This window comes from Limnohabitans sp. T6-5 (assembly GCF_003063315.1).
GTDB lineage: Bacteria > Pseudomonadota > Gammaproteobacteria > Burkholderiales > Burkholderiaceae_C > Limnohabitans_A.
Genome location: NZ_NERV01000002.1, coordinates 1,241,059 through 1,323,727, shown reverse-complemented (window position 1 = coordinate 1,323,727; position 82,669 = coordinate 1,241,059). Strand labels below are relative to the sequence as shown.

Below are 82,669 nucleotides of genomic sequence, written 5' to 3'. Positions count from 1 at the left end.
GGTGATGCCTGGTGACAACGTGTCGATCACTGTGAAGCTGATCAACCCCATCGCGATGGAAGAAGGTTTGCGCTTCGCTATCCGCGAAGGCGGCCGTACCGTTGGCGCTGGCGTTGTTGCCAAGATCCTCGCTTAATTCTTTTGTGGATCAGTGGCGCAAGGGGCCTGGTCCCTTGCGCTGCAGCAAGCAGAACACTCACCACAAGGAATTGACATGTCATCCAAGCAAAAAATCCGCATTCGCCTCAAAGCGTTTGACTACAAACTGATCGACCAGTCCGCTGCCGAGATCGTTGACACTGCCAAGCGCACCGGCGCGATTGTCAAGGGCCCCGTGCCTTTGCCAACACGCATGAAGCGTTTTGACATCCTGCGCTCGCCGCACGTCAACAAGACCAGCCGTGACCAGTTGGAAATTCGTACGCACCAGCGTTTGATGGACATCGTGGACCCTACAGATAAAACTGTGGACGCCTTGATGAAACTCGATCTGCCCGCTGGCGTGGACGTCGAAATCAAACTGCAGTAATGCGGTTTGGGGTGGCTGTAAAGCCATCCAAAAACTTGAAACATGGCCCGATTTGCCAGAAATGGTGAGTCGGGCTATAATTTCAGGCTCACCTCTTTTGGGGTGAGATTTATTAACAGTCTTTCACATACCAAACGGGGTTGCCAATTGAAGTGGCCTCGGTGGAAGTTTTGGAGAAAACAATGAGTCTGAGCAACTCCCTCGGGTTGCTGGGTCGCAAGGTGGGCATGATGCGTCTGTTCACTGATGATGGGGACGCAGTTCCTGTCACAGTGCTGGATGTGTCTAACAACCGCGTATCCCAGGTCAAAACCCAAGAGAACGATGGCTATGTCGCTTTGCAAGTGACATTTGGTGCCCGCAAGGCATCGCGTGTGACCAAGCCTATCGCTGGTCACCTGGCCAAAGCCGGTGTGGAAGCCGGTGAAATCATTCAAGAATTCCGCGTGACCGCCGACACGGCCGCCCAGTACGCCGCTGGCGCTACTGTGCCTGTGGCAGCCGTGTTTGCTGTGGGCCAAAAAGTGGACGTGCAAGGCACTTCCATCGGTAAGGGCTTCACCGGCACGATCAAGCGTCACAACTTCAAATCGCAGCGCGCATCGCACGGTAACAGCCGTTCGCACAATGTGCCTGGTTCGATTTCGATGGCGCAAGATCCTGGCCGCGTGTTCCCTGGCAAGAAAATGTCGGGTCACCTCGGTGATGTCACTTGCACCACACAGAACCTGGCCGTGGTTCGCGTTGACGAAGCCCGTGGTCTGTTAATGATCAAAGGTGCCATTCCCGGTTCCAAAGGTGGGTTCGTGACTGTGCGTCCCGCCGTTAAAGCTAAAGGAGCGAACTGATGCAGCTCGAACTCCTGAACGACCAAGGTCAAGCCGCCTCCAAAGTAGACGCGCCTGAAACCGTGTTCGGTCGTGAATACAACGAAGCCCTGATTCACCAAATCGTGGTGGCTTATCAGGCAAACGCCCGTCAAGGCACTCGCGCCCAAAAGGATCGTGAACAAGTTCACCACTCCACCAAGAAGCCTTTCAAACAGAAAGGTACTGGTCGTGCACGTGCTGGTATGACTTCCTCGCCTCTGTGGCGTGGCGGTGGTCGGATTTTCCCGAACATGCCTGACGAAAACTTCACCCAGAAGATCAACAAGAAGATGTACCGCGCAGGTATGGCTTCGATCTTCTCTCAGTTGGCCCGCGAAGGCCGCCTGGCTGTGGTGGATTCCTTCAAAGTCGAGACACCCAAGACGAAAGCACTGGCTGCCAAGTTCAAGGCCATGAGCCTGGACAACGTGCTGGTGATCGCTGACGAAGTCGACGAAAACCTGTACCTGGCATCGCGCAACCTGATCAACATCCTGATTGTTGAGCCACGTTATGCAGATCCCGTGTCTTTGGTGAACTTCAAGAAAGTCCTCGTGACCAAAGGTGCCATGGACAAACTCAAGGAGATGTTCGCATGAGCGCCGTGAAGTTTGACGAAGGTCGTCTGATGTCCGTGCTGGTGGCTCCCATCGTGTCCGAAAAGGCCACCATGGTTGCTGAAAAATCCAACGCTGTGACATTCAAAGTGCTGCAGGACGCTACCAAGCCTGAAATCAAAGCCGCTGTGGAATTGATGTTCAAGGTCGAGGTCAAAGGCGTGTCTGTAGTGAATACCAAGGGCAAGACCAAGCGTTTTGGCAAGACCATTGGCCGTCGCGACAACGTTCGCAAGGCTTATGTCACGCTGCAACCAGGTCAAGAGCTGAACCTGTCCGGGGAGGCTGCGTAATCATGGCTGTCATCAAGATCAAACCAACCTCCCCAGGCCGTCGTGGCGTGGTGAAGGTCACCCGTGATCACCTGCACAAAGGTGAAGGCTACGCTCCGTTGCTGGAACCCCAGCACCAGAAGTCGGGCCGTAACAACAACGGTCACATCACAACTCGCCACAAAGGCGGTGGTCACAAGCACCACTACCGCGTGGTCGACTTCAAGCGCAACAAAGATGCGATCCCGGCGAAAGTCGAGCGCATTGAGTACGATCCAAACCGTACTGCGCACATTGCTTTGTTGTGCTACGCCGATGGCGAGCGCCGTTACATCATTGCCCCCCGCGGCATTGAAGTCGGTGCAACACTGTTGTCGGGTGCTGAAGCCCCGATCCGCGCTGGCAACACCTTGCCTATTCGCAACATCCCAGTGGGTTCGACCATTCACTGCATCGAGCTCAAGCCCGGTGCGGGTGCACAGATCGCTCGCTCGGCGGGTGCTTCGGCAACCCTGCTGGCTCGCGAAGGCATCTACGCTCAAGTGCGTATGCGTTCCGGTGAAGTTCGCAAGATCCACATCGAGTGCCGTGCCACGATTGGTGAAGTCGCCAACGAAGAACACAGCCTGCGTCAATTGGGCAAAGCCGGTGTCAAGCGCTGGATGGGCATCCGCCCAACCGTGCGTGGCGTTGCGATGAACCCAGTGGATCACCCGCACGGTGGTGGCGAAGGCCGTACCGGCGAAGGCCGTCATGCAGTAGACCCGTGGGGCAACCTCACCAAGGGCTACCGTACCCGTAACAACAAGCGCACACAGGTCATGATCGTGTCGCGTCGCAAGAAGTAAGGGTTAGACAATGACACGCTCTCTCAAAAAGGGTCCATTCGTTGACCACCATTTGTTGGCCAAGGTTGAAAAAGCCGTCGCCACCAAAGATAAAAAGCCCGTCAAGACATGGTCGCGTCGCTCCATGGTTCTGCCCGAGTTCATCGGTCTGACCATCGCTGTTCACAACGGCAAGCAACACGTTCCTGTTTATGTGACTGACCAGATGGTTGGCCACAAATTGGGCGAATTCGCACTGACCCGGACATTCAAGGGTCACCCTGCGGACAAAAAAGTCCAGAAGAAATAAGGAAAGACCATGGAAACACGTGCAGTCCTCCGGGGCGTCCGTTTGTCGGTCGATAAAGGCCGCCTGGTCGCCGATTTGATTCGCGGCAAAAAAGTGGATCAAGCTCTGAACATCCTGACGTTCACGCAGAAAAAAGCTGCGGGCATCGTCAAGAAGGTTTTGGAGTCCGCCATTGCCAACGCTGAGCACAACGACGGCGCCGACATCGACGAATTGAAGGTGAAAACCATCTACGTCGAGCAAGGCACCACGCTCAAGCGCTTCACCGCCCGCGCCAAAGGCCGTGGCAACCGCATCAGCAAGCCCACATGCCATGTGTATGTGACGGTCGGCAATTAATCAGGAAGAACTATGGGACAGAAAATCCATCCTACCGGTTTCCGCCTGGCTGTCAGCCGTAACTGGGCAAGCCGCTGGTACGCGAGCAACAAAGACTTCGCCGGCATGCTGGCCGAAGACATCAAGGTGCGTGAGTACCTCAAGGCCAAGCTCAAGAACGCTGCGGTTTCCCGCGTGCTGATCGAGCGTCCAGCCAAGAGCGCCCGCATCACCATCTTCTCGGCTCGTCCAGGTGTGGTGATCGGCAAAAAAGGCGAAGACATCGAGTTGCTCAAGAAAGAACTCGCTGCTCGCCTGGGCGTGCCCGTCGCGGTCAACATCGAAGAAGTGCGCAAGCCTGAAATCGATGCTCAACTGATTGCTGACAGCATCACCCAACAGCTCGAAAAGCGGATCATGTTCCGCCGCGCCATGAAGCGTGCCATGCAAAACGCCATGCGTCTGGGTGCCCAAGGCATCAAGATCATGTCGGCTGGCCGTCTGAACGGTATCGAAATTGCGCGTACCGAGTGGTATCGCGAAGGCCGTGTGCCATTGCACACCCTGCGCGCTGATATCGACTACGCCACTTCCGAAGCCAAGACCACCTACGGCATCATCGGTGTCAAGGTCTGGGTCTACAAAGGCGACACACTGGGCCGCAACGACGCTCCTGCACTGGCTGAGCCACGTGCCGAAGAAGAGCGCCGCCCACGTGGTCCACGCCGTGATGCCCGCCCTGGTGACCGCCCAACAGGCGATCGTCGTGGTGGCCCACGTCGTCCCGCAGGCACCAACACAGCCCCCACTGACGGTAGCGACAAGCCCGCCGGTGCAGGAGGTGATGCCAAACCCGCCGTTAAGCGCGTACGCACAGTCGCCGCGCCAGCTGCAGCAGCTGACGGTCAATAAGGAGTAACAACATGCTGCAACCTGCTCGCAGAAAGTTCCGCAAGGAACAGAAAGGCCGCAACACCGGCGTCGCTACCCGTGGCAACACGGTAGCGTTCGGTGACTTCGGCCTGAAGTCCACAGATCGCGGCCGTTTGACGGCCCGTCAGATCGAAGCCGCACGTCGTGCGATTTCCCGTCACGTCAAACGTGGTGGTCGCATCTGGATTCGCGTGTTCCCCGACAAACCGATTTCCACCAAGCCTGCTGAAGTGCGTATGGGTAACGGTAAAGGTAACCCCGAGTACTACGTGGCCGAGATCCAACCCGGAAAGGTGCTCTACGAAATCGTAGGCGTGCCAGAAGAGTTGGCCCGCGAAGCCTTCAAATTGGCCGCTGCCAAGTTGCCTCTGCGTACCACATTCGTGGCTCGCATGATTGGCCAATAATTCAGGAGAAACAAGAAATGAACGCTGCTGAATTGCGCCAAAAAGACGTTGCTGGTGTGAAAGACGAGATCAAGGCGCTGCAAAAAGCCCACTTTGGTCTGCGTATGCAAAAAGCCACGCAACAACTCGGCAACACCGGTACATTGAGCCAGACTCGCCGTGCCATCGCTCGTGCCAAAACCATCCTTGCCCAAAAGCAAGCCGCCAAGTAAGGAGTGACCATGACGGAAGCTAAAACATCCCTCAAGCGCACCTTGATTGGCAAGGTGGTCAGCGACAAGCGCGCCAAGACCGTGACCGTGCTGGTGGAGCGTCGTGTGAAGCACGCCCTCTACGGCAAGATCGTGGCCAAGTCGAGCAAATACCATGCACACGACGAAAAGGGTGAGTTTCACCTGGGCGACGTGATCGAAATCACTGAAAGCAAGCCGATTTCGAAGACTAAAAACTGGGTCGCTACGCGCCTGGTTGAAAAGGCTGCTGCGGTTTAAGCCCAAAAGGCTGCAACGCTGCAATCTTTAGAAAAACGACCCACAATGGTGGGTCGTTTTTTTTCGTCCATTCATTTTCAAACAGGAAGACAATCATGATCCAAGTCGGAGACACACTGCCCGTAACCACGCTGATGGAATTTATCGAGGTGGAAGGCAATGGCTGCAGCATTGGCCCCAACCCTGTGGATGTGAGCAAAGCCGCTGCCGGTAAAACCATTGCCCTGTTTGCTTTGCCAGGTGCATTCACGCCCACCTGCTCGGCCAAGCACGTGCCAGGTTACGTGGAAAATTTTGACGCCTTCAAGGCCGCTGGCGTTGACGAAATTTGGTGTTTAAGCGTCAACGACGCATTCGTAATGGGTGCCTGGGCGCGTGACCAGAAGTCGGATGGCAAGGTCCGCATGCTGGGCGATGGCAGTGCTGATTTCGCTAAAGCCACGGGCCTGACCCTGGACCTGACCACCCGTGGCATGGGACTGCGCAGCAATCGTTATTCCATGCTGGTCAAAGATGGTAAGGTGGTCGCATTGAACATCGAAGGCCCCGGCAAATTCGAAGTCAGTGACGCTGCGACACTGCTCGCCCAAGCCAAAGCATAATTGTTCTGACATGTCATCAAAAAAGGGCCGAAAGGCCCTTTTATATGATGAGGCTGAGCATTGGACTCAGCCAATATCGACCTTCAAGTAATGGGCGCCTGCGTGGGGGTTGTGATAGTACGGTGGTATTTCTGCAAAGCCCAAGTCTTCGTAAAGTGCTCGGGCAGCTTCCATGTCGTTCAGTGTGTCCAGCAACACGCAACCATAACCAGCTCGTTGAGCGGCATCCAGAATGGCTTCGGCAAGTTGACGGCCCAGCCCCAAACCCCTGAAAACATGCCTCACATAAAGCCGCTTCATTTCTGCAGCGTTCGTGTAGTCTGAAGCGTCGAGAGGTCTTAGTGCGCAACACCCTGCCACGTGTCCATCGACCATGGCCAGCAACAATGCGCCTCGGGGTGCGGCATATTCCCCGGGAAGTGCAGACAGTTCTTCTTCAAAGCCTTGAAAGCACAAATCCACCTGAAGCGATTGCGCATACTCTTTGAAAATACTGCGAACAGCCTCCCAATCAGCGGGTGATTCGGGCGTCAACAAATCTACAGGTGGGTTGTCCAAGGTGAAGGCCTGTCATGAAATTGATCAGAGTGTAGCGCTAGACCGGTGTCGTACGCGCTGTTCAGTGGGGCACTCAGGCACCCAGTGAGACGAGATAAAAAACTACAGCGACAGACAGCGTAAAAATCAATGCGGCCATGACCCGGCTTGGAAGATCATCCCGAGAAGCGTCAACCGGTACTTCCAAATTCTTGTATCCATGCCACATGGCTGGCAACAGAAGCTGATGTTGACGCCAGTGGTACCAGGCGATGGCCGAGAGATGAATCGAGACCAGGAAAATCAATGTGAGCTTGCCCCAATGTTTGTGCCAACTGGTGGCCCATGTGACCAGGGTGCTAGAAACCAAAGAAGAAAATGGCCCTGAGTTTGAAATCTCGTCATCACTCACTAGGCCAGTAGCCACTTGCAGAGATAAAAAGAACAGCATTGCGAGCACAGACAAGGAACCCAGGGGGTTGTGCCCTGCCAATTGTTCTGGCGTGGATCGACCTTGCAAGTAGGACGTAAAAGGGCGAAAACCCAATGGCAAAGTACTCCACCGAGACCAACGCCCGCCCAAGAGACCCCAGAACAGGCGAAACACTAAAAGCGTGAACACGGCATAGCCGAATCGGAAGTGCCAAACCATGACATTTCCTCCTACCAGGCCAGTTATACCCAGACCAACGACGGCGCAAGCCAAAGCCCAATGAAACAGGCGTGTGGGTAAATCCCAGATACGAACCGTGACCATAATTGCTTTCGTGGATGCGGGTATTGAAAAAATATGCGAGACTAAAAAGTTGGTGATGACTAAAAAGTCACCGCTCATTCAACCTCATGGAGTCTCTGATGAAACCTCAATACAACTTGACCGGAACCTTGCTGGCCTTGGTGATGGCCTTGCCAGCACACGCACAGTTTGCCAAACCGGAAGATGCCGTCAAGTACCGAAAGGCTGCGTTGACGGTTATGGGTGCTCATTTTTCACGTTTGGGCGCCATGGCCAATGGTCGTGCGCCTTTTGACGCTAAAGCTGCAGCAGAGAATGCAGACATGGTCGCCATGATGTCTAAGTTGCCTTGGGCCGCATTTGGTGAAGGGACTGACAAAGGTGAGACACGTGCCAAGGCAGAAATTTGGAAAGAATCAGCCAAGTTCAAAGAGGCGGCTGAAAAAATGCAATCTGAAATTGCCAAGTTGAATGTGGCTGCAAAAACTGGAAATCTGGAGACTCTGAAGTCAGCCATGGGTTCTGCGGGTGCAAGTTGCAAAGCCTGTCACGACACCTTCCGCAAAGATTGAACGGGGCCTACGCTTGCTGGCTTCAAGGCTCAGGACTGCGCCAACAATTGTTCAATCAGTTGGTGCAGTTCGTTGAAGTTGGGCGGACCCACATAGCGTTTGACAATCTCCCCACGTTTGTTGAGCAAGAACGTGGTGGGGGTGAGCTGGACCTTGCCCCATTCATGGGCGGCTGCACCGGTGTTGTCAATCGCCACCTTAAAGGGCAGCTGGCGTGACTGCGCAAAGTTGACGACATAGCTGGGCGGGTCGTAGCTCATGGCAACCGCCAGAGTCTCATAGCCCTGACCCTTGTACTTGTTGTAAGTGGTGACGATTTCAGGCATTTCCGCCACACAGGTGGTGCAGCTGGTGGCCCAAAAATTCACGAGAGTGACTTTGCCTTGAAGCTGTTCAGTGGATAGCTTGCTACCGTCCAGCAAAACAAATGATGAAACGGGCGCGCGTTCAGCACTGCATGCTGACAAGAAAACAGCAGCAATACACAAAACAAGTGAGTACAGACGGGTCATCAAAGGATTGTAGAAGACCGATGCGATGGTCAGGGGGCTCTGAAAAACAAAGCAATGATTTCAAAGTTCAAGCCAGCGACAGCAAATGTTGAACCAAAACTTCAGGGTCGCTGACCATCGGGTCGTGGCCTGTCGTCATCTCCACCACTTGTGAGCCAGGCAACCAGGAACCGTCCCAGAATTTCGGGTCAATCATGCGCAGGCGGCTGATGTCGATGGTGCCCAAAGGGGGCTCAGTGCAGTTGATGAAAGTGCGCGGCACACTGGCCACACGGACCGGGTCAAAATTCAGCACCTGCGTGTAGGGCCCACCAGGATGAGGGGTTTGGCGTCGTTGAACCCAGTCGTGGTCTTCAGCACTCAGACCAAAGACCGAGGGGTCCGGCGCTGGAAAGCTGTGCATTGGATCGGCCTGTGAAGCGCCGATGCGGGCATTGCGTGTGGCGCTGGCGTGGGTGCTGCTCCAGCTTTCGCCGGGTTTGGGCAAAACGGCATCCAGGTAGACAAGATGCCGCAAGCGCTCAGGTCGGCGGTCAGCCACCGCCGTGCCAAGCATGCCAGCATAAGAATGCACCACCAGTACGACATCGTCCATTTCTTCGGCATCCATGGCGGCCAGAATGTCTTGAATGTGGGTGTCCAGCGTGATGCCGGGATGGAGCAAATGGGCACGTTCACCCACACCGGTCAGCGTGACCGCATGTGCGCGGTGGCCGGCACGGATGAGTGCGGGCAACACGCGCTGCCAGCACCAAGCGCCGTGCCATGCCCCGTGAACCAGGAAAAAGTTCGCCATCAGATCACTCCTTTGCCGCGCAGCGGGCCCAGTTGTTCGGCAGACCAGCCAAGCACCTCGGCCAGCACTTCCTGGGTGTGTTGACCCAGCATCGGCGGTGGCAAGTCCTGGCGCACGGGCGTGCGGCTGAGTTTGATCGGGCTGGCTACCAGCTTCAAATCAGGTTTGACGGGGTGTACCCAGTCGCTGACCATGCCGCGCTCCTGAATGTGCGGGTCTGCAAACACTTCCCCCAGGGTGTTGATGGCGCCACAGGGCACTTTGGCGGCTTCGAGGGCACTGAGCCACACGGCTTTGGGGCGGGTTTTCATGATAGCTTCCAGCAAGGGCACCAATTCAGCCCGGTGGCGCACACGGTCGGCATTCAATGCGTAGCGTGTATCTTTGGCCAATTCCGGATGACCGGCCACATCGCAAAATTTGGCGAACTGACCATCATTGCCCACCGCCAGGATCAGGTGGTCGCGTGTGTCAGGTTCCGCATCAGCAGGCGCCATGACCTCAAACACTTGATAGGGCACGATGTTCTGGTGCGAGTTGCCAGCGCGGCCGGGCACCTTGCCGCTGACCAGGTAGTTGGAGCCCAAATTGGCCAACATGGCGACCTGGGTGTCGAGCAAAGCCATGTCCACATGCTGGCCTTCGCCTGTGCGTTCGGCATGACGCAAGGCAGCGAGAATGGCAACGGTGGCGTACATGCCAGTGAACAAATCGGCCACCGCCACACCAACCTTTTGTGGGCCGCCGCCCAAATCGTCGCGTTCGCCCGTCACGCTCATGAGGCCGCCAATGCCTTGAACTGCATAGTCATACCCAGCACGCTCGCGGTAAGGACCGGTTTGACCGAAACCGGTCACGCTGCAATAGACCAGTTTGGGGTTGATCGCGCTCAGGTTGGCAAAGTCCAGGCCGTAGCGGGCCATGTCGCCCACTTTGAAATTTTCAACAAACACATCGCAGTGCTTGACCAGTTCGCGGATCAGGGCTTGGCCTTCGGGCTGGGCAATGTCGCAGGTCACGGAACGCTTGTTGCGGTTGGCGCCCAGGTAGTAGGCGGCTTCAGCCGTGTCCTGGCCCTGTGCGTCCTTCAAAAACGGAGGGCCCCAGCTGCGTGTGTCGTCGCCGCTGCCGGGGCGTTCAATCTTGATGACGTCGGCGCCCAGATCAGCCAAAGTCTGGGTGCACCAAGGACCCGCCAGAACGCGGGAAAGGTCGAGTATGCGGATGCCGTCGAGTGAATTCATGGCTTCATTGTCGCGAAAAACAGCACCAGGCGCTGTTCAGGATAATCACAGCCATGCACAACCTTTCAATGGCCACTCTGGCCGGGCTCTCAGTAGCCGTCGCCTTGAGCGCTTGCAGCCCCGAACAAAATTGGCGTGAGGTCTCGTTCGACGGCACATCCGTCAAAGCCCAATTGCCCTGCAAACCAGACCGCACCACGCGTTCTGTGCCCCTGGGCGGTGTGCCGCTGGACATGCAGGTGGTCGGCTGCGAGAGTGGCAACGCCACCTTGGCGGTGATGACGGTGGCCTTGCCCAGTGCCACCGATGCGAATGCCCTGTTGACCGGCTGGCAACAGGCCACATTGCGCAACGCACAAGTCAAAGAACCAAGGAATGAGTCGCCACGAGCCGTTTGGCAAGGCGCAGGTTTTTTGCCGCTGGCTGCATCAGTTCGCATTCAGGCGCAAGGGCAACGGGGCGATGGCCGAGCTGTTGCGGTGGACGCCGCCTGGGGCGCAGTGCCCGAGGGTGACCATGTGCGGCTGGTGCATGCGGTGGTGTATGCGACAGGCAAAACTGATGACTTGGCCAACACATTGATGGAGGGCCTGCGCCCATGACTGCAACCGGACACTCGACACCGCAAAACCCGGAACATTTGACTGGGCGCATGGCCGTTGGTGTGTTTTTGGCGTTTGCGCTGGCGTATTTCTTTTCTGCCCTAGTGCGGGCCATCACGGCCACTTTGTCGCCGACCTTGACCGAAGAGCTGAATCTGAGTGCGCAGGATCTGGGTTTGTTGGCAGGTGGTTACTTTCTTGGGTTTTCTCTCACTCAGTTGCCCATGGGCCGCTGGCTAGACCGGTATGGACCGAAAAAAGTCATATTCGCATTCCTGTCGGTGGCGGTGCTGGGTTGTCTGGCGTTTTCATGGGCAGACAGTTTTCGGGGTCTGCTGGCGGCACGCATGTTGTGTGGCATGGGCGTGAGTGCTTGCCTGATGGCCCCATTGACCGGTTATCGCCGTTGGTTTGATGCCAGTACTCAGTTGCGCACCAACTCGTGGATGCTGATGACCGGTTCAACCGGCATGCTGGCGGCGACATTGCCTGTGCAATGGCTCATGCCAATTTGGGGTTGGCGTGCTTTGTTCGTGATGCTGGGGGCCATGATTGCCGTGGCCATGGTGCTGATCGCGTGGGTGGTGCCGCGCTGGCAGCCTCAGGTTGAGCAGCCAGACGCTAACAAGATAACTTTGAACGATGACGGCAGTTACAAGGCGATTTGGCGTAGCAAATATTTCTGGCGCATGGCGCCGTTGGGGTTTTTTTGCTACGGCGGCATGGTGGCCATCCAGACGTTGTGGGCAGGCCCCTGGATGACGCAGGTCGCTGGCTGGGCAGCGACGGAGGCGGCTGGCGGATTGTTTGTCATCAATCTCAGCATGTTGGTGGCATTTTGGATGTGGGGCCTGGTCACCCCTATGCTGGTCAAAAGGGGCATTCCAGTCGAGCGTTTGATCGCTTGGGGTGTACCTCTGACCTATGTGGTGCTGGCGGTCATGGTGGGGCTTGGGGCATCAATTGGGCGTGCAGCTGCAGTCGGTGTGGCGTTGTTTTGTGTGTCCAGTACCTTTGTGGCGCTGGCGCAGCCTGCCGTGGGCATGGCTTTCCCATCGCATCTGGCGGGACGGGCCTTGTCGGCCTACAACCTGGTCATCTTTGCGGGGATTTTCGTTGTGCAGTGGGGCATTGGTCTGGCGGTGGACACAGCGCGTGGCATGGGCTTGAGCGTGGTGGCCGCCTACCAAGTGGCTTGGGCGGGTTTTGCCGTGTGCTCCTGCCTGTCTTGGCTGTATTTCCTGCTGAGCAAGCCCGTGCAGCCCCGATAATCAAGCCCATATTTCTGAACCACACATGATCGGCATCCTCATCATCGCCCATGCACCGCTGGCCCATGCCTTGCGCGAGTGCGCCCTGCACGTCTTTCCGGACTGTGCGCAGGGCGTACTCGCGGTCGATGTGCTGCCCCATGAGGCACCCGAGACCACCCTGTCCATGGCCCGCCAGGCCATGGACAAGCTGGGCACGCCAGAAGTGCTCTTGCTCAGCGACGTTTTTGGCGCAACGCCTTGTAACGTGGCGCAAAAACTCAACGACGGTATCCAGACCCGTCTGGTGGCGGGGGCCAATTTGCCCATGCTACTGCGCAGCGTTTGCTACCGACACGAAAGCCTGGACGCGCTGGCCGCACGCGCCCTGGCTGGCGGCACCCAGGGCGTGATGCCCGTGGGCAGCACCGCCCCTCAAAATCAAACAGGAAAGAGACATGCCACAAGCCACCACGACCATCAGCAATAAGCTGGGCCTGCACGCCCGAGCCTCCGCCAAGCTCACCAAGCTGGCGGGCAGTTTCCAATGCGAAGTCTGGCTCAGCAAGGGCGAGCGGCGCATTAACGCCAAAAGCATCATGGGGGTGATGATGCTGGCTGCCGGCTTGGGCAGTGAAGTGGTAATTGAGACCATTGGCGAGCGTGACCAGGAAGCGCTGGAAGCCTTGCTTGCGCTCATGGCTGACAAATTTGGCGAAGGCGAATGAGCGTGCTAATGCCTGAGCAGGCGATGCATCATGGGAGGGCGAGATGACCTTCAGTATCCATGGACTGGCTGTTGCCCGAGGCATTGCCATCGGGCGCGCTGTGCTGGTCGCCTCCAGTCGCATCGATGTGGCGCACTATTTCATCCAGCCCGAGCAAATTGCCGCAGAAATCGAGCGATTGCGGCGTGCCCGTGATGAGGTGATTGACGAGCTGCAACGCCTGCAAAGAGACATGCCCAAAGACGCCCCACATGAGCTCGTGGCTTTGCTGGATGTGCATTTGATGCTCTTGCTGGACGAAGAGTTGACTCTGGGTGTGGTGCATTGGATCAAGGAGCGTCTGTACAACGCTGAGTGGGCACTGACCAGTCAGCTGGAAATCATTGCCCGACAGTTTGACGAGATGGACGACCCCTACCTGCGCGAGCGCAAGGCCGATGTGGAGCAGGTCGCCGAGCGGGTGCTCCAAAGCCTCAAAGGCACGGGCTCATTGGTGGCCAGAACGCCCCGCCGCGCACGGCCGCAGCAAGAGTTGCAGTTGGGTGACACATTGGATGTTCCCTTGGTGCTGGTGGCGCACGACCTGTCGCCAGCCGACATGCTCCAGTTCAAGCAAAGCGTGTTCACCGGTTTTGTGACCGATGTGGGCGGCAAGACCTCCCACACCGCTATCGTGGCCCGCAGCCTGGACATTCCGGCGGTCGTGGGCGCTCGCACGGCCAGCCAATTGGTCAAGCAAGACGACTGGGTCATCATTGACGGCGATGCGGGCGTGGTGATTGTCGACCCGTCGCCCATCATCCTTGCCGACTACGGTTTCAAGCAGCGCCAGGGTGACTTGGAGCGCGAACGGCTGGCCCGCTTGCGTCACACCCCGGCGGTCACGCTGGACGGACAAAAAATCGAATTGCTGGCCAACATCGAAATGCCCGAAGACACCGACGCGGCCATCACGGCGGGTGCTGTGGGCGTGGGCTTGTTTCGGAGCGAATTTTTGTTCATGGGGCGTCAAGGCAATTTGCCGGGCGAAGATGAACAGTACGAAGCTTACCGCCGCGCTGTGGATGGCATGAACGGTTTGCCTGTGACCATCCGAACAGTGGATGTGGGCGCTGACAAGCCTCTGGATGAAGCCCGCCGCGATGCAGCCCACCTGAACCCCGCCTTGGGTTTGCGGGCCATCCGCTGGAGCTTGGCCGATCCCGCCATGTTTCTGACGCAGTTGCGCGCCATCTTGCGCGCAGCAGCTCATGGCAAAGTCAATCTGCTGATTCCCATGTTGGCGCATGGCAGTGAGATTCGGCAAACCTTGGCCCTGATCGATCAGGCACGGCAAGAGCTGGACCGGCGCGGCATGGCTTATGGGCCGGTGCGCTTGGGGGCCATGATTGAAATTCCGGCCGCTGCCCTGTCATTGCGTCTGTTCCTCAAGCACTTTGACTTTTTGTCGATAGGCACCAATGACCTGATCCAGTACACCCTGGCCATTGACCGTGCCGACGAGTCGGTGGCGCACCTGTATGACCCTTTGCATCCGGCCGTGCTGCGCTTGGTGGCCGACACGATTGCCGAGTGCAGGGCGCAGGGCAAAGGCGTTTCGGTGTGCGGCGAAATGGCAGGAGACATCGCCATGACGCGTTTGCTTTTGGGGCTGGGTTTGCGAAGCTTTTCGATGCATCCCTCGCAAATCCTGGCCGTGAAACATCAGGTGTTGCGATCAGACACGGCGCGGCTGGCGCAGTGGGCAGATGAGGTATTGGCGTCTGATGAGCCTGCGAGGCTGATGCCCCGCTGATCGCATCGAGCCACACCCAGAATGGCGTGATGTGAAATTGATAGTGGCTGACAAACATGGCTGGTTCTGTGGTCAATGTCTGCATGTCATGAGTCAGTCCCTATAATTTCAATTGCTCCGGGGTGTCCACATGTTGTGGGCTGAGATGGCTGACCAAACCCGAGAACTTGATCCGGTTCATACCGGCGGAAGAAGAGCAATTGATCCTTGTCTGTGGGTGCCTCCAGGGGTGCCCGCTTTCTTGGAGCGACCTTCGGAGCACCCACCTCAGGAATCATGCTCCATGAACGCTACAGAGAAATTTCTCGCCGCCACGGCCAAAGTGGATCAAGCGGCGATCTCACCCCTCCCGAACTCGCACAAGATTTATGTTCAAGGTTCACGCCCTGACATTCAAGTGCCAATGCGTCAAATCAGCCAAAGCGACACGCCCACCGCTTTTGGCGGTGAAAAGAACCCGTCCATCCATGTGTACGATTGCTCAGGCCCTTACACCGACCCACAAGCCCGTATTGATGTCCGTCAAGGACTGCCAGCTGTGCGACAGGGATGGATTGAGGCGCGCGGCGACACCGAAGTTTTACAAGGGTTGAGCAGCACATTTGGTCGGGCGCGTGCTGCCGACACCGGATTGGATGACTTGCGTTTTCCGGGCCTGCACCGCAAGCCGCGCAAAGCCAGGGTCGGTGCCAATGTGACGCAGATGCATTACGCCCGCCGAGGCATCGTCACGCCCGAGATGGAATACATCGCCATTCGTGAAAACCTGCAACGTGAGCAATATGTCGAGTCGCTCAAGGCCACAGGTCCCATGGGTGAGCGCATGGCCCAGTTGTTGGGGCGACAGCATCCGGGGCAAAATTTTGGTGCAAGCATCCCGGCCCGGATCACGCCCGAATTCGTGCGAGATGAGGTGGCCCGCGGGCGCGCCATTATTCCGAGCAACATCAACCACCCCGAGTCCGAGCCGATGGTCATTGGCCGTAACTTTCTGGTCAAGATCAATGCCAACATTGGTAATTCGGCCCTGAGCTCGTCCATCAACGAAGAGGTGGACAAGATGACCTGGGCCGTCCGCTGGGGCGGCGACACGGTGATGGACCTGTCCACAGGCAAAAACATCCATGAAACGCGCGAATGGATCATTCGCAATTCGCCTGTGCCGATTGGCACTGTGCCGATTTACCAGGCGCTCGAAAAAGTCAACGGCAAGGCGGAAGACTTAACGTGGGGAATTTTTCGCGACACGCTGATTGAACAGGCCGAGCAGGGTGTGGACTACTTCACGATCCATGCGGGCGTGCTGTTGCGCTACGTGCCGTTGACAGCTAACCGCATGACGGGCATCGTCAGCCGGGGTGGCTCGATCATGGCCAAGTGGTGCCTGGCACACCACAAAGAGAGTTTTCTGTACACCCACTTTGAAGACATCTGCGAGATCATGAAGGCCTATGACGTGGCTTTCAGCCTGGGCGACGGATTGCGCCCGGGCGCCATTTACGACGCCAACGATGAAGCGCAGCTGTGTGAACTCAAAACGCTGGGTGAGCTGACGCAAATCGCATGGAAGCACGATGTGCAGGTCATGATCGAAGGCCCCGGCCATGTGCCCCTGCACATGATCAAGGAGAACATGGATTTGCAGTTGGCGCAGTGCCATGAAGCCCCTTTCTACACCCTGGGGCCCTTGACCACCGACATCGCACCGGGCTATGACCACATCACCAGTGGCATTGGTGCCGCCACCATTGGCTGGTACGGCACAGCCATGCTCTGCTATGTGACGCCCAAAGAACACCTGGGCCTGCCCAACAAGCAGGATGTCAAGGAAGGCATCATCACTTACAAACTTGCGGCGCACGCGGCCGACCTGGCCAAGGGCCATCCGGGCTCACAGATCCGTGACAATGCGCTGTCCAAGGCGCGTTTTGAGTTTCGTTGGGAAGACCAGTTCAACCTGGGGCTGGATCCGGACAAGGCCAAAGAATTTCATGACGAAACGCTGCCCAAAGATTCGGCCAAAGTGGCGCATTTTTGTTCCATGTGCGGCCCCCACTTCTGCTCAATGAAGATCACGCAGGATGTGCGCGAATTTGCCGCACAACAAGGAATTGGCGAACAAGCCGCCCTGCAAAAAGGCTTGGAAGTCAAAGCCATCGAATTCGTGAAAATGGGGGCGGAGGTGTACCGTCAGGTTTGATCACGGGACGCACAGCAAAGCTTGAAATACCTGCGGTCTTTTCCGGGCGAATGACAGGAGGAAGGTTGCGTTATGTGCAGGTCAGGCGCGGTTCCGATCGGAGCCGCGCTTCCTGTCTTGGTTGCCGAGGTTGGATGTCAGCTTGAGCAAGGCGTGCTCAATCCATCATGAAATGGGATAGGCGTCGTTGTGTCGAGTAGATGTTTTGAAGCTCATTCACTATCGGGCGCTTCTAATGACTTCGAGTGGGTATTCAACGATGCCGAATGGGCTTGTTGATCAGCGTGATAGCTCGATCTGACCATGGCGCCCACCGCTGCGTGGGTGAAGCCCATTTCATAGGCCTTGGCCTCAAACATTTTGAAGGTGTCGGGGTGCACGTAACGGCGCACGGGCAGGTGGCTGTTGCTGGGGGCCAGGTATTGACCAATCGTCAACATGTCAATGTCATGAGCACGCATGTCGCGCATGACATCAAGAATTTCTTCGTCGGTTTCGCCCAAACCGACCATCAGGCCGCTCTTGGTTGGGATGTGCGGGAAGCGGGCCTTGAAGTCTTTCAGCAATTTCAGCGAGTGTGCGTAGTCGGCGCCAGGGCGTGCTTCCTTGTATAAGCGCGGCACGGTTTCCATGTTGTGGTTCATCACGTCGGGCAGGCCGCCCGCCATGACGTCCAGCGCCTTGTCCAGGCGGCCACGGAAGTCGGGCACCAGCACCTCGATCTGCGTCTTTGGCGACTGCTCGCGCGTGCGGGAGATGCATTGCACATAGTGGTCAGCACCGCCGTCGCGCAGGTCGTCACGGTCCACGCTGGTGATGACCACATATTGGAGCTTGAGCTGTGCAATGGTTTTGGCCAGGTTACCGGGCTCGTCCACATCAAGTGGATCAGGGCGGCCATGGCCCACATCGCAAAACGGGCAACGGCGAGTGCACTTGTCACCCATGATCATGAAGGTGGCAGTGCCCTTGCCAAAGCATTCGCCGATGTTGGGGCAGCTGGCTTCTTCGCACACGGTCACCAGTTTGTTGGCGCGCAGCACGTCCTTGATTTCGTAAAAGCGCGTGGTGGGCGAACCCGCCTTGACGCGTATCCATTCGGGCTTTTTGAGGACCTCGGCCTGCTCAACCTTGACCGGGATGCGAGAGAGCTTGGCTGCGGCCTTTTGCTTGGCGCTGGGGTCGTAGTTTCCAACGCTTTGTGCTTCGCGCACCACTGGGCGTTCGGTGGGGTGGTTGCTCATGGGGTGTCTTTCAGTCTCTGCCGCTGCAGCGGCATGCATTGGGGGTGTTCATAAACGGGCGGCCAGCTGCCCTGCCAGCACTTGCGCAGCTTCTTGCCAGCTGGTCTCTACGCCGATTGTAGAAAGGTCCACTGTTTTCAACCCGGCATAGCCGCATGGGTTGATGCGTTCAAAAGGCCCCAGATCCATGGCCACGTTGAGGGCGACACCGTGGTACGTGCAGTGGCGGCTGACTTTGATGCCCAGGGCGCTGATTTTGCCAAGACCTTTGAAGGGATCTCCTGGATGTCTGGGGCCCAGCAAGGCGGCATGGCTAAAGGGGTCATCAAGCCGCACATAAATGCCGGGTGCGCCAGCCACTCGGTGCCCCGTTACGCCGAAATAAGCCAGGGTGCGGATGACCGATTCTTCAAGTTTGTAAACGTATTCCTTGACGTAGTAACCGGCACGTTGCAGGTTGATCAAGGGATAAGCCATCACCTGGCCGGGGCCATGAAAGGTGACTTGTCCGCCCCGGTTGGTCTGGATAACCGGGATGTCGCCAGGCATCAGCACATGGTCGGCTTTTCCAGCCAGACCCTGCGTGAACACCGGCGGATGTTCGCACATCCACAATTCGTTGGGCGTGTTGTCGGTGCGGGCAGCGGTGAACGCCTGCATGTCCTCGTATGCGGTCAGGTAGTCGATGCGACCCAGCAGGCGAATTTGCATCGTTGTCAGAGGACGATCTTGACCATCGGGTGCGAGGTCAGTGCGCGGTACAAGTCGTCGAGCTGCTCGCGGCTCGTGGCGGTGATGTGGAGTGTCACGCCCAGGTAATTGCCGGCTTTGCTGGGTCGCAACTCCATGGTGTTCGCGTCAAAGGCTGGGTCAAATTGAAGCGCCACTTCAACCAGCGCTTGCGCAAAACCGTCGACCATGGCGCCCATGACCTTGATTGGAAAGATGGATGGGTATTCGATCAGGCTGTCTTTGCGCGGATCGGTGTTGGCGGGAGGTGTGATGGAGGCACTCATAAAAATGTTCAGATGTAATTTAGCAGCTTAACGCCAGACCCGATTGTCAGTGCCTTCTAGGTTTGAAGTGCAAGAAAGTGGGCGTAAGCAGATGTCCGGCTGGAGGCCGCACAAAAAGTTATCACGGCCATGACGTCCATTTGGATCAGTCATGTGTCGCAATGAAATACACGACGGTTTGGCGCAGGGTGCAGCGTTCTGTGATGGGCTTTTGCATGAACCAAAGTGGGGAATAAACCACAGATTGTGGCCCTTGAAAAGCGCAATATTCAGAGTGTGTGCATTGATGAACTGATGAAAAGGCTTATTGCGCACGGGTTTCTACGTATAATCGAAGGCTTTGCAGGAAATGCTGTGTGCGTAACCTCGGTGTAATTTGAGATGGTGAAAATCTCCTCGAACTCAGAGCAGGTGCTTGATCACAAGTTGCCTAAGACTCAAAACACACCGTGGGATGCTGCTGATACCGCAGATGCTGGCCTTGAGCCTGAATTCAAGCCCCTGACCGCCGAAGAGGCGCAAGCATGGCGAAATCTGAACCCGATGGCCTCACCATGGCGAGTTCTGGTTTTGCAGGTTTTGGTTGGTTGCTTGGTGGCTGTTTTGACCGGATGGGTCAGTGGACAGTTCAGGTTGGCTGCGTCGGTAGCGTGGGGTGCAATTTGCGTTGTGATTCCTGCGGTGGTGTTTGTACGGGCTTTGTCCCGGCAAATGCGGTTGGAGCAACCGGGTGCTGCTTTGGCAGGCTTGTTTGTCTGGGAGTTGGTCAAGATTCTTTTGACCGTGGCGTTGCTTGTTGTAGCGCCCAAAGTGGTTTTTGATCTGAGCTGGCTTGCTTTGGTGGTTGGCTTCGTGGTGACGATGAAGGTGTATTGGCTGGCCATGGCGCTGGGCTGGATGCAACGGAAATCGGCACTGAATTGATTTGATGAACTGATTGGTGATTTATGTCTGTTGAACACGCTGGCGCACACGCCCCAACGGCTGGAGAGTACATCCAGCATCACTTGCAGCACCTGCAAATGAATTTTTCATTTGAAGGCGTCAAGCAAACCAACATCGTTGACTTCAGTCTGTTCAACCTCGACTCTGTGGTTTTTGCCTTGATTCTGGGCGTTGTGGGTTGTTTGGTGATGTGGGCTGCAGCCCGCAAGGCCACCTCGGGTGTTCCTGGTCGCTTCCAGGCAGCAGTCGAAATTTTGTCTGAAATGGTTGAGAACCAGGCCAAAGGCGTGATTCATAACGCCAAGAGCCGCAAACTGATTTCCCCATTGGCACTGACTGTGTTTGTCTGGATTTTCCTGATGAACGCCATGGACATGCTGCCGGTGGATCTGATTCCTGGTGCTTGGCACGATGCGGGTCCCGCATTGGGCTTCGAGAACTATTTGCGTGTGGTGCCTACCGCCGACCTGTCTTCGACGCTGGGTTTGTCTTGTTCCGTCCTCTTCATCTGCCTGGTCTACAACATCAAGATCAAGGGTCTGGGTGGCTGGGCGCATGAGCTGATTGCTGCGCCTTTCGGTGACCATTGGGCTCTGTATCCGATTAACTTCCTGATGCAGATGATTGAATATTTGGCCAAGACGGTTTCGCATGGCATGCGACTGTTTGGCAACATGTTTGCGGGTGAGTTGGTGTTCATGTTGATTGCCCTCATGGGTGGCGGCTGGGCATTGTCGGCAACTGGCGTGGGTCTGGCCATTGGTCATATCGTCGCCGGTACCGTGTGGACTTTGTTCCACATCCTGGTCATCACCTTGCAAGCCTTCATCTTTATGATGTTGACGCTGATCTACACAGGTCAAGCGCACGACGCACATTGATGACACTTTTTCTCTCGTTTCTTGTTTCTTTTTTCCACTAACTTTTAGGAGCTTCTCATGGAAAACATTCTCGGCCTGGTGGCATTGGCTTGTGGTTTGATCGTTGGTTTGGGTGCTATCGGCGCTTCCATCGGTATCGCTTTGATGGGCGGCAAATTCCTCGAGTCTTCAGCTCGTCAACCTGAGTTGATGAACGAACTGCAAACCAAGATGTTCATCTTGGCGGGTCTGATCGACGCTGCGTTCCTGATTGGTGTGGCTATCGCTCTGCTGTTCGCGTTCGCCAACCCCTTCGTTCTGAAGTAATCCACGTACCTCTTCAACCCGAAGAAGGACTGAACCGTGAACATTAACGCTACTCTGTTCATTCAGATGGTCGTTTTTGCGATCCTGGTATGGTTCACGATGAAATTCGTGTGGCCCCCGATCACAAAAGCACTAGACGAACGGGCACAGAAAATCGCTGACGGCCTCGCTGCCGCCGACAAAGCCAAAGCAGAACTCTCCAACGCCAATGCGCGTGTAGAGGCTGAATTGGCTCAGTCGCGCAACGAGACGGCTTCGCGCCTGGCTGACGCCGAGCGCCGTGCAAATGGCATCGTTGACGAAGCCAAAGCACGTGCCACCGAAGAAGGCAACAAGATCATCGTCGCTGCAAAAGCTGAAGCTGAGCAGCAGTCTGTCAAGGCTCGTGAAGCCCTGCGTGAGCAGGTTGCAGCTTTGGCCGTCAAAGGCGCCGAACAGATTCTCCGCAAGGAAGTCAACGCCGGTGTCCACGCTGATCTGCTGAGCCGCCTCAAGACCGAGCTGTAAAAAGCCCCAGCCAGAGAAGACCATGGCAGAACTTGCTACCATCGCCCGCCCTTATGCCGAAGCGCTGTTCAAGGCGCAGGCATCCGATCTCGCTGGCACGGCCACCTGGCTGGACGGACTGGCTGCAGTTGCCGATAACGTGCAACTGCAACAGTTCGCCGACAGTCCCAAGGTGTCTGACGAGCAGATGTTCGAGCTGATCTCTGACGTGGTGCAAAAACATGCAAATGTGGCACTGCCTGAGGCTGGCAAAAACTTCTTGCGTCTGGTGATCGAAAACCGTCGCCTCAGTGCGCTGTCTGTCGTTGCACAGCAGTACCGGGTCCTCATGAATTCGCAAGGTGGCACCGCTGACGCGGTGGTTTACAGCGCATTCCCTATTGATGCTTCGGCTTTGGCCGATTTGTCAGCCACACTCGAAAAGCGTTTTTCGCGCAAGCTCAATGTGAGCGTTGAAATCGAACCTGCCTTGATCGGCGGTATTCGTGTGGTGGTAGGAGACGAGGTGCTCGATACCTCTGTCAAGACCCGACTGGAACAAATGAAATCGGCCCTCACCGCTTGATGCGGATTGAGACCGGACATATTTAAAGAAAGAAGGAAAGAGTCATGCAACTCAATCCCGCAGAAATTTCTGAACTGATCAAGAGCCGCATCGAAGGGCTGTCCGCCAGCGCCGATATCCGCAACCAAGGCACCGTGGTGTCGGTGACCGACGGTATCGTTCGCGTCCACGGTTTGTCTGATGTGATGCAGGGCGAAATGCTCGAATTCCCATCCACAGCCGATGGCACTGCCACTTTTGGTCTGGCCCTGAACCTCGAGCGTGACTCGGTCGGCGCCGTGATCTTGGGTGAATACGAGCACATCTCCGAAGGCGACACGGTCAAGTGCACAGGCCGCATTTTGGAAGTGCCCGTCGGCCCTGAACTGATTGGCCGCGTGGTGAACGCTTTGGGTCAGCCGATTGACGGCAAAGGCCCCATCAACGCCAAAATGACCGACGTGATCGAAAAAGTCGCCCCAGGCGTGATCGCACGTAAATCGGTTGACCAGCCTATGCAAACCGGCCTGAAGTCGATCGACTCCATGGTGCCTGTGGGCCGTGGCCAGCGCGAGCTGATCATTGGTGACCGTCAGACTGGCAAAACAGCTGTCGCCATCGACGCCATCATCAACCAAAAAGGTCAGAACATGACCTGCGTTTACGTCGCGATTGGCCAAAAAGCCTCGTCGATCAAAAACGTGGTGCGCGCTCTGGAGCAAGCTGGCGCGATGGAATACACCATCGTGGTGGCCGCTTCTGCCTCTGAATCTGCTGCGATGCAGTACGTGTCGGCCTACTCCGGCTGCACCATGGGCGAATACTTCCGTGACCGTGGCGAAGATGCTTTGATCGTTTATGACGATCTGTCAAAGCAAGCTGTGGCTTATCGTCAAGTGTCCTTGTTGCTGCGCCGCCCACCAGGTCGCGAAGCTTACCCTGGCGATGTGTTCTATCTCCACAGCCGTTTGCTCGAGCGCGCTGCCCGCGTGAACGCCGACTACGTCGAAGCATTCACCAAAGGTGCAGTGACTGGCAAAACAGGTTCTTTGACGGCTTTGCCTATCATTGAAACCCAAGCCGGTGACGTGTCTGCCTTCGTGCCTACCAACGTGATTTCGATCACAGACGGTCAGATCTTCCTGGAGACCTCGCTGTTCAACGCCGGTATCCGCCCTGCGATCAACGCCGGTATCTCGGTGTCGCGCGTCGGTAGCTCAGCTCAGACCAAGATCATCAAAGGCCAGTCCGGCGGTATCCGTACCGACTTGGCTCAGTACCGTGAATTGGCTGCATTCGCGCAGTTCGCTTCTGATCTGGACGAGTCCACACGCAAGCAGCTGGACCGCGGTGCCCGTGTGACTGAATTGCTCAAGCAAGCCCAGTACAGCCCCCTGTCGATCAGTCTGATGGGCGCCAGCCTGTTTGCTGTGAACAAGGGCTTCATGGACGACATCGACGTCAAGAAAGTCCTGGCTTTCGAACACGGTTTGCACGCTTACCTCAAAGACAAGAGCGCAGCCCTGTTGGCCAAGATGGAAAGCACACAAGCCCTGGACAAAGACGCCGAGGCTGAATTGAACGCTGCCGTGGCTGCTTTCAAGAAAAGCTTTGCTTAATTTCTACCTGATCAAAAGGAGCCGCTGATGGCATCGGGCAAGGAACTACGCACCAAGATCAAATCGGTGGAAAACACCAAGAAGATCACCAAGGCCATGGAGATGATTTCCGTCTCCAAAATGCGCAAAGCGCAGGAGCGTATGCGCACTGCCCGGCCTTACAGCGAGAAGATTCGCACCATTGCGACTCATCTCGGGCAGGCCAACCCTGAGTACGTGCACGCCTTCATGAAGCAAAACGACGGCAAGTCCGTCGGCTTCATTGTGGTCACGACGGACAAAGGTTTGTGCGGTGGCTTGAACACCAACTTGTTGCGCGCTGTGACGGGTAAATTGCGGGAAGTGCAAGCTGAAGGCAAGACGCCTCAGGCTGTGGCGATTGGCGGCAAAGGTTTGGGTTTCCTGAACCGCGTCAATGCGAAAGTGGTGGCACATGTGACGCATCTGGGCGACAAGCCTCATCTGGACAAGTTGATTGGTCCCGTCAAGGTGCTGCTCGACGCCTACACCGCTGGCGAGGTGAGTGCTGTGTACCTGTGCTACAACAAGTTTGTCAGCACCATGGCACAAGTACCCACCATTGACCAGTTGCTGCCTTTGTCTTCTTCCAAAATGGAAGCTGAAACCAAGGCCGCAGGATCAAACCATGGATGGGATTACATCTATGAACCCGATGCGCAATCTGTCATTGATGATCTGTTGATCCGTTATGCAGAAGCTTTGGCTTATCAGGCTGTGGCCGAAAACATGGCTTCTGAGCACGCAGCCCGCATGGTGGCCATGAAGGCCGCGACAGACAACGCTGGCAATGTGATTGGCGAACTCAAACTCGTCTACAACAAGACCCGTCAAGCCGCCATCACCAAAGAACTGTCGGAAATCGTCTCTGGCGCAGCCGCGATCAGCGGTTGATTCCCAGTTCTGCAAATTCAAATTATTTGGAGCGAAAAATGCAAGCCCAAGGAAAAATTGTTCAGTGTATTGGCGCTGTGGTCGACGTGGAGTTTCCACGTAACCAGATGCCCAAGGTTTATGACGCACTCAAAATGGAAGGCTCCGCGCTGACCCTGGAAGTGCAGCAGCAACTCGGCGACGGCATCGTGCGTACCATTGCGCTCGGCTCATCCGACGGTCTGCGTCGTGGCTTGATGGTGACCAACACCGGCAAGGCCATCACAGTGCCTGTCGGCAAAGCCACATTGGGCCGCATCATGGACGTGTTGGGTGCGCCCATCGACGAGCGCGGTCCTGTCAGCCAGGAACTCACTGCTTCCATTCACCGTAAAGCCCCTGCTTACGACGAACTGAGCCCATCGCAAGAACTGCTGGAAACCGGCATCAAGGTGATTGACCTGGTTTGCCCGTTCGCCAAAGGCGGTAAGGTCGGTTTGTTCGGTGGTGCCGGTGTGGGCAAAACCGTGAACATGATGGAACTCATCAACAACATCGCCAAGGCGCACAGCGGTTTGTCCGTGTTCGCTGGTGTGGGTGAGCGTACCCGTGAAGGTAACGACTTTTATCACGAGATGGCCGACTCCGGCGTCGTGAACCTCGAAAACCTGCCTGAGTCCAAAGTGGCCATGGTGTACGGTCAAATGAACGAGCCACCAGGCAACCGTTTGCGCGTCGCCTTGACCGGTCTGACCATCGCCGAATCTTTCCGCGACGAAGGCAAAGACGTGTTGTTCTTCGTGGACAACATCTACCGCTACACACTGGCCGGTACCGAAGTGTCCGCCTTGTTGGGCCGTATGCCTTCTGCTGTGGGTTACCAGCCTACGCTGGCCGAAGAAATGGGCCGTTTGCAAGAACGTATCACGTCGACCAAAGTCGGCTCGATCACTTCCATCCAAGCCGTTTACGTGCCAGCCGATGACTTGACCGACCCATCGCCTGCGACCACTTTCGCTCACTTGGACTCCACCGTCGTGTTGTCTCGTGATATCGCTTCGCTGGGTATTTACCCAGCGGTCGATCCACTGGACTCCACCAGCCGTCAGCTGGACCCTTTGGTTGTGGGTCAAGACCACTACGAAACAGCCCGAGCTGTTCAGGGCACTTTGCAGCGTTACCGTGAACTGCGCGACATCATCGCCATCATGGGTATGGACGACTTGGCGCCTGAAGACAAGTTGGCCGTGGCCCGTGCCCGCAAGATCCAGCGTTTCCTGTCGCAGCCATTCCACGTTGCTGAAGTGTTCACCGGTTCGCCCGGCAAGTACGTCACACTGGCCGAAACCATCCGTGGTTTCAAAATGATTGTGGCTGGTGAGTGCGATCACCTGCCAGAGCAAGCTTTCTACATGGTCGGTACCATCGACGAAGCTTTCGAAAAGGCCAAAAAGGCTGCGTAAAGCAGTGCCATGGGGCGGCTGATTCAGTCTCCCCTTAGCCCGCTTGAACGCACCTTTTTAAGGAGTAATCATGAACACCATCCACGTTGATGTGGTCAGTGCCGAAGAGTCCATCTACTCGGGTGAAGCCCGGTTTGTGGCCTTGCCCGGTGAGTCTGGCGAGCTGGGCATTTACCCACGCCACACCCCGCTGATCACCCGCATCAAGGCCGGGTCGGTTCGCATTGAGACGGCCGACGGTGGCGAGGAATTCGTTTTCGTGGCCGGTGGCATTCTGGAAGTGCAGCCCGACTGCGTGACCGTGCTGTCTGACACTGCGATCCGCGGCAAAGACCTCGACGAAGAAAAAGCGAATGCAGCCAAGGCAGCAGCTGAAGAAGCATTGCGTGACGCCAAGAGTGAAATCGACTTGACCCGTGCTCAAAACGAGTTGGTCGTGTTGGCGGCACAATTGTCAGCTTTACGTCGTTATCGAAAAAAATAAGACTCTGATCTCAGAGGGTGGTTACACAGCAATGTATGCCACCAGTAAACCCGGCACTGAATTGTGACCGGGTTTTTTTTCGAGTCGTAACCGGGTTGGAGTAAACCAAATGTTGGAGATATTTAAAAACCGGTATTAAGTACGTAGAAGGTATGCCTGCACACAGTCTGATTCAATACAAAACGGCAAAATGTAAATTTGCCAGAGTATTCATCGAAAGCCCATGAACCGAGCCAAACTGCAAGCTGCCATTGTGGGTGGTACGCCAGACGACATCGAACAAACTTTTTACGAAGCGTTGCACAACGCTGACATACAGCAACTGATGGGGTGTTGGGCAGAAGAGGACGACATTGTGTGCGTTCACCCAGGCGGGCCTAGCCATATCGGGGCAAGGGCGATTCGTGCTGTATTTGAGGCCATGTTTGCCAATGGCAGTGTGCAGGCGCACCCAGAGCGGGTTTGTAAAGTGCATTCATTGGCCAGTGCAGTTCACCATATGGTGGAGCGTATCGAAGTCATCACGCCCAACGGGGCTTGCCAAGCCTATGTAATTGCCACCAACGTATATCACAAGACGCCGCAAGGCTGGCGCATGGTGACACACCATGCCAGTCCCGGTACGGCGTATGATTTGGTTGAAGTTGGCGTCAGTCCCAGAATGCTGCACTGAGATACATGCAATACAAATCACCCTTTTGGTTACCGGGCGGACATGCACAGACCATTTGGTCTGCGCTCTATGCCAAGCGTCGTTGGGCACCTCCCGTTGTCATGACACGAGAACGCTGGAATACCCCAGACCACGATTTTTTGGATGTGGATTGGCAGCATGCCAGCCAGAAAAACCGCCCATTGTTTGTGTTGTTTCATGGTCTGGAAGGCTCGTCTGAAAGTCATTACGCACAGGCATTTGCCGATTGGGCGGCCGCGCATGATATGAATTTTGCATTGCCACATTTCAGAGGTTGCAGTGGGGAGCTTAATCGGGCACCTCGCGCATACCACTCCGGGGATCATGAGGAGATAAATTGGATTCTCGAACGAATGCGTCGGCAGCATCGATCCAGTGGTGGCCACACTTTGGTCGCTGCTGGGGTGTCATTGGGCGGTAATGCGCTGATGCGTTGGGCTGGGGAGCATGGTCAGCAAGCAGCACAGGTTGCAGAGGCCGTTGCTTCCATCTGCTCTCCACTGGACCTGGCGCAAAGCGGCCGCGCTATAGGTCGGGGATTTAACAAGCAGGTTTATACGCGCATGTTTCTTCGGACGATGAAGCCAAAAGCATTGGCGAAATGGATGCAGCACCCTGGATTGTTTGATCGTCAAAAGTTGATGGCCGCAAGCGATTTATACGAGTTTGACAATGTCTTCACGGCACCGTTGCACGGTTTTCTCAATACCGATGATTATTGGCAGCGAGCTTCAGCAAAACCCTTGATGAAGCACATTCGCATACCTGCACTGGTGCTCAATGCCCAAAATGACCCTTTTGTACCTGCTGCCAGTTTGCCCAAGGCTGCAGATGTGTCTGATGCAGTCACACTGTGGCAACCAATGCAAGGAGGTCATGTGGGTTTCGCACAAGGCAATTGGCCCAGCCATGTCCGAGGACTGCCTGATGCGGTGGGTGCATGGTTACTGGGCATTGCTGGCTTGAAACACCAACAGGAGGGATTGTTCCATGGATGACATTGTTCGCCAGGCAATGATCAAATGGCCTCATGTGCCTGATTGCTTTGGTTGGCTGGGACTTGATAACCGTGGGCAATGGTACATGCGTGATGACAGAGTGCAGGCATTGGGTGCTTTTCAAAGCGGTCATTCCGGAGCGAAGGGTTCGCTCTTGAAACATGAAAAACTGATTGATTTTATCCATCGCAATTTTGATGTTGACACACATGGACGCTGGTTCTTTCAAAACGGACCACAACGGGTCTATGTTGAACTGGAGTCGACACCGCATATCTGGCGATTAAGTAAGCAGTTTGAGCCCACTTCGCAAACAGGGCAAAGTACACAAGTGTTGACCTGTCTTCTGGATGAGCAGGGACGTGTTTACCTGCGTACCTCGATTGGCTTGGGACTGGTGCACACCATGGATGTGGGCTTGGTGGCCGATGCTGTCACTCAAGGTGTGTGGACGCTTGAAGAATGTCGTTCAGACGAATTGCCGAGTCGTTATGGATATGTGATCAGCCCGCAAGCAGAGCAAACTTTATCGCTCTGAGGGCATAAAAAAAACCGGCCATCAGGCCGGTTTTTTTTCAAGCCAAAAGGCTTTATTTTTTATCGCCTTCGGCGGCAGGTGCCTTGGGCTCATCAAATTTTGCACCGCCATTGTTGGCCATGTAAACCGCAGCGCGGGCAATCTCTGTGTCATTGAAGTCACCACCGCCTTGTGCTCCCATGGCGCCTTTGCCTTTGAGCGCAGAATTCACCAAAGTCGCCAGACCTTGCTTGATGCGAGGCCCCCAAGCGCTTGCATCACCAATCTTAGGTGCGCCAGCAGCACCTGTAGCATGGCAAGCAGAGCATTGGGCTTTGTAAACTTCTTCACCCGACTTCAAGGGGCGATTGGCATCACGAATTTCCACAGAGCCGATTTTTTGGATTCGTTCAGCAACAGCCCTTTCGGCGTCACTGGCACCTGGCGCTGTTTTATTGGCCGAGGTGACGTAAAAAACCAAGCCGATGATGATGAACACCGGAATGACAAACGATGCAATGCTGAGCAAAAGCATTTGCTTGGGAGTTTTCACCGGACCGGTGTGGGCTTCGTGTTGATCGTGGCTGTTGTCGCTCATGAGATCCTCTTGTAGGGCTTGACCGCTTGGGCCAGGAGATTGACCGGAATCAACCCAGCATTATAGCGGGCCACCCTTCGTTTAAGCTTGCAAAGACAAGTCTGAAACTCAAGCCGTGAGATAATAAACCGTTCACAGACAATGCGGCTGTAGCTCAGTGGATAGAGTATTGGCCTCCGAAGCCAAGGGTCGTGGGTTCGATCCCCGCCAGCCGCACCACTTTTTGAAACCCAGTCCCCATGCGGCCTAGCAGCCGATTCGGGTCTGGCTATCATCCACTTCGCTCATCCAGCTCCATTCAGGAGCCTGTCTGTGAGCATCAAAACCCCCCGCCTGATTCGCGACCGCTGCGGCGTTTTCTATTTCCGACTGATTGTTCCGTTAGCATTGCGGCAGCTAGTTGGAAAAACAGAGTTCAGGCGAAGCCTAAGAACCAAAGATTGCATAGTCGCGCGCCAGCGCGCCTTGTCCCTGTCCCTTGCTGTGGAGGCAACAATGGTTAGTGCTAAGTTCTTGTCGAATCCGACTCTTGCGGATTTTTCGCATCTGCTCAAACCGGACGCAAAGCAAGGCATCCGGGAAAAAATCAATATTGATTTGGACAAAGGGATTGTCCAAGCGGACACGCCCGAGGAAGCGGCACAACTGCCCGCGATCTTGGCAGGGATGGCAACGGCCAGACAAATACAAGCGGCGGCGGGCATCGCTGCGGTGCTGCCTATGGCGAAATGCGGCACCACGTTGGAAAAGGCCAAATACGACTTCATGATGGAGCGAAAGACAACGCTAAGAGACTCTACGTGGCGCAAACATAGCGGTGTGCTCAATGGGTTTATCAAGGCAACCGGCAATATCGACGTTGCCATGGTGAGTGCAAAAACACTGACGGACTACAAAAAGGGTTTGCTAGCTCTCGGTCGGCAGGCCAACACTGTAAATGACCATATCACCATCCTGAACGGCTTCTTCGAATACTGCAACGGCAACGATATAGTGAATATGGTGAACCCGGCTAAGAACCTGTATATCGTTGACGCAGACAACAAGTCAGAGTCGTATAAGCCATTCACGGTGGAAGAACTGCAAAAAATCTTTCAGCCAGCCCTCTATCGAAAGAAGCTGAAACTTCCCGACTTCTATTGGTGTCCTCTGATTGCGTTGTTCACTGGCGCGCGCGCCGAAGAGATTGCCAGTCTAGATGTGGGTCAGATTTATCCGGTCAAGGGTATATGGATCATTGACATATTGAAGGGAAAAACCGACAACGCAAAGCGGCGGGTGCCGCTGCATCAAACGCTGATTGATCTGGGTCTTGTGGAATATCGCATGAGCCTACTTAGGGCGGGCTACACCAAGCTATTTCCCCACATTCAGCCCGGCACCAATGGGTATCGCAAAAACATGACCCGCATGTTTGGAACCTATCTCGATCTGCCAGACGTCAACATTGTTGACCCGCTGAAAGTTTTTCATTCCTTCCGGCACACCGTCGTGACGGCGTTGACTGGCAAGGGCGTGAATGACGGTTTGAAGCGTGCCATGGTTGGACATGATATTGACACGCGGTTGTCGTCGCATGACGACTACATCCATGCAAGCGAGTTGACGGTGCCCAACCTACATGAAGCCATCAGCCGGCTCGCATATGAGGGCATCGATTTCGAGAGGCTGAAAGTTTCGCAAGACGACTTCTTGCCCATCATCGCCAAGCGAATCATCCAGCAGGCAGAGCAAAAGAAAAAGAAGGCGGAGAAAGCTGCGGCCAAGGCAAAAGCAGAGGCCGAAGCGAAGGCCGAGGCGGAGAAAAAGGCTAATGCAAAGCCCGCGAAGAAAATCTAAAAATAGCGCCGCCCATTTTGTTTGCTATGCAAACGGAACCCCGCTCCGTGTGAGTTGCATGGTCTGCTAACAAAAGTGAATTGAGTTTCCCTCTTTGGAAGTCGCATTGATCGCAGCTTTGCCAAACTCAACCCTCTTGCTTTCTTGTCTTTGGTTTTTGGCTGTTGGGCCCTTCGGGGCCTCTGCTCCTAAACCTGTGCGGGCATGGCTTACCCTAAGGACTTATGCAAGTCCTTGGTGCCGTGCCCGAATGGATACACCATTAGCGGGGTGATGCGCCAACCAAGTGGCACCAGCTTATCAATTCGGAGTCTTGGCACTCCCTCGGGGCCGGTCTGAATCGGCTTCGGTGCAGCTTCCCCGAGATACCATCCTCGCTGCATTTTGCTTGGCCCCCTGACCCTCGGCAGACTGGTGGATCGAGAAGCCTTTCGGTTGACGCATGCCCAGCCCGATGACTGTCTTACCAAACCCAACGCGAATAGCAAGCCACCGCCGAATGGCTCTTGAAAAAATATTTGGCCCGCGTCATGGTGAACGAGCAGACTAGGAGTCCGGCCATGCCCATAAGCCCGTTGATTAAAGCAATTGACCTTTCGTGGGGCAGCGTTGACTCGATGACGCTTGAAGAACTGGAAGACCATGCAGAGCAGGTGCTCGACACCCTGCTTTGAATAATTACAACAACAGCCCGGCACCCAAGTCAGCCAATGCAAAATTGAATGGACTGAGCCGGGCGGAAAAGCTGCGGTGGCATATGCTCCATGTTCGGGGCCTCATCAACGCCCACAGAGCGGCTGCGGCGCTAGTGGGTGCCGCACAAGCGGCAGGCTCGGCCAATCTGCACCACGGGGCAAAGCATCCCGGCATCTGACCGTTTGAGTGTCTCGCAAACGTCCGGGCGCACGCCGTGCCGCCCAAAATCCACACCATGCCTAGGCTAACAGGATCGGCCTCGATGCTGTGGCCTCGGCATGCCAGCGTGCCGCCAATGCCCAGACGACCCCCGTGCAGCAGGCAGGGGGATGGTCTGGGCATGGCACGCTCTGCCTTGCTCCCAGACCTTGCAAGGCGGGGCCGGGGGTGGGTCGAACAGAACCGAGCTTGCTCGGTGTAGTGAGTAGACCGACCATCTGATGGCCGGGCGTGCAATCTCTGGCGGCGTGCGATATGAATTGAGCATGAGCACACCGCACCCAGCCGCTGCCCCCTACGCCGTGCTGAGGGTGGATCGTCGCAAGGCCAAAGCCATGGCGGCGATTGCAGCATCTTCGGCCCACACGATGCGAGAGAAGCCAACGCCCAACGCGGACCCGGATGGCGTCGCGCCGCTGGTGCTTTACCTAGCCGATGGAAAGACGCCATACCAAGCGGCCCGCCACCTGCTCGACGGTGCCGAGCGGCGAAACCGCGACACCGTGCTGTGCCGCGAGATCGTGCTCTCCGCCAGCCCGAGCTATTTTCGGCCCGGGCGGGAGAGCATGGGCGGCGTGTTTGAGCCGAGCAAGGTGAAGGCATGGGCGGCAGCGTCCCTGGGATGGGCAAAGCGGCAGTGGCCGGATCAACTCGCCTCGTTTGTCATCCATGCCGATGAGCAAAATATTCACGCCCATTTGCTGGTGGTCCCGCGTGTGAAGTCGGCGGCGGGCGTGTGGAAGCTCAACAGCAAAGCCCTGTTTGATCGGGAGCGGTTGCGAGAACTGCAAACCGGATACGGGAAAGCGTTGGCGCCGCTAGGCATCCGCAGGGGAGAGCCCGGCAGTCAAGCGAAGCATTCCGAGGTGCGGCAGTTTTATGGGGCTGTCAATGCGGCTAAAAGCTTGCCTGAGCGTGTCAAGCTGCCACCCGCACCCAAGCCACCTTTGCCACCACGCGGCATCGCTGAGGGGGCCGTTAACGTCCTCGGAACACTATTTGGCATCGAGACGCTGCACCAGCGAACATTGAAGGCGCACGCGGCGGAGATGACGCAATGGCGGGAAACTTGCAGGGAGTTGCGGCAGCGGGATGCCGCAGAATGGCAACGATTGAAGGCGCAAAGCAAACTTGCGCCTTTAATGGGTAGGCAGCAGAAAGTCGCAACCCCTCAGAGTTCCTCACCTATCAAAAGTGAGCCCGTTGCTCGTCGGCCGAGCAGCGGTCCTCGCTAATAGTTGGCCCATATTTTGGGTGCTGATTTTTATCGCGGCACAATGCAGACTGAAACAACAAAATACGGGGAAACCATGGGAACAGGAACTGGGCTATTTGCAGTTGGCGCCGCCATTGCGATAGTTGCACTAATCGTCGCTACGCGAAGTAAGTGGAATTGGCGCAAGTTTGCCGTTCCCAGTCTGGCAATTTTTGTTGGTGTATTTGCAATTGGAGGCGCTTCCATTTGGGCTTGGGATTGGTATTCCAACAGACCCACAAAGCAATCCGAACTCTGGGATGTGAAGATTGGCGACACCGTAAAAGATGTTCGCTTTAAAAGGGGAATTCCAGCAAAAGAAGATGTGCCAGAAAGTGGTCTTTCTTATGACTACGTTGCGGATGAAATGAACGCAACAGTACGATTCAAAAACGAAAAAGTAAGGGGGGTAATTCTCCATGGAGCAAACGTTAATTCAGTACACTTTTTGCAGGGTATTGGAATCGGTGGCCACTCCAAGGAAATAACAGAGCGATTTGGAAGTGATGTAGTCATAACATCGTCTCGGAGTGGATTGAAACGGCTCTATGCCTATCCTCAATATCAAATATTCTTCGGATTGGGTACGGATAAAGTGGAGATTTTTGGCATTTACGATCCGACCTACCCTGTGCCTATCAAATTCGCAGAAGATGAGGAAAAATGAGCGACAAAATGCAGGACTCCCAACGAGTTGAACCGCATCGCCTCTTGCTTAACGAACTCATAAACGAGATCAACACAAGGGAAATTCCGTATTACGCGCGCGCCCAAAAGTTTCACTATGTCGCATGGCATGTTGCCGCGACATTGACATTTGCAGCTTCAATAGTCAGTGCCGCTTTCGCCGCGTTGCTAAATGCTGAACAATTTGCAGGCGTTGGACGCACTTGGCTTGTCGTGTTGCCTTTAATCGGTGCAGCTACTGCCGGGGCCATGCGTCTCTACAAGTTCCGTGAAAAGGAAGCGTTGCGTGAGGATGGCCGCATTGAAGCGGTTGATATTCTTCGAAATGCCAAGAGCCTGAATGCTTCAGCCTCGGATGATGCCTCGTGCAAAATTGCATATCATTCGATTCGAGCAAGAATGGACAAGCTGGAACGTGATCAGCACCGCCGGGATATTGCCCTGAGAACGGATGAACGCGTGCGTTTGTTGAATGAAAGCGATAGTCGAAGCTAGTTTTGGACTGAGTTAGACTGCCCGACGGGTGTCATCCACTTGGGTCATCCACTTTTTGACTTTTTTTAACCTGCTGGCTTTTGCGAAGTGCAACAGTGGCGCGGGTTGCGAGAGGTTTTGCCCCAAAGTGGGTTCGATCCCCGCCAGCCGCACCAAAACACAATTTCGCCACCCTTCGCGGTGGCGTTTTTGTTGGTGTCAGAAAAGATGTATGTTGACTTTTTCAGAAAAGCGCAGCAGTGCAGATAGGCAAAAGAAAAACGGGGAGAGTTGCACAGCGTCTGAGTAATACGCCTTGCAACTCTATTAACGTCTTGCCAATACAGTCTGTGGGATTTGAAAGTTTGCTTGGACCATGTGGAGCGGGAAACGAGGCTCGAACTCGCGACCTCAACCTTGGCAAGGTTGCGCTCTACCAACTGAGCTATTCCCGCATGGTCAAATCTGGCGGAGTGGACGGGACTCGAACCCGCGACCCCCGGCGTGACAGGCCGGTATTCTAACCAACTGAACTACCACTCCTGAATTTCAATTGCAGCCAAAAAATTTGGCTCCTCGACCTGGGCTCGAACCAGGGACCTACGGATTAACAGTCCGGCGCTCTACCGACTGAGCTATCGAGGAACAACTGAAGGCCGCGATTCTAGCAGTGGATTTACAAAATTCTGGATTGCGCCCGATGTTTTTTGAAATGAATCGTGATGGTGGTTCTGTATATGAACAGAGAACGCACTTCAGTGTGAGAAAAGGATGAGCGAGCGCACAGCCTGGGCTACTTTGACCGACGATAAGCATAAGGTTGGTGGCTTGCCATATGCCCAGCACGTCAGGAGTTACACCGTGTCACCGACGCGCGCGTTCAAGGTCCATACGGGCGTGCCAGAGGTTAGCTCTACAAAGGCCCTTGGCCGCGCATCTGGACACATTTCCAATAAGCTTCTGTGAAGGGTGTTGCCGCTCGCATAAACGCTGAAGATCACCAGAGGGTTGGGGAATTATTCGGGAAAGTTACACGGTTCCACCTCTGTGCCATAGCTGCCAGTCAGTCCTAGATTGAGCTGTTCGAGTGACGTTATTTGGCTGTGTGGAGCGGTGACTACGTCACCATAAGACGTCAAATGGTCGCCCACAGAATAAGGCAAGTACGCGTTGGTGTTCAGATGAGAAACCGATGTGAGGCCTGTGAAGTAGAACAGAACCTCGCAATGTGATCGCAATGCGAGCATTGCGTGCAGTGTCAGATGTTTTCAAGATGTAGTCTAAGTCCATGAGATGACTGGCGTCTGCCGCGATACCACGGTCAATCAATGCCTTCGTGTTTTGCAAGTTGGCGGTGGCCAGCATCATGTTGGGTCGCATGCGTAAGTGTTGCCAGGGGTAGTTCTCTATCGAGCGGTAATAAGCAGAGGGTTTGGTCTTTCTTTAGCCATTGGCGCAATAGACATCATCAAAGCCCAAAGTCAAAGCCCCCGTCATGGACATGCACTCCACAGCGAAAGGTTGGCGCCAAATGGATAGCAAGGCTTCAAGCCGGTCATTCGCCCAGTGTTCCAACTGAGTATGGAATGCTGAGAAGTACTCTTTAGCTCAGGATCGAGGTGCACGGGTAAAGGCTGACTTGAAGCATGTTGCCTTCGGGAATTTTTCGTTGTGCTTGGTAGTCTCGACCGAACGCCACACTCTCGGGACCATTCACATTGATCAACACACCCATGTGAAGAGAATCGATAAAATGCTGAGGGCATTGTGCTGGCGTTTACCGAGGAGCCTGCATGCGCAGTCAACGGCGTGGTTTCGTCGGGGACCGCCTGGGCATGTACAACAGTCATCAAGCTGATACCCCACAAGGCCGCCGCTGACAGTGTGCCAAGGTCCGTTGAAATGAAGTGACCAATGGAACTGTAGGACATCAACAGCGGAGAGCAGAAGCGCTGCGTTTCAGGTCGAAAAATCAATACGGATTGATGCCAGCATCTGGATAGATTGTGCGCCAATGAGAGTCTGTTTATTTGACACAGACTGCCAACAAGGGTGTCGCCCAAAGGTTCCATGACTTGCTGGCACAAGTCTGCGAACAGACGGGGAGGGCAACAAGTCGGCAACAGCCATATTGGCCGTGACGACTTGTAATCAGAAGTGGATCTGCTGCGTGCGGGGCTGGGGCTGTGTCAGGATGAACTGACTTGAGCAGAGTGGGTGTGTGCGTGTCACACGCGGGATGGCGCCTTTTGCAGGCTGCAAACTGCTGGACAGAAGCGAAAATCTCAGAAGGCCAGATGCAGTTGGCTGATCAGTTGGTAATACTCGGGCCAATATTGGCGCACGTAGCCTTCTTGCTCGGCCACAAAAAAGGAGGCAGCAGCCACGCAGATCAGTCCCAATAGCCACCAGATGGTATGGCTGGAGGCGGTCACGTTTGCCTGTGCGCTGACAGGCACGTTTTCAGTGGGCTCAGTGGGTGCCGTGTCTGCAGAAGGCGTGGACAGGCCTAAGGCAAATGTGGTCGGCGCAGAAGCGGGAAGATGGGCAGGAGCCATGCGTGCGGCCCCCTCATTGGCGTTGTGAGAATTCACGGCAATATCAATTGGAGAGGCAGCCGGGGAAGCGGCTAAAGTCAATGTCGGGGTGGGGGCAGTTACGGCGGGGATAAGCCCCCTGACCACGGTGCCACGCTGCAGGCTCACCACATTGGTGGCCGTTTGGATGCCCAGATCGCTTTCGTCGATCTGATCCCAGTCAATACTCAAAAGTTGCGAAACGCGGCGTGCCGCTTGTTGGCGCAAGGTGTCGGAATAGAAAAGACTGTCAATGCCTTTTTCAATTTCATAAAGCTGCGCCAAGGAAATGCAGGCCTCTGTTGCCAGAACGGCAGGATCAAGATTCTGGGCCAAGCGCATCTGACGCAACACCTGACCTTTCAAGTCGGTGGTGGTTTCGTTGCCTAGCCCCAGCAATGCGAGGGCGTCACGGTTGGCTTGTAACAAATTTTTGTTGTGCCCTGGTCGTGCCAGTGTTCTCGACAAAGATGAGTTTTTAGAAAATGAAGTGAGCATCAGTTCCGGCATGAGGCGACAACTCCTGTCAGGTAAGCGTGCATCCATAAAGGATTCAAGGGACCAGAAATCACCTGGATCGTTGAGGGGGCACTTGTTTGTATGGAAGAGCTTAACCCTTTTTCTTGACTTATTAGTACCACAGACAGCGGCGTGCGGCCACGTTGATTGAAATTTTCAAGGGCTTGAAACGTTTTTTCTTGCTGTGCACGCGGCATTGACATTTCTACCACGATCATGTCTGGGCGTTTGCTTGACAGTTCCAGCAAGGCCTCTGTGACCGAGTCAAAGAAGGTGACGTCCACTGCGAAGTCCCAAAGAGAATGCGCTTTGATCAGTTCGGAGAGCAAGGATGCCGTTTCAACAACCACCGTGACCCGTGGCCTGATGGCGGTTTTGGCAAAAGTGCCCAACACGCTGCGTGATGCATTCTGGTAGTCAAGAATCGACTCGATGGAAATTCGGCGATGGCCTCCTCTGGTTTTCCAGCCTTTGAGGTCGCCTTGATCCACCAGTGTTTGCACCAAAGTGGTGGACAGTCCCAACATTCGGGCGGCTTCTGCAGTGCTTAAAAATTGGGGGGCGCTCATTTCGGTTTTGCGTTTCAGTGTGGGCAAGGAATCTGAAGAAGGAATGATTTCTTCGATCGACATGGTGTGGTCTTCACTCATAGTTATCTCCTGAGTTTGTTGGCTTCAACGTTCACGCAAAGCTTGCGAGACGTTTTGCAGGGGGCGGAAGAGGTATTCGAGAACACTCTTTTTGCCAGTTCTAATTTCGACCGTGGCGGTCATGCCCGGTAAGGGAATCAGTTTGAGTCCGTGGCGCATGCTTTCAGGCTCCTTGACGCGCACCATGATCCGGTACAGGCCTTCTTCCAGCTCAATGGGGTTGCCAGGCTTGCGTTGCTTTTCATCACGCATGGTGTCCGGGCTCAGGTGCTCCAAGACGCCTTCCAGGCCGCCGTACTTGTTGAAGTCATAGGCGGTCAGTTTCACGGTGGCTTTTTGGCCCACTTTCAAAAATGCGACTTCAGCGGGTTTGATGTACGCCTCGACCAGCATTTCATCTTCGGTGGGCACGATTTCCATGATGGGCTGGCCAGCTTGAACCACACCACCCACAGTGGTGATCTGGACGTTTTTGACGACACCTTTCATCGGGGACTTGATGGTGGTGCGCATCAGTGCGTCGGCACGCGCTGCCGTGTTTTCTTTGGTCTGTGACAGTTCGGAGGCCACGCGTACCAGTTCGTTGTTGGCATCTGTGAGATAACGGTTCTGTCGTTCAGCACGCTGGCCTTGCAAGTCAGCCACCTGACGTTTCAAGCGCAACAGCTCAACTTCAGACATGACGCCTTGTTTGACCATGGGCTCGGTGATGTTCAGCTCACGCGTGACTGCGGCCAATGAACTGTCCAATGCATGCAGTGATTCGAATAAAGCGCGTTTGCGTGCATTGAATGCTTGCAGTTCTTGTTGCATGAGCGCGGGAAATGCATTCAATTCACGCGGAAATGTCAGGGCTGTGCCGTAGGCTTCGGCCTTCAGTCGGGCCGCCATGGCCGCCAGAGCGAGGTATTTTTCTTGGGATTCGCGGTACACAGCGCCGCTGCGGGCGTCGTCAATGCGCAGCAGAACCTCGTCCTTTTCAACCACACTGCCCTCACGCACCAGCATTTCGCTCAGCACGCCAGAGTCGAGACTTTGGATCACTTGCTCGCGGCTGGTCGGGATGACTTTGCCTTGACCACGAGTGATTTCGTCCAGGTCAAATTGACTGGCCCATACCAGTGCCACGATCAAGGTGAAGCCGGTCATCCAGACCAGGGTTTTGCTGGCACGGCGCTCGTCGTCCTCGACGGTGTCGATGCCAAACCCCGAGCCTTGAAAGCTCTTGGTTTTTTTGTTGCTTTTGAACTTCATGCCGCAGCTCCCTGGGCTCGTGAGCCGTTCACATCAATGCCGCGTGACAGCTTTTCAATCATTTCTTGTTTGGGACCCAAGGCCACACATTGACCGTTGTCGATGACGGCGATCAGGTCAACCCATTCGAGCAATTGGGGGCGATGCGTGGACATCAGCAGGGTGCGTCCATGCAACCAATCTTTGAGCACGGCAATCACGCGTGCTTCGGTGTTTTGGTCCATGTTGGCCGTAGGTTCGTCCATGAATACCAATTGCGGGTTGCGCAGCATCATTCGGGCAATGGACAGCAGCTGACGCTGGCCGCCCGACAGGCCGCCACCAGCTTCGGTGATGGGCATGTCCAACCCCAAGGGGTGGTTGGCGACCATGTCATAGATATTCAGCGTTTTGAGCACTTCCGTGATCTTCATGTCACTGATCCAGCTGTCAGCCAAGACCATGTTTTCGCGCAGCGTGCCCATGAACAACTGGGGATCCTGGCCCACATAACCGATGCGGCTGCGGACTTCAACGGGTTCGAGTTGCTGCAAGTCGACACCATCCAGTCGCACGTTGCCAGCTTGTGGCAAGTAAAGGCCGGACATGAGGCGCAGCAAAGTGCTTTTGCCGCTGCCTACACGGCCCAGCATGGCCACTTTTTGACCTGGAGCGATGTTGATCGACAATTTCTTGATCACAGGGATCTTGTGCTGGCCGGGGTAGGCAAACTCCAAAGCTTCGCCTTGCAGCCCCCCGTGAATGACTTCAGGAACAACGTAGTTGCGGCCATGGATGCGGTCCCGAGGGCGTTTCATCAGGCCATCCAGGGTGTCCAGTGAGCTGATCGCTTGTTGGTAACGAGTGGCCAGAGACATCACGCTGGCCAATGGCCCCAGGGCACGCCCCGACAAAATCACAGCGGCCATCAATCCACCGACGGTCAATGCATTGGCGTGGATCATGTAGACACCGGCCACCACCATGCCCACAGTGACCAATTGCTGGGCGGCAGTGGTCAGGCCCATGACCCAGTTGCTCAGGCTGCGGGTGCGTTTGTAGGCATCGGCACCAGCCAGGTTGGACATTTCCCAGCGGCGTTGCAAATAGCTCTCAGCGTTGTGGGCTTTGAGCAGTTCCAAGTTCAGTACGGCCTCGACCAGCACGCTTTGCTTGTCGCCAGACTCTTTCATGTTCTCACGCATGGCGGTCATCAATGCTTTTTGCGAAGCCAGGCCGATGATCACCAGCACGGGCACCGTCAAGCCTGGAATCCATGCCAACGGGCCTGCGACCACAGCGATCAAAGCCAAGAACATCAAGACAAAGGGCATGTCGGCCAGCAGCACGAGTGAGGCGGAGGAGAAGAAGTCGCGCAGCGATTCGAAGTCCCGCATGGAGCTGGCAAAAATACCCACCGACTGAGGACGGTGCTCCAGGCGAATGGCCATGATCTCGCGCAGCAAAATGGCGTTGATGGCCAGGTCTGCCTTTTTCCCGCCCAAATCCACCAAGCGGGCCTTGAGCCAGCGCATGATGAACTCCATGACAATCGCCGCAGAGGTGCCAATGGCCAATGTCCACAAAGAAGCGTAAGCGCTGGTGGGCACGACTCGGTCGTAGACGTTCATGGTGAAGAACACGCTCGCCAGGGTGAGCACGTTGGCCACCACGGTGGCAATCATCGATTCGACGTAAAAGTGACGGAAGCGCCACAGCGTGCCCCAAAACCAGCTGAAGGCGGCCCCTTTGATGGGCGTCAGGGTTTGGTCATGGCGTTTGGGGGGTAATTTCAGTGCCAACACTTCGGGGCGCGCCAGGCCTTGAAGTTCGGCCAAGGAAATCATCTGATCTTCCATGCCACTTTCGGCCCACCAGACGACCGCATTTTGACCGTCAATGTGGCGCAAGACACAGGCACGTCCATCGGTCAGTGACATCAGCACGGGCAAGACGTAGTGCGGGATGTCTGCTATGCGAGTACGCGACCATGCGCCCATCAGACCGTTCTTGTGGGCCATGTCGGGATAAGCCGCCAATGGCACACGTCCGCGCTCATCCAGCGCAAAACCTGCTCTTAACACCTGGAAGTGCACAGGACGGCCCAGCAGCTTGGCCGCCATGGCCAAGCACATCAGCAAGGGATCGTTCATCCCGTCGCTTTGTTTCATGGCAGCCGGAGCCGACTTGAGCCCCGCGGCACCTGGTGGCGCAAAATTTATCAAGTTAGTCATAGACCATCAATTCATCAAAATATTCAGGACTCAACTTCAGCGACCGGGCTGGACTACAAGTCCAGGTTCAGAGGTAAACCTTCGGGCCAAGTCGCCAGTAGAGGCCAGCAAACGCACGCGAGCGATGCGCTCGTCGTGAAAAGCTGTTCGTGCAGAAGAGCGGTAGCCAAAGGCATCTGCCTGCATGTTCAGTAATTCCAAAAGGGATCGGCGAGCAACACGAAACTGCTGGCGGTAAGACTCGACCAATTTGTCGCCCACATCAGACTGGGCATTGCCTGTGATGGACCGGGATTGCGCCGACGCCCACTCTTGCCAGGCCAATGCGGCTTTTTCGCGGGCCACCAAGCGGGCTTCATCCAGGGCGAATTGGGCTGATTTCAGTTGGCCCTGTGCGGCTTCTACCGCGGCTGAGGTGCTGCCGCCGGAATAAAGCGGGGCATTCAGTTGCAGTTGTGTGAGGACTTCTTCGCGCGAAGTGGCTGTGGCGGCTTGTCTGGAGATGGCCACGTCAACGGTGGGCCAGTGCTGACCTTTGGCCATGCGGACAGCGGCCTCTGCGGCCTGCACTTGTGCCAAGGCTTGTGCAATCACCGGCAGATCATTCGACACCATGTCCATGGCGCCCGCCATGGTCAAGGGCATGCGGCCCAAGGGGCCGACATTTGATACGACTTCATCCAGCCCTGTGGGGCGGGCATCAAGGGGGCCGGACCAGTAACGCGTCATGCGCTGAATCGCTTGGGAGAAATCCGACTTGCGCTGCTGCAAGGTCAGCGTGGCGTTTTCCATCCGGACCAAGGCCTGTTCGTAGTCCACACGCCGACCCTTGTCGACTTCTGCGATTTTCCGGATGTCTTCCAGTGTTTCGCGGTGTGAGTTCACATTGCGCACGGCCAGGTTGTACAAGTCGGCCGTTTTCGCCCAGTTCAAGTAAGCTTCGGCCGCTTGTTGCGCCACGTCTTCCAGTGTGTTGGCTTGCTGGGACTCGGCCGCCCGGGTCAAAGCTTCCGAGCGTTGGGTATCGGCTTCAATCTTTCCACCCGACCACAGATTCAGACGGGTGGTAGGAGACCAGGTCAGTCGTTGGCTTGGGGTCAAAGGCGTCGATGAAGCATAGGTATTGGCAGTTGCCGTGACACCCAGCTGGGGGTAGTGCGCACTGCGAGCGCGTGCAATGTCAGACCGTGCGGCAGCCGTTTTGGCACTGGCTGACAAGATCGATGGGTAAGCCTGCAGTGCCTGGGAGACCACTGCGGGCAATGTTTGTGCTGTGGCATGGGCAGTCAATCCGGCCATGGCGAGTGATCCCAGCACCTGCCAGACCTGCTTGCAGCCCGCACAGAAACGAACGCGCAGCAAAGGGCCGTGGCCGCTGCTGGTAGGTCGTTTTTGATAAATCATATTGAGCATCAAGAGAAAATTGCCAAGTACATGAAAACTGAAATTCTCAAGATAAAGTTCATGGCGCGAATCCACCAATTGGGGTACGCCTCTTTGTTGTTTTCGCGTCAAATGCTTGAAAAAATCAAAAATTGAAAACTTAAAGTCTCTTAAAAGAACTCAATGAGACCTAAAAAATTAAAAAAAATTTTTCATCTTTTTCATGAGTTAGTTGATTTTTTTCAAGATACACCCACCCTGACGCATTGAATTTCCTCAATTTAGAGTCGATCACCCACCAATTCCTGATGCAATGCGGGGGTTGACAGACATGGAACAGTTGAATAAAGACGAAAAAAAAGCAGTACCCTCGAAAGAGAACTGCTAAATTTGACGAAATCAAAAACAACGAATCAAAGTGTCAGTTGTTCACAAGTCACAAGTCTGCATCCGTTGGCTCAGACATGTTTCAACGCCATTTTTGGCGCTGACTCGGCTTGTTAAACGCCGTAGCGGTCGCGGTACGCCTGCACTTTTGACAGATGCTGGCCCAGTTCGTTGCCGCTTTGGGCAGACAGGTAGGCCAGCAGGTCGGACAGTTGCGCGATGCAGCACACGCCCATGCCCAAGGTGTTGCGAACGTATTGCACGGCGCTGTGGGGTACGTCCTTGACGGAGCCGTCGGCTTGCTTTTCGGTGGCCATTTCCTGGCGGTCCAGTGCAATCGCAATCGCGTGGGGCGTGGCACCAGCGGCTTTGATGAGTTCAATGGATTCACGGGCGGCGGTGCCTGCGCTCATCACGTCGTCCACGATCAACACGCGGCCTTTGAGCGGCGCACCGACCAGCGAGCCGCCTTCGCCGTGGTCCTTGGCTTCTTTGCGGTTGTAGGCAAAGGGCACGTTCTTGCCCAGGCGGGCCAGCTCGATGGCCACGGCCGCGCCCAGCGGTATGCCCTTGTAGGCGGGACCAAAAATCATGTCGAACTCGAGGCCGCTGGCCAGCAGGGCTTTTGCATAGAATTGCGCCAGTCGGCCGAGCTTGGCGCCATCGTCAAACAGACCGGCGTTGAAGAAGTAAGGGCTCATGCGCCCGGCTTTGGTCTTGAATTCGCCAAAGCGCAACACGCCCGAGTCGACTGCAAATTGCACAAATTCTTGAGCGAGCGCCTGTGTGTCGGCGCCGCTTGCCTGTCCTGTCACCATGGGGAAATCCTTGTTCAAAATCACCAGCCTCAACCTCAACGGCATCCGTTCGGCCACGACCAAAGGGGTCGAAGGCTGGCTGGCGCAAGAGAAACCCGATTGTATTTGTGTGCAAGAGGTCAAAGCCCATGCCTCAGATGTGGCGGGCAAGTTTGAACAACTCGCCGGCCTAAAGGGCCACTTCCACTTTGCCGAGAAAAAGGGTTACTCGGGCGTGGGCATCTACACCCGCCACGAGCCCAGCGACGTGGTCATCGGCTTTGACAGGGGCGAGTTCGACGCCGAGGGCCGATATGTGGAGACTCGCTTCGATACGCCAACTCGCAAGTTGTCCATCATCAGCGTTTATTTTCCCAGCGGGTCATCGGGCCCAGAGCGGCAAGAGGCCAAGTACCGTTTTCTGGACAAGATGTATCCGCACCTGATGACCCTCAAAGCCGAGCGTGATTTCATTGTGTGCAGCGACGTCAACATCGCCCACCAGCAAGCCGATCTTAAAAATTGGCGCAGCAACCAGAAAAACAGTGGTTTCCTGCCCGCAGAGCGCCAGTGGATGACCCAACTCACCACCGAGGGCGGCGTGGTCGACGTGTACCGCCGCTTGAAACCCGAAACCACCGACGATTGCTACACCTGGTGGAGCAACCGGGGACAAGCCTATGCCAAGAACGTCGGCTGGCGTCTGGACTACCACTTGGCCACGCCCGCCGTGGCCGAGAAGGCGCGCACCGAACACATCTACAAGGGCGAGAAGTTCTCTGACCACGCGCCGATCACCATTGGCTACGACTTCTCGATCTGATCTGAATTTTCTGGAGCCCACCTTCATGCCGCTGTTCACGCCCCTGTTGCTGCCCAACGGCGTCACCATTCCCAACCGCATCGCCAAGGCCGCGATGGAAGAAAACATGGCCGACAGCGACCATGCGCCCTCTGCTGCGCTGTTGCGCCTGTACCAGGCTTGGGCCGACGGGGAAGCCGGCTTGATCTTGACGGGCAACGTGATGGTGGACGCCCGTGCCATGACCGGCCCTGGTGGCGTGGTGCTTGAAGACGAGGCCCATCTGGACCGCTTCAAGGCTTGGGCCCAAGTGGGCCGCTCGCGGGGCGCACAGGTGTGGATGCAGATCAACCACCCGGGGCGCCAGATGCCCGCCGCCTTGGGCCAGCAGACGGTGGCCCCATCGCCCGTGGCGCTCAACCTGGGGGCGCAATCGAATCGATTTGCCATGCCCAAGGCCATGAGCGAAGACGACATCGAAGACGTCAAGAACCGGTTTGTGGCCACCGCCCTGCTCGCCGAACGGGCCGGGTTCACGGGCGTGCAGATCCATGCAGCGCATGGCTATTTGCTCAGCCAATTCCTTTCACCCTTGTCGAACCACCGACAGGATGCGTGGGGCGGTAGCCTGCACAACCGGGCCCGCTTGTTGCTCAACGTTGTGCAGGCGGTGCGTGCCGCCGTGGCCCCCGACTTTGCGGTGTCCGTCAAGCTCAATTCGGCTGATTTTCAGCGAGGTGGTTTTTCACCCGATGACGCTCGTGCGGTCGTTCAGATGCTGGCGCCGTTGGGTGTGGATCTGGTCGAGTTGTCGGGCGGCAGCTACGAGGCCCCGGCCATGATGGGCACGTCCAGGGACGAGCGTACGTTGGCACGCGAAGCCTACTTCCTGGAGTTCGCACGCGACATCGTGGCCGTGGCTGCCATGCCCTTGATGGTCACAGGCGGTATCCGCAGGGCCGAGGTGGCGCAGCAAGTGCTGGACAGCGGAGTGGCCATGGTGGGCATCGCCACGGCCTTGGCGCTGGAGCCCGCATTGCCCCGTCAATGGCGTGCGGGTCAAACCACGGTGCCCATGCTGCTGCACCCCATCACCTGGAAAAACAAAGGCTTGGCTGCGGCTGCGCACATGGGGGCGGTCAAGTACCAGTTGACCCGCCTGAGCCAACAGCGCCCACCCCGGCCCGGGGTGTCTCCGGTCTGGGCCTTGTTGGTGTCGCAAGTCAGCGCCATGTGGGGGGCACGCGCTTACAGGCAATGGATGCAGGGGCGACGTGTCCGCTGATGCGCCGGGTGTCACCCCACTGACGAGGGTTTGCTCTGAGGCCATGAGGGCCTGAAGCTGTTTCAATGGCTTGCGCGGCCCCTTGTGGGGTCAGACGGAGACATGATGAATAAGTTGTTGGGTGTTTGGGGTGTGATGGTGCTGGCTGGGCTGGCGTATTTTTGCCTGTGGCCCATACCGATCGAGCCGGTCAGCTGGGACGCGCCCACAGCACCCGGCTATGCGGGGTCTCATGCGGTCAACGACAAACTGGCCAAACTCAACATGATCGACCTGGGCGCCGAGGCGGGCCCGGAGCACATCGCTATTGGGCCAGACGGCAAGCTCTACACCACGGTGGAGAGCGGCCGCATCTTGCGCATGCAGCCTGACGGCACGCAGCAAGAAGTCTTTGCCCAGACGGGCGGCCGGGTGCTGGGTTTTGACTTTGACGCCAAAGGCCATTTGATTGCTGCTGACGCGGTCAAAGGCCTGCTGTCCATCGCGCCTGACAAATCGATCCAGCTGCTCACCGACCACGTCAGTGTGAACGGCAAGCCCGACCCGATTCGCTACGCCGACGCGGTGGTGGTCGCCAAAAACGGCAAGATCTACCTGAGTGACGCGTCCACCCGCTTTGCCCCCAAAGACTGGGGTGGCACCTTTGAGGCCAGCGTGCTCGACATCCTGGAGCAGACTGCCACGGGGCGCGTGCTGGAGTTTGACCCCGCCAGCGGCCAAACCCGCGTGGTGGCCAGTGGCCTCAGCTTTGCCAACGGTGTGGCGCTGAGCCAGGACGAAAAGCACCTCTTTGTGAACGAGACGGGGAAATACCGTGTCTGGAAGATCGACGTTAACGCGCAAGGTGTGGATGTGAAGGTTCTGGATGCGAAAAAGGGCGGCGAGCAGGCCCGCGTGCTGTTCAACAACTTGCCTGGATATCCCGATAACCTCATGCGGGGGCTAGATGGCAAGATTTGGCTGGGCTTTGCCAAGCCGCGCAATCCGACCATCGACAAGCTGGCACAAAAACCGTTCATGCGCAAAGTCACATTGCGCCTGCCGCGCGCGCTGTGGCCCATCCCCAAGGCTTATGGCCATGTGATCGCCTTCACCGAAGACGGCAAGGTGGTCAACGACCTGCAAGACCCGAGCGGACAGTACCCCGAGAGCACGGGCGTAACCGAATCGGCCGATCGGCTCTACATCCAGAGTCTGCACGCCAAGGGGTTGGGATGGTTGCCTCGATGAGCTCAAGGTCAAACGTTGCGCGTATAGGTGAGCATGCGGCCTTTGTAGGCGGCTATGTCATCGTGCGCTGCGTGGTCCAGCACCTGTTCATACATGGCAAAGCCCGCCCGGGCCATGTGCTTGTGAAAGGCTGAGCGGTTGCCCCGGTTCGGGTCCACCACCCAAATTTCGGAGGTCAAAGCTGCATGTGCGTCGATGAAGCTCGCCAGCGTGCCTTCGTCATCGCGCTCATACAAGATGTCACTGCCCACGATCAAGTCAAACACACCGTTCACATCTGCGTCCTCCGCCTGCGTCAGCACGGGTTGCCCGTCTTCGCGCTTGGCTGCCGTGCCCCACAAGCCATGGTTATAGGTGATGGGCGTCAAGCCATTGAGTTGCGTGTTGTGGTTCAGAAAAGCGTGGGCCAGAGGGTGGCAATCGCTGGCCGTGACATGAGCCCCACGCCGGTGCGCCACCAAACTGGAAAGGGCCAGGCCGCAACCAATCTCCAGAATCCGTTCGCCTGTGACTGGGCGCAGCGCCATGCGCTCTGCCATGCGCGCACCCGAAGGCCAGAGGAGGCCAAACAAGGGCCAGGTGGCCGCGGAAATGCCCAGATTGAGCGCCTTATCCTGCGGATCATGAAACTGGTTCTTGTCGAGCAATGAGCGGATGAGCAAGTCATCCACGCCTAAAACCGGAATGCATTCCTGCTTGGTCAGGTAGCCGGGCGAAGAGTGTGGCAAATAAGCAATCGTTGCAGCGCGCTGGCGGGGGCATCAAAAGGCGCTGACTGAGGCCACTGTACGCCTAAACCATCCGCGATAATTTAAGGATGCTGCAATACCAAACCATCCCCGTCACCCCTTTTCAGCAAAACTGCTCTCTGATCTGGGACGATCAGACCCGTCAGGCGGCAGTGATCGACCCGGGGGGCGATTTGAATGTGCTGCTGGCCGCAGTGCAAAAACGCGATCTCAAGCTTGAACAAATCTGGATCACGCATGGTCATGTGGACCATGCAGCAGGGACGGCCGATCTGGCGGAGCATTTGCAGTTGCCCATCATCGGGCCGCATCCGGGCGACCAGTTCTGGATTGATGGCCTGCCGCAAGCTGCTGCGGGTTATGGTTTTCCGCCTGCCCGGGCCTTCAAGCCCACACGCTGGCTTGCCGATGGAGACACGGTCACGCTGGGCAGTCACACCTTGCAGGTGCGTCATTGCCCGGGTCATACGCCCGGTCATGTAGTGTTTTATTCACCTGAAATCAAACGTGCCTTTGTGGGAGATGTGCTGTTTGCAGGCAGCATCGGGCGGACCGATTTTCCGCAGGGCAACCACGCTGATCTGATTGCCAGCATCACAGAGCGTCTGTGGCCCATGGGTGATGACACGGTGTTCATTCCCGGTCACGGCCCGGAGAGCACGTTTGGCCGGGAGCGCAAAAGCAATCCGTATGTCGGTGGGACCTGAGCAAATCATTGAGCAGGTTGGTGGTCGAAGGCCCCGACATCAAGCCAGAACGCTGAGCTGAATCAGCCTTGCTTGGCCTGCTCGTACAGGTGCTGAACTTTGGGCAAGTTGGCTTCGAGTTCCTGGATACGGTTGGCACCGCTGGGGTGTGTGGACAAGAAGGCAGGGCTGCCGTTGCTATTGGCCGCGAGCATTTTCTTCCATAAGGCTACGCTCGCTTCTGGGCGGTAACCGCCCCGAGCGGCGATCTCCAGCCCCACCAGATCGGCCTCGGTTTCGTCGTCCCGGCTGTATTTGAGTGTCAACAACTGCGTTCCCAGGTTGGCTGCAGCATCACCCAATGAACCCAGACCCAGCAACTGGGATGCGATCGACAGGCCCATGCTGGTCATTTGGCTTTTGGCCAGTCGTTCCCGGGCATGTTCCCGCAGGGCATGGGCCATTTCGTGACCCATGATCATGGCGACCTCGTCATCATTTAACTGAAGCTGTTCCAGGATGCCCGTATAGAAAGCAATTTTTCCCCCTGGCATGCACCATGCGTTGAGCTGTTTGCTGCCAATCAGGTTGATTTGCCATCGCCAACTGCGCGCGCGGGGATTCCACTGCGCTGCGTGGGGGATCAGTTTTTGGGCGATGCCGTGCAGGCGTTGCAATTGAGGGTGACCTTCTTGGGCCAATGCGCCTTTGTTGCGTGCTTCGGTAAGCACTTGGTTGTATTGCTGTCGGGCAGAGGCTTCCAGGGTTTCCGCAGGCACCAGATTGCGCATGCTGGAAGATTCACCCACATTCACTTGCCCCAGCGCGGTGCCTGCAGCTGTGGCGCCTGCAACCAGCAAGAACGCACGGCGAGCTTGCCAGCGCGAAGATGGGCTTGCAGGCAGAGTTGAGGAAGTTTTGAGATCGCAAAGGCAGCACATGGGGGTAAATGATAACGAAAAGCCTGGCGAGTGCAGAGCCTGATAATCCAGGCATGTCCGTATCCACCTCTTCTTTATTGCCTTCCCAGCGCAGCTGGCGTGAGGCCTGGCGTCTTTACCTGCAACCGGCAAGTTTGCGCATGCTCATGCTGGGCTTTGCTGCGGGCTTGCCTCTCTTGCTGGTTTTGGGCACGCTGAGTTTCCGCTTGCGTGAGGCAGGCATTGACCGCAGCACCATCGGTTACCTGAGCTGGGTGGGCTTGGCCTATGGCTTCAAATGGATGTGGGCGCCTCTGGTGGACCGCATGCCCATTCCATGGCTCACGCGTTACCTGGGGCGGCGACGCAGTTGGTTGTTGCTGTCGCAAATGACCATCGTGGGCGGGCTTGTTGGCATGGCGGTGAACGACCCATCGCAGGTGCTGGGTCCACTGGTGGGTTGTGCCTTGGCCGTGGCATTTGCGTCGGCAACGCAGGACATTGCACTGGATGCCTACCGCATCGAGTCGGCCGAGGTGAACGCTCAAGCTGCTTTGGCAGCCAGTTACCAGACCGGCTACCGTTTGGCCATGATCTGGGCTGGCGCAGGGGTGCTGTGGATTGCAGCACGGGCGCAAGGTCTTGACAGCACGGGTTATGTGCAGGCCGCATGGCAAACCGCCTACCTGGTGATGGCGGCCAGCATGCTGCCCGGCATGCTCATGGTCATCAGTGCACCTGAGCCTGAGCCTGCCCCCATGACCCCTGCGCGCAACCTGCGTGAGTGGTTGCAAGGCGCGCTGGTCGAACCTTTTGCCGATTTCTGGCGCCGTTACCGCTGGCAGGCCTTGTTGGTGCTGGGGTTGATCGCGGTCTACCGCATCAGCGATGTGGTCATGGGCATCATGGCCAATCCGTTTTATGTCGACATGGGCTTCACCAAAGATGAGGTGGCTGCGGTCACCAAGGTGTACGGCGTGGTCATGACGCTGGTAGGGGCGTTTGTCGGGGGCGTGCTGTCTGGCCGCTTTGGTGTGATGCGCATTCTCATGCTGGGCGCCATCTTGAGCGCGGCCAGCAATGTTCTGTTTGCCTGGCTCAGCGGCGTGGGGCATGACGTGACGGCCTTAATCTGGGTGGTGTCTGCCGATAACCTGGCCAGCGGCATCGCATCGGCCGCCTTCATCGCCTACTTGTCATCGCTGACCAACATCACTTATTCGGCCACCCAATACGCCTTGCTCAGCTCCATGATGCTGCTCTTGCCCAAGTTTGTGGCCGGTTTCTCGGGTGATTTTGTCAACGCACACGGGTATGCCCAGTTTTTCACGGCCACGGCCTGGTTGGGCGTGCCTGTGCTGTTGCTGGTGGCGTTGGCGTCACGGGTGCATGCCCGGTCCAGCGGAGCAGCTTGAGTTTTTTATCCGCACAAGGGGGTTTACCCAAATTTACAGAGCGGATATCTCAAGCCAGTGCACAACTGCGAAGATGATGTCATGCAACAACTCCTGATGATCGAAGATGATGCCCGCTTGGCGGGCATGGTGTCGGATTACCTGGGTGCCTCGGGTTACCAAGTCAGTCATGCACCCGATGCCCAAAGTGGTTTGGCCAAGCTGCAATCGGCGGCTGTGGACTTGGTCATCCTTGACCTGATGCTGCCCGATATGGATGGTTTGCAGGTGTGCCAACGCATCCGCGCCTTGCCTGGCGCCTTGGGCCAGGTGCCCGTTCTCATGCTCACCGCCAAGGGCGACCCGATGGACCGCATCATTGGGCTTGAAATGGGCGCTGATGACTACCTGCCCAAACCTTTTGAGCCCCGAGAATTGCTGGCACGCATCAAGGCCATCTTGCGCCGCAAAGGCCCTGAGGCGTTGACTGGCGGACATGTCATGCAATTTGGTGCGTTGGAAATCGATCGCGATGCACGCCGTGTGAGTGTCAAAGGGCAAGTGTGCGAATTGACGTCTTACCAGTTTGATTTGCTGGTGGCCCTGGCTGAGCGTGCCGGGCGCGTGTTGACGCGCGACCAAATTATGGAAGCCGTACGGGGCCGCGAGTTGGAGGCCTTTGACCGATCCATTGACGTGCACATGGGGCGCATTCGCGCGGCCATTGAGGCAGACGCCAAATCACCGCAACGCATCCTGACCGTGCGCGGTGTGGGTTATGTGTTTGCACGTCAGCAAGATTGAAGCCATGTCACTCAAAACGTTGGCCCGATCCTGGTCCAGGCACCTTTATCTGCGCATCTGGTTGTCGGTGGTCTTGGGCGTTGCACTGCTCATGGGCGGGGTCGGCTGGGCATGGCGTGTTTCGGTAGAACACAACACGGCGCAGCCCACGCCTCGTGAATGGGTGGTCTTGAATGCACAGGGCGAGGTGCTCGCCAGCACCACCGTGCGCCCCCGCCCCGGGGTGCCGCTCTTGTTTGAAATTGCGCTGCCAGACGGCACAAAAATGCCCCTGCAAATGCAGCGCAAAGGCGATTGGCCCAGTGCCGGTTCGGGGCAGAGGATGGGCCCCGGCAGTCCAGTCCACATGCGCAACGACCCGCCTTGGTGGACCAAACCCCCGTATGGCTTTGTGTGGTTGCTGACGCTCATTGGCGTGGCCGTCGCACTGGTTCTTTACCCGGTCGTGCGCCGCTTGACCCAGCGTCTAGAGGATTTGCAACGCGGCGTCCAGCGCTGGGGTGAAGGGGACCTGACAGTGCGGGTGCCGGTGCAAGGGGATGACGAAGTGGCTGATTTGTCCCAACGGTTCAATCAAGCGGCTGAACGCATTGAGGGCCTGATGGCTTCGCAAAAATCCTTGCTGGCCAATGCCTCGCACGAGCTGCGCTCACCCTTGGCACGCATCCGCATGGGGCTGGAACTGATGGAGGCCCCGACCTCCGATACGGCCATGCGTCAGCGCAACCGCGACGAAATTTTGCTGAATATGACTGAGCTGGATCAGCTCATTGATGAAATTCTGCTGGCCAGTCGACTGGATGCCAAAGATGCCGACATGGGATCCGTGGAGTCGGTGGATTTGGTGGGTTTGTGTGCCGAAGAGTGCGCCCGCGTGGGTGCATTGTTGGATGTGCCGGAAGGCATGCCCGCGCTAGAGGTTCAAGGTGTCGGCAAGCTGCTGCGGCGCCTGGTGCGGAATTTGCTCGAGAACGCACGGCGCTATGGTGTCTCAGGAGAGCAATCTGACGACATCGTTGTCTCCTTGCGCCTTGAAAACGATCAGATTTTCTTCAAGGTGTGTGACCGAGGACCAGGCGTTCCCGAGCAGTGGCGTGAGCGAATTTTTGAACCGTTTTTCAGATTGCCTGGTGCCAGCGAGCGCAATGGCGGTGTTGGCTTGGGGTTGGCCTTGGTCAAGTCGATTGCACGACGTCACGGCGCTTCTGTGCATTGCGAAGATCGCTCAGGAGGAGGAAGCTCTTTTATTGTGACGGGTTGGATTCACTGGCCAGAACCTCGCACAACGCTAACTTGAGCCTTCTTCCCTGCCGATCAGGTCAAATTGCAGGTCTGAACCGGCACTCAGTGTGCTGCTTCCGCGTTGAAGGCAGCAGACAAGGGATCTGACTTTTTTTCATACCATTTCGAATGAATTCCAAGCAAATGTTGCATGGCTTGGTCGGCATATTCCAAAGGGAATTTTTTGGTTTCGATATGAATTTTTTGGGGTTTTTGACCGGGCTGATAATTCCATAACCACATTGGAATCGAGTATCCACTCGCGTCTTGCTCGCTGTGGCCAGAAAAATTTCGGTTGTGTCCGACCTCTTGACCGTGATCAGAAAAATAAAGCACCGAAATTTTGCGATCATTTCGCAACTCACTAATCGCTTGCAGCATCTCTGCATTGGCCTGAGCTCCGCAGTAAACCGCGTTGTCGTATTCATTTCGCGATTGACGAATGCTGTCCTTTCGACCGGCTCTCTTCATGTCTTGCATGACAGGATCGTCATCCACACCAGAGAAGGGGCCAATGCCTTTGGGGCAGCGCAGTTCATAGTGGAAGTGCTGACCTAACAGATGAATCACAATCAATTCGTAAGGCCGCGCTGCTTGGCTCAGCATCTTGCGAAGAGGTTTGACCAAATCGCGATCGACGGAGGAGCTATCACGCCAGTTGCCGTTGTTGATAAACACCTTCTCGTCAGCGTCACGAGCAATTGCGGCGAACCAACCATCATTGCTGGGCTGATTGGAGAGCCAGCGTGTGTAAAAGCCAGCTTCTTTGGCCATAAAAGTGATGTCTGGGGTGGTTTTCCAGAGGTCCGGTTGTTCACTTGTTGCTGGGGTCAGCGCCAATTTAAGCGAAGGCAAAGTGAACGCCTGCTGGGACGTGGCATTGGAAAATAAGGTGACCTGACCGGGGAGTTTTTCAAACGCTTCTTGCAAAGGTTGCGTCGTATCGCGCGGATAACCCAACAAATGCCAGTTCAATCGGTTATCACTTTCACCAATGAATACAACGACAGTGTGCGGTCGCTGATCAACAAGATGCGCATCCCATGCTGCATGCTGGCGCCACAGTGCCTTTCGCTGGTTTTCAAACGCTTGAATTTCCTTTTGGGCCTCTGCATGACTTGAAAACAACACGCCCCATCTTAGAAAAGGTTGTGCCCCGAGCATGCTGGGGTTGAAATGAAGCAGCACGGTGAACGTCATCAATGCTGCCATGCCCCAAAATGCTGGACGACTGTATGGGCGCTTGGGCGCCTCTGCCCAAACTTTTCGTCCTTGCCACCCCAAGAGCATCAGGCAGATCGCCCACGCCAGTCCTTTGAAAATGGGCCAGCGTTGCTCCATGACAAAACCTGATGCTTCAGCCGTATTGGTGTTGGCCAAGGCCTCCGCCAACACATTGGGCTGCGGTGAAACACCAAAAAATCCTCTGATAACGCCTTGTGAAGCACAGTCCAACACGAAAAAAGTGGTCATCAGCATCCAGGTCCAACGGGTCAATTTGGGCGAGTGGGCTCGCGCCAAGACCAGTGAACTGGCTGTCAATGTGAACCACCAAAGGGTTGTTTTGGCTGCGTCAGAGCCCCGAGCGAAGCCCAACCCCCAAAAACTCGCCCCAATCAACACCCCCATCAGCGCAAAAACGACCCAAGCCCAATTTTTTTGGGGACGAACGACTTCACGGGCTGAGGGATGCATTAAATCGACTTCAGTGCGCGCCACCAAAGTGCTCACCTGCCTTGAGCTGGTAAACCGTGCCGCAATAAGGGCACTTGGCTTCGCCAGTCTTGGCCACGTCCAGGTAGACCTTGGGGTGGCTGTTCCAGAGTTTCATGTCAGTCTTGGGGCTGGGGCAGAACACGCCGCCTTGGGGATTCAGGTCGGCGGCCAGCAGTTCAACGGTGTTGCTCATGTGTGTTTCCTCAAACCAATGTCAGCCAATGGGCGTACTTGGGGTTGCGGCCGTTGACGATGTCAAAGAACGCGCTCTGGATTTTCTCAGTGACCGGGCCACGGCTGCCCGTGCCGAGTTCAATGCGGTCAAGTTCACGGATCGGGGTCACCTCGGCGGCGGTGCCGGTGAAGAACGCTTCGTCGGCGATGTACACCTCGTCGCGGGTGATGCGCTTTTGCACGATCTCCAGGCCCAGGTCCTTGGCGATGTGGAACACAGTGTTGCGGGTGATGCCGTTCAAGGCACCGGCCGACAGGTCGGGCGTGTAGATCACGCCGTCCTTGACCACGAAGATGTTTTCGCCAGCGCCTTCGGACACAAAGCCCGAGGTGTCGAGCAACAGGGCTTCGTCATAGCCTTCGTCGGTCACTTCCATGTTGGCCAAGATGGAGTTGGTGTAGTTGCTCACCGCCTTGGCTTGCGTCATGGTGATGTTGACGTGGTGGCGGGTGTAGCTGCTGGTCTTGACGCGGATGCCGCGCTTCATGCCTTCTTCGCCCAGGTACGCGCCCCATGTCCAGGCTGCGACCATCAGATGGATGGTGTTGCCCTTAGGGCTGACGCCCAATTTCTTGTCGCCGATCCAGGTCAAGGGGCGGATGTAGCCGCTTTCGAGCTGGTTCTCGCGCACCACAGCACGCTGGGCCTCGTTGACCTGTTCTTTGGTGAAGGGGATCGCCATGCGCAGGATCTTGGCGCTGTTGAACAGGCGGTCGGTGTGTTCCTGAAGGCGGAAGATGGCTGTGCCTTGCTCGGTTTTGTAGGCGCGCACGCCCTCGAAGGCCCCGCAGCCGTAGTGCAGGGTGTGGCTCAGCACATGGATCTTGGCATCGCGCCAATCGACCATCTGGCCGTCCATCCAGATTTTGCCGTCGCGGTCAGACATGGAGGGGATGACAACGCTCATCGAAGTGTCCTTGATAGTGGTGGGTTTTGCAGCCTGTTAAACGGCCATTTTACGGCTTGCGCCAGCCGCCTTCGGGAGCAACGGCAACAGTGTCGTTGAGCTCAGGCCTGCGGTTTAGCGTCGACCTGCGCAGCGGGCCGCTGCAGCTGCCATTCGGTCAGCTTGCCCCCCTCAAAGGTGCAGGTGACGCAGGATTCGCCCGCGTCCGTCCAGGTGAAGATTTCGGGCTGCTCGTCCTTGGGGCTTTGCAACTGGCCCAGCGAGCGGGTCATGGCGATCACATGCATGAGCGTGACGCCTTTTTTGAGCTTGGCATTGAGCATGACCGCGCTACCCACATGACCCACTGGGCGGTTGGCCGCTTTTTTGAGGATGGTCATGAGCCGCGTGAAGTGCAAAAGAATCCACATCACCACACCGCCAGCGGCCAGGGCGATGCCCTGCCAGCCCATGGTGCGCCAGGCGCCGATGGTGAGGATTACGATGGCCAAGGGGGCCAAGAGGTTTTTGTAATTCATTGGTAAAGATGTGCTGACAGAAATCGTAGTTGCTGATAATAACTGTCATGTATTTAGAAAAATTCCTGATTTTGGTCATCAATTTGGATCGGGCGCCACAGCGCCTTGAAAAAATCAAGCTTCAGCTAGATCGTTTAGGACTACCATGGGAACGATTGCTTGCGTCGGACGGGCAGCAACTTGATATGGCTGATCCTTCACTGTTTGATAACAAGACGTTTGCAATCAGGCATGGCAAGACAGCCCTTGCGGGCGAAATAGGCTGTTATTTGTCTCATGCTCGAGCTCTTGAACGACTACTGTCCAGCGAAGCTCAATATGCGGTGATACTTGAAGACGATGTATTGCTGCAAGATGATCTGCCAGATGTCCTGATCGCACTGGACAAGCGCTCTTTGGATTGGGATATGGTCAAGCTATCAGGCATTCATCGGGGGCATCCTTTGTCCTTGGGCAAGTTGACAGATCAGCATGAATTAACCGTGATGATGAGTCGATATACGGGAGCTAGCGCATACATCGTCAACAAACGGGCTGCACAGATCTATGTTCAAGGCCTATTGCCAATGCGAATCCCGTATGATCACGAATTTGATCGTGGGTGGCATTGGGCGTTGAAGATACGTGCGGTGTTGCCTACACCTTGTGTTCATGATCAAGTTGTTCAATCAACGATCGAAAGCCCAGCCAATAATCGGCTTAAATTTGTTTGGTACAAACGCTTGCCAACTCTAGGCTGGCGTATAGGGAATGATTGCCGCCGTTGCATTTACGCCATGAAAGCATGGTTTCGTATTAAATTTATTTAACTCAATTGGGCAAGTTTCTTTGCAGTTATGGCTCAATACGTTGGCAAGTTTTAAGGTCTTTGATGCTAAGTTGATCGGCTTAACTTGAGATTTTGAAATTTAATCTAACCATAAGTTCGCTTGACCATTTAGCTGAAAGTTGAAAAATTCATGACACATCTGCTTACGCATGGTCAACTCAAATCAATGGCCGCCGAAGGTGTTTTGGTTCTTTCGCCTCATTTTGATGATGGCTGCTTTTCATTGGGTGGCATGCTGACGACCTGGCGCGCAGGTGTTCTTGTCAATGTATTCAATCGTTCGATACACATCCCAAATACAGATGCAGGCTCTCATGTCATAACCAGCGAGAGTCAAGTCGCCCAAGTACGAGACCAAGAAGATCAAATTTTCGCCGACAGATGCGCAATGGGTAGATGCCAGTTGGAGGGGGCAGAACCGGGACTTCTTGGCCGGCGCCCAAATGATCTTTCGGGCTTACCCCATGATATTGAAGCGATGACTATCACGGTTTTGGAGAAATTACAACAATTACGTGGCTCTCATGGCAAGCGTCCTTGGCTCATGACACCCATGGCGATCGGACGTCATGTTAACCACCATGCTGTGCATCAGATCATTTGGCAACATCGTGAATTTTTACGATCTGCTTTCCGATTGGGCTTTTATGAGGATCTGCCTTACGCACACGACCCGGTAGCAAGAATCCATGCAATCAAGCGTTTCCGATCTCAATGGGGACGTGGAATGATTCGCCAAGCTTGGCCAATAACTTGGGCGAAGAAGCTTGAACTGGTGATGATTTATGCCAGTCAACATAAGCGCACGCCTTCAGTCATGAAATATCGACCTGCTGCAATTTGGCCAATGGTTTGTCACGAAGCTTTCTGGTGTGCCCCTGATGAGTTGGAGATTGAGTTTAATGACTGAATTTTCATGCGCGTGTTACGTTATCAATCTGGACCGAAGTCCGGATCGAATGAACCGCATCGCAGATAATCTCCAAAAAATTGGCTTAGCTTATGAACGACATCCTGCTGTTGATGGGCGGGGTTTGGATCTTTGCTCACAATTAGATTTCGATGCAACGGGTTACGCACGAATGCACGGGAAACGACCCGTTGCGAATGAAGTAGGTTGTTATCTCAGCCACATGAATGCCATCAAACGGTTCTTGCAGACAGATGAAAAATATTGCCTGATTTTGGAAGATGATGCATTGCTCCCCACCGATTTGTTAGAAGTCTTGCAACAGGTACTGTCTTCACCCGCTCAGGGTGATTTAACCCTGTTGTATGGCAATCGACGGATGGTTGCTTTGCCTGTTGCTCGCTTGTCAGGACGTCGAAATATCGTGGGCTATTGGGGTAAGCAAACAGGAGCTGTTGCCTACCTGATCAATCGTAAAGCTGCCAAAGCCTTTTTGCACCACATGCTACCGATGCGACTGCCCCTCGATCACGCATTTAGCCAAGTCTGGGCAATGGGTATTCGCATTCGTGGCGTCCATCCATTTCCTGTGACAACAGGCGCATTCGACTCGGTGATCGGAAAAACGGGTGAGAAATTTCCCTTACGCCACCGCTTTCAAACTTTGAGATTCAGATTTTTGAGTGAAATGCGTCGATACAAATATCAAATGTTTCAGGATCGAATTTTTCTGGAAGCAATCCGATATTTGCGACGCAAGTCTTAATTCAGCCCCCGCACCACCTGCATCGCCTCTTCGATGCGCTCGACCGGGTACACCGTCAGGCCCTCAAAGGCCTTGTCGCCTTTTTTGGGCATGTTGGCCTTGGGCACCACGGCGGTCTTGAAGCCGAGTTTGGCCGCTTCCTTCAGGCGCTCCTGACCGCGTGGCGCGGGGCGCACTTCACCCGCCAGGCCCACTTCGCCAAAGGCGATGAAGCCCTTGGGCAGCGGCTTGCCGCGCAGGCTGCTGGTGATGGCCAGCATCACCGCCAGGTCGGCGGCGGGCTCCCGAATGTGCACACCGCCCACCGCGTTCACAAACACGTCCTGGTCCATGCAGGCCACGCCCGCGTGCCGGTGCAGCACAGCCAACAGCATGGCCAGGCGGTCGCGTTCCAGACCCACCGACAGGCGTCGGGGACTTGGGCCGCCGGAGTCCACCAAGGCCTGGATCTCGACCAGCATGGGGCGCGTGCCTTCGAGTGTGACCATGACGCAGCTGCCGGGCACCGGCTCGCTGTGCTGGCTCAAGAAGATGGCGCTCGGGTTGCTCACGCCCTTGAGGCCTTTTTCGGTCATGGCGAACACGCCAATTTCGTTCACGGCCCCAAAGCGGTTCTTGATGGCGCGGATCAGGCGAAAGTTCGAATGCGTGTCGCCTTCAAAGTAGAGCACCGTGTCCACCATGTGCTCCAGCACGCGCGGGCCGGCGAGCGCTCCCTCCTTGGTCACATGGCCGACCAGCACGATGGTGGTGCCGGTGGCTTTGGCGGTGCGGGTCAGGTGCGCCGCGCACTCGCGCACCTGCGCCACAGAGCCGGGTGCCGAAGTTAGCTGGTCCGAGTACACCGTCTGGATCGAGTCGATGATGGCGATGTTGGGCTGGCGGGACTGCAGGGTGTGCAGGATCTTTTCAAGCTGGATCTCGGGCAGCACGGGCACTTGCGAGTCGGGCAGGCCCAGACGGCGTGAGCGCATGGCCACTTGGGCGCCGCTTTCTTCGCCCGTCACATACAGGGTGTTCATGCCGCTGCGCTGCAAGGCGTCCACGGCCTGCAACAGCAAGGTCGATTTGCCGATGCCCGGATCGCCGCCGATCAGCACGACCCCGCCTTCGACCATGCCGCCGCCCAGCACCCGGTCAAGTTCGTCGATGCCGGTGGGGTGGCGGTCAAAGTCGGCCGCTTCGATCTGCGACAGGGGCAGCACTTCACTGGAGGGGGCCAAGGCTTGGTATTGCGCCGAGCCCAGGCGGTTTTTGCCACCACTGGCAGCTTCGGCCGCGCTCTCGATCAGGGTGTTCCAGGCGTTGCAGCTGGGGCATTTGCCCATCCAGCGGGCGCTGGTGCCGCCGCATTCGGTGCAGGTGTAAATCGATTTGTCTTTGGCCATGGGGCCAGATTGTGCCGCGAGTACTGGTTGCATGACCAGTGGTCAATAAAACATTTGGACATATATGAATTGACAATAATTCAAATTGGAAATATAGTTCAGGTCTACCCGATGCAGTCAACCGCGAAGCTGCATCACTTTTTCGGGTTTTCGCCCTCTATCTCTGCGGCTTCCTTTTGGGAAGCCGCTTCTCCCGCGCCACAGTGCTGAATTTTTCAAGCCTGTGCGCCCTCTCTCTGAAAGGCTCTACCATGAGCAGCAAAATTTACGTGGGCAACTTGCCTTACACCATCGACGATGCCAACTTGCGCGAGAACTTCTCCGCTTTTGGTGGTGTCAAATCGGCCAAGGTCATGATGGATCGCGACAGCGGCCGCTCCAAAGGCTTTGGCTTTGTCGAAATGTCCAGCAGCGAAGAAGCTGAAGCGGCCATTCAAGGCCTCAACGGTATGTCTGTCGGTGGCCGTGCCATCGTGGTGAACATCTCCAAGCCCAAAGAGCCCAGCACCGGTTACGGCAGCGGTTACCGCGACAGCCGCAGCAGCTACTGATCTTCGGAGCTCCATGAAAAAAGCCGCTTCATCAAGCGGCTTTTTTCTTTGGGCGTGACGTTGAACTTAAGACACTTTGGCAAATGTCGGCAGCAATTTCTGGATTTCTGTTTTCAGTGCCTCGGATGAAATCGGTTTGGACACATAGCCATCCATGCCCGATTCGAGGTATTTCTCGCGATCACCTTTGAGGGCATTGGCGGTCACAGCCACGATGGGTGTAGGAGGTTGCCGGTGTGTGTTTTCAAGTCCACGAATCAACTGTGTGGCTTCAATGCCCCCCATCTCAGGCATCTGAATGTCCATGAGGATGAGGTCAAAGTTGCCTCTCGTAAAGGCTTCGACAGCTTCGATGCCGTTGTTGGCGATGGTGACCTCAAAGCCCATCCGATTGAGCAAGATGGTTTCCAGTGTTTGGTTGATGGGCGTGTCTTCCACCAGCAATACCCTAAGCGTAGTGCTTGGCTGTGCTGGTGGTGGCGTGTCGCAGTCAGATGCGGCTGCGCAGGCGCTGGATGAGTCCAAGCCATTGAGAACAGCGATCAATTCGTGGGGGTCCACAGGCTTGACCAGGAAGCTTTGAATGCCCAGTCGGTCAAGTTCTTCATGGCTGATCTGCTCACTCAACGCGCCCAGCATGATCAGGATGAGTTGTGCAGGAGAGCGCAGTTGCCTCAGTTGGGATGCCAAAGCGTAGCCGTCTATGTCGGGCATATTGACATCTATCAGCACGTAGCTGGCTTGGGCCAATTGTGGGGAATGCAAGGCGTGCGCTGCATTGTCGCTGGCGACGGCATGCAAACCGGCGCATTCCAGTCTCCGACTCAAAATGCTGCGGCTGCTGGCGTTGTCGTCCACCACCAGGGCAATGCGTCCCTTCAAGGATGAGCGCAACGGGGGCAACAACAAAGTCGTGCTGCTGGCCGATTGCAATTCGATGCTGAAGCTGAAGGTGCTGCCCTTGCCCAATTGGCTGCTTACACAGATGTCACCGCCCATCATCTGGATCAAACTTCGACTGATGGCCAAGCCCAGACCCGATCCGCCAAAACGCCGTGCCGTGCTGGAGTCGGCTTGGGTAAAGACATCAAAAATCAAAGCTTGTTTGTCTGCAGAGATACCGATGCCTGTGTCCTTGATGTCAAAGGACAGCCACAAGCCTGGGCTGTTGTCTGGTGGGGCCATGCGGGTGACCGTGAGCATGACCTCCCCATGGGCTGTGAATTTGATCGCGTTGCCCAGCAAGTTGGTGATGACTTGCTGAAGCCGCAAAGGATCGCCCACCACCAGATCGGGCACATCGGGCGCCATGTCGCAAACCAATTCGAGCTCCTTTTCTGTGGCGCGCAATGACAAGGTGCGCGTGGACTGCCGAATCAGGCTGTGCAAGGAAAATTCATGCGGATCCAGATGCAGTTTTTTGGCTTCGATCTTGGAAAAGTCCAGGATGTCATTGATCACGGCCACCAATGAATGGGCCGATGCCGACACCATGTCAAGATAACTGCGCTGCTCTGTGGTCATGCGCGTTTGCAGGCACAACTCGGTCATGCCCAGGATGCCGTTCATGGGGGTGCGGATCTCATGGCTCATGTTGGCCAGGAAATGGCTTTTGGAGGCATTGGCTGTTTGTGCCGCATCGCGGGCCAGCGAGAGTTCCGTCTCGGCATGGATACGTGCTTCGACAAACTCATTGAATGCATGGACCACCGTTGAAATTTCCTGGCCACCAATGGCCGCGATCTGGGCCGTAGGCTGTCCGTCGCGCATTTGCACGGCCGTGTCGTGCATGGCTTGCGCCAATTTGCCCAGAGGTCGGATCAGTTTCGAGACAAAGCCCCACATCAAAGGCACGATGGTCAGCAAAAGCAGCAGCGTGATCAGGACCATTTTTTGGTACAGATCCCCAATGGGGGCAAATGCCTCGGCTGAGGGGATCACCGAGGCCACGATCCAGTCGGTGGTCTGCAGACGCTTGAAGGTGAACAGGCCTTGCAATCCACGCGTGGTCATGCCTTCTTGCGTGCCTTCAAATCCTTTCATCGCCGCCTCAAAAGGGAGATTGGTGCTGCCTTCCGGGACGGTGGTCAAGATCAGTCGGGTGTCTGGATGGGCGATGCGTACCCGGTCCTGGGTGACCAGGTAGTAATAGCCTGTTTCACCATTTTTACGGTTGGCAATGTCACCCAACAAATTGGGTTTGTAGAGATTCAAGACACCGCCCATGATGCCCACCAGCCGCTTTTGATGATCCAGGATGGGAACCGCCACAACCACAATGGGCTGTTGTGTGGCTTTGCCCAATATGGGCTTGGAGATCACAGGCTGCTGAGTCTTGATCACGCCCTGAATGTAGTCTCGGGAGGACATGTCCAAGGCGCGTCTGCCGGGCTTGATCGGCCAATCCACCAGCAAGACGCCTTGGGCATCAAAGATATAGAGGTCGTCATAGACGTTGAGCAAGGCATGTTCGCGCTGCAGGAGAAGTTCCAGTTTGCTGAGGTCGTGCATGTCCTCTGCGGGGACATTGAGCCCCACACTGGCCAGCATGTCTTTGCTGTCTTGCAACTTTTCATCCAGATTCCGAACAAAGTCAGTCAGCTGCCTGAACTCATGCTTTTCGATGCGCTGCACGATGTCGCCGCGCAAGACATAAAACTGCAACCCCAATTGCGCCAGCAATAAAACAATACCCATGGCGATGGCGCTCAACGACAGTTGAAGTTTGATGCTGAGATTTTTCATGTGTGCACAAGCCGGGTTTTCTTGAGATGCCGGCAGCGTTCTGATAAGGGGCTGCGCTGGATTTTTAATTTTAATAGTCAATACCCTAAAAATAGTACCTAAATATTCAATAGCAACAATGAAAATTCAAATTCAACAGCGATACAAGTACTGTCGAATTCATGAAGATCAGGGTAAACCCGATTCATAGGATGGGAAACAATCATTTAACATGTTAAATAAATGAGCCAACCCAAGACATTCACCCACCGCAACTTGCCGCGCTTGCTGTTGCAAGCACGCGAAGCGGTCATGGCGCATACACGCCCCAGCTTGCGACAGCACAGCCTGTCTGACCAGCAGTGGCGGGTGTTGCGCGTGTTGGGCGAACACGCCAGCGAGTCGGCAGGCATTGAAACCGGCCGGGTGGCGCGTGAAGCCTATTTGCTCGGCCCCAGCCTGACCGGTGTGCTCACCCGCATGGAGCGCGATGGCTTGATCGAGCGCAGCCGCTGCCCCCAAGACGCCCGGCGCTCAGTCGTTCGGGCAACTGAATTGGGGCTGGAGAAAGTCAATGCCTTGTCGCAAACCATTGAGGCGCATTACGACTGGATGGAGGCGCAACTGGGCAAAGAGGCCTTGTTGGCCTTGTATGGCTTATTGGACGAGGTCATTGCGCTGGAAGGCGATGGCACATTCAATCCAACAGATGACACAGAGGAATGAACACATGAACAAGCCCTGCCGCTGGCAACCTGCTGGCACGGTGTACGGCACTTTACTGAACTTTCAGCGCGAGTGGAATGTGTGGGCGCCGCGAATGACGCAAGACCCTCACAAAGCGCCACCCAAAGCGCCTGTGCTCTACATCAAGACCGCCAACACCTTCAACCCCTCGGATGCGCTGGAATTGCAAGACGACATCACAGAAGTGGACGTTGGGGCCACGGTGGGTCTGGTGATGGGGCCTGATGGCCAGCCCGAATCTGCGGTGCTGATCAATGACTGGTCTGTTCCGCATGACAGCTATTACCGACCCCCCAGCAAGTTTCGCTGCCGCGATGGCTACATGGGCTTGGGGCAGCCTGTGCCTTGGTCTCAAATCAGCATGGATGGACTGAGCTTGTCGGTGCGCGTCAATGGCGTGGAGGTGCAAGAAGTGCAGCTGGGCACACTGGTGCGCAGCGTTGAACAATTGCTAGCCGATGTGTGCGAATTCATGACGCTGCAGCCTGGCGATGTCCTCATGGTGGGCACCGACTGTCTGGACGATGGCACGCGCCCCCGCGCGCGTGCAGGTGACTGTGTGGAAATTGCTGCGCCTGGGTTCACCACAGTCCTCATCCACGTGAAAGGCCAGGCATGAAACACGCACGCATCGCCTGGTCGGGCGCCATCCAGCATGCGGTCGAGTTTGACGGCGAATTGCTCATCACCCAAGGCCCGCACAAGGGCCGGCGCGTGGGTTTTGACGAGGTCGTCTGGCTGCCACCGCTCGCACCCGTGCCACAAGCGCGCACCGTGATCGCGTTGGGCTTGAACTATGCCGACCACGCCAAAGAACTGGCATTCAAAGCCCCCGAAGAACCGCTGGCCTTCATGAAGGGCGAAGCCTCGCTGATCGGGCACAAGGCCTTCACGAAGCGCCCCGCTGACGTGAAGTACATGCATTACGAGTGCGAGCTGGCCGTGGTGGTGGGCCGCACCGCCCGCCGTGTGAAGAAAGCCGATGCCTACGATTACATCGCCGGCTACACCGTGGCCAACGACTACGCCATCCGCGACTACCTGGAAAACTGGTACCGCCCCAACCTGCGCGTGAAAAACCGTGACACCTGCACGCCGATCGGCCCTTGGCTCGTCGACGCGGCGGATGTGCCTAATCCCATGGCTTTGAAATTGCAAACTACTGTCAACGGCCAAGTCACGCAAAGCGGCAGCACCACCGACATGATTTTCGACGTACCGACCCTCATCGAATACTTCAGCAGCTTCATGACGCTGAACCCCGGCGACCTGATCCTGACCGGCACGCCCGACGGCATCGTCGACTGCCAACCCGGGGACGTGATCGTCACCGAGATCGAAGGCCTCGGCGCATTGACCAACACCATCGTTTCATCATGACCTGAATCTGTAGGAGCGACGCCCCCGTCGCGATGAGGCATTTGCAAGCTGAGTGCTTCACCGATCGCGACGAGGGCGTCGCTCCCACAAAAAACCGAGGAATACCCGACATGAAAATCGATCACCTGATCAACGGCAAGAGCGTCGCAGGCAGCGACTACTTCGAAACCATCAACCCCGCCACGCAAGAGGTACTGGCCGAAGTCGCCTCGGGCGGCGAAGCGGAAGTCAAGGCCGCTGTCGCCGCCGCCAAAGCCGCCTTCCCCAAGTGGGCCGCCACGCCTGCCACCGAGCGCGCCAAGATCATGCGCAAGTTGGGCGACCTGATCACGAAACATGTGCCTGAAATCTCGGAGACCGAAACGAAAGACTGCGGCCAAACCATCAGCCAGACCGGCAAGCAGCTGGTGCCGCGTGCGGCCGACAACTTCCACTACTTTGCCGAGATGTGCACCCGCGTGGACGGCCACACCTACCCCACGCCCACACACCTGAACTACACCCTGTTCCACCCGGTGGGCGTGTGCGCCCTCATCAGCCCGTGGAACGTGCCCTTCATGACCGCCACCTGGAAGGTCGCGCCTTGCCTGGCTTTTGGCAACACCGCCGTGCTCAAGATGAGCGAGCTCTCACCCATGACCGCTGCCCGATTGGGCGAGCTGGCGCTGGAAGCGGGCGTGCCCGCTGGCGTGCTCAACCTGGTGCACGGCTACGGCAAGGAAGCGGGCGAACCGCTGGTCTCGCACCGCGATGTTCGCGCCATCAGCTTCACCGGCTCCACCGTCACGGGTAACCGCATCGTGCAAAGCGCGGGCCTCAAGAAGTTCAGCATGGAGCTTGGCGGCAAGAGCCCCTTCGTGATCTTTGAAGACGCTGACCTCGACCGCGCTCTTGACGCCGCCATCTTCATGATCTTCAGCAACAACGGCGAGCGCTGCACCGCAGGCAGCCGCATCCTGGTGCAGCAAAGCATCTACGCCGACTTTGCGGCCAAGTTTGCCGAGCGTGCCAAACGCATCACCGTGGGCGACCCGCTCGATGACAAAACCATCGTCGGCCCGATGATCTCCAAGGCCCACTTGGCCAAGGTGCGCAGCTACATCGAACTCGGCCCCAAAGAAGGCGCGACCCTGCTGTGCGGCGGTCTGGACCAGCCCGGCTACGCCGCAGACCTGCCCGCGCATGTGAAGCACGGCAACTTCGTTTGGCCTACGGTGTTTGCCGATGTCGACAACCGCATGCGCATCGCCCAAGAAGAAATCTTCGGCCCCGTGGCCTGCTTGATTCCCTTCAGAGACGAAGCCGACGCGATTGAAAAAGCCAACGACATCGAATACGGCCTCTCCAGCTACGTTTGGACCGAGAACCTGGGCAAGGCCCACCGCGTGGCGGCAGCTGTGGAAGCGGGCATGTGCTTCGTCAACAGCCAGAACGTGCGCGATCTGCGCCAACCCTTTGGCGGCACCAAGGCCAGCGGCACGGGCCGCGAAGGCGGCACCTGGAGTTACGAAGTGTTTTGCGAACCCAAAAACGTGGCGGTGTCCTTGGGCGGTCACCACATCCCGCATTGGGGTGTATGACAATTTCCCGTCATCTGTCATACTTGATGTCATACATCCATTTCGAATGTGTATGACAAGGAGTGAGCCATGTTGTCTGTCCGCCTGCCTGAAACCGTTGAACGTGAACTGACCCAGTATTGCGCTGCGCGCAAGCTGAGCAAGTCGCAAGTCGTGCAAGAAGCCCTCGCCGAGTATTTGGTGGCGGCCAAATCGCCAACCCATCCGCGTACAACGCCCGAGCCCGACTTGTCGTTTCTCGCGCCAGATGACCCGATCCGTCAATTCATTGGCATCGTCAAGGATGGCCCAAGCACAGACGAATGGATGGCCATCACGCGTGGCGAGGATTGGAACAAGCCATGATCCTGGTCGACACCAACGTCCTGCTCGACATCTACAAGGCCGACCCGATCTGGATGCCCTGGTCTTTGCAACAACTGCGCAGCGCCAAAGCCGGAAAACTGGGCACCAACATGGTGGTCTATGCCGAGCTGGCTGGGCACCCTGGAGAGCCTGCGCATCTGGATACTTTTTTGGACACACTGGGCATCAGCTTGGCAGAGCTGTCCCGACCTGCAGCAAAGCTGGCCGGTCAGGCTTTTCGTCAGTACCGCCAACGCGGCGGCACCAAAACCGGCGTCCTGCCCGACTTTTTCATCGGCGCACATGCCCAAGCCGAGGGCTATCAATTGCTCACCCGCGATGCGGGGCGCTACCGCAGCTACTTTCCGGGCATTGAACTGATCTGCCCCTGAACCCACACACGCATCAACAGGACACCCCATGGGACAACTCGCCCTCGCCGCCAAAATCACCCATGTGCCCAGCATGTACCTGAGTGAAATTCCCGGCCCCCGTTTTGGCACGCGCCAAAGCGCCATCGACGGCCACAAGGAAATCAGCCGCCGATGCCGCGCCATGGGCGTGGACACGCTGGTGGTGTTTGACACGCACTGGCTGGTCAATGCCGGTTACCACATCAACTGTGGGCCGCACTTCAAGGGTGTGTACACCAGCAACGAACTGCCGCACTTCATCAGCAACATGACCTTCGAGTCGCCGGGCAACCCAGCACTCGGGCACTTGCTGGCCCAAGTGGCCAACGATTACGGGGTGGAAACCCTGGCGCACGACGCCACCACTTTGCAGCCCGAATACGGCACGCTGGTGCCGCTGCGTTACATGAACGCCGACCAGCACTTCAAGGTGATCTCGGTCTCGGCGCTGTGCACCTCGCACTATTTGGCTGACAGCGCCCGTCTGGGTTGGGCCATGCGCGAGGCGGTGGAAAAGCATTACGACGGCAAGGTGGCGTTTTTGGCCAGTGGCAGCCTGAGCCACCGTTTTGCGCAAAACGGCCTCGCGCCCGAGTTTGCCCACAAAATTTGGAGCCCCTTCCTCGAAAAACTCGACGAGCAGGTGCTGCGCATGTGGGACCAGCGCGAGTGGAAAGCCTTTTGCGAAATGCTGCCCGAATACGCCAGCAAAGGCCACGGCGAGGGCTTCATGCACGACACCGCCATGCTGATGGGTGCTCTGGGTTGGACGGACTATGACGGCGCGGTGGACATGGTGACCCCGTATTTCGGGGCCAGTGGCACCGGCCAGCTCAACGCGATTTTTGAAGTGACGCCGCAAAAAGGCCAGCACATTCCGGCGGCGCAGGCCAGCAGCGCGATGGGTTACACAGCTGTGAGCACCCGGCTGTAAGGGTGGTCAATGTCATCGTTACAACCAAAAATCACCAATTCATGCCTCTTTTTCAGCAAGGCTTGGGCTGTATCAGAAATCGTTAAGCAATTGCGGCGAATCATGAAGTTGCAGCGCTTAGGGATTTATGCTGGAACTGCTCTGCTGGTCTTGAAAGCGCATCACTGGATCGGAACCTATGCAATAGGCTTTTGTGTTTTGGTGCCAATAGGATTGACCTTTACAAGCAAAAAAATTGTCACCGAATGCAAGAAGCTCGTTGACAACATTAAGGGAATTGAAAGATTGGTAAATGCACAGGCGCATGTCATACGACGATGGCAAAACGTCAATATTTTGCACAGACAAATAAAGCTTACAGACACAACTTCCACGCTGAAGTTTGATCAATACATTGAAGATCAAGATCGGCAATGCTGGCATATCAGCTCAAACGGACAAACTCTAAATATCAAGCCTTTGGATTCGTCTTTGATTCAAATTTTGAAAAAAAGCTGGAAGTAAAAGGAAAAAAACCATGCCCCACCTCGTGATCCTCTACACCGGCCAGCTCGACGCTGAAGTCAACATGACGACCCTGTGCCGCCAGATGGCGGACGCCATGCTCACCGTCAAAGATGACGAAGGCAAGCAGGTCTTTCCGACGGGCGGCACCCGTGTGCTGGCTTATCCTGCGCCGCATTACGCCGTGGCCGATGGCGGCGCGGCTGGCAAAGCTGCAGGGCTGCATGATCAAAACCCTCATGGGGGTTCGGGCGACTACGCCTTTGTCTACCTGAACGTGCGCATGGGCCGGGGCCGCAGCGAGGCTGTGCAACAACGCGCCGGGCAGACCCTGATTGAAGTGGCCAAGGCTTTCTTCGCCCCGGTCATGGCGCAGCGGCACATCGGCATCACGCTGCAGATCGACGTGGGGCCTGAGGTGTTTGACGCCAAGCACAGCAATATCCATCCGCTGTTCAACAAAACTTGATTGGCCCTGACTTGATGTGGGAGCCGCGCCCTCGCGGCGATGACCCCTCCAACACCACAGAAACCATCGCGGCGAGGGCGCCGCTCCTACAGGAACACCATGTTTGACGACGCATTGATCCAGCAGCTTGCCCAAGAGCTCAACCAGGCCGAAAAATCCCGGGTGCAGATCGAGCACTTTTCCAAGCGCTACCCGGGCATGACCATCGAAGATGGTTACCGCATCAACCGCGCCTGGATGCAGATCAAGTTCGCCGAAGGGCGCACCATGATCGGTCACAAGATTGGTTTGACCAGCCGCGCCATGCAGGTCTCCAGTCAGATCGACGAGCCGGACTACGGCACGCTGCTGGACGACATGCTGTACACCTGCACGCCGGGCCAGGTGCTGGACATCCCGCACAAGCATTTCATCGCGCCGCGTGTCGAAGTGGAGCTGGCTTTCATCCTCAAAAAAGAACTGCGCGGTCCGAACGTGACGGTGCAGCAGGTGCTGGACGCCACCGAATACGTGACCCCTGCCATCGAGATCATCGACTCGCGCATCGAACAGTTCGACCGCCACACCAAGGTCATGCGCAAAGTGTTTGACACCATCAGCGACAACGCGGCGAATGCGGGCATCGTGCTGGGTGCCAAGCGGGTCGACCCGCTGACCACCGACCTGCCCTGGTGCGGTGCGGTGCTGCGCCAAAACGGCGTGGTTGAGGAGACCGGCTTGGCAGCGGGCGTTCAAGGTCATCCGGCAGTGGGCATCGCCTGGCTGGCCAACAAACTCGCGCCCTGGGGCGAGCACTTGCAGGCAGGCGAAATCGTTCTGGCCGGCTCGTTCACCAAACCCGCGCCCGCCAAGGTGGGCGATGTGTTTGACGCCGACTACGGGCCGCTGGGCAAGTTGGAGTTCCGGTTTGTTTGAGCCGTTGGATGCGTCTGCAGTGGCTTCGTCTTGCGATAGCGGGAGGCTGCTGGGGCCGGGGTGGCGGCCCGAGCTCAGAGGCGCTTCGCTTTGCCATATCGCCCGAGCCGCCACCCCGGCCCCACCATCCTGTGAGCCGTTTGGCCTTTAACGAGAGGAACTTCGCCATGAACACCCCTGTCAACTTATTTAAACAAGCCCTTCAAAACAAACAGCCCCAAATCGGCCTGTGGATGGGCCTGGCCAGTGACTACAGCGCCGAAATTTGTGCGCTGGCCGGCTTCGACTGGCTGGTCATCGACGGCGAACATTCACCCAACAACCTGAGCAGCATCATCGCCCAGCTCAAGACGCTTGCCGCCTACCCGGACAGCCATGCGGTGTGCCGCGTGCCCGTGGGTGAAACGGCGCTCATCAAGCAGTACTTGGACCTGGGCGCGCAGAACATCCTGGTGCCCATGGTCGACACGCCCGAGCAGGCGGCCCAGCTGGTTCAGGCCATGCGCTACCCGCAAAACGATGGCCAGGGCGGTGTGCGTGGCATGGCAGGCGCCCGTGCCTCGCGCTGGGGCCATTACACCGACTACTTCCAGCGCGCCAACGAAGAGGTGTGCTTGCTGGTGCAAGTCGAGTCGCTCGAAGCGCTGAAGAACCTCGACGCGATCGCCGCGACCCCGGGCGTCGATGGTGTGTTCATCGGCCCTGCTGACCTGTCGGCCAGCATGGGCCATGTGGGCAACGCGGCGCACCCCGATGTGCAGGCGGCGATTGCCGATGCGATTGCCCGCATCCTCAAAGCAGGCAAGGCCCCCGGCATCCTCACGCCCGACCGGCAACTGGCCGCGCAGTACCTGCAGCTGGGTGCGGTGTTCGTGGCAGTGGGTCTGGACACGCAAATCCTGATGCGCCAAACCGCCGATTTGGCGGCGCATTTCAAGCAAGTGGTCGTGCCTGCGGCCAACCCTGGTCAGACCTACTGAGGCTGACATGAGCACCGACCAACCGCCCCGCAAATTCCGCTCGGCCACGATCTACGAAGGCACGATCCGCGCCACCACGCGCAGCTTTTTGCATGCGCTGGGACAGGATGAGGAAGACATCGCTCGCCCGCATGTGGGCGTGTTCCACACGGGCGGCGATATGAGCCCCTGCAACCTCAACCTGCGCGATCAGGCCCAGCACGCCAAAACCGGCATTTATGCCGCGGGCGGCACGCCCCACGAGTGCCCGGTGGTCTCGGTGTCGGATGGCCTGACCATGGCGCATTCGGGCATGCGCTTTTCGCTGATCTCGCGCGAGTTGATCGCCGACAGCGTGGAGGCCTCGGTGCGCGGCCACCAGTGGGACGGCATCTTTGGCATCGGTGCTTGCGACAAGAACCTGCCGGGCTTGATGATGGGCATGGTGCGCTGCAATGTGCCCAGCGTTTTTGTGCACGGCGGCTCAGCCCTGCCAGGGCAAATGCCCGGCGATGTTCCTGGTGTTCGGGGCCGCGACCTGAACGTGGTCGACACCTACGAAACCATTGGCAAGGTGTTGGCCGGAGACGCCACGCAAGACGAGCTGGATGCCATCAGCCGCGCCTGCCTGCCCACGGCGGGCGCGTGCGCTGGCCAATTCACCGCCAACACCATGGGCATGGTGTCTGAGGCGCTGGGCCTGGCGCCCATCGGCTCCAGCATGGTGCCTGCGGTCTTCAGCGAACGTGCGCCGCTTTTGCGCCGCGCTGCCAAAAACCTGATGGCGGCGGTGATGGGCGACGCGCCCCTGCCGCGCGACATCGTCACGCGCCAAGCACTCGAAAACGCTTGCGCCGTGGTCTCCGCCACGGGCGGCTCCACCAATGCGGCCTTGCACATCCCGGCGATCGCCCACGAGGCGGGCATCCGCTTTCATCTGGACGATGTGGCCGAGGTCTTTGCCCGCACGCCGCTGATTGCCGACTTGCGGCCCGGTGGCCAATACCTGGCACGCGACATGTTTTACATCGGTGGCGCAGGCGTGGTGCTGCGTGAGTTGCTGCGCACGGGCCATCTGCATGGCGATGTGCTGACCTACACCGGCCGCACGCTGGCGCAGGAACTCTCCACGGCCAATGCGCCCGATGGCCAGGTGGTGCGCTCGGTGGAGCAAGCTTTGTCTTTGGACGGGGGTCTCGCCGTGCTCAAGGGCAATCTGTGCCCCGACGGTGCTTTGCTCAAGACCGCCGGGCTCAAGACCTTGGTGCACCGGGGCCCGGCGCGGGTGTTTGAATCTGAAGAGCAAGCCCAGGCCGCGGTGCAGGCCATGCGCTACCAGCCGGGCGATGTGCTGGTGATCCGCAACGAAGGCCCCAAAGGCAGCCCGGGCATGCGCGAGATGCTGGGCATCACTGCTTTGCTCTACGGGCAGGGCATGGGTGACAAGGTGGCGTTGCTCACCGATGGGCGGTTTTCTGGCGCAACGCGGGGTCTGTGCATCGGCTATGCCGGCCCCGAAGCGGCAGACCGAGGGCCGATTGCCGCGCTGCGCGATGGCGACATGATCACCATCGACGCCCGCCCCGAGTCGCGCAGCATTGCCGTGCAGCTGAGCGACGCCGAAGTGGCCCAACGCTTGGCCCAGCTGCCCGCTGTCGCAGTGCCGCCACGCGGCGGCTTGCTGGAGAAGTATGCTTTGACCGTTCGTCCCAGCCACCAAGGGGCGGTCACCCATTCCGGCGCAGTCCATTGGCTGCGCGATGAATCTTGATTTTTGTGCGTGTGTTTTAACTTCAACCAGGAGACTTCCATGAGCATTTCCCGTCGTCAATTCGTTCAATCCACCAGCGCTGGTGCTTTGTTGGCCAGCTTGGGCCAGCAGGTCATGGCCCAGGCCCAGATCGAGAGCTTCAAGATCGTCACCGGCTTTGCCGCTGGCGGCACCTCGGACACCACCTGCCGCCGCGTGGCCACGCGCATAACCGGCAGCTACGCCAAGGCCGCGGTGGTCGAAAACAAGACCGGCGCGGGCGGCCAGATCGCCATCCAGTTCGTCAAAAGCCAGCCTGCCGACGGCGCGACCATGCTGCAAACGCCCACCTCGATGCTGACGATTTACCCGCACATCTACAAAAAGCTCAGCTACGACCCGGCCACCGACCTGAGCCCCGTGTCGATCGCTTGTGTGTTCGACTTCGGCTTTGCCGTGGGCCCTGCCGTGCCCGACAGCGTCAAGAACATCAATGACTTCATGGTCTGGGCCAAGGCCAACCCCACACTCGCCAACTTCGGCTCGCCCGCCGCAGGCTCCACACCGCACTTTGTGGGCGCCTTGCTGGGCCGCCATGCGGGTGTCGAGATCAAGCACGTGGCTTACCGCGGCACGCAGCCCGCCATGTTGGATCTGCTGGGTGGCCAGATTGCCGCCGTCAGCGGCCCGATCGGCGACATCACCCAGCACCTGCCCACGGGCAAGGTCCGCATCCTGGCCACGTCGGGCGCCAAGCGCAACCGTTTTGCCCCCAATGTGCCCACCTACGTCGAGCAGGGCCTCAAGGACATGGTGCACAGCGAGTGGTTTGCTTTCTTCCTGCCCGCCAAGGCGAGCCCGGACGTGGTGGCGCGCTTGAACGCGGCGGTCAAGGTCGCGCTGGCCTCCAAGGACGTGGTGGACGGCCTGGCTACTTTCGGCCTGGAAGCCATGTCGAGCACGCCCGCCGAGTTGTCCGAGTTGATCCGCAAGGACACCGCCAAGTGGGCCCCCATCGTCAAGACCATCGGCTTCACTGCCGAGGCTTGAGTTTTTGATTGACCTCTGGAGTTCGCGCCATGAATGCCGTTTTGAAAACCGTGCCCACCGATGTGCCTGCACCAGGTCACATGCACCCTGATGAATGGCAGGCGCGGCTCCAGCTGGCCAGCTGCTACCGCGTGTTCGCCATGCTCGGCTGGACCGAGATGATCTACAACCACATCACGCTGCGCTTGCCTGACAGCGCCACGGGGGGCGAGAAACACTTTCTGATCAACCCCTTTGGCCTGCACTACAGCGAGGTCACGGCCAGCAACCTGGTCAAGATCAACATGCAAGGCGAGGTACTGGATGGCTCGCCCCACAAGGTGAACCCGGCCGGTTTCGTGGTGCATGCCACGCTGCACGGCGGCATCGAGGGTGCGCACTGCGTGATGCACACCCACACCACGGCGGGCGTGGCAGTCGCTTGCCTCAAAGACGGTCTCTCGCAAAGCAACTTCTACTCGGCCCAGTTGCACGGCATGGTGGCCTACCACGACTTTGAGGGCATCACCATCCATGGCGAAGAGGGGCCGCGCGTGCTGCAAAGCATTGGCAACAAGCCGGCTGTGATCTTGCGCAACCACGGCCTGCTGACCTGGGGGCACACGTTGCCCCAAACCTTTGCGATCTTGTGGACACTGCAGCGCGCCTGCGAGATCCAGCTGGCCACACAAAGCATGGGCCAGCCGATCCCGGTGCCCGAAGACATCGCCGCCAAATGCACTCGCGATGCGCTGCAGTTCAACCCCAGCCATGGCGCTGGACAAGATGTGTTTGACGCCCTGGTCCGTCAGGTAGACCGCATCGACACCGGGTGGCGCGCATGAACGACCAAGGGAATGACGTGAAATTCAACAAAATTGCCATTGTGGGCGCAGGCGCCATTGGCGGCTGGATAGGTGTGCACCTGGCGCAAGCGGGTGCGCAGCTGAGCGTGCTGGCGCGGGGTGACACCCTGACTGCTCTGCAAAAGAACGGTCTGCAGCTGCACCAGGGCGGTACGCTGCACACCGTGCCGGTGACCGCATCCAACGACGCGGCTGCATTGGGCGTGCAGGACCTGGTGGTGATCTCTGTCAAGGCGCCTGCGCTGGCCTCAGTCGCCGCGCAGGTGGGCCCGCTGATCGGCCCTCATACTGTGGTGCTCACGGCGATGAACGGCGTGCCCTGGTGGTTCTTGCAAGGCTTTGGTGGCCCGGTCGCGGACCGCTCACTGAACAGCGTGGACCCCGATGGCACCATCGCCCGTGCCTTGCCAGCGCAGCACATCATCGGTTGCGTGGTGCATGCCAGCTGCTCGGTCGATGCACCCGGCCTGATCCGCCACCACTTTGGCGATGGCCTGATCGTGGGCGAGCCTTCCGGGCAAGCCACGCCCCGTGCACAGGCCTTGCAGGCCTTGCTCCAGCAAGCGGGCTTCAACGCCACGCTGTCGCCACAAATTCAAAAAGACATTTGGTACAAGCTCTGGGGCAACATGACCGTCAACCCGGTCAGCGCCATCACCGGGGCCACCACCGACCTGATCATGGACGATCCGCTGGTGCGGGCTTTCATCTCCAGCGTCATGCTCGAAGCCAAGGCCATTGGGGCGTGCATCGGCATCCCGATTGAGCAGCAACCCGAAGATCGCCATGTGGTGACGCGCAAATTGGGCGCGTTTCGAACTTCCATGTTGCAAGATGTCAAAGCTGGCAAACCTGTCGAACTCGACGCTTTGGTCGGGGCCGTTCGTGAATTGGGACAACTGACAGGGGTGCCCACACCTTTTACTGACGCCTTGCTGGGTCTCAGCCGCCTGCACGCCCGTGGCTTGGGCCTGTACCCCGCAGGGGCTTGAGATGAGAGTTGTTAATAGTATTTAACAACTGAAAATATTATTTAAGAAGCATTCAATTTGATTTCTCTGATAATACGTCCATGGCTAGTTTTGAAGCCTTTGGTATTGCAGGAGATTGATATGTTGATTTCGATGATTGTTGCTGTGGTGGTTTCCTTGGTGCTGGGTGTTTTGTATTTCAAAACCCTCAATGACATCAAGCGCGATGACATCAAAGATGCGATGGATCGTGCCCAGCGCCTGAAAAACAAGCGCAGCCACAAGGATTTGGTCGGCGCCTGAGATTTTTTCGGACCCAAGTCGCTTTCATGTCATCTAGGCGGCGCATGGGGCGGTAAATTGCCCCCATGTCGTCGCACCCCTCTCCCTCACATCCCCTTCCTTCTCTGACCCTGACGGGTTTTCTGACACTTTTGTTGATTGCCTTCATGATGGGGGCCAACCATGTGGCAGCCCGTACCGCCTTCAACCATGGCGTCGATGTGGTCACTGCCGTCACCTTTCGAAGTACTGTCACCGCTGTGGTGCTTGCCCTCATCCTCTGGCAGCAAAAAGTGGTGCTCCAGGTCAATTCCCGGCAAAGAAAATTCCTGTTGCTCATTGGCGGCCTGATCGCCGTGCAGAGCGTCTGCCTGTATTCGTCGGTGGCGCGCTTGCCAGTGGCGCTGGCTTTGCTGGCTTTCAACACTTATCCCTTGACCACGGCTTTGTGGGCGCGGCTGTTCTACGGTCACCGCCCGGAGCGCGCCGTCTTGCTCGCCATGCCCGTTTTGTTCCTGGGTCTGGCTTTGGCGCTGGATGTGTTGGGTGCGGCATCGGGCTTGGGCGCGGCCCAGCATTGGGGGCAAATCGGCGCCGGTGTGGCGTTTGCACTGGCGGCGTCGGCCACCTTTGGCCTGGCCTTGGTGCTGACCCAGCATGAGGCGGCGGATGTGGATGGCCGCTTGCGCACCTTCACCACCATGGGCACGGTGGCGGTGCTGGCCCTGGTGGTGGTCCTGACCCAAACGGGTATTCATCTGCCCACCGCCAGCGCAGGCTGGTGGGGGTTGGGCATGCTGACTTTCCTTTATGGCACGGCCTTCACCATCATGTTCACCGTGCTGCCCAAGCTGGGCGTGGTCGGTAATTCGGCCATCATGAATGTGGAGCCGGTGTTTGCCCTGGTGCTGGCCTGGGCACTGCTGGGCCAGTCGATTGCCGTGATGCAGCTGGCGGGCGCCTTGCTGGTGGTGGCTACCGTGATGTGGCTGGGATTGCGTAAACGCTGAAGCGTTAACCCTTTTTGAGTTCCAGCGCCTGTTCATACAGCGCGTTTTTGGATTCGCCGGTGATGTCAGCCGCCAGCTTGACGGCTGTTTTCAGGGGCAGCTCGGGCAGCAGCAGCTGCAACACCCGCAGGCCTTCGCCCCCGTTGTGTGCCACGGGGGCATCGTGCAGCACCAGCGCAAACTCGCCGCGCTGGCGCTCAGGTTTTTCGGCCAGCCAGGCGGGCAAGTCTTGTGCGCTGAGTGTTTCAATTTGCTCAAACTGCTTGGTCAACTCACGCCCGACCGTGATCTGCCGATCGCCCAGCACCGCCAAGGCTGCCGCCAGCGCTTCGATGCGGTGCGGAGCTTCGAGCAGCACCACTGCTCGGCTTTCTAGCGCGAGGGCCTGCACCGCCTGTTGCCGCTCGCCCGATTTGCTGGGTAAAAAACCCGTGAAGACAAAGCCGTTTTCACCCGTCATGCCCGAAGCGCTCAGGGCTGTGGTCACGCTGCTGGCGCCGGGCAAGGGCAGCACCCGGTAACCGGCACGGCGCACAGCGGCCACCAGACGGGCGCCGGGGTCGCTGATGGCGGGGGTGCCTGCATCGCTCACATACGCCACCCGCTCACCTTGCGAGAGCCGGGCAATCACCGCTTCAGAGGCTTCGGCCTCGTTGTGTTGGTGCAGCGCCAGCAGCTGTGCGTGGGGGCGATCCAGGCCATAGGCGCGCAGCATCTGCTGGGTGTGGCGCGTGTCTTCGCAGGCCACCACATCGACTTTTTGCAAGACAAGCAGGGCGCGCAAGCTGATGTCGGCCAGGTTGCCAATCGGGGTGGCCACGACATACAGTGTGCTGGTCGGGTGGTTTTGTGATCCGGCGGCGTCATGCGCGGCCTCAAGTGCTCGGGCAAAAGACGCGGACAAGGGAGACGGAGTCAATGCAATTCCTCAAAAAAGACACGGCCGGTCAGCCCAGCACCAAAGCCCGGGGGGACGCGGGCGAAGACGAGGCCTTGGCCTATTTGCAAGAGCGCGGATTGCGCTTGTTGCAGCGCAATTATCGGACGCCCGGGCGCGGCGGGGGCGAAATCGATCTGATCATGCAAGCGCCCGACGGCACGGTGGTGTTTGTCGAGGTGCGCAAACGCAGCCGCAGCGACCACGGGGGGGCAGCGGCCAGCATCGGCTTTCACAAGCAGCGGCGCATCGTGCTGGCGGCGCAGCACTATTTGCTCAAGTGGCGACGCTTGCCGCCCACCCGCTTTGATGTGGTGACCATCGAGGCCAGCGGCCCGCAATGGCTGCAGGCGGCTTTTGATGCGGGGTGATGGATCGCAGCAAGGCCGCTGATGGTTTGTCACTTCCCGATACGGAAATCGGGTAGACCCCTCAGTGAAGCCGGTGCGCACAGGTATCATCCACAGCCATATGTTAGACCTGCGCATTCAACAGCATTTCATCGACAGTGCAGACTTGCACTACCAAGTGGCCGAAGGCCTGGCCAAGCCTGTGGATGCAGCCGTGCAAGCGGTATTGGCCTGCGTTACCGGTGGCGGCAAAGTGCTGGCCGGAGGGCAGGGTCCATCAGCCGCTTTGGCCCAATACCTGGCCAGTTTGCTGGTGGGTGGGTTTGAGCGGGAGCGTCCAGGCTTGGCTGCCATGGCCTTGTCAGCGGACGCTCTGACGGCCACCAGCTGGCCCGATGGTCAGGCACTGGCCAGACAAGTGCGTGCTTTGGGGCATACCGGTGATGTGCTGGTGCTCATCAGTGCGGATGGTTCGGAGCCTGTTCTGACCGAAGCCGTGCAAGCTGCGCATGAGCGCGAAATGGTGGTCTTGGGATTGACGGGGCAACACGGCGGCGCCTTGGCTCGCCAGCTGCGCGAGACCGATGTGCATGTGTGTGTGCCCCACGAGCGGGTGGCGCGAATTCGTGAAGTCCAGCACCTGGTGCTGCACTGTCTGTGTGATGGTATTGATACCCAGCTGTTGGGTGAGCAGGAGTCTGTTTAAATGAAACGCAATTTTTCATCGTTGGTGTTGACTGGTGCCTTGGTGGCTGCTGCCTTGTCCAGCCTGAGTGCTTGTGTTCCCCTGGTGGTGGGTGGGGCGGTGATGACGGGCATGGTGGCCACAGATCGCCGCACGACGGGTGCTCAGGTAGAAGATGAAGGCATCGAACTCAAGGTGGCCAGCGCCGTGGGTCAGGACTTGGGTGATCGTGTGCATTTGAACGTCACCAGCTTCAACCGCAAAGTCTTGCTGACCGGTGAGGCCCGTTCGGCGGCTGACAAAGAGCGGGCTGAGAAATTGGCCCAGAGTCAGGATAACGTTCAGTCGGTCATCAATGATCTGGCAGTGGGCCAGCCCAGCAGTTTTAGCCAGCGCTCCAAAGACACCGTCACCACCAGCCAGGTCAAAGCGGCCTTTGTCGATGCCAAAGACTTGCAAGTCAATGCGTTCAAAGTGCTCACCGAACGTGGCAATGTCTACCTGATGGGCCGTGTAACGCCGCGCGAAGCCAAACGTGCCACCGACATCGTCCGCACCATCGGGGGCGTGACCAAGGTCGTGCGCGTGTTTGAAGAAATTTCAGAAGAAGAATTGCAGCGCTTGAGCCAACCACCCATGAGCAAATAAACCCCTCAGTCAGTCCGCGCAGCCTGTAGGTCGGCACTCGAAGAGTTCGATGTTTTGACAGGCCCAAGGTGCGCGTGCAGATGAATGGGTGATCAAGCGGATGTCGGGGTCTACGACCACCGACCTACAAAACACCAACGCCTGTAGGTCGGCACTCGAAGAGTTCGACTTTTCCAATCAGCGCAAACGGCGGATCAGGCTTGACGTATCCCAGCGGCCGCCACCCATTTTTTGCACATCGGCATAAAACTGGTCCACCAGCGCGGTGACCGGCAGGCGAGCACCGTTGCGCTTGGCTTCGTCCAGCACCAGACCCAGGTCCTTGCGCATCCAGTCCACCGCAAAGCCAAACTCGAACTTGTCGTCGGCCATGGTCTTGCCGCGGTTGTCCAGCTGCCAGCTTTGCGCCGCGCCCTTGCCGATCACGTCCAACACCTGGTGCATGTCCAGGCCCGCCTGCTGGCCAAAGGCCACGGCTTCTGACAAGCCCTGCACCAGACCGGCGATGCAAATCTGGTTGACCATCTTGGCCAGCTGGCCTGCGCCCGACTCGCCCAGCAGGGTGAAAGCACGCGAGAACGCCATGGCCGCAGGCTTGACCTTGTCAAAAGCGACCGCATCGCCACCGCACATCACGGTGAGCATGCCGTTCTGGGCACCGGCCTGTCCGCCTGAGACAGGCGCGTCGATGAACTGCAGGCCCAGCTTTTGCGCCTGGGCCGACAGCTCGCGCGCCACCGAGGCCGAGGCGGTGGTGTGGTCCACGAAGATCGCGCCGGGCTTCATGCCTGCAAAGGCGCCGTTTTCACCAAGCACCACGCTGCGCAAATCGTCGTCGTTGCCCACGCAGGCGAACACGATGTCGGCACCCGCAGCCGCTTCGCGCGGGGTGGGGGCGCTGGCGTTGCCGGGGCATTCGGCCACCCAGGCGGCGGCTTTGGCGGCGCTGCGGTTGTACACAGTGACATGGTGGCCCGCACGGGCCAGGTGCCCGGCCATGGGGTAGCCCATGACGCCCAAGCCCAAAAAGGCCACTTGGCGGGCGGGGGCGGGTTCGTAGGTTTTGGCGGCGATTTGGCTCATGGAGGTTCCGGTAGGGTGTTCAAAAGCAGCGAATTTAGCAGCATGCGCGCCAGCGCGTGGTCACCGTGGCGGCTTGCACCGTGGGCGCGGTCGGGTTTTGGTACGCTCAAGCCATGAACTCTTCGATTGCCCAGAACCTGGCGCAGGTCCACGCTCAGATCCAGGCCGCTTGCCAAGCGGCGGGCCGCCCGCCCGGCAGCGTGCAATTGCTGGCGGTCTCCAAAACCTGGGGCCCTGATGCCGTGCGTGCGGCCCATGCCGCAGGGCAAACCGCTTTTGGCGAAAACTACATCCAGGAAGCGGTGGACAAGATC

At 57.2% G+C, this 82,669-nt stretch carries 93 protein-coding genes, 4 tRNA genes, 1 pseudogene and 1 riboswitch (1 of these 99 cut by a window edge); of the genes and pseudogenes, 70 read left to right on the top strand and 28 right to left on the bottom strand.

All coding sequences use genetic code 11. From position 1 onward, the window contains the following. The 13 genes and pseudogenes from B9Z51_RS11950 to B9Z51_RS11890 form a co-directional block, all read left to right on the top strand. A pseudogene (locus tag B9Z51_RS11950) lies at window positions 1-136 on the top strand (elongation factor Tu); the annotation flags it as partial. Between the two features lie 78 nt (window positions 137-214). Next, window positions 215-529: a 30S ribosomal protein S10 gene (rpsJ, locus tag B9Z51_RS11945; protein ID WP_019426908.1), complete on the top strand. Its 315-nt coding sequence runs from the start codon at window positions 215-217 to the stop codon at window positions 527-529. 182 nt (window positions 530-711) lie between these two features. Continuing rightward, the gene (gene rplC, locus B9Z51_RS11940; RefSeq protein WP_108374774.1) at window positions 712-1,377 is read left to right on the top strand and encodes a 50S ribosomal protein L3; all 666 of its coding nucleotides are present in this window, start codon (window positions 712-714) and stop codon (window positions 1,375-1,377) included. Further along, window positions 1,377-1,997 (top strand): 50S ribosomal protein L4, encoded by a 621-nt coding sequence (gene rplD / locus B9Z51_RS11935; RefSeq protein WP_053172821.1) that lies wholly within the window; start codon window positions 1,377-1,379, stop codon window positions 1,995-1,997. The genes rplC and rplD overlap by 1 nt, the downstream gene beginning before the upstream one ends. Beyond that, on the top strand, window positions 1,994-2,308 hold the full coding sequence (gene rplW, locus B9Z51_RS11930) for a 50S ribosomal protein L23 (protein ID WP_053172819.1): 315 nt from the start codon (window positions 1,994-1,996) through the stop codon (window positions 2,306-2,308). The genes rplD and rplW overlap by 4 nt, the downstream gene beginning before the upstream one ends. 2 nt (window positions 2,309-2,310) lie before the next feature. After that, complete coding sequence (rplB, locus tag B9Z51_RS11925; RefSeq protein ID WP_108374772.1) at window positions 2,311-3,135, top strand: 50S ribosomal protein L2; 825 nt, start codon at window positions 2,311-2,313, stop codon at window positions 3,133-3,135. A 10-nt stretch (window positions 3,136-3,145) separates the two neighbouring features. After that, window positions 3,146-3,424, top strand: a complete 279-nt coding sequence (gene rpsS / locus B9Z51_RS11920) for a 30S ribosomal protein S19 (protein ID WP_005796963.1) — start codon at window positions 3,146-3,148, stop codon at window positions 3,422-3,424. Window positions 3,425-3,433: 9 nt separating this feature from the next. After that, window positions 3,434-3,763 carry a 50S ribosomal protein L22 gene (gene rplV / locus B9Z51_RS11915; protein ID WP_019426902.1) on the top strand — a complete coding sequence of 110 codons (330 nt, stop codon included), beginning with the start codon at window positions 3,434-3,436 and terminating at the stop codon, window positions 3,761-3,763. Window positions 3,764-3,775: 12 nt separating this feature from the next. Further along, the gene (rpsC, locus tag B9Z51_RS11910; protein ID WP_100120206.1) at window positions 3,776-4,654 is read left to right on the top strand and encodes a 30S ribosomal protein S3; all 879 of its coding nucleotides are present in this window, start codon (window positions 3,776-3,778) and stop codon (window positions 4,652-4,654) included. Window positions 4,655-4,665: 11 nt separating this feature from the next. Beyond that, window positions 4,666-5,082, top strand: a complete 417-nt coding sequence (gene rplP / locus B9Z51_RS11905; protein ID WP_019426900.1) for a 50S ribosomal protein L16 — start codon at window positions 4,666-4,668, stop codon at window positions 5,080-5,082. Window positions 5,083-5,099: 17 nt separating this feature from the next. Continuing rightward, a complete protein-coding gene (gene rpmC / locus B9Z51_RS11900) occupies window positions 5,100-5,294 on the top strand; it encodes a 50S ribosomal protein L29 (RefSeq protein WP_053172813.1) in 195 nt (64 codons plus the stop codon). Window positions 5,295-5,303: 9 nt separating this feature from the next. Beyond that, window positions 5,304-5,573, top strand: coding sequence for a 30S ribosomal protein S17 (gene rpsQ / locus B9Z51_RS11895; RefSeq protein ID WP_108326813.1), 270 nt, complete (start codon window positions 5,304-5,306; stop codon window positions 5,571-5,573). Window positions 5,574-5,668: 95 nt separating this feature from the next. Continuing rightward, window positions 5,669-6,175, top strand: a complete 507-nt coding sequence (locus B9Z51_RS11890) for a peroxiredoxin (protein WP_108374770.1) — start codon at window positions 5,669-5,671, stop codon at window positions 6,173-6,175. A 66-nt stretch (window positions 6,176-6,241) separates the two neighbouring features. Here the strand turns inward: B9Z51_RS11890 and B9Z51_RS11885 are convergent, their stop codons facing one another. Beyond that, a complete protein-coding gene (locus tag B9Z51_RS11885; RefSeq protein ID WP_108374768.1) occupies window positions 6,242-6,733 on the bottom strand; it encodes a GNAT family N-acetyltransferase in 492 nt (163 codons plus the stop codon). Window positions 6,734-6,806: 73 nt separating this feature from the next. Beyond that, window positions 6,807-7,547: a cytochrome b/b6 domain-containing protein gene (locus B9Z51_RS11880; protein WP_233254931.1), complete on the bottom strand. Its 741-nt coding sequence runs from the start codon at window positions 7,545-7,547 to the stop codon at window positions 6,807-6,809. Between the two features lie 20 nt (window positions 7,548-7,567). Between B9Z51_RS11880 and B9Z51_RS11875 the strand changes: the two genes are divergently transcribed. Continuing rightward, complete coding sequence (locus B9Z51_RS11875) at window positions 7,568-8,020, top strand: cytochrome c (protein ID WP_108374766.1); 453 nt, start codon at window positions 7,568-7,570, stop codon at window positions 8,018-8,020. A 29-nt stretch (window positions 8,021-8,049) separates the two neighbouring features. On the opposite strand, the gene B9Z51_RS11870 is transcribed toward B9Z51_RS11875, so the two are convergent. From B9Z51_RS11870 to B9Z51_RS11860, 3 genes are all read right to left on the bottom strand, one after another. Then, on the bottom strand, window positions 8,050-8,532 hold the full coding sequence (locus B9Z51_RS11870) for a TlpA disulfide reductase family protein (RefSeq protein WP_108374764.1): 483 nt from the start codon (window positions 8,530-8,532) through the stop codon (window positions 8,050-8,052). Window positions 8,533-8,599: 67 nt separating this feature from the next. Next, window positions 8,600-9,328 (bottom strand): alpha/beta fold hydrolase, encoded by a 729-nt coding sequence (locus B9Z51_RS11865; protein WP_108374762.1) that lies wholly within the window; start codon window positions 9,326-9,328, stop codon window positions 8,600-8,602. After that, entirely contained in the window at window positions 9,328-10,572 is a 1,245-nt protein-coding gene (locus B9Z51_RS11860) for a CaiB/BaiF CoA-transferase family protein (protein WP_108374760.1), read from the bottom strand. The genes B9Z51_RS11865 and B9Z51_RS11860 overlap by 1 nt, the downstream gene beginning before the upstream one ends. A gap of 53 nt (window positions 10,573-10,625) precedes the next feature. Between B9Z51_RS11860 and B9Z51_RS11855 the strand changes: the two genes are divergently transcribed. The 6 genes from B9Z51_RS11855 (at window position 10,626) to thiC (ending at window position 17,147) form a co-directional block, all read left to right on the top strand. Continuing rightward, window positions 10,626-11,174: a hypothetical protein gene (locus B9Z51_RS11855; RefSeq protein ID WP_108374758.1), complete on the top strand. Its 549-nt coding sequence runs from the start codon at window positions 10,626-10,628 to the stop codon at window positions 11,172-11,174. Then, on the top strand, window positions 11,171-12,445 hold the full coding sequence (locus B9Z51_RS11850; RefSeq protein WP_108374756.1) for an MFS transporter: 1,275 nt from the start codon (window positions 11,171-11,173) through the stop codon (window positions 12,443-12,445). The genes B9Z51_RS11855 and B9Z51_RS11850 overlap by 4 nt, the downstream gene beginning before the upstream one ends. A 25-nt stretch (window positions 12,446-12,470) precedes the next feature. After that, on the top strand, window positions 12,471-12,914 hold the full coding sequence (locus tag B9Z51_RS11845) for a PTS sugar transporter subunit IIA (RefSeq protein ID WP_108374754.1): 444 nt from the start codon (window positions 12,471-12,473) through the stop codon (window positions 12,912-12,914). Further along, window positions 12,883-13,152: an HPr family phosphocarrier protein gene (locus B9Z51_RS11840; protein ID WP_108374752.1), complete on the top strand. Its 270-nt coding sequence runs from the start codon at window positions 12,883-12,885 to the stop codon at window positions 13,150-13,152. The genes B9Z51_RS11845 and B9Z51_RS11840 overlap by 32 nt, the downstream gene beginning before the upstream one ends. 43 nt (window positions 13,153-13,195) lie before the next feature. Next, window positions 13,196-14,947, top strand: coding sequence for a phosphoenolpyruvate--protein phosphotransferase (ptsP, locus tag B9Z51_RS11835; protein WP_108374750.1), 1,752 nt, complete (start codon window positions 13,196-13,198; stop codon window positions 14,945-14,947). A 108-nt stretch (window positions 14,948-15,055) separates the two neighbouring features. Beyond that, window positions 15,056-15,158: riboswitch (TPP riboswitch) on the top strand. A 72-nt stretch (window positions 15,159-15,230) separates the two neighbouring features. After that, complete coding sequence (gene thiC / locus B9Z51_RS11830; protein ID WP_108374748.1) at window positions 15,231-17,147, top strand: phosphomethylpyrimidine synthase ThiC; 1,917 nt, start codon at window positions 15,231-15,233, stop codon at window positions 17,145-17,147. A gap of 212 nt (window positions 17,148-17,359) precedes the next feature. Here the strand turns inward: thiC and lipA are convergent, their stop codons facing one another. From lipA to B9Z51_RS11815, 3 genes are read right to left on the bottom strand one after another with little or no spacing between them, the layout of a single operon-like run. After that, complete coding sequence (lipA, locus tag B9Z51_RS11825; protein ID WP_108374746.1) at window positions 17,360-18,391, bottom strand: lipoyl synthase; 1,032 nt, start codon at window positions 18,389-18,391, stop codon at window positions 17,360-17,362. A 48-nt stretch (window positions 18,392-18,439) separates the two neighbouring features. Beyond that, complete coding sequence (gene lipB / locus B9Z51_RS11820) at window positions 18,440-19,102, bottom strand: lipoyl(octanoyl) transferase LipB (protein ID WP_108374744.1); 663 nt, start codon at window positions 19,100-19,102, stop codon at window positions 18,440-18,442. Window positions 19,103-19,107: 5 nt separating this feature from the next. Then, entirely contained in the window at window positions 19,108-19,407 is a 300-nt protein-coding gene (locus tag B9Z51_RS11815; protein WP_108374742.1) for a DUF493 family protein, read from the bottom strand. 381 nt (window positions 19,408-19,788) lie between these two features. Between B9Z51_RS11815 and B9Z51_RS11810 the strand changes: the two genes are divergently transcribed. The 12 genes from B9Z51_RS11810 to B9Z51_RS11755 all read left to right on the top strand — a co-directional run bounded on the left by B9Z51_RS11810 (window position 19,789) and on the right by B9Z51_RS11755 (window position 29,277). After that, entirely contained in the window at window positions 19,789-20,331 is a 543-nt protein-coding gene (locus B9Z51_RS11810; RefSeq protein WP_108374740.1) for an ATP synthase subunit I, read from the top strand. 23 nt (window positions 20,332-20,354) lie between these two features. Beyond that, the gene (gene atpB, locus B9Z51_RS11805; protein WP_108374738.1) at window positions 20,355-21,233 is read left to right on the top strand and encodes a F0F1 ATP synthase subunit A; all 879 of its coding nucleotides are present in this window, start codon (window positions 20,355-20,357) and stop codon (window positions 21,231-21,233) included. A 57-nt stretch (window positions 21,234-21,290) separates the two neighbouring features. Next, window positions 21,291-21,539: a F0F1 ATP synthase subunit C gene (gene atpE / locus B9Z51_RS11800; RefSeq protein ID WP_019429175.1), complete on the top strand. Its 249-nt coding sequence runs from the start codon at window positions 21,291-21,293 to the stop codon at window positions 21,537-21,539. Window positions 21,540-21,575: 36 nt separating this feature from the next. Next, the gene (locus B9Z51_RS11795) at window positions 21,576-22,046 is read left to right on the top strand and encodes a F0F1 ATP synthase subunit B (protein ID WP_108374736.1); all 471 of its coding nucleotides are present in this window, start codon (window positions 21,576-21,578) and stop codon (window positions 22,044-22,046) included. A gap of 22 nt (window positions 22,047-22,068) precedes the next feature. Beyond that, a complete protein-coding gene (locus tag B9Z51_RS11790; protein ID WP_108374734.1) occupies window positions 22,069-22,611 on the top strand; it encodes a F0F1 ATP synthase subunit delta in 543 nt (180 codons plus the stop codon). Between the two features lie 44 nt (window positions 22,612-22,655). Continuing rightward, the gene (gene atpA, locus B9Z51_RS11785) at window positions 22,656-24,209 is read left to right on the top strand and encodes a F0F1 ATP synthase subunit alpha (protein ID WP_108374732.1); all 1,554 of its coding nucleotides are present in this window, start codon (window positions 22,656-22,658) and stop codon (window positions 24,207-24,209) included. A 27-nt stretch (window positions 24,210-24,236) separates the two neighbouring features. Next, complete coding sequence (gene atpG, locus B9Z51_RS11780) at window positions 24,237-25,121, top strand: F0F1 ATP synthase subunit gamma (RefSeq protein ID WP_108374730.1); 885 nt, start codon at window positions 24,237-24,239, stop codon at window positions 25,119-25,121. 38 nt (window positions 25,122-25,159) lie between these two features. Then, window positions 25,160-26,563: a F0F1 ATP synthase subunit beta gene (atpD, locus tag B9Z51_RS11775; protein WP_108374728.1), complete on the top strand. Its 1,404-nt coding sequence runs from the start codon at window positions 25,160-25,162 to the stop codon at window positions 26,561-26,563. A 70-nt stretch (window positions 26,564-26,633) separates the two neighbouring features. After that, on the top strand, window positions 26,634-27,047 hold the full coding sequence (locus B9Z51_RS11770; RefSeq protein WP_108374726.1) for a F0F1 ATP synthase subunit epsilon: 414 nt from the start codon (window positions 26,634-26,636) through the stop codon (window positions 27,045-27,047). A gap of 223 nt (window positions 27,048-27,270) precedes the next feature. Then, the gene (locus tag B9Z51_RS11765; protein ID WP_108374724.1) at window positions 27,271-27,720 is read left to right on the top strand and encodes a nuclear transport factor 2 family protein; all 450 of its coding nucleotides are present in this window, start codon (window positions 27,271-27,273) and stop codon (window positions 27,718-27,720) included. A gap of 5 nt (window positions 27,721-27,725) precedes the next feature. Next, complete coding sequence (locus tag B9Z51_RS11760) at window positions 27,726-28,739, top strand: YheT family hydrolase (RefSeq protein WP_108374722.1); 1,014 nt, start codon at window positions 27,726-27,728, stop codon at window positions 28,737-28,739. Beyond that, window positions 28,732-29,277: a DUF2946 family protein gene (locus B9Z51_RS11755; protein ID WP_108374720.1), complete on the top strand. Its 546-nt coding sequence runs from the start codon at window positions 28,732-28,734 to the stop codon at window positions 29,275-29,277. Before B9Z51_RS11760 ends, B9Z51_RS11755 begins: the two co-directional genes overlap by 8 nt. A 52-nt stretch (window positions 29,278-29,329) precedes the next feature. Here B9Z51_RS11755 and B9Z51_RS11750 read toward each other — a convergent pair whose 3' ends face one another. Continuing rightward, complete coding sequence (locus tag B9Z51_RS11750; RefSeq protein ID WP_108374718.1) at window positions 29,330-29,854, bottom strand: cytochrome c5 family protein; 525 nt, start codon at window positions 29,852-29,854, stop codon at window positions 29,330-29,332. Between the two features lie 143 nt (window positions 29,855-29,997). On the opposite strand from B9Z51_RS11750, the gene B9Z51_RS11745 reads away from it, so the two are divergent. From B9Z51_RS11745 to B9Z51_RS11725, 6 genes are all read left to right on the top strand, one after another. After that, window positions 29,998-30,073 (top strand) — tRNA-Arg (locus B9Z51_RS11745). Window positions 30,074-30,166: 93 nt separating this feature from the next. Next, the gene (locus tag B9Z51_RS11740) at window positions 30,167-31,693 is read left to right on the top strand and encodes a site-specific integrase (RefSeq protein ID WP_146187755.1); all 1,527 of its coding nucleotides are present in this window, start codon (window positions 30,167-30,169) and stop codon (window positions 31,691-31,693) included. A 506-nt stretch (window positions 31,694-32,199) separates the two neighbouring features. Beyond that, on the top strand, window positions 32,200-32,367 hold the full coding sequence (locus B9Z51_RS18430) for a hypothetical protein (RefSeq protein WP_158272881.1): 168 nt from the start codon (window positions 32,200-32,202) through the stop codon (window positions 32,365-32,367). Window positions 32,368-32,874: 507 nt separating this feature from the next. Beyond that, complete coding sequence (locus B9Z51_RS11735; RefSeq protein WP_158272880.1) at window positions 32,875-33,843, top strand: plasmid recombination protein; 969 nt, start codon at window positions 32,875-32,877, stop codon at window positions 33,841-33,843. Window positions 33,844-33,846: 3 nt separating this feature from the next. After that, a complete protein-coding gene (locus B9Z51_RS11730) occupies window positions 33,847-34,530 on the top strand; it encodes a hypothetical protein (RefSeq protein WP_146187754.1) in 684 nt (227 codons plus the stop codon). Then, window positions 34,527-35,045, top strand: coding sequence for a hypothetical protein (locus tag B9Z51_RS11725; protein ID WP_108374710.1), 519 nt, complete (start codon window positions 34,527-34,529; stop codon window positions 35,043-35,045). The genes B9Z51_RS11730 and B9Z51_RS11725 overlap by 4 nt, the downstream gene beginning before the upstream one ends. Window positions 35,046-35,403: 358 nt before the next feature. Here B9Z51_RS11725 and B9Z51_RS11720 read toward each other — a convergent pair. The 9 genes from B9Z51_RS11720 to pyrE all read right to left on the bottom strand — a co-directional run bounded on the left by B9Z51_RS11720 (window position 35,404) and on the right by pyrE (window position 44,824). Continuing rightward, a tRNA-Gly gene (locus B9Z51_RS11720) sits at window positions 35,404-35,479 on the bottom strand. 11 nt (window positions 35,480-35,490) lie between these two features. Further along, window positions 35,491-35,567 (bottom strand) — tRNA-Asp (locus tag B9Z51_RS11715). Between the two features lie 26 nt (window positions 35,568-35,593). After that, window positions 35,594-35,669 (bottom strand) — tRNA-Asn (locus B9Z51_RS11710). 1,640 nt (window positions 35,670-37,309) lie between these two features. Next, entirely contained in the window at window positions 37,310-38,029 is a 720-nt protein-coding gene (locus B9Z51_RS11705) for a RodZ family helix-turn-helix domain-containing protein (RefSeq protein WP_146187753.1), read from the bottom strand. Window positions 38,030-38,097: 68 nt separating this feature from the next. Continuing rightward, window positions 38,098-38,769: a helix-turn-helix domain-containing protein gene (locus tag B9Z51_RS11700; RefSeq protein ID WP_108374706.1), complete on the bottom strand. Its 672-nt coding sequence runs from the start codon at window positions 38,767-38,769 to the stop codon at window positions 38,098-38,100. Between the two features lie 24 nt (window positions 38,770-38,793). Next, window positions 38,794-40,023: an HlyD family type I secretion periplasmic adaptor subunit gene (locus B9Z51_RS11695; RefSeq protein ID WP_108374704.1), complete on the bottom strand. Its 1,230-nt coding sequence runs from the start codon at window positions 40,021-40,023 to the stop codon at window positions 38,794-38,796. Next, entirely contained in the window at window positions 40,020-42,155 is a 2,136-nt protein-coding gene (locus tag B9Z51_RS11690) for a type I secretion system permease/ATPase (protein ID WP_158272879.1), read from the bottom strand. Before B9Z51_RS11690 ends, B9Z51_RS11695 begins: the two co-directional genes overlap by 4 nt. Window positions 42,156-42,272: 117 nt before the next feature. Further along, complete coding sequence (locus B9Z51_RS11685; RefSeq protein ID WP_158272878.1) at window positions 42,273-43,640, bottom strand: TolC family protein; 1,368 nt, start codon at window positions 43,638-43,640, stop codon at window positions 42,273-42,275. Window positions 43,641-44,119: 479 nt separating this feature from the next. After that, entirely contained in the window at window positions 44,120-44,824 is a 705-nt protein-coding gene (gene pyrE, locus B9Z51_RS11680; protein ID WP_108374698.1) for an orotate phosphoribosyltransferase, read from the bottom strand. Window positions 44,825-44,834: 10 nt separating this feature from the next. Here pyrE and B9Z51_RS11675 point away from each other — a divergent pair, with 10 nt between their 5' ends. From B9Z51_RS11675 to B9Z51_RS11665, 3 genes are all read left to right on the top strand, one after another. Beyond that, window positions 44,835-45,626 (top strand): exodeoxyribonuclease III, encoded by a 792-nt coding sequence (locus B9Z51_RS11675; RefSeq protein ID WP_108375029.1) that lies wholly within the window; start codon window positions 44,835-44,837, stop codon window positions 45,624-45,626. Window positions 45,627-45,651: 25 nt separating this feature from the next. After that, the gene (locus tag B9Z51_RS11670) at window positions 45,652-46,890 is read left to right on the top strand and encodes an NADH:flavin oxidoreductase/NADH oxidase family protein (RefSeq protein WP_108374696.1); all 1,239 of its coding nucleotides are present in this window, start codon (window positions 45,652-45,654) and stop codon (window positions 46,888-46,890) included. Window positions 46,891-46,992: 102 nt separating this feature from the next. Beyond that, on the top strand, window positions 46,993-48,120 hold the full coding sequence (locus tag B9Z51_RS11665; protein WP_199227508.1) for an SMP-30/gluconolactonase/LRE family protein: 1,128 nt from the start codon (window positions 46,993-46,995) through the stop codon (window positions 48,118-48,120). Between the two features lie 8 nt (window positions 48,121-48,128). Here the strand turns inward: B9Z51_RS11665 and B9Z51_RS11660 are convergent, their stop codons facing one another. Continuing rightward, on the bottom strand, window positions 48,129-48,848 hold the full coding sequence (locus B9Z51_RS11660) for a methyltransferase (RefSeq protein WP_108374694.1): 720 nt from the start codon (window positions 48,846-48,848) through the stop codon (window positions 48,129-48,131). A gap of 89 nt (window positions 48,849-48,937) precedes the next feature. On the opposite strand from B9Z51_RS11660, the gene B9Z51_RS11655 reads away from it, so the two are divergent. After that, window positions 48,938-49,576 (top strand): MBL fold metallo-hydrolase, encoded by a 639-nt coding sequence (locus B9Z51_RS11655; protein WP_108374692.1) that lies wholly within the window; start codon window positions 48,938-48,940, stop codon window positions 49,574-49,576. 62 nt (window positions 49,577-49,638) lie between these two features. Here B9Z51_RS11655 and B9Z51_RS11650 read toward each other — a convergent pair whose 3' ends face one another. Continuing rightward, window positions 49,639-50,496, bottom strand: coding sequence for a M48 family metallopeptidase (locus B9Z51_RS11650; RefSeq protein WP_108374690.1), 858 nt, complete (start codon window positions 50,494-50,496; stop codon window positions 49,639-49,641). A 53-nt stretch (window positions 50,497-50,549) separates the two neighbouring features. On the opposite strand from B9Z51_RS11650, the gene B9Z51_RS11645 reads away from it, so the two are divergent. From B9Z51_RS11645 to B9Z51_RS11635, 3 genes are all read left to right on the top strand, one after another. Beyond that, window positions 50,550-51,890, top strand: a complete 1,341-nt coding sequence (locus tag B9Z51_RS11645) for an MFS transporter (RefSeq protein WP_199227507.1) — start codon at window positions 50,550-50,552, stop codon at window positions 51,888-51,890. Window positions 51,891-51,971: 81 nt separating this feature from the next. Beyond that, window positions 51,972-52,673 (top strand): response regulator, encoded by a 702-nt coding sequence (locus tag B9Z51_RS11640; protein ID WP_108375025.1) that lies wholly within the window; start codon window positions 51,972-51,974, stop codon window positions 52,671-52,673. Between the two features lie 4 nt (window positions 52,674-52,677). Continuing rightward, window positions 52,678-53,970: a HAMP domain-containing sensor histidine kinase gene (locus tag B9Z51_RS11635; protein WP_108375023.1), complete on the top strand. Its 1,293-nt coding sequence runs from the start codon at window positions 52,678-52,680 to the stop codon at window positions 53,968-53,970. 47 nt (window positions 53,971-54,017) lie between these two features. Here the strand turns inward: B9Z51_RS11635 and B9Z51_RS11630 are convergent, their stop codons facing one another. The 4 genes from B9Z51_RS11630 to B9Z51_RS11615 form a co-directional block, all read right to left on the bottom strand. Further along, window positions 54,018-55,673, bottom strand: a complete 1,656-nt coding sequence (locus B9Z51_RS11630; protein WP_146187752.1) for a phosphoethanolamine transferase — start codon at window positions 55,671-55,673, stop codon at window positions 54,018-54,020. After that, a complete protein-coding gene (locus B9Z51_RS11625; RefSeq protein ID WP_108374684.1) occupies window positions 55,660-55,863 on the bottom strand; it encodes a zinc-finger domain-containing protein in 204 nt (67 codons plus the stop codon). The genes B9Z51_RS11630 and B9Z51_RS11625 overlap by 14 nt, the downstream gene beginning before the upstream one ends. A gap of 10 nt (window positions 55,864-55,873) precedes the next feature. Further along, entirely contained in the window at window positions 55,874-56,812 is a 939-nt protein-coding gene (locus B9Z51_RS11620; protein WP_108374682.1) for a branched-chain amino acid transaminase, read from the bottom strand. Between the two features lie 101 nt (window positions 56,813-56,913). After that, window positions 56,914-57,330 carry a glycerate kinase gene (locus B9Z51_RS11615; RefSeq protein ID WP_108374680.1) on the bottom strand — a complete coding sequence of 139 codons (417 nt, stop codon included), beginning with the start codon at window positions 57,328-57,330 and terminating at the stop codon, window positions 56,914-56,916. Window positions 57,331-57,377: 47 nt separating this feature from the next. Here B9Z51_RS11615 and B9Z51_RS11610 point away from each other — a divergent pair, with 47 nt between their 5' ends. The 3 genes from B9Z51_RS11610 (at window position 57,378) to B9Z51_RS11600 (ending at window position 59,835) form a co-directional block, all read left to right on the top strand. Continuing rightward, window positions 57,378-58,139 carry a glycosyltransferase family 25 protein gene (locus B9Z51_RS11610; RefSeq protein ID WP_146187751.1) on the top strand — a complete coding sequence of 254 codons (762 nt, stop codon included), beginning with the start codon at window positions 57,378-57,380 and terminating at the stop codon, window positions 58,137-58,139. Between the two features lie 150 nt (window positions 58,140-58,289). Continuing rightward, window positions 58,290-59,069, top strand: a complete 780-nt coding sequence (locus tag B9Z51_RS11605) for a PIG-L family deacetylase (RefSeq protein WP_108374676.1) — start codon at window positions 58,290-58,292, stop codon at window positions 59,067-59,069. Next, window positions 59,041-59,835 carry a glycosyltransferase family 25 protein gene (locus B9Z51_RS11600; protein ID WP_108374674.1) on the top strand — a complete coding sequence of 265 codons (795 nt, stop codon included), beginning with the start codon at window positions 59,041-59,043 and terminating at the stop codon, window positions 59,833-59,835. The genes B9Z51_RS11605 and B9Z51_RS11600 overlap by 29 nt, the downstream gene beginning before the upstream one ends. Here the strand turns inward: B9Z51_RS11600 and radA are convergent. Beyond that, window positions 59,832-61,223, bottom strand: a complete 1,392-nt coding sequence (gene radA, locus B9Z51_RS11595; protein WP_108375021.1) for a DNA repair protein RadA — start codon at window positions 61,221-61,223, stop codon at window positions 59,832-59,834. The genes B9Z51_RS11600 and radA overlap by 4 nt on opposite strands. 251 nt (window positions 61,224-61,474) lie before the next feature. Between radA and B9Z51_RS11590 the strand changes: the two genes are divergently transcribed. Continuing rightward, entirely contained in the window at window positions 61,475-61,774 is a 300-nt protein-coding gene (locus tag B9Z51_RS11590; protein WP_108374672.1) for an RNA-binding protein, read from the top strand. A 66-nt stretch (window positions 61,775-61,840) separates the two neighbouring features. On the opposite strand, the gene B9Z51_RS11585 is transcribed toward B9Z51_RS11590, so the two are convergent. Further along, the gene (locus B9Z51_RS11585; protein ID WP_108374670.1) at window positions 61,841-64,519 is read right to left on the bottom strand and encodes a response regulator; all 2,679 of its coding nucleotides are present in this window, start codon (window positions 64,517-64,519) and stop codon (window positions 61,841-61,843) included. A gap of 222 nt (window positions 64,520-64,741) precedes the next feature. On the opposite strand from B9Z51_RS11585, the gene hpaR reads away from it, so the two are divergent. The 17 genes from hpaR (at window position 64,742) to B9Z51_RS11505 (ending at window position 78,652) form a co-directional block, all read left to right on the top strand. Continuing rightward, window positions 64,742-65,224, top strand: coding sequence for a homoprotocatechuate degradation operon regulator HpaR (gene hpaR / locus B9Z51_RS11580; protein WP_108374668.1), 483 nt, complete (start codon window positions 64,742-64,744; stop codon window positions 65,222-65,224). Between the two features lie 4 nt (window positions 65,225-65,228). Further along, window positions 65,229-65,864 (top strand): fumarylacetoacetate hydrolase family protein, encoded by a 636-nt coding sequence (locus tag B9Z51_RS11575; RefSeq protein ID WP_108374666.1) that lies wholly within the window; start codon window positions 65,229-65,231, stop codon window positions 65,862-65,864. Further along, window positions 65,861-66,625: a fumarylacetoacetate hydrolase family protein gene (locus tag B9Z51_RS11570; protein ID WP_108374664.1), complete on the top strand. Its 765-nt coding sequence runs from the start codon at window positions 65,861-65,863 to the stop codon at window positions 66,623-66,625. Before B9Z51_RS11575 ends, B9Z51_RS11570 begins: the two co-directional genes overlap by 4 nt. A 110-nt stretch (window positions 66,626-66,735) precedes the next feature. Then, window positions 66,736-68,205 (top strand): 5-carboxymethyl-2-hydroxymuconate semialdehyde dehydrogenase, encoded by a 1,470-nt coding sequence (hpaE, locus tag B9Z51_RS11565; RefSeq protein ID WP_108375019.1) that lies wholly within the window; start codon window positions 66,736-66,738, stop codon window positions 68,203-68,205. A gap of 69 nt (window positions 68,206-68,274) precedes the next feature. Beyond that, window positions 68,275-68,550 (top strand): ribbon-helix-helix protein, CopG family, encoded by a 276-nt coding sequence (locus B9Z51_RS11560; RefSeq protein ID WP_108374662.1) that lies wholly within the window; start codon window positions 68,275-68,277, stop codon window positions 68,548-68,550. After that, the gene (locus B9Z51_RS11555; protein ID WP_108374660.1) at window positions 68,547-68,942 is read left to right on the top strand and encodes a type II toxin-antitoxin system VapC family toxin; all 396 of its coding nucleotides are present in this window, start codon (window positions 68,547-68,549) and stop codon (window positions 68,940-68,942) included. Before B9Z51_RS11560 ends, B9Z51_RS11555 begins: the two co-directional genes overlap by 4 nt. 28 nt (window positions 68,943-68,970) lie before the next feature. Then, window positions 68,971-69,897 carry a 3,4-dihydroxyphenylacetate 2,3-dioxygenase gene (gene hpaD / locus B9Z51_RS11550; protein WP_108374658.1) on the top strand — a complete coding sequence of 309 codons (927 nt, stop codon included), beginning with the start codon at window positions 68,971-68,973 and terminating at the stop codon, window positions 69,895-69,897. A gap of 9 nt (window positions 69,898-69,906) precedes the next feature. Then, window positions 69,907-70,401, top strand: coding sequence for a hypothetical protein (locus B9Z51_RS11545; RefSeq protein WP_146187750.1), 495 nt, complete (start codon window positions 69,907-69,909; stop codon window positions 70,399-70,401). A 13-nt stretch (window positions 70,402-70,414) separates the two neighbouring features. Further along, window positions 70,415-70,870: a 5-carboxymethyl-2-hydroxymuconate Delta-isomerase gene (locus B9Z51_RS11540; RefSeq protein ID WP_108374654.1), complete on the top strand. Its 456-nt coding sequence runs from the start codon at window positions 70,415-70,417 to the stop codon at window positions 70,868-70,870. Between the two features lie 99 nt (window positions 70,871-70,969). Beyond that, window positions 70,970-71,785 (top strand): 2-oxo-hept-4-ene-1,7-dioate hydratase, encoded by an 816-nt coding sequence (gene hpaH, locus B9Z51_RS11535; protein ID WP_108374652.1) that lies wholly within the window; start codon window positions 70,970-70,972, stop codon window positions 71,783-71,785. Between the two features lie 167 nt (window positions 71,786-71,952). After that, window positions 71,953-72,765, top strand: a complete 813-nt coding sequence (locus tag B9Z51_RS11530; protein ID WP_108374650.1) for an aldolase/citrate lyase family protein — start codon at window positions 71,953-71,955, stop codon at window positions 72,763-72,765. Window positions 72,766-72,772: 7 nt separating this feature from the next. Next, the gene (gene ilvD, locus B9Z51_RS11525; protein WP_108374648.1) at window positions 72,773-74,515 is read left to right on the top strand and encodes a dihydroxy-acid dehydratase; all 1,743 of its coding nucleotides are present in this window, start codon (window positions 72,773-72,775) and stop codon (window positions 74,513-74,515) included. Window positions 74,516-74,554: 39 nt separating this feature from the next. Beyond that, window positions 74,555-75,544: a Bug family tripartite tricarboxylate transporter substrate binding protein gene (locus B9Z51_RS11520; protein ID WP_108374646.1), complete on the top strand. Its 990-nt coding sequence runs from the start codon at window positions 74,555-74,557 to the stop codon at window positions 75,542-75,544. 29 nt (window positions 75,545-75,573) lie between these two features. Beyond that, window positions 75,574-76,368 carry a class II aldolase/adducin family protein gene (locus B9Z51_RS11515; protein WP_108374644.1) on the top strand — a complete coding sequence of 265 codons (795 nt, stop codon included), beginning with the start codon at window positions 75,574-75,576 and terminating at the stop codon, window positions 76,366-76,368. After that, on the top strand, window positions 76,365-77,381 hold the full coding sequence (locus B9Z51_RS11510) for a 2-dehydropantoate 2-reductase (protein WP_108375017.1): 1,017 nt from the start codon (window positions 76,365-76,367) through the stop codon (window positions 77,379-77,381). The genes B9Z51_RS11515 and B9Z51_RS11510 overlap by 4 nt, the downstream gene beginning before the upstream one ends. A 120-nt stretch (window positions 77,382-77,501) precedes the next feature. Further along, the gene (locus B9Z51_RS18425) at window positions 77,502-77,663 is read left to right on the top strand and encodes a hypothetical protein (RefSeq protein WP_158272876.1); all 162 of its coding nucleotides are present in this window, start codon (window positions 77,502-77,504) and stop codon (window positions 77,661-77,663) included. A 65-nt stretch (window positions 77,664-77,728) separates the two neighbouring features. Beyond that, on the top strand, window positions 77,729-78,652 hold the full coding sequence (locus B9Z51_RS11505; protein WP_108374642.1) for a DMT family transporter: 924 nt from the start codon (window positions 77,729-77,731) through the stop codon (window positions 78,650-78,652). Window positions 78,653-78,656: 4 nt separating this feature from the next. Here B9Z51_RS11505 and rsmI read toward each other — a convergent pair whose 3' ends face one another. Continuing rightward, window positions 78,657-79,556, bottom strand: a complete 900-nt coding sequence (gene rsmI / locus B9Z51_RS11500) for a 16S rRNA (cytidine(1402)-2'-O)-methyltransferase (protein WP_108374640.1) — start codon at window positions 79,554-79,556, stop codon at window positions 78,657-78,659. A gap of 14 nt (window positions 79,557-79,570) precedes the next feature. On the opposite strand from rsmI, the gene B9Z51_RS11495 reads away from it, so the two are divergent. The 3 genes from B9Z51_RS11495 (at window position 79,571) to B9Z51_RS11485 (ending at window position 81,272) form a co-directional block, all read left to right on the top strand. Further along, window positions 79,571-79,960 (top strand): YraN family protein, encoded by a 390-nt coding sequence (locus B9Z51_RS11495; RefSeq protein ID WP_108374638.1) that lies wholly within the window; start codon window positions 79,571-79,573, stop codon window positions 79,958-79,960. Between the two features lie 100 nt (window positions 79,961-80,060). Continuing rightward, window positions 80,061-80,645 carry an SIS domain-containing protein gene (locus tag B9Z51_RS11490; RefSeq protein ID WP_108375015.1) on the top strand — a complete coding sequence of 195 codons (585 nt, stop codon included), beginning with the start codon at window positions 80,061-80,063 and terminating at the stop codon, window positions 80,643-80,645. Then, window positions 80,646-81,272, top strand: coding sequence for a BON domain-containing protein (locus tag B9Z51_RS11485; RefSeq protein ID WP_108374636.1), 627 nt, complete (start codon window positions 80,646-80,648; stop codon window positions 81,270-81,272). Window positions 81,273-81,449: 177 nt separating this feature from the next. Here B9Z51_RS11485 and B9Z51_RS11480 read toward each other — a convergent pair whose 3' ends face one another. Further along, window positions 81,450-82,355, bottom strand: coding sequence for an NAD(P)-dependent oxidoreductase (locus tag B9Z51_RS11480; protein ID WP_108374634.1), 906 nt, complete (start codon window positions 82,353-82,355; stop codon window positions 81,450-81,452). 113 nt (window positions 82,356-82,468) lie between these two features. Here B9Z51_RS11480 and B9Z51_RS11475 point away from each other — a divergent pair, with 113 nt between their 5' ends. Then, on the top strand, window positions 82,469-82,669 hold the beginning of the coding sequence (locus B9Z51_RS11475; protein WP_108375013.1) for a YggS family pyridoxal phosphate-dependent enzyme. Its footprint extends 483 nt past the window's final position; the window shows 201 of its 684 coding nt (coding positions 1-201); it begins with the start codon at window positions 82,469-82,471; the stop codon falls past the right edge of the window.

Bases quoted from the DNA above. Each gene is read 5' to 3' on its own strand.
- rpsJ (WP_019426908.1), top strand. From the start codon at position 215: ATGTCATCCAAGCAAAAAATCCGCATTCGCCTCAAAGCGTTTGACTAC.
- rplC (WP_108374774.1), top strand. From the start codon at position 712: ATGAGTCTGAGCAACTCCCTCGGGTTGCTGGGTCGCAAGGTGGGCATG.
- rplD (WP_053172821.1), top strand. From the start codon at position 1,377: ATGCAGCTCGAACTCCTGAACGACCAAGGTCAAGCCGCCTCCAAAGTA.
- rplW (WP_053172819.1), top strand. From the start codon at position 1,994: ATGAGCGCCGTGAAGTTTGACGAAGGTCGTCTGATGTCCGTGCTGGTG.
- rplB (WP_108374772.1), top strand. From the start codon at position 2,311: ATGGCTGTCATCAAGATCAAACCAACCTCCCCAGGCCGTCGTGGCGTG.
- rpsS (WP_005796963.1), top strand. From the start codon at position 3,146: ATGACACGCTCTCTCAAAAAGGGTCCATTCGTTGACCACCATTTGTTG.
- rplV (WP_019426902.1), top strand. From the start codon at position 3,434: ATGGAAACACGTGCAGTCCTCCGGGGCGTCCGTTTGTCGGTCGATAAA.
- rpsC (WP_100120206.1), top strand. From the start codon at position 3,776: ATGGGACAGAAAATCCATCCTACCGGTTTCCGCCTGGCTGTCAGCCGT.
- rplP (WP_019426900.1), top strand. From the start codon at position 4,666: ATGCTGCAACCTGCTCGCAGAAAGTTCCGCAAGGAACAGAAAGGCCGC.
- rpmC (WP_053172813.1), top strand. From the start codon at position 5,100: ATGAACGCTGCTGAATTGCGCCAAAAAGACGTTGCTGGTGTGAAAGAC.
- rpsQ (WP_108326813.1), top strand. From the start codon at position 5,304: ATGACGGAAGCTAAAACATCCCTCAAGCGCACCTTGATTGGCAAGGTG.
- B9Z51_RS11890 (WP_108374770.1), top strand. From the start codon at position 5,669: ATGATCCAAGTCGGAGACACACTGCCCGTAACCACGCTGATGGAATTT.
- B9Z51_RS11880 (WP_233254931.1), bottom strand. From the start codon at position 7,547: ATGAGCGGTGACTTTTTAGTCATCACCAACTTTTTAGTCTCGCATATT.
- B9Z51_RS11875 (WP_108374766.1), top strand. From the start codon at position 7,568: ATGAAACCTCAATACAACTTGACCGGAACCTTGCTGGCCTTGGTGATG.
- B9Z51_RS11870 (WP_108374764.1), bottom strand. From the start codon at position 8,532: ATGACCCGTCTGTACTCACTTGTTTTGTGTATTGCTGCTGTTTTCTTG.
- B9Z51_RS11865 (WP_108374762.1), bottom strand. From the start codon at position 9,328: ATGGCGAACTTTTTCCTGGTTCACGGGGCATGGCACGGCGCTTGGTGC.
- B9Z51_RS11860 (WP_108374760.1), bottom strand. From the start codon at position 10,572: ATGAATTCACTCGACGGCATCCGCATACTCGACCTTTCCCGCGTTCTG.
- B9Z51_RS11855 (WP_108374758.1), top strand. From the start codon at position 10,626: ATGCACAACCTTTCAATGGCCACTCTGGCCGGGCTCTCAGTAGCCGTC.
- B9Z51_RS11850 (WP_108374756.1), top strand. From the start codon at position 11,171: ATGACTGCAACCGGACACTCGACACCGCAAAACCCGGAACATTTGACT.
- B9Z51_RS11845 (WP_108374754.1), top strand. From the start codon at position 12,471: ATGATCGGCATCCTCATCATCGCCCATGCACCGCTGGCCCATGCCTTG.
- B9Z51_RS11840 (WP_108374752.1), top strand. From the start codon at position 12,883: ATGCCACAAGCCACCACGACCATCAGCAATAAGCTGGGCCTGCACGCC.
- ptsP (WP_108374750.1), top strand. From the start codon at position 13,196: ATGACCTTCAGTATCCATGGACTGGCTGTTGCCCGAGGCATTGCCATC.
- thiC (WP_108374748.1), top strand. From the start codon at position 15,231: ATGAACGCTACAGAGAAATTTCTCGCCGCCACGGCCAAAGTGGATCAA.
- lipA (WP_108374746.1), bottom strand. From the start codon at position 18,391: ATGAGCAACCACCCCACCGAACGCCCAGTGGTGCGCGAAGCACAAAGC.
- lipB (WP_108374744.1), bottom strand. From the start codon at position 19,102: ATGCAAATTCGCCTGCTGGGTCGCATCGACTACCTGACCGCATACGAG.
- B9Z51_RS11815 (WP_108374742.1), bottom strand. From the start codon at position 19,407: ATGAGTGCCTCCATCACACCTCCCGCCAACACCGATCCGCGCAAAGAC.
- B9Z51_RS11810 (WP_108374740.1), top strand. From the start codon at position 19,789: ATGGTGAAAATCTCCTCGAACTCAGAGCAGGTGCTTGATCACAAGTTG.
- atpB (WP_108374738.1), top strand. From the start codon at position 20,355: ATGTCTGTTGAACACGCTGGCGCACACGCCCCAACGGCTGGAGAGTAC.
- atpE (WP_019429175.1), top strand. From the start codon at position 21,291: ATGGAAAACATTCTCGGCCTGGTGGCATTGGCTTGTGGTTTGATCGTT.
- B9Z51_RS11790 (WP_108374734.1), top strand. From the start codon at position 22,069: ATGGCAGAACTTGCTACCATCGCCCGCCCTTATGCCGAAGCGCTGTTC.
- atpA (WP_108374732.1), top strand. From the start codon at position 22,656: ATGCAACTCAATCCCGCAGAAATTTCTGAACTGATCAAGAGCCGCATC.
- atpG (WP_108374730.1), top strand. From the start codon at position 24,237: ATGGCATCGGGCAAGGAACTACGCACCAAGATCAAATCGGTGGAAAAC.
- atpD (WP_108374728.1), top strand. From the start codon at position 25,160: ATGCAAGCCCAAGGAAAAATTGTTCAGTGTATTGGCGCTGTGGTCGAC.
- B9Z51_RS11770 (WP_108374726.1), top strand. From the start codon at position 26,634: ATGAACACCATCCACGTTGATGTGGTCAGTGCCGAAGAGTCCATCTAC.
- B9Z51_RS11765 (WP_108374724.1), top strand. From the start codon at position 27,271: ATGAACCGAGCCAAACTGCAAGCTGCCATTGTGGGTGGTACGCCAGAC.
- B9Z51_RS11760 (WP_108374722.1), top strand. From the start codon at position 27,726: ATGCAATACAAATCACCCTTTTGGTTACCGGGCGGACATGCACAGACC.
- B9Z51_RS11755 (WP_108374720.1), top strand. From the start codon at position 28,732: ATGGATGACATTGTTCGCCAGGCAATGATCAAATGGCCTCATGTGCCT.
- B9Z51_RS11750 (WP_108374718.1), bottom strand. From the start codon at position 29,854: ATGAGCGACAACAGCCACGATCAACACGAAGCCCACACCGGTCCGGTG.
- B9Z51_RS11735 (WP_158272880.1), top strand. From the start codon at position 32,875: ATGAGCACACCGCACCCAGCCGCTGCCCCCTACGCCGTGCTGAGGGTG.
- B9Z51_RS11725 (WP_108374710.1), top strand. From the start codon at position 34,527: ATGAGCGACAAAATGCAGGACTCCCAACGAGTTGAACCGCATCGCCTC.
- B9Z51_RS11700 (WP_108374706.1), bottom strand. From the start codon at position 38,769: ATGAGTGAAGACCACACCATGTCGATCGAAGAAATCATTCCTTCTTCA.
- B9Z51_RS11695 (WP_108374704.1), bottom strand. From the start codon at position 40,023: ATGAAGTTCAAAAGCAACAAAAAAACCAAGAGCTTTCAAGGCTCGGGG.
- B9Z51_RS11690 (WP_158272879.1), bottom strand. From the start codon at position 42,155: ATGAACGATCCCTTGCTGATGTGCTTGGCCATGGCGGCCAAGCTGCTG.
- B9Z51_RS11685 (WP_158272878.1), bottom strand. From the start codon at position 43,640: ATGATTTATCAAAAACGACCTACCAGCAGCGGCCACGGCCCTTTGCTG.
- pyrE (WP_108374698.1), bottom strand. From the start codon at position 44,824: ATGGTGACAGGACAGGCAAGCGGCGCCGACACACAGGCGCTCGCTCAA.
- B9Z51_RS11670 (WP_108374696.1), top strand. From the start codon at position 45,652: ATGCCGCTGTTCACGCCCCTGTTGCTGCCCAACGGCGTCACCATTCCC.
- B9Z51_RS11665 (WP_199227508.1), top strand. From the start codon at position 46,993: ATGATGAATAAGTTGTTGGGTGTTTGGGGTGTGATGGTGCTGGCTGGG.
- B9Z51_RS11655 (WP_108374692.1), top strand. From the start codon at position 48,938: ATGCTGCAATACCAAACCATCCCCGTCACCCCTTTTCAGCAAAACTGC.
- B9Z51_RS11650 (WP_108374690.1), bottom strand. From the start codon at position 50,496: ATGTGCTGCCTTTGCGATCTCAAAACTTCCTCAACTCTGCCTGCAAGC.
- B9Z51_RS11645 (WP_199227507.1), top strand. From the start codon at position 50,550: ATGTCCGTATCCACCTCTTCTTTATTGCCTTCCCAGCGCAGCTGGCGT.
- B9Z51_RS11640 (WP_108375025.1), top strand. From the start codon at position 51,972: ATGCAACAACTCCTGATGATCGAAGATGATGCCCGCTTGGCGGGCATG.
- B9Z51_RS11635 (WP_108375023.1), top strand. From the start codon at position 52,678: ATGTCACTCAAAACGTTGGCCCGATCCTGGTCCAGGCACCTTTATCTG.
- B9Z51_RS11625 (WP_108374684.1), bottom strand. From the start codon at position 55,863: ATGAGCAACACCGTTGAACTGCTGGCCGCCGACCTGAATCCCCAAGGC.
- B9Z51_RS11620 (WP_108374682.1), bottom strand. From the start codon at position 56,812: ATGAGCGTTGTCATCCCCTCCATGTCTGACCGCGACGGCAAAATCTGG.
- B9Z51_RS11615 (WP_108374680.1), bottom strand. From the start codon at position 57,330: ATGAATTACAAAAACCTCTTGGCCCCCTTGGCCATCGTAATCCTCACC.
- B9Z51_RS11610 (WP_146187751.1), top strand. From the start codon at position 57,378: ATGTATTTAGAAAAATTCCTGATTTTGGTCATCAATTTGGATCGGGCG.
- B9Z51_RS11605 (WP_108374676.1), top strand. From the start codon at position 58,290: ATGACACATCTGCTTACGCATGGTCAACTCAAATCAATGGCCGCCGAA.
- B9Z51_RS11600 (WP_108374674.1), top strand. From the start codon at position 59,041: ATGAGTTGGAGATTGAGTTTAATGACTGAATTTTCATGCGCGTGTTAC.
- radA (WP_108375021.1), bottom strand. From the start codon at position 61,223: ATGGCCAAAGACAAATCGATTTACACCTGCACCGAATGCGGCGGCACC.
- B9Z51_RS11590 (WP_108374672.1), top strand. From the start codon at position 61,475: ATGAGCAGCAAAATTTACGTGGGCAACTTGCCTTACACCATCGACGAT.
- B9Z51_RS11585 (WP_108374670.1), bottom strand. From the start codon at position 64,519: ATGAAAAATCTCAGCATCAAACTTCAACTGTCGTTGAGCGCCATCGCC.
- hpaR (WP_108374668.1), top strand. From the start codon at position 64,742: ATGAGCCAACCCAAGACATTCACCCACCGCAACTTGCCGCGCTTGCTG.
- B9Z51_RS11575 (WP_108374666.1), top strand. From the start codon at position 65,229: ATGAACAAGCCCTGCCGCTGGCAACCTGCTGGCACGGTGTACGGCACT.
- B9Z51_RS11570 (WP_108374664.1), top strand. From the start codon at position 65,861: ATGAAACACGCACGCATCGCCTGGTCGGGCGCCATCCAGCATGCGGTC.
- hpaE (WP_108375019.1), top strand. From the start codon at position 66,736: ATGAAAATCGATCACCTGATCAACGGCAAGAGCGTCGCAGGCAGCGAC.
- B9Z51_RS11560 (WP_108374662.1), top strand. From the start codon at position 68,275: ATGTTGTCTGTCCGCCTGCCTGAAACCGTTGAACGTGAACTGACCCAG.
- B9Z51_RS11555 (WP_108374660.1), top strand. From the start codon at position 68,547: ATGATCCTGGTCGACACCAACGTCCTGCTCGACATCTACAAGGCCGAC.
- hpaD (WP_108374658.1), top strand. From the start codon at position 68,971: ATGGGACAACTCGCCCTCGCCGCCAAAATCACCCATGTGCCCAGCATG.
- B9Z51_RS11545 (WP_146187750.1), top strand. From the start codon at position 69,907: ATGTCATCGTTACAACCAAAAATCACCAATTCATGCCTCTTTTTCAGC.
- B9Z51_RS11540 (WP_108374654.1), top strand. From the start codon at position 70,415: ATGCCCCACCTCGTGATCCTCTACACCGGCCAGCTCGACGCTGAAGTC.
- hpaH (WP_108374652.1), top strand. From the start codon at position 70,970: ATGTTTGACGACGCATTGATCCAGCAGCTTGCCCAAGAGCTCAACCAG.
- B9Z51_RS11530 (WP_108374650.1), top strand. From the start codon at position 71,953: ATGAACACCCCTGTCAACTTATTTAAACAAGCCCTTCAAAACAAACAG.
- ilvD (WP_108374648.1), top strand. From the start codon at position 72,773: ATGAGCACCGACCAACCGCCCCGCAAATTCCGCTCGGCCACGATCTAC.
- B9Z51_RS11520 (WP_108374646.1), top strand. From the start codon at position 74,555: ATGAGCATTTCCCGTCGTCAATTCGTTCAATCCACCAGCGCTGGTGCT.
- B9Z51_RS11515 (WP_108374644.1), top strand. From the start codon at position 75,574: ATGAATGCCGTTTTGAAAACCGTGCCCACCGATGTGCCTGCACCAGGT.
- B9Z51_RS11510 (WP_108375017.1), top strand. From the start codon at position 76,365: ATGAACGACCAAGGGAATGACGTGAAATTCAACAAAATTGCCATTGTG.
- B9Z51_RS18425 (WP_158272876.1), top strand. From the start codon at position 77,502: ATGTTGATTTCGATGATTGTTGCTGTGGTGGTTTCCTTGGTGCTGGGT.
- B9Z51_RS11505 (WP_108374642.1), top strand. From the start codon at position 77,729: ATGTCGTCGCACCCCTCTCCCTCACATCCCCTTCCTTCTCTGACCCTG.
- B9Z51_RS11495 (WP_108374638.1), top strand. From the start codon at position 79,571: ATGCAATTCCTCAAAAAAGACACGGCCGGTCAGCCCAGCACCAAAGCC.
- B9Z51_RS11490 (WP_108375015.1), top strand. From the start codon at position 80,061: ATGTTAGACCTGCGCATTCAACAGCATTTCATCGACAGTGCAGACTTG.
- B9Z51_RS11485 (WP_108374636.1), top strand. From the start codon at position 80,646: ATGAAACGCAATTTTTCATCGTTGGTGTTGACTGGTGCCTTGGTGGCT.
- B9Z51_RS11480 (WP_108374634.1), bottom strand. From the start codon at position 82,355: ATGAGCCAAATCGCCGCCAAAACCTACGAACCCGCCCCCGCCCGCCAA.